Raw genomic sequence first — 114,349 nt, 5'->3', positions numbered from 1 at the left:
ACTGGGCGGCAACTGTTATCACTCAGCTTTTTGGTGGTGTGCCAGTTATTGGCGATGCTTTAGTTGAGTGGATTAGAGGCGATTACGCAGTTGGCGACTCAACACTTACTAGATTTTTTATGCTTCATGTTTGTTTATTGCCACTTGTAACAATAGCTGTTTTGGTTATTCACTTCTACTCTTTAAGAGTTCCACACGTTAATAACCTAACAAGCGAAGATATAGACTTTGAAGTAGAGGCACAAGAGTATCTACACGGCGATAGAGCGAAATCTAAAGTTATACCATTTTGGCCAGGATTTTTAGCAAAAGACTTTATGTATGTATCATTCTTTATGATATTTGTCATCTATCTTGTTTGCTATCACTTCAATTTTGCAATGGATCCTATCAACTTTGAGCCAGCAAATCCACTAAAAACCCCACCACATATCTATCCAGAGTGGTATTTCTTGTGGCAATATGAAATTTTACGTGGCTTCTTCTTTGATATAGCCGGAATTTCTGCTTATAACATTGGTCTTATCGCGTTTGCGTTTGCAGGTGTTGCATTCATGCTTATACCTCTTCTTGATAGAAGCGACCTTGTAGCTCCAGCTCACAAAAGACCACTATTTTTTATATGGTTTTGGGTCTTAGTTATCGATCTTATCGTTTTATCTATATATGGCAAGCTCCCAACAGGTGGTTATAATGACTGGATAGGATTTTATTCATCATTGCTATTCTTGTTCTTATTTATAATTGCATTGCCAGTTATAACAATACTTGAAAGAAAGAGGGGCTAATTATGAAAGAGCTTAAAATTTTTGCCATTGTTGTTATTCTTTCAGGTGTTTTATATTGGGGTATCGAGCCTTATGCTCACACAAAGCTTCACCCTCATACTGCAAATGCTGAGTATAACTTCTCAAAAGAAGATACTGACTATGCAAAGCACTTTTTAGAGCAAAAAAAGGCAGCACTTGAGACTGCTAAGGCTAGCGGAAATAAGGCAAGTATAGATGCGGCTACAAAAGATGTAGAAGTAGCACAAAAAATTCTTGATGACTATACAGCATTTTGGAATGACATTAACTCTATTGATCTTACAAAAGGTGACGCTACAAAGGGTGCTGATACTTTTGTAGCAGCAGGATGTACAGGATGCCACGGTATAGAAGCAGCAGGTATGCCAGCTGGTATGGATGTTGAGACAGCTAGTCAAAGCTTTGGTGTAGTGCCACCAGATCTTAGTACCGCTGGTAAAATTTATGACGATAAATTCTTAGCTGCACTCATTAAAAATCCAAATATGGCTTTAAAGCTAACTCATAAATTTAACGACGAGCATCCATTTCCGATGACCGCATTTATGGGTGCTGGTGGCGATATAAATGCTGAGACTGCCGATATAGTAGCTTATTTGAAAAAGGTATCTGCTGATTATGAAAAGGCAAATAATAAGATCACTGAAGAAAAGGTTTTTGCTGATGCATGTCAAAGATGTCATGATATAAAATATGACAAAAAATATGCATTTAGCAATAAAGTAAGTCTTTCTGCTTATATGGGCTCAAACCCGCCTGATCTATCTATGATGATTCGTTCAAAAGGCGATGAGTATTTACATAAATTTATAAACGATACTCAAAAGATGCTACCAGGTACTGCAATGCCAAGAGTTGGTTTAAATAAAGCCGCTGAAGACGATGTGGTAGCTTATATCCAAAAAGTAGGCGACAAGAAAAAGGCTGAGCGCGAGAGTACAGGGCTTTATGTCATGATCTACTTCTTTATATTAGGAATTTTTGCTTGGCTTTGGAAACGCAAAGTTTGGAGCGAACTACACTAAAATTTAAGAGCCTCTTTGGCTCTTAAATCCTATCTGGTAAATTTACATATATAAATAGGTATGTGAATTCTTTTTTAAATTTATTCTTTTTTACAAATTTTAAAATTCCATTCGCTCGCAAGAATTGACTACTGATTTTTGTATGTTTGCATTTACATTTTTGGCTGTTAGGATAGGGTGATAAAAAGCATTATTTAAACCTTTTATAGAATCTCCTGGATGCAAGATAATATTTCCTATATCAGCAAGTCCTTCAATCCCACCTACTGCAAATCCACCTAGACCATATATGGTTGATTTTGTATAATCTAATATGCTGGGGTTTGTTTTAATATACAAATTATCTTTGTAAAAGTCTGAATTGTCATATGCCTTTGAAGCATACATATACCTATCCTCGTATTGCTTCTTATTCGGATTAAAGGCATTCGTACTGTCTAGGCTTGTATTATAAAAGCTGCTTTACTTTATGAAATTCGTTGCTAGTTCTATATTATATAGATCATTTGAGCTTAGGCTTTGTCTATATGCTTCATTAAATGATTTATCCGTTAAAGATACCGCTGCTTTTGCTAGGATAGATTTTGCTTCATCGTCGCTATAAATTTTATTTGTTGTAGTTTGAAGCTTTGATTTAAAGCTTGCTATATTATTTTTATTGTTTATAAAGTCTATCTCTCTTTGATGAAGCTGCCTATTATAAGTATCTGCGCTCGTAGTTATTTTATATCCTGCGTTTGCTCCTTCATTGCCATTAGTATCATTTAAATTTGGAGAAATACCACAACCGGTTATAATAAAAATGATAAGTGCTAAGATAAATTTATGAATTTAGTCATTTTCTAATCGTTGTCCTTTATATGCCAAAAAATAATTTTGCGGCACAGAAAATAAATTTGGATAATCAATTCTTATTGCTTTTTCATCAATCAAGTATTCATTAAAATCTGCAATAATTAAACTAGAAATATATCCTACATTATCCAAATCATCATCTGTAATATCTCCATTATATATAAATAATAATTTTATTATGTCGTTTTCCAATGTTACATAAACGGCACGCATATTTTGTGTAGTCTCGCCATTTAATGCTCTCTTTGTGGATGATAAAATTTTAGTAATTATTTCATTCATACAAATCCCTTATCAATTTGGATTACTCGGAACAATATGGGCACCATTTTTACCATAATGAACTATTTCTTTTGTGGTAGACAATTTGTTACCATTTTCATCTATATAATAACCAATTACTTTTCCAAAATCTATTCTTTCTTTTGAACCAGCCAATCCGATTTCTACACTATTCACCTTTTGACCTGTTCCAAATTTTGGCAAAAGATTTTCTACATCTTCTGTTAAAATACTTCTTGTTACGCCATTTTGATTGGCTGTTTTATATTCATTGGTTCCTTGTATATGTTTGTTTTGTTTATTTATATCTATCTTAACACTCTTACCCTCAGCAACAATTATTCCGTCATTGCCATTAGAATTTAGATTATTATTTGTTGTTTTATCTGCCGTTGTACCTTTTTTACTTAAATTTACATTCGATAAATTATTACCTACCTTTATGGCTGCTTTACCAGCTGCTCCAAGAGAACCTATATTTTCACCTAGTGCGTGATAATTTTTATAATTTATAGAGCTTTGATCACTTAAGACACTATCTACAAAATTTTCAGCCATAAATTCTAGGTCTCAAAAAGCTTGACACTAAAATCAGAACCGAAATTACTCGTTCATGAAATTCTAAAAATTGCTGGAATTTTGTGTATTGATAGTGTCATACGCGCTTAGTGTGCAAGAAAAGAAAAGACGGCAAATGTGAGGATGAAAACAGCCTCTAAACGAGTAAATTTGATTTTTTAAGCAAATTTACTCAGCAAAAAACCACATAAATTTACGCAAAACAGCCAAATTTAGCTCGCGTAAAATCACACTAAACGGCTAAATTTCCTTAGCAATCTTGCTCATTTTATTGAGCAGTTTTTCACGTTCATTTGGCTTTAGGTTACCGTATTGAAGCTTTGTTATCATCTGCATGAAGTCAAATTGTTTAAACATTTGTGCGTCACTTTTTAGCTCTTTTTCTAGCTTTTTATAAATTTTTTCAGTCTCTTTATTTGCTTTTTCTAAATTTTGTAAAAAGCTTCCAGTTGCGCTCATATCAAGGTCGTTTTTTTCAGCTTTATCGATGACATTTTTTAAATTTGCTAAATTTTCAGAAATTTTCATCAGCATTTCCTTTTGGATTTTAAAATTTACAGCAAATTTTATTCCTAAATTTTCTCCCACCACTTTTTTCTAGGCGGATTTTGGGTAGTGAAAACTTCTCCGATCATCGGCGTTGCGTAGTTTAGCTCAAGGTTTGTCGCTGCCTTTTCAAAACGCTTGATCGGCTCATCCCAAGCATGATAAGATAGATCAAACTTGCCCCAGTGCACCGGCACACCAAGCCTTGCACCAAGATCTTTTAGTGCTTGCGCCGACTCCTCTGGCTTCATATGCACGTAAGGCCAGCCGTCGCCGTAAGCACCATTTTCTATAAAAACTAGATCAAAGGCGCCAAATTTCTCATTTATCATCTTAAAATGCTTGCCGTATCCGCCATCTCCGCTAAAATAAAAGCTAAAGCCAGCCTTTTGGGCCGCCCAGCCACCCCAAAGCGTCGTATTTCTTTTAAATGTGCGCCCACTAAAGTGCCTTGAAGGACAAAACGTGAAGTTTAAATTTCCTATTTTTTGATTACCAAACCAGTCAAACTCATAAATTTTATTTTCATCAACGCCCCATTTTACAAGGTGAGCTTTTACACCAAGCGGCACTAGAAACTTGCAAATTCTATCCTTTAGCTCGAGTATCGTTTTATGATCAAGATGATCGTAGTGATCGTGCGAGATGAGGGCGATATCGATCACATCTGGGTAGTCACTAGCGGTGATAGCATGCTTATAGGCAAAGGGCTTACCGCCAATTGGTAGTGGAAATGCTCGGTGCAAAACTGGATCTGTGACGATGGTTTTGTCATCAAGCTTACAGATGAGGCTAACGTGCCCAAGCCAGATAAACTCGCCATTTTTGAGGGCTTTTGCATCAAATTTTAAATTTGGCAAAGGTCGCTTTGGTAGCTTACCTTTTGGTGGAAAAAGTGCTTGGCGGACGAAATTTAGCATAGATGCTTGCGGATTATTTTTTACCATATCAATCGTTGGTTCTAAATTTATAAAAACTTTGCCGTTGAAATTTGGCGAAGCCTTTATCAGCTTTTGGCTTTTAGCGTCTGGCGCGCCACCAAAAACAGGGACAAATTTCATAAAAATAAAAACTGCAACAATAAGCAAAACTATAACTATAAAAATTTCCATAAAAAGCCTTTAAATTTAAAGGTCGGATTATATTTTAGATTTTTAAATTTCAGTTTTATTTAATTAACCCGAGCTTAAATAATTAACTTGTAAATTTAAACTTAATTAAGATATTTTTACTCTTTATAGGAAAATTTTATTAATAAATATTATCCTTTAGTAAATAGATATACCTAAAAATCGATATTAAGTAGATAATCTTAAAGATATATAAAATAAAAATTTAATTCTAAAAATACAAAATTTGTCAGATAGATGACGGAATTTATTCATTGTAAGTTATAGAATTATTACAAAAATTAGGAAGGAGCGTTTGAGATGTTAAATAAAAATTTAACTATCTCTATTTTGGTGACTAACCATCACTTTAAAAGTGAGCAGGGCAGTTTAGCCTTGTTTAATGGGAGGAATTTATGAAAAAACATAAATTTGTGATTGCCGATTATAAACGCTGTATAGGATGTGCAACCTGCATGGCTGCATGTTTTAAGAGCGCTTATGAACGCGGTAAGCTGTCACGTGCAAGGCTGAGCGTATTAAGAGAGGCTAGCGGCGTTATGCCGACTCAGTGCAGACAATGCGACGATGGCCCTTGTGCGAACGTATGTCCAACCGGAGCGTTGCGATTTAATGATAATTGCATCGAACTCCATGAGGAAATTTGTATAGGCTGTAAGATGTGTACGATCGCTTGTCCTTACGGTGCGATAAGCTCAAGTGCAGAGCTAATGCCTTCAGTAAATTACGCTGTTGAGCCAAAATATAACCTTGAGGTAGAGTCACAATCAGGTGCAAAAAATATCGCTGTTAAATGTGATATGTGTTTTGGTCGTGAGAACGGACCAGCCTGTGTTGATGTCTGTCCGACGAGTGCTCTTGTTATGATTGATCCAGAAGAAGGCAAACATAAACTTGGCAAGAGGATAGATTGTGAAGCAGCGAATAAGTTTGCTACTAAAATTTTAAACGGACAAGGAGCATAAGATGACTACGGTTTATATGCTATTTCTTGTAAGTGCCGTCGTTAGCATCTTGCTTTATTGTGCTCCAAAGGCCGCTGTAAAGGTTGGTTTTGGACTAAGCGCTTTAAGCTGTTTTTACGCGATGTGTCACTTTGTTGCAAATATGGGAGTAAGCGATAGCTTTGCTCTTATGGATGGCTTTTTGTATTCGCCAAAATTTGCGCTAAATCCACTTGGAAATTTCTTTAGCTTTGTCGTTGTTTTCATCGGATTTGCAAGCAGCGTTTATGGTATGAGCTATGCAGATGAGTACATCAAAAAAGCAAACGTTGGCGTATTTGCATGTTTGTTTAATACATTCATCCTTTCAATGCTTCTAGTAATTAGCGCTGATAATGTATTTTGCTTTGTCGTTTTATGGGAACTTATGACTCTTATCTCATCGTTCCTTATCATAGTAAATGATGGTAAAAACACTCTAAAAGCGGTTATGGTATATCTTGGCATCGCACAAATCGGTGCATTTTGTATCACCTGTGGTTTGCTTATCACTGCTTACTACGCAGGAAGCTTTGAGTTTAGCGCATTTATGGGTGTTAAGATGCCATTTGGTGCTTCTGCTGCTGTATTTGCACTATTTTTGGTCGGCTTTGGTAGTAAAGCTGGTATGTGGCCATTTCACGTTTGGCTTCCACAAGCTCACCCAGCAGCCCCATCAAACGTTTCAGCCCTTATGTCAGGCGTTATGATCAAAGTTGCCCTATTTACATTAGTTAAATTTACACTTTACTTGCCACTTAGCACATATTTTGGCCTTACAATACTCGCTCTTGGTGCAGCTAGCTCACTATTTGGTGTTTTATACGCTCTTTGCCAACACGACTTCAAGGCTTTGCTTGCTTATCACTCAGTTGAGAACATAGGCATCATCTTACTAGGTCTTGGCACAGGAATTTACGGCGTTGCAGCTGGAAATTTAACACTTGCAGCAGTAGGTTTTCTAGCAGGTTGCTACCACGTAGTTAACCACGCTATATTTAAAGGTCTGCTTTTCCTTTGTGCTGGCTCAGTTATCCACGCTACTCACACACAAAATATGGACATCCTTGGTGGTCTTGCTAAAAAGATGCCATGGACAAGCCTTGGTATGTTTATAGGTATCATGGGTATCGCAGCCTTGCCTCCAGTAAACGGCTTTGTTTCAGAGTGGTTTACATATCAAGGTATGCTTCAAGGTGCGATGAGTGAGGGAACATTAGTTAGATATGCATTTACGCTTGGCGTCGTAGCTCTTGCGCTAACAGGCGTTTTGGTCGGTATGCACCTCAAACTTTATGCTGTTATATTTGCAGGTACTCCAAGAGATCAAAAAATTTGGGAAAATGCTAAAGAGAGCCCAATAGGCATGGTTCTTGGTATGATCATCCTAATGATAGGCTGCGTTGGCTTTGGTCTTGGCGCAAACTACATAGTTGATTACATCATGCAAGCTGTAAATTCTATCGCTATAAGCGACTATAAAGCTAGCCTTGGTGCTATAAATGTAACTTCACCAATAGGCAGTATGATCTCAACTCCGCTTATCGCTTTAGTTTTATGTTCGACTATGATTTTGCCATTTATCATCCTTGCTGTTATGAAAGCAAATAGAGATAAACCACGCGAGACTGATCCTTGGGCTTGTGGCTTTAAATATAGCTCACGTATGCAAATGACAGGTGGTCCATTTACAGGCGATCTTAGAAAGATCATGCAATGGCTATTTAGAGCTGATAAAAAGATCGTTACTAGAAATTATTTTGACGCGGTTGAATATCACAACCATCCAAAAGATATCTGGTGGGGAATGTTTTATGAACCAGTCATCAAATGGTGTATGAAATTTGCCGATAAACTTGGCATCGTTCAAAGCGGATACACAAACGTCTATACGCTTTATATCCTAGTTTATCTATGTGCCATACTTGCTGTGGGCTACTTTTTAGTTTAGGAGACGAAAATGCAAACTATACTTTTAATGATATTTCAAGTAGTCGTTATCGTTTTGGTAGCTCCTTTGTTTGATGGTATGGCAAGAAAACTAAGAGCTAGACTTCAATCAAAACAAGGTAGCGATTTCTTTCAAACATATCGCGATATTATAAAACTCTTTAGAAGAGGAAGAACTGTGCCTGAGTGCTCTCACTGGGTATTTAGATGGGCTCCATTTTTCCTTTTTGCAACTTCAGCTGCAGTTCTAGCTGCTATACCTATAACATATAGCAAAGATACTGTTTTTGGAGCGTATTCAGATATATTTGTGATCCTCTATCTTGGCGCATTGCTTAGATTTGTATTTGGTGCAGCTTCAATGGATAGCGGCAACCCATTTGCAGCAACAGGCGGCGGCAGGGAGCAAATGCTAGGCGTATATGTCGAGCCAGTTATGATTATGTGTCTAATCGTAGTAATGCTTGCAGCTAAAACATCAAATTTAATTGAGATCCAAGAGATGGTAAAAACCGGTGTTATCGGATATCAGATCCCAAGTTTTGCCGTAGCTTCTATCGCATTTTTATGGTGCATGTATGTTGAGACTGGCAGAAAACCATTTGACGTAGCTGAAGCAGAACAAGAGCTTCAAGAAGGCTTGCTTGGCGAGTACGCAGGTAGCGACCTTGGTTTAGTTCAAGCATCACTTATATTAAAACAGTTTGCTATGATCGGACTTTTCCTAACTATATTTGAGCCATGGAATTTTAGCAATCCTTTCTTAGCTATCATCATTTTTGTGATAAAAACCGGAGTATTTTACGTAGCAGCTGTCTTTATAGACAACTTTGGTCCACGCTTTAAAATGACTTCATCTTTACGCAAAAATGCGCTTGGTGCACTTGCTATCTCGTTTGTTGCACTAACACTTTATGTAGTAGGAGTGTGAGATGCAAACACTTGATATTTTAGCCATTTGCATGATCGTAACTTCGCTTGCAGTTTTTGGTCTTAGAAGCTTGAAACTCTCAATCATCGCTTATGCGATTGAGACACTACTTTTAGTTAGCATATTTTTCTTGCTATCTGAGAAATTTAACGCCGAGCAGCTCAAAACTTGGGCGATAGTTGCATTTTTTACCAAAGTTTTGCTTGTGCCAGGAATTTTATTCTGGCTTATCAAAAAACTTGGCGTAGTTAGCGAAGATGAGCCAGTTGGTGGATTTTTTGTAAGTCCTGTTATTGCTATGGGATTTTCTCTAGCTCTTTCAATGAGTATCCACCCTATATTTTTAAAATTCTCTCTTATCAAAGAAGAGATCATGCTAATCGCTGCTGGAACGGTCTTTATGATGGGAATTTTTGGTTTTATGCTAAGAAACTCATTTATAAAACAAATTCTAGCTTACTGCTTGTTTGAAAACGGTATCCACCTAAGCCTTGCTCTAATGGCTTATAACTCACATGAGTTAGTCGAGCTTGGAATTTTAACAGATGCGATATTTGCCGTTATCATCATGAGTGTCTTAGCGATTAGATTTTATAAAGCTTATGATAGCTTAGATACTTCTAAAGCTTCAAATTTAAGGGGTTAGAGATGGATAGTTTAGCTTTAATACTTATCTTACCGCTCCTTGGTGCTTTGGTCTTGTTTTTGAGTCCTAAAAATTATGCGGTATTAAGCGGACTTCACGTTTTGTTTTCTGCTGCGACATCGGTGGCTTTACTTAACAATGTTCTTAAAGTCTTAAGTAGCGGAACTTTTTATAGTTTTGATAAATTTTTGTTTTTAGATAGCTTGGGCTGTGTTTTCTTGGTGCTTATCGCTGTGACTGGATTTATAGTAAATTTCTACTCTATCCACTACATGAGATGGGAGCTTGAAGATGGACACATCCACTTAAGCGATCTTAAAAAATATTATGCACTAAGCCATGTATTTATCTTTACAATGACTTTAAGTGTTATTTGCAACAACGTTGCGTTTATGTGGGCAGCTATCGAGGCAACAACTCTTGCTTCTGTGTTTTTGGTCGCTATCCACAAAGATCAAAAATCAACAGAGAGTGGCTATAAATACATAGTTCTTTGCTCAATCGGTCTAGCATTTGCACTTTATGCGACTGTTCTTTTATACTCAGCCACATTTAGCACTCTAGGAGATGGCGAAGCTTCTATGCTATTTTCTGGAATAATGGCAAATGCTAAAAATTTAAACCCAGATGCGGCAAAACTTATCTTTGTATTTGCTCTAATTGGTTTTGGTACAAAAGCTGGTCTTGCTCCAACTCACACTTGGCTACCAGACGTTCACGCTGAAGGTCCAGCACCTATCTCAGCCTTGCTTTCAGGCGTACTTTTAAAATGTGCGATGCTAGCGCTCTTAAGATACTACGCTATCACAGCTCAAGCAGTTGGATTTAGCTTTGTTGAGGGCATAATGATCGTTTCAGGAACTATCACTCTTTTTGTAGCAGGATTTTTCCTAATAAGACAACACAACGTAAAAAGAATGTTTGCATATCACTCAATCGTTCACATGGGCGTTATCGCATTTGCACTTGGTGTTGGCGGTAAATTTGGTCTATTTGCAGCGATATTCCACTGCTTGGCTCACAGCTTTACAAAAGCTTTGGCATTTTGCTCAACAGGTAACATAGCAAGAATTTACGGCCACAAAGATATGAGTAAGATGGGCGGCATGGTTAAGATCGCACCGATCACCACTATAATGTTTGGCGCGGCTGTTTGCTCACTTGTTGGTGTTCCAGCATTTGCTATATTTGTTAGCGAGTATAACGTCTTTATAGGAGCTATCACAAGCGGTCAATACATCGCAGTTGCGCTATTTGCTATTGCGCTTGCAGTTATTTTCATAGCTGACTTTGCACACTTTAACATGGCAAGCTTTGGCGAGCCAAAAGGTGTGGTTGTTCATAATAAAGAGATGAGTTTGTTAGAGAATTTACCTCTTATAGCACTTTGTGCCCTTATCATAATCTTTGGCGTATGGCACGTAGATAGCTTTTATACGCTAGTAGATAACGGTGTTAATATAATGATGGGAGCTTTAAAATGAGAGGCGATAAATTTGTTGAAATCCTAAAAACCAAGGTAAAAATTTTAGAAGTAACTCGTCAAGCAGACGATCAGATCACAGTTTTGGTTGATAGAAATGATCTTCCACTAGCTGTTAAAACACTTTATTATGATATCGGCGGCTTCATAAGCACTATGATACCAAATGATGAGCGCCAGATAAATGGCAGCTTTGCGCTTTACTATGCTATCTCAATGGAAGGTAGCAAGCTGACTGAGGCGGACGACTTTGCACCTGAGGATAAGTGCTTTATCACTGTTAAAACGCTTATTCCAGGAAGCGATCCGACATTTCCATCAGTTACTCCGCTAGTGCCAGCTTGTGTTTGGTACGAAAGAGAAGCTTATGATATGTTCGGCCTTGTAGCTGAAGGTTTACCTGATAAAAGGCGTCTAGTTTTAAGTGATGACTGGCCAGATGGACTTCATCCACTTAGAAAAGATGCGATGGATTATCGCTACCGCCCTGATCCAGTTGACCATAGAGATGAGCCTGATTCTGAGTTTTTGTTCCCAACAGGTGATGCAGTAGTTGATGTGCCACTTGGACCACTGCATATTACTTCAGATGAGCCAGGTCACTTTAGACTTTTCTGCGACGGCGACGAGATCATCGACGCTGACTACCGCCTCTTTTATCAACACCGCGGTATGGAAAAGCTAGCTGAAAACAGAATGAACTATGATCAAATGGGCTATCTTGCAGAGCGTGTTTGTGGAATTTGTGGTTATGCTCACGCCATTGCTTGTATCGAAGCAGCAGAAAAAGCTATCAAGCTTGAAATTCCACTAAGAGCTCAAGCTATACGTGTCATCTGTCTTGAGATCGAGCGTCTTCACAGCCACCTTTTAAATATCGGTCTAGCTTGTGAGGTCACTGGTAACTACAACGCTTTCATGCACATCTTTAGAGTTCGTGAGTACTCTATGGAGCTAGCTCAACTTGTAACTGGCGGACGTAAAACATACGGCAATGTCGTTATGGGTGGCTTAAGACGTGACATGACAAACCAAGAGATCAAAAAAGGCATCGAGATCATAAATAAACTTGACGTTCAAATTTCAGAAATTTGGGACGCAGTTATGGAGGATAAACGCCAAATCGGTCGCTGGAAAGGTGTGGGTATTTTAGACCGCCAAATAGCACGTGACTTTAGCCCAGTTGGTCCAAATATGAGAGGCTCTGGTTTTAAACGCGATAACCGCTACGATCACCCATACGACTTCTTTAAACAGATAGAATTTGAAGTAGCAGTTGAGCATGGTTGCGACGTTTTTGCTCGCGAGATGGTTAGATATAAAGAGTTAAAAAGCTCTATCCACATCATCCGCCAATGCTTTGAGCTAATGCCTCAAACTCCGATCATGATCGATCCTGTGACTATGATCAAACCTGAGAATTTTGCACTTGGTCATGATGAAGCACCACGTGGCGAGAATGTCCACTGGATCATGCAAGGAAGTGCTCAAAAAGTGTATCGCTGGAGATGTAGAGCAGCTACTTATAACAACTGGCCAAGCCTAAGATATCAATTTAGAGGAAACAACATAAGTGACGCAGCACTTATCGTTTGCTCACTTGACCCTTGCTACTCATGTACAGAGCGTGTTACATTAGTCGATGTAAGGACTAAAAAGAGCAAAATTTTAACAGAGAAAGACCTTAAAAAATTCTGTCAAGATGGCGGGGTTAGTAAAAAGGATTTAAGATGATGAAGTTATTTGACATCACAGAAAAATATGGAAAGGCGACATACGCCTATCCATTTGAGCCATATATTGTTCCTGAAAATTTCCGTGGTCAGCCAAACTATACATACGATCTTTGTATAGGTTGTGCAGCTTGCGGTATCGCTTGCCCTAGTAACGCGATAGAGCTTAAGATGAACGAGGAGCAAACAAAGCTTGTTTGGGAATTTGACTGCGGACGTTGTATATTTTGCGGTCGCTGCGATGAGGTTTGCCCAACTGGAGCTGTAAGACTTAGCGATAGCTTTGAGCTTGCGGTTAAATTTGACAAGAGCGCTCTTATACAAAGGGGTGAGCTTGAGATGCAAACTTGCAAATGCTGTGGCAAGCCATTTACACCAAAAAGGCTTATAAATTTCACCCTTGAAAAGCTTGGCACAGCAAATTTACTCCCAGGCAGACTCGAAGAGGCAAAAGACTACCTTTATATCTGCCCAGAGTGCAAGAAAAATCAATCTGCTGAGAGGCTAACAAAAGGCATTGAGGAGGCTATAAAATGAGTCTATATCAAGTCCCAGAGGACATAAAAACAGCAAATGATCTAACTGCAAAGCTAGAGCATCTAAAAAATATCAAAAGAAGCTTTAGCGTTTATAGGATCGACTGCGGAAGCTGTAACGGCTGTGAGATAGAAATTTTTGCAGCTATTACGCCGATGTGGGATCCTGAGCGTTTTGGCTTTAAACTTGTAGCAAACCCAAGACACGCTGATATTTTGCTTTGCACCGGTCCTGTAACAAGACAGATGTATTATCCACTTCTTCGTGCTTATGAGGCGACCCCAGATCCTAAGATCGTAGTTGCTCTTGGTGCGTGCGGAAGCAGTGGCGGAATTTTCCATGACGCTTATAGCGTTTGGGGTGGCATCGATAAGATAATCCCAGTCGATGTCTATATCCCAGGCTGTCCTCCACATCCAGCAAGCATTATTTACGGCCTTGGCATGGCTCTTGGTATCATCGATCAAAAACTTCATAAAAAAAGCTATGAGGAAGATAACACATTGCCACCTTCAGTTGAGAAGTCGGTCATAGGCGATATCTTGTTTGAGCGTGACTTGCAAGCTGAAAGTAGAAGGCTAATGAGCTATATCTTTGGTAGAATCCTTTTTGAAAAATATATGAATGCTATCAAATGTTCAAAAGATGTCCATGACCCAAGCATTTCAAGAGAGGCTGTGCTTACAGCTATCAAAAAAGAGGAAGATCCTAGATATGCTGAGTGCATGGGGCTTTTGCATAATGATGTCTATCTAAAATATGCAAAAGCTGATAAAAGCTTTGCGATAGACGTTGATAGCGAGGTTTGGAGTAAGAGATGATACAAGTTTATAAGCTTACAAAAAGGCATATGGACGACAACGACAAGCTTCCACGCGAGCTAAAGGAGATAAAAATTTTCTCCACTTGCGTGGGACATGGCGTTGGCACGATTGATTTTAGCGAGAAAATTTTAGAGCTAAGCGATGAGGAATTTGACGAGATGATCAAAAACTCAGGCGAATACGTGAAATTTAAAATCGGAAATTTAAGCAAATATTTTGAAGTTGAAATTTTTGCCGAGCATATCGCTAAACTCTTGCCGCAGCTTTGTGAGTGTAAGCTTAAAGAAATTTTGGCAAATTTAAAAGAGGGATATATCGTGCTTAGGAAGGACTTTTGATGAAAAAAGCCATCCTTTGCATCGGTAATCCTATGCGTGGCGATGATGATGTGGGCAATGAAGTAGGTCGCATCGTGGAGCACGAGCTAAAAGAATGGAAGGTCTTTTTTGGGCAAGATGTGCCTGAGAATGAATTTTCAGCTATTAGAGAATTTGCACCTGATATCTTGATAGTAGTTGATGCGATGAGCGGCTTTGATGAGGATAAGATAGAGTTTTTCGACCTAAGTGACGATAGAGATTACATCTACTCAACTCACAACCTCCCAACGCCAGTGCTTTTAAGCTATTTGCGAAAAATTTGCCCAAAGACGCTTTTTTTAGGCATTAGCGTATTGCTCGAAAATGTCTTAAATTTTGAAGAAGGACTAAGCGAGCAGGCTAAAAAAAGTGCCAGAAAAGCTTTTTTAAGAATTGTAGAGATTGATAAAAATTTAGTCGGTTAAATTTAGCAAATAGCTAAATTTAGTCTTTTTGGTTACTAAAGGCAAAATTTTGCTTTTAATCGCAAGCATTGATTTGACTTTAGTGATTTTACAAAGTGTTAAACTTTGGTCGCAAAGATGAGCCTGGCTCATGTGCGAGATTGAAAATAAAAAGGAGAATGTGATGTTAAATCCGGCAGAAACCGCTCAAGCGGTCTCAAGCTCTATGGAGCATAAGGCTCATATGCCGCTTACTAGTATTATCTTCCTTGCTATCATGGCTGGAGCTGCTATTGCTATGGGTGATATTTTTTGGGCTCACTCGACAGTTGGTATGGCTGAAAATCAGTCTATTGGTCTTTCAAATTTTATCGGCGGTATCACATTTAGCTGTGGCCTTATGATGGTTGTCTTTTATGGCGGACATCTTTTTACAAGCTCAGTTTTAAGTGGCGTTAGCGCATATGAAGGAAAGCTAAAACTAGGTAAGACTATCGGATACTGGGCTATCGTTTGGATATTTAACTTCGTTGGCGGCGCACTGATCGCTTATATGTACTACTATTCAGGCTTGCCACTAAAGTATGATGGCTACATCTTACAGCACTTTATACCAGCTGGTATTGGCAAGATTACAGCACCATTTCATGAGCTATTTATCCGCGGAATTTTTTGTAACGTCTTTGTTTGTATGTCTATTTGGACTGCGACAAGTGAGAGCAATCTATCTGGTAAATTCTTTGCTATTATGTGGATGATCGGCGCATTTGTAGCTTGCTCTATGGAGCACTGCGTGGCAAATATGTTCATCATCACTGAAGCCATCATCTCAAAAGCTCACTATATAGCAGCAAACGGCGGAGATATCGCTGCTGCAGCTGCAGCTTTAGGACATGGAATTACGGCTGAAAAACTAGAAGTTTTAAACTGGGGAAATTTCATCGGTAAAAACTTAGTTCCAGTTACACTTGGTAATATCTGTGGCGGACTTTTCTTTGTTGGTTTAGTTGGCTTTATGGCGAATAAATTTGATATGAAGAAAAAAGCTTAAAAATTTTTAGTCTTTGCTTCTTGGCAAAGACTAATCCTCTAAGACTACTCTTTGCTAGCTATTATAAAAATTTTTGATTTTTAGTTTGTGTAACTTTCAAGTTTTTCATAATCAATTATTAAAAACTCGTGTGGTGTGATCTTTCTTATGATGTCATCTTTTATAAGCTCATTAAAAGCAGTTGAAGCGCTTTGACGTTTGAGCCCCACAAAGCTTGAGAGCACCTTTAGAGAAAATGGCAAAAATATGTAGTGATATCCATTTTGCTTTAGATCTTGCTCCTTTGCAAGCTCGATCAAAAAATTTGCAATCCTACCTTTTGCATCTTCAAAAAGTATGGATTTTATGATTTGGCGTTGCACGATCACTGCATTTAGCACAGCTTTTAAAATTTCATCTGCGACATTTGCATTTGATAAAATTTCACCTATTTTGTTTAAATTTATAGTATAAATTTCAGCATCTTCAAGCACTTCAAAAGCACAATTATCATCAAGTACGGCGATGTTGCTCGCTTCTAAATGATAAAGGATAAATTCTTCTCCATCTTCAAAAAATGAGAGCTTTGCACAGCCACTTTTTAAGATAATGATCTTGATCTCTTCGGTGTAGATTATGCTTGTTTTTGGTAGCTCTTTATACTCAAATTTATCAAGCTCATTTTGAGTTAGGATCTTTGTGATTTGTGTTTGCAAAAGACCTAGACGTGATTTTTTCATTTTTCTCCCAAAAAATGTATAGAGCCTGATTTTACTTCACAAAGCATTTAAAGAAGTTGAAAAATATTGCTTTTAGTTTAAGAATTTCAATAATTTTTAAAAGTAGTATTAATTTTTTAATTTGGTTGCATAAATTGCAACCAAATTTTTAAAATCCATGAAGCTGTTTTAGTCTCTCATCGATTGGCTTTTTAAGTCCATCTTTTGTTACACTGACGTAGGTTGCAATAGCGCTTGTGACATGTATAGTCTCTCTAAAGCCACCGTCATTTAGCCTAAGTGCAGTCACTTCTATTTGCGTTGTTATCGAAGTTTTGCCAACAGAGATGATTTTAGCGTAGCAGCTTAGCACATCGCCAACAAAGACAGGTTGCTTGAAAATGATCTCTTTCATAGAAATCGTCACAACGCGCTCGGGAGAAATTTCTCTTGCAGCTTGTGCACCTGCAAGGTCGATCTGACTCATTATCCAGCCACCAAAAATATTTCCAGCTGAGTTTGTATCCTTTGGCAACATAACTTGTTTGATACGCGGCTCACCAAAATCTTTTAAAATATCCATTTTTTGCCTTTTAGATGTTAAAATTTTTTGTTGATTGTAGCAAATTTTAAGGCTTTATGCTAAAATCTTGCAACTTCAGGGGATGAAAAAATGAACGATTTTAAAAGATTAAATGAACTCACAAAAGAGCAAAAAAATAAGTTAAATGCTATTTATAAAAATTTAGACGATGACATTATAAACGAGGCTGTTAAAATTTGCGGCCTTGCTGGCACACCAAGCCAAAAACTAGCCCTTGCAAGAAGGATAGTAGATCTTAAAGTAGATCCGCTTCAAAATGAGCTAAAAAAGCTAAATTTAGGCGATGACGAGCAAAAACGAGTGCTAAATTTAATGTATAACTACGTTAGAAATTTATATGAAAATCTGCACATCAAGCTTTTAGAAAAGGCCAAAGAAGAGAAAATTTTAGATCCATTTAACCAAGCCTTTGTGCAGGCTATGCACGAGCTTGGCCTAAGCCTAAATGCGTGGCAAATTTCATGGCAAGAAAAGATAATAGATACCACAAATAAAGGGTTTGAGGCTAAATTTAAAGATCTAAGCCAGGCAAATGAGTTTATCACTAAAAACGGCTTATTTCAGTGTGACGCTAACGGCGTAAGGGCTGATAGAGCGTATGGCGCGGTAGTAAAAGAAGGTGATAAATTTAGCTTTTTGCCTTATGCACTTGCTTTTAAAGATGAGGTGAGAGAGCTTAAAAGCGTCTTTGCTAAAAATCTTGAAATTTTAAGAAATTTAGCCAAAAATGACGAGCAAAAATCTTATGTCAAATACCTTGAAAAGCTACAAAATGCCTTTTGTGAAGAAGATATTACAAAGGTGATAAACGCTTGGCAAGAGGCTGAGATAGCGTGGATGGAGGTAAAAGGTCCGCTTCAGCCAGGCCATCCACTAGAATACTACGAAGATGCATACACGCACGCGGTTGCGCTTGAGTGGGATATCAGGCTTGTTGATAGCGAGGGCATAGATGAGCATAATTTTAAAGAAAAAGTGGCAAAAACTTATAAGAGTGTTTGCGAAAAGATAAAATTTGATAACGCTGCGACAAATAGGGCAGTTAGTGAAAATATCGCTAGAACGCAGCTTTATATAAGCGTGCCGATGATCTATTACGCAGCGGAGCTAAACGGGCTTTTTAGCGCTCAGGTCGTGCCAAACGATGAGAGTGTTAGCGCTAAATGTGGCAAGAAAATTTTTGCCTTTGTAAATCACGTCTATGAAGGAGCAAAGGCAAAGCCTTTTATGAAGCTTGGGGCTGAAATTTTTAGCAAGGAATTTTTAGATTTTGGTAGAGAGATTTTATTTTTAAAGCCAAAAATTTGGAAAAAAGTCTATGAAATCTCAACGATCGGTCATGAGTTTGGGCACATTCTCTTTATCGGACTTGATACCGAGATGAGCATGAATAAAAGTGGCGTCTTTAAATTTATAGAAGAGTACAAGGCGACGACTGGCGGGTTAGTAAATTTCTTCTTGCACGAAGAGGCGGAGTATAAAATGGCCGTCTTTCACGAGCTGATCGCCCGTGCGGTTGGGCTTATCGCATGGCGAAAGGTCGATGAGGTGAGGGCTTACTACTGCGAGGGGCTCATACATCTTAGCTTGCTTTTTAGGGCTGGAGTGCTTAAATTTAACGGCAAATTAAGCGTGGATATGAGCGAGCAAGCTTACGCTAAATTTAAAGAAATTTGCTTAGAGAACTATTACGATCTAGCGCAAACATACGCTAAAAAAGATGATGCGAGCACGTTTTTGGAGAAATTTTGCCAAAAAGATGAACTAAGCTATTTGCCAAAAGATGAAGAGTGCAAGAAATTTGTTGAGCATTTTTACGCTAGATACGAAGCTATCGGCAACGACGTCGATGAAAGTGGCGAGTGGCAAAGATGGCAAAGCTTAGCCAAAAAGGCAGAGAAAGATAGATAAAGACGGAACATGATAAGTAAAATAAGTAACGAAAATCAAGTATCTTTTTCATTTATGTTGATACTTTTTTGTGTATATGTTGTTAGTTATTTTATTGCTAGTAGTTTTTATAATGGCATAATTACTGCTCTATTTGATTTTATGATCACATTATTTATCTTTTTAAAGCTAAAAGAGACAAAAAATTTAAAAACATATTGGATATATATATTATTAGGCCTTACTTGCTGGGTAGCATCAGACACTATGTGGATGCTATATGATAAGGTTGATTTTCTTAAACAATTTCTCCCTAAAGTCAATTTTATACAAATCTCATACTTGGTCTCATATTTTATGTTTGCATTTTCTGCTTTTTATATTTTGATCAAAAATTTGAAAAATTTATTTTTAATGCAAGTATTTGTGGACTCAGTCTCTATTTCCGCAATATATTTTAGTTTTATGTGGTTTATGATTTTTAATAGAAATTTAACTCAAGTTTTAAGTCAAAAAGATTTTTTTAATCTAAGTTACATCGCCATAGATTTATTTATGTTTTGTACTTCATTTATTGCATTTTTTTCACTCAAATTTTCAAAAAGAAGACTATCTATACTTTTATGCTTGATAGCACTTATTGTAATAAGCACTTATGATGTTTTTACCACTACAATGGATTTTTGGATAGATGAAATATCCTTTTCTGGATACGACATTGTATTTAAGAGTTCATTTTTTATGTTGTTTGTTGCTGCGCTTCATTTAAGAGAGGGTGAGGCAAATCTAAAATTTAGGGCACTCAGAAACGATTTTGATAAAATTTTAATACAAAAGCTATTTGTTTTCGCCGTATTTTTGACGATTATGATCTTGTACTCTTGGAAGATAAATTTGACATGGTTATTTTCTATTTTAGTTACTTTGCTTGCATACGGAGCATTATCTTATACATTTTCTAATGTTAGAAAGATGGATATTTTAATTAAACGTGAAATACATATCAAAAAAGTGTTAAATAACCAGATAGAAAGTAAAGTAAAAGAGCTTGAAGAGACAAATAGGCACCTACAAAGGATCAGTAAATATGATTATTTGACAAATGCTCTAAATCGCCAGTATTTTATCGCAAGGCTTGAAGAGATGATAAAGTCAAAGGCGCTTGGCGAAAAGATAGATATTTATAGTATTGACATAAACCATTTTAAAGCGATAAATGACTCGTATGGGCATTATGTCGGTGATGATGTAATAGCAAAGTTTGCTTTAAATATTGAGTCAATATTACCACCAAACGATTCCTTATTTGCAAGATCTGGCGGCGATGACTTTATTGTTGTTGTCAAGCAAAATGAAAATGTGCATTGCAGGGAATTTTTACATTATCTACTAAAAGCTATTTCAGAGCCAATCGTTATAGATGATTATAAAATTGTACTTGATGCAAAAATAGGGATTAGCTCGACACAAACTAGTGAAATTTTGGCTGATGATTTTATCATGCAATCAGAAGCAGCACTAGAAGCAGCAAAAAAAGACGCATCTGAAAAGTATGTTTTTTATAATGATATAAAAAGCATGATTCAGGATAGAAACTACATAGAAATATTGCTAAATAGCATAAGCTTTGATGAAGAATTTGAGCTAAAATTTCAGCCCCAGTATCTAATAGAAGGTAAAAAAATAGTAGGAGCAGAGGCTCTTGTTAGGTGGAACTCTCCTATAAAAGGTCCAGTAGATCAATCAAAATTTATCCCAATAGCCGAACAAAGCTCGATTATCAATGCGATAGGAAAATGGGTGGCAAAAAATGCTATAAAACAAATGGCCTTTTGGAATGAGAAATATAATATGAATCTAAAAATAGGTATAAATATCTCGCCAAAACAGATTGATAATATAAATTTTGCATCTAAATTTTTAAGCTATATAGATAGATACGGCATCGATCCATCTTGTGTAGATGTTGAGATCACTGAGGCTAGCCTTGTCAATGCAGAAGAGATGATGCAAAGTGTGTTATCTGAGCTTTCTAATAGAGGAATTTGCATCTCTATAGATGATTTTGGTACCGGTTTTTCATCGATGAGTTACATCAAAAAATATCCTATGAGTCACCTAAAGATCGCTAAAGAGCTGATAGATAATATTGCTAAAAATGATATAGATAAAGACGTGGTAAAAAGCGTTATAGCTTTGGCTAAAAATGTGGAGCTAAAGACTATTGCTGAAGGCGTCGAAGATGAAACCCAGCTTGAAATTTTAAGAGAGCTTGGATGCGATGAGGTGCAAGGGTATCTTTGGGGTAAGCCAATGAGTGCAGAGGATTTTGAAAAGCTTATAATAAGCGCTATTTAAGCACACTCTTTGCGCTAAAATTTTCAAATTTCAAAATATCTTTATGGCAAAGTTTAGCCAGCTCATTTATCATTTTTGAGCTAGTTTCATCTTTTGGGATTATTAGATGAATTTTTTCTTCTAAAAAAACGATAAAGATATTTTTGAGTTCATAAATTTCACTAACTTCATTTAGGTCAAATTTTTCATTTTCTTTGGGTTCGCCTTCATAGTAAGCCAGAAATTTCTCATTTACTTCAAAATTCATTTGCTTTTGAACGTCTGAAATTTCAATTCTCTTTAATGCAGCTATGCGACTTCTTTTTAAAAAAATAGGATAAAAAATGATCCAAAATATAGCAAAAACAGCTCCAATAACAGTAAAAATTTTACTTTTTAATAGCATATCAGCAACAAAACCAGCTATGATGGCTTCAGTAAATATCATAAATGTGTTTATAAAATACTGCTTTCTTGCTGCCTTTGAGAAAAATAAGATAAAAGATTTATAATCTATTAAATTTTGTCCATTTATGACGATATTGCACTTCATAAGATACCTTTGTGAATTTTAAAATTTTTGGGAAATTATAACCAAAAGCAAAGTCAATTTTTGTATAATTTGGACTATTTCTTAGGAGAGGGACACTATTTTTTTAATATCAAAATCATCTATAACTGGTATGCGAAAATGGATTTTAATTGCAGTTGTAGCGCTATTCGTATTTGCACTATTGGCATCTTTACTAGACTATAATCTAATTGGAAAAATATCTATTTTGCTTAGTTTCTTTATGATAACTTTTGGCATTTATACTTCAATGGATAAAGTAAAAACCAAAATAACGCATTGGCTTGCAATATGTTTTGGTGTTTTTTTATGGTCTATTTGTGATGCATTAATGGTGTTAAATCAAGATGTGCTATTGCGGACTCATAGTTCTTATGCGTATCTTGATGTGTTTTTTATGTTGCCGATGATATCTATTTTAGCTGGTGTTAGTATATTTTTGTATTCAAAATTTGCAGCTAGTCAAGAGAAACTAGCCATCATTATGGATAGCATAAGTGTCTTTTTTTTAATAGCAATGTTAATATATGGTATTTTTGATGAAGTAGATATCTTATCAATGATAAATAATAGATCAAATATCGTTTTTCTCTCTATTGTAGCCATAAATTTTCTTATACTTTTTATCACTTTAAGCGAGGTTTTTACAAGCAGTTTGCTTCATATAAAAATTAGCGGCTTTTACCTTATATCGGCTAGTATTTTATTTACGATGCTAAATTTATTTATTTTTTATGGTCAGATCTCAAATGTAAATTTTGGCCATAAAATAGATTTTTTATATATCGTTCCTTTCTTCTTCTTGATGATAGGAGCTTTTCATTTAAAAGCCCAAAACGAATATGTTACAAATACCGATAAAGATATCTCAATAGGATCAAAATGGCTACCAATAATAATAGTTTTACCTTTGCTATTACAAGAAGATCTAACATCTTTTAGTGCGCTCATCTCACTTTTTGTTTTAGTTGTAAATGCTATTGTTAATTACTATGTTAAAAGCTCTATTGCAAGTAGAAAAATATTAGATTATGAGAGAAATCTTCATAGAGAGATGGAAAAGTCGATGCATGAGCGAACCAATGAACTTATGCTCGCAAATTTAAGACTTCAAGATATGTCTGAGAAAGACTATCTAACAGATCTTGGCAATAGAAATTTTATAGTAAATGAGCTTGAAAGAATGTGTAAAAGCATTTCTGAAGATGAGGAAATCGCAGTTTATTATATAAATTTAAGCCGTTTTAAAAGCATAAATACATCTTACGGGCATGAAATAGGTGATAGAATTTTAAAATTAGTTGCAAAAAGGATACTTGAAGTTTGCAATAGACAAGAAGCCATAGCAAGGATTAGTGCGGACGAATTTATCGTACTAGCAAAAATGGAGATAAATAGTCATACAAAACGCTTAAATCTTGGTATTGCCTTAAAAGACGCTATTGAAAAACCAATTCAAATAGATAGATATCATTTTGGGCTTAAGTGCATAATAGGCATAGACGTAGCAACAAAAAATAGCACGGCAAACCCAAGAAATATTATAAAAAATGCAGATATGGCAATGTATTATGCCAAGAAAAATCCAGCTTTAAATCCTATGGTTTATAGCGATAAAATTAGCAATGAAATGCACCTAAGCTCAAGCATCGAGATCGCGCTTAAAAAAGCTAATTTACAAGAAGACCTTCATGTGTATTTTCAACCAATATTTGATCTAAAAATCGAAAAAATGATTTGCGCAGAGGTTTTTTTATATTGGAAATCAGAAAAATTTGGCTTGATGGAAGCAAGCAAATTTATGAAAGAGGTCAATGTAAATAGTGATATTTTAAATGATATTTGCTCGCTTTTAGTTTCAAAGACTATAGAGTATATAGATATATGGCAAAGAGAAAAACTCTTGATACCAAAAATAAGCATAAATGTTGCGCAGATTCAAAGTAAATCAGAAAAATTTGTTTTAGATTTTATTTCTATCTTACGCTCGCACCATATAAATCCAGAGCTTTTTGAAATAGAATTTGGCGAAGAAATATGGACAAATAATTCTAAAACGCTCGATAAAATTTTTTCTATTCTTAAAGAAAATAATATAGACATTTGCATAGATAATTTTGGCTCTGGATATACTTCATTTATTTATATTAGAAAATACGGTGTTAAGCGTATAAAAATAGCAAGTGAATTTGTTGCTCAAGCATCAAATAGCAAAATAGATGCACAAATTGTATCTGCAATTATCGATTTGGCAAAGGCAATGAAGATAAAAGTTGGTGCAAAAGGCATAGAAAAAGAAGAAGACATTCGTTTCTTAAAAGAGCTTGATTGTAATGAAGTGCAAGGATTCTTCTTATCTCGTCCTATGAGTGCAAAAGAATTTGAAGACCTTGTAAGACAAGATCCTCAAATGATAGCTAAAGTTTAAATTTCAGCCTTTATCTCTTCGTTTGATTTTACGACCATACCTGAGCCATGGATCACGCTTGGAACACAACTGGTGCAGATATCAACTTCTTCGCCATTTTTATGAGCGTGGATAAAAACTGCATTTGTATCATCACTGCTTTTTAGTCCGCAAACATTGCAAACCACTAGATCTTTTTCTCTCATTTTTTCTCCTTTGAAATTTTTGCCTATTTTAGCTCCTAAATTTTATACATAAAATGATTTAAGTCAAGCTTACCTCGTGGCATTTAATAATTTTTTGTTATAATCCTTTAAAATTTAAAAGGGTCTAAAATGAATGAAAGAACGATTATTTTAGAGATGTTAAAGATGCAGCAAAGCCTAAATGATGAGACAAATGGACTTGGCTGGGAAAATGGTTATACTAATAAAAATAAATTAATTAGCTGGAGACGCTGCATATATATGGAGTGCGCTGAGCTGATTGATAGCTTTGCATGGAAACACTGGAAGAGCATAGATGCTAAGACTGATGAGCAAAATTTACGCATAGAAGTTGTTGATATCTGGCACTTTATAATGAGTCTGGCTTTGCAAATTTATAAATCAAAACAGCTTGGGGATATAGAAACTTTAGCCGATGATATTTGCCAATCAAGCGGTTTTAGTGAGTTTTGTAAAGAGCCATTAAGGATCGAAGATGAGAGCATTTATGAGATAATGAATGATGTTGAGATGCTTATACATGAGTGCAGCGGGTTTGACTACGATATATTTGATATTTTAAAAATTTACTTCTCTATGTCTTTAAAATGTGGCGTAAATTTATACTCGCTTTATGAGTGCTACATCGCTAAAAACGTGCTAAATCGCTTCCGTCAAAATAATGGCTACAAAGAAGGCAGCTATAAGAAAAATTGGAACGGACGCGAAGATAATAAAGTGATGAGTGAAATTTTGTCAAATGGCGTTAGTAAGATAGGTGAAATTTACGCAGCACTTGAGCATGAATATAAAAAGGTGAAATGATAAACCTTCTTCGCCTTGGGTTTAAAGATTTTCTTACAGCCAAATTTATAACGTTATCTATCTTGCCACTTTGCCTTAGCATCGTCTGCCTAGCTTGGCTTAGCATCTGGGGCGGTGGTGAGATATTTGACCTTTTAAGTGATAGCGCTAAAAACGAAAATTTTGCCTTTTTAGAGCCAAACTCGACGATCTCTTTTATAGCTATTAAAATTTTAAGTTTTAGTGCTACTAAGTGGATAGTTAGTATACTTTTTTACGTTTTAAGCACCTTTTTAACGATCATCATTAGCATCGTGATTGCCCTAATCGTAGCTGGCTTTTTAACTCCAGTTGTTACTAAAGAGATAAACAAAAGACATTACAACTACGTGCTTAAAAGCGAGGTTAGCATGGCTAGAGTGCTAAAGGTGATGATGATTGAGATCATGAAATTTCTTGGGATATTGCTCGTTTGCCTGCCACTTTTATTTGTGCCGTTTGTAAATTTCTTCATCATCAATGTGCCGTTCTTTTATATCTACTATAAACTTTTACTAATAGACGTTGGCTCAAACACTCTTGATAGCGAGAAATTTGAGCTTGCTCTGCTTGAAGGTGGCGGGATAAAATTTGTAGCTTTTACATTTTTGTTTTATCTAATATCGCTTGTGCCGCTTGTTGGGTTGTTTTTTCAGCTTTATTTTGTGATAGTCTTGTCGCACCTCTTTTTTGAGAAAGAAACACTTATAAAAATTTAGAGCCAAAAAGCTCTAAATTTAAGCGTAGTAAGATACTTTTTTGCTCTCGTCAAGTAAGGTATCAAATAGCCTTTTTGTCGCACTTAGTAGATTTTTGTTCGCATTATTTTTAGCTAAAAGTTCGTCAAACATCTTTAGCATATTGTCATTTATGAAATTTTTGTGATTTAGGTCTTTTGCATCAGGCAGCATCTGCTTGATCTTGTTTGAAAGATCGCTTATGCTTTGGCTGCTACCCGCGATCTTGTCGCCCTCTTTGACGTTTTTCATAAATTCATCAACTTGTGGGCGAATTTGCTTCATCGCCTCTTCGATCTCTTTCATATCTTGCTCGTCTATGCCGTTTCCTTTATATAAAAACTCATAGCCGTATTCGTGAGTTAGAGTTAGACTTCTTTGGCTAGAAGTGCCATTTTTCTGGCTTGAAAACTCCAAACTTTTGTTGTCATACATCGAAAAGCTTATCTCATCGCCTGAGCTAGTTTTCATCGAAAAGCTCATGTTGTTATAGCTTCCTTGAGAGTAAAAATTTGTTTGCATTTTTAAATCCTTTTGAGGCTAAATCGGCAAAATTTTAATTTCATAAAGCAAAATTTTGTAAAATGCGTCAAAAAAGGACGGGCGATGTGTTGTTTTGGGACTAGGATCTTTTTGCTTATGCTTATCACTGTTTTAAGCTTTGGCTTTGCTAGGCTCTACCCAGTTTTACCAGTCGTTGGCTATTATTTGATACTTGCAAATTTGCTTGCTATTTTGATGTTTTCACTATTTTTTAAAGGGTTTTTGCCAAGCTTTGTAAAGGTTAATGCGATCCACTATTTTTCGTTAATCGGCGGCTTTTTGGGAGCGCTTTTAACTATGCTTGTTTTTAAAAAAGTTGCAAAAGATAAATTTACTCTAATAGAGCTTATTATTTTTACGCTTTGGGTATTGATAATCGCTGTAGTCATCTTTAAATTTCAAACCATTCTTGACATTTTTAGGGGAATTTAGATGGATGAGAGGATAGTAAAATTTCTAAAAAAGATGCATCTTGCAAGTGTCTGCGCCATTGATGATGAGGGTCAGCCTTACGCTTTTAGCGCATTTTACGCCTTTGATGAGCTAAATTTTAGCCTTTTGTTAGCTAGCTCTGATGAGAGCTCACATATCAAATTTTTAAAAAACTCAAAGCTTGTTGCTGGTACAGTCGCTCTTGATACAAAGATCGTTGGCAAGATAGAGGGCGTACAGTTTCAAGGAGTGATGAGCGAGGCTAGCGCAAGTGAGCGAGAAATTTACTTTAAAAGATTTTTTTATGCAAAAGCAATGGATCCAAAAATTTGGTGCATAAGCCTTGAAAAACTAAAATTTACAAGTAATGTTCTTGGTTTCGGCAAAAAGATAAAGTGGGAAAGAAACGATAAAATTTAGACGTTAAGCTTATATAAGCTACAATCGTTGAAAAATTAGAAAAAAATAAGGAGAATCTATGAAATTTAGCGGAAAAAACGTGCTAATAACAGGCGCAAGTAGAGGTATCGGCGCACAGATCGCAAAAACGCTTGCAAATATGGGCTTAAAAGTGTGGATAAACTACCGCTCAAAGCCTGAGATAGCAGACGCTTTGCAGGCTGAGATCGAGCAAAATGGCGGCAAGGCTGCAGTGATAAAATTTGACGCAACAGACGAAGATGAGTTTATAAAAGGTATAAATTTGATAGTTGATAGCGACGGCGAGCTAAGCTATCTCGTAAATAACGCCGGCATCACAAATGATAAGCTAGCACTTCGCATGAAAACTAGCGAATTTACAGATGTGATAAATGCAAATTTAACTTCAGCTTTCATAGGATGTAGAGAGGCTTTGAAAGTGATGAGCAAAAAGCGCTTTGGAGCGGTCGTAAACGTCGCATCTATCGTTGGTGAGATGGGAAATGCAGGACAGGTAAACTATTCAGCCAGCAAGGGCGGACTGATCGCTATGAGTAAGAGCTTTGCAAAAGAGGGTGCAAGCAGAAATATACGCTTTAATAGCGTAACTCCGGGCTTTATCGAGACTGATATGACGCATGGACTAAGTGATGAGGTGAAAAAAACTTATAGCGATAATATCCCGTTAAAACGTTTCGGCAGTGCTAGTGAAGTAGCTGAGGTAGTAGCATTTTTACTAAGTGATCATGCAAGCTACGTAACTGGTGAGACGCTTAAAATAAATGGCGGACTTTATATGTAGGTAAATTTCAGACAAGTTTTGAAATTTAAAATAAATAAAAGCGTAAATATTATAAGATAACAGACATTTTTTATAAGGAGACCTTAAAATGGCAGTATTTGAAGACGTAAGAGACGTAGTTGTAGAGCAACTAAGTGTAGATCCACAAGCAGTAAAATTAGAGTCTAAAATCATTGAGGATTTAGGCGCTGATTCACTTGACGTTGTAGAGCTAGTTATGGCTTTAGAAGAGAAATTTGAAGTAGAAATTCCTGATAGCGAAGCAGAGAAATTAATAAGCATTCAAGACGTTGTAAATTATATAGAAAAACTAGGCAAATAATTTAAATTTGCACAGTTTGATTTAAGGAGATGTATTGAAACGAGTCGTTGTAACTGGTATAGGCATGATAAACGCACTTGGTCTTGACAAAGAGAGCTCTTTTAAGGCTATTTGCGAGGGTAAAACAGGTGTGAAAGAGATCACAAGCTTTGATGTAAGTGACTTTCCTGTTAAAATTGCTGCCGAAATAACTGATTTTGATCCAAATAGCATTTTAGACGGCAAAGAGGTAAAAAAAGTAGATCGTTTCATACAGCTTGGCATAAAAGCATCTAATGAAGCTATGGCTGATGCAAATTTTAAAGAGTTTGATACTCATAAATTTGGCGTTAGTTCAGCAGCTGGTATAGGCGGTTTGCCAAATATTGAGAAAAACTCGATTACATATTTTGAAAAAGGTGTAAAGAGAATTTCACCATTTTTCATTCCATCTGCACTTGTAAATATGCTAGGTGGTATAGTTTCTATAAATCACGGACTTAAGGGTCCAAATTTGTCTAGTGTAACAGCATGTGCAGCAAGCACTCATGCGATATCGCAAGCTGTAAAATGCATTATGATTGGTCAAGCTACAAATATGCTAGTTATCGGCGCTGAGTCTACTATTTGTGGTGTAGGTATAGGCGGCTTTGCAGCAATGAAAGCTCTCTCAACTAGAAATGATGAGCCAAGTAAGGCATCAAGGCCATTTGACGCAAATCGTGATGGTTTTGTAATGGGTGAAGGAGCCGGTGCGCTTGTACTTGAAGAGTATGAGTCAGCTATTGCAAGAGGTGCTAAAATTTATGCTGAAGTAGTTGGATTTGGCGAGAGTGGAGATGCTCATCATATCACGTCACCAACACTTGAAGGTCCATTAAGTGCGATGAAACAAGCACTTGATATGGCAAAAGGTGTAAAGATAGATTATGTCAATGCACATGGTACTTCAACACCTGTAAATGACAAGAATGAAACTGCGGCGTTAAAAGCAGTTTTTGGTGACAAATGTCCACCAGTTAGCTCAACAAAAGGTCAAACTGGACACTGCCTAGGTGGTGCTGGTGCGATCGAGGCTGTTATATCTATAATGGCAATGAGAGACGGCATTATCCCTCCAACAATAAACTACGAAACTCCTGATCCAGAGTGTGATCTAGACTATGTTCCAAATAAAGCTAGAAAAGCTGATATAAAGGCTGTTATGAGCAATTCGTTTGGCTTTGGCGGCACGAATGGCGTCGTGATATTTAAAAAGTTGGATTAAGATGTCAAATTATTTAGATTTTGAAAAAAGCATAAAGCAAATTGATGAAGATATAGCAAATGCTAAGATCAGAGGCGATGAACATGCTGTTGAAATTTTAAATAAGAATTTATCTAAAGAGATATCAAAAATATATAAAAATTTAAACGAATATCAACGTTTGCAACTTGCTCGTCATCCAGATAGACCATATTCTATTGATTATATTAATGCGTTTTTGATTGATGGATATGAGATTCATGGAGATAGAGCATTTAGAGATGATCCAGCGATAGTTTGCTACATCGGCTATATCGGAGGCAAAAAGACTGTCGTTATAGGCGAGCAAAAAGGCCGTGGCACTAAAAACAAATTAAGAAGAAATTTTGGTATGCCTCATCCTGAGGGTTATCGCAAAGCTCTTAGAGTTGCAAAAATGGCTGAGAAATTTAATCTACCCATTTTATTTCTCATAGATACTCCAGGCGCATATCCAGGTGTTGGAGCTGAAGAGCGAGGACAAAGTGAAGCTATAGCTAGAAATTTATTTGAGTTTGCAAATTTAAAAACTCCAATAATTGCTGTTGTTATCGGCGAAGGTGGAAGTGGCGGTGCTTTAGCTATTGGTGTGGCTGATAGACTTGCCATGATGAAAAATTCTGTGTTTTCGGTTATTTCGCCAGAAGGCTGTGCGGCAATACTTTGGAATGATCCAGCTAAACAAGAACAAGCTACAAAATCTATGAAAATAACAGCTGATGATTTAAAAAGTCTATCACTGATTGATGCTGTTATAGACGAGCCGATAAATGGAGCCCATAGAGATAAAGATGGTGCTGCAAAAGCACTTGCAAATTATTTTATTTCAGAGCTAGCTGAGCTTGAAAAGCTTGATGTAAATGATCTTGTAGCAAAAAGAATAGAAAAAATTCTCTCTATCGGAGCATTTGAAGAATAAATTTATAGTCACAACAATTTTATAAGAATGCTTATTAAATTTGTTTGTGGCATCATCTACCAAAATACTAAAACAATTTAAAAATCAATATAAATTTAATCGCTTTAACAGCCATAATTTTTATACTAGCTTTTATATCTTTAAGATTTAAAAACTAAAATTGTTAATGTCAAATCTACATAAAGAGTATTAATGAATAAATTTCAAGAAAAATATATCACTCTTTCAAAAGAATATTATAAAAATAATGGCAATGCTTCTAGCATTGAGGCACTCTATCAGTTTAAAGAAGAGTTGGAAAATTGTGATGACATTTGCGCAAAGTATGTTTTAGTCGATGTTTATCAGCTTTTATCTATGAGAAAGAGTGCTTACGACTTACTTTTAAAAATACATGACAAAGGTGATAAAAAACAGCTAAAGGCACTTGGCCATCTAGTGCAATTCATTGACGAAAATGATAAATGGGCGCTGCCTCGCCCAAAAAGTAGAGGTCAAATTTTAGCTCAAAAAGACAAAGCTATCACGCTGCCAAAATTTATCTACCATCCTAACCCTTTAAAAACTGGCGCATTTAAAGATGATATGAGCATCTTGTGTGAGTGTTGTGGCAAAGATACTGAAGTTTATTATAGCGGTAGCATTTATTGCGAGCAAGATATTTCGTATCTTTGTCCTACTTGTATTTCTAGTGGTAAGGCTGCTAAGAAATTTGACGCAACATTTGTGCAAGATGCTGACAAACTAACTACAAGTGATGCTAAAAAGGATGACGAACTCTTTAGAAGAACCCCGGGCTACGAGAGCTGGCAGGGCGAGCATTGGATAGCTTGTTGTGATGATTATTGCGAATTTTTAGGTGATGTTGGAACAAAAGAGCTTGAAGAAATGGGTATAGCAGACGAGATCTTTGAGGACTATGCAAAAAGAGCCGAATATGACGATAAAATGCTACGCGAATATCTTGTTAAAGCTGGCGATATTGCTGGATATTTGTTTCGTTGTTTGCATTGTAAGAAGTATCATATATACGTTGATGCTTGTTAAAGAGGAAAATATGGATATTGCAAAAATTTCTAAAGGTTGTAAAGAGCGTGGGCTGGATGAACTTTTTAAACTTTTATCGCCACTAGCAAGAAATGCCATAAGGATAGATGTGCAAGCTAAAAATGACAATGATATCGCTGTTGGAGCGTCTAAATTTGGCGGCTCACCAGATCTGCCAGATGGTTTATCGTGGCCTTCAAATGAAAATGGCGCTTTGAGTTTTGTGGCACAGATAAATTTTGCTGAAGCTAGCAAATTTGACATTGACTCACTACTGCCAAAAAGCGGAATGCTCTATCTCTTTTATGATAGAAATTTGCGTGTTTGGGGCTATGATCCTACCGATAAAAACGGCTTTGCAGTGATCTTTTCTGATGTAAATCATGGGCCACTTTCTCGCAGGAGAGCGGAGAGTTTAGAGGGAGAAAATTCTACATTTAATGCGCGCTTGCTTAGCTTTGAAAATGAGATAAATTTGCCAAATTTACAAAGCTCGATTGTACCATTTAGTAAAATTAGTGAGGCTGAGTGGGAGGCCTATCATGAGGTTATTGAGCCAAGCTGGCAGGCTAAAGAAAATAAGCTCCTTGGGCACTCCGATAATGTCCAAGATGGTATGGAGCTAGAGTGTGAGCTAGTTACAAATGGGCTTAGCTGTGGTGATGGTAGCGCTTATCACCACCCAAGAATAGCGGAATTTGAGAAAAATTCTGCCCAGTGGCAACTACTTTTACAGATAGATAGTGATGATGAGGGCGATATGGACTGGGACGGAGAGGGCAGAATTTATCTGTGGATAAAGAGGGATGATCTGGTAGCACGCGATTTTAGCAAGACGTGGCTAGTTTTGCAGACAAGCTAAGGCTGTCGAATTTATAAAAGATAAAAATTAGAATTTATAGGGAAATTTTATACTAGGGTTACACAATAAATTTTTACTAACATTTTTAGTGCGATTGCCAAAATTTCACTGCAATTTCTACCACTAACTACTTAAATATATAAAATAATCAAAGATGGTAATGCCCAAATTTAGGCAAAATTTAGTAAAATCCTTAAAAAATTTAAAGGCAAAATATGTTTAATGGCTTGATTCGTGAGATCGCACAGGTTGTTAGTTATTCACAAAATATTTTAAGGCTAAAGGCAAATTTTCGTCCAAATTTAGGCGATAGCATTGCTGTAAATGGTGCTTGCCTGAGTGTAATAAAACTGCATGAAGATGGCTTTAGTGTGGAGCTAAGTGCAGAGAGTAGGGCAAATATCGCGGTTGAAAATTTAAAAGAAAGAGTGCATATCGAGCCAGCGATGAGGCTAGGAGACCGAGTAGATGGGCATTTAATGCAAGGACATATCGATTTTATCGGTAAAATTTCAAATATCAAAAAGAATGAGAATGGGGTTGATTTTTACATCGACTTGCCACGCGAGGCTATGAGCTTGATGTCAAATAAAGGCTCGGTGGGCGTCGAGGGAGTGAGCCTAACCATAAATGAAATTTTGCCAAATGGCATAAGGCTAACGATCATACCGATTACATTTAGAGATAGCCTTTTTGGTACTTTTAAGGTTGGCAGGCGCGTAAATATCGAAAGTGATCTTTTGGCTCGCTACGTAGCTAGGCAGCTTTTTTGCAAACAAGATAGTGGCCTTAGCTGGGACGATGTTGAGCGAATTTCTAGCCTTTACTAGGTGGATAAAATGCGTGAAAATTTAGAGATAGTTTTTGATAGAAATGGCTTTATTGCTGGCTTTACTAACAGGTTTGGCGGTGTGAGTGAGGGTGCTTTTGAGAGCTTAAATTTAGCAGATCATGTTGGCGATGATCCACTAAAGGTCGCACAAAATCGTGAAATTTTAGCAACGGCGCTTGGCATTATGCCTGTTAATTTAAAATTTATGAGCCAGATCCACTCAAATAAAGTGGAAATTTTGCAAGGTTTTAACGATGATCTACCTCCGTGTGATGGTGTGATAACATCATTAAAAGGCGTGGCGCTTTGCGTCTTAGTCGCTGACTGTGCGCCTGTTTTGATAATAGATGAACATCTTGGCGTAGTCGCAGCTGTGCATGCGGGACGCGCAGGCGTTACTAGTAAAATTTGCACAAATGCGGTAGGGCTGATGACGAGTGAGTTTGGTTGCTGTGCTAATAATTTACGCGTATTTATAGGCGCAAATATCAAAGTGCAAAACTACGAAGTAGGCAAGCTAGATCTTGGTGAATTTAACCGATATAAAAATGATGGAAAATTTGATATAAACGCAGCTTTATTAGACGAATTTGCTAAGCTCGGGGTAGAGCAAATATCGCTAGATCCTCGTTGCACTTTTGAGAGAGATGAATTATTCTCATACCGCAAACAGAGTATGACTGGGCGGTTTTGTGGATTTGTGATGAATAGAGCTACATCGGTAAACAGTAAAAGATAAACGCAGATTTTTAGTTTCATTACTTGCCTATTAAAATTTGTCAGCTAGGTTGTATTGAATGCTTTGATATTTAATTTGATCTAAAAAATGGCTAAATATAATAATTTTTAGCTACAATTTGACATCAACTCTCAAAAAGAACAACAAGGAAAATCATGCAAATAGGTAAAATTTTGACCGCCATTATGTTAACAGGAGCCTTTTATATGGTGCAAGCACACATGTTTTGGGTAGATGGAGCTAATGATGAAAAGCTAGGAAAATTTATCGCAAACATGGGTTATAGCGACGATTTTCCAAAGCTAGAGCCTATTATGGCCGAACGCGTCCATCTTTTTGCGCCAATTACTATAATAAGTAAAGATGGTAACAAAAAGAAGCTTATACAAAGTGGTGAGAACTACCGCTACGAGGGCGAAAGATTAGACAAAGGCACATATATCTTACTAGCACAGCAAAATCCTATGTATTCGCTTAAAAAACGTAGTGATGGCAAGTGGCTAATAGACAAAACTAAGCTTGATCTAAAGGATCTAAGCGATATACAGATTTGCCGGCTGATGACGATAACATCTAAAAGAGTCTTAAATTTAGGTGAAATAGATGGCTTCGTAACTAAACCTGTTGGAGTTAAAATCGAGATCGTACCGCTACAAAACCCAGTGGAATTTAGAGTGGATAAGCCTTTTAAATTGCAGGTTTTTGCTGATGGAAAGCCGCTAGAGCGAGCCAAACTAACTGGTACTTTTGTTGGATTTTTAGACCATAAGCATGCGTTTTACGGTATGACTGATGAGCAAGGCATCACTGAAGTGTTAGCTCTAAGACCAGGATTTTGGGTATTTGAGGTGATTTATGAAAGACCTTATCCAGATGCTACGAAGTGTGACAAAGAGACGTTAAAAACGACACTTAGTTTTGAGATAAAAGAATAAAAGTTTGATATAAATTTGAGTCCGAATTTATTATAAATTTTTTATAATCGCTTTGTAATTTTGAAAGTAGAGAAAGAATGCCTTACGAAAACTTTAAATCAAAAAATCCTCTTGTGCTAAAAATCACTACAAACGCAAGAAAATTTGGCGTAGAAACACTACAAAACGAGGAGTTTGTAAGCATTCTTTTAAATGTTAAGAAGCTTGAAATTTCATCCGAACAAAGGCAAGCAATGGCAGAAATTTTTGCTAAGTTAATAAAAATCGAAGAAGACTCACAATTAAGTAAATAAACTTTAGTTTAAATTCATATTATTTTAAGTATAATCCCCCTTTACTTCACACACGACAATCCTAAATTTGGTTGTGCGAAAGCATTAATGGTCGTGGAGGATAAAACTAAATTCAAGGCAAAATGCCTAAAACAAGGAGAAACTCATGGTAACTATGAGAGATTTATTAGAGTGTGGCGTACATTTTGGTCACCAAACACGCCGCTGGAATCCAAAGATGAAAAAATTTATCTTTGGCGAGAGAAAAGGTATCTATATTATAGATCTACAAAAAACTATCCGCTACTTCCGCTACACTTACAACATCGTTCGTGATGCAGCTGCTGAAGGTAAGTCAGTGCTATTTGTTGGTACTAAAAAACAAGCTATCGATGCTATAAAAGAGTACGCTGAAAAATGTGGAATGCCTTATGTAAATCACCGCTGGCTAGGTGGTATGATGACAAACTTTGGTACTATCCGCCAGTCTATCCGCAAACTAGAAGTTATCGAAACTATGGAAGAAGATGGTTCGATAAATTTGTTAACTAAAAAAGAGGCTTTAATGCTTCGCCGCAAAAAAGAGAAGCTTATCGCAACTCTTGGCGGTATCCGCAATATGAAAAGCCTACCTGATATGATATTTGTTGTTGATACAGTTAAAGAAAAGATCGCTGTTCAAGAGGCTAACCGTTTAAAAATTCCAGTTGTAGCACCTATTGATACAAACTGCGATCCTGACGTTGTCGACTATCCGATCCCAGGAAACGACGATGCGATCCGTTCTGTTCAGCTTTTCTGCCAAGAGATGGCTGAAGCTATCAACGAAGGTAAATCACTTCTTGAGCAAGATGGTGGCGAGCAAGCTGCTGGCGAAGAAGTAAGCCAAGATGAGAAAGACGCAGTTGTAGCTGAGGCTATGAGCGAAGAAGACTTTGGCGAGGACGAAGAATAATGGAAATAACTGCACAAATGGTAAAAGAGCTCCGCGAATCAACCGGAGCTGGCATGATGGACTGCAAAAAAGCACTTGGCGAAGCAAATGGTGATATGGAAAAAGCTGTTGATATCCTTCGTGAAAAGGGCCTAGGCCAAGCTGCTAAAAAGGCTGACCGCCTTGCAAGCGAGGGCTTAGTAAGTGTTGAAGTTTGCTCAAAATGCAAAAAAGCAACTATTAGCGAGATCAACTCTGAAACTGACTTCGTTGCTAGAAATCCACAGTTTCAAGCACTTGCAAAAGATGCAACAGCTCACATCCAATCAAGCGGCATAACAACAGTTGAAGAGCTAAACGCAAGCACTTTAAATGGTGCTAAATTTGAAGATTACTTTAAAACTCAGATCGCAACTATCGGCGAAAACCTTGTAGTTCGCCGATTTGAGACTATTAGCGCTGATGATAAGGGCGTGGTAAATGGTTATGTTCATTCAAATGGCCGTGTTGGTGTGCTTATTGGTGCAGCTTGCGAAAGCGCAGAAGTTGCAAATAAAGCAGCTGAATTTATAAGAAATTTATGTATGCACGCAGCTGCTATGAAGCCAAGCGTTATAAGCTACAAAGACCTTGATAAAGATTTTGTTGAGAAAGAATTTATCGCACTTCGTGCTGAGCTCGAAAAAGACAATGAAGAGCTAAAACGCCTAGGCAAACCACTTCACCACATTCCTGAGTATGCTAGTCGCTGCCAAATAGGCGAGGCAGAGCTTGCAAAAGCCACAAAAGCGATAGAAGAAGGGCTAAAAGCTGAGGGCAAACCTGAGAAAATTTGGGACAAGATCATCCCTGGTAAGATCGAGAGATTTTACGCTGATAACACAGTGCTTGATCAACGCCTTACACTTTTAGGTCAGTTTTATGTAATGGACGATAAAAAGACTATCGAACAAGTTATCGAAGATAAAAGCAAAGAGCTTGGCGGCAAGATCGAGATCGTAAAATACGTTCGTTTCGAGCTTGGCGAAGGCTTAGAGAAAAAAGTAGATGACTTTGCTGCAGAAGTTGCTGCTCAAATAGGCTAATGGAAATTTTAAGAGCGTCTAATCTAGGCTTTGCGTATGATTATACGCTCTTTAACAATATAAATTTAACTCTCAATCAAAAACAAAGCATCGCGATAACCGGCGTTAGCGGTTGTGGCAAATCAACACTTTTACACATACTTTCAACACTTTTAAAACCAAATTTTGGTGAGGTCATCTATCAAGATAGATCGATCTATGAGCTTTCACAAAACGAGCTTTTGGCTATTAGAAGGCTTAATTTTGGCATCATTTTCCAGTCACACTATCTTTTTAAAGGATTTAGTGCTTATGAAAATATTGAGCTTGCAAGCATCTTGTCTGATGAAAAAATAGAAAAAAAAGAGCTTGAAGCGCTTAAAATTTTAAATGTGATAAATCAAAAAGTTGGCGAGCTAAGCGGTGGTCAGCAGCAACGTGTTAGTATCGCTAGAGTGCTTACCAAAAAGCCAAAGATCATCTTTGCAGACGAGCCAACGGGCAACCTTGATAAGCAAACAGCAAATGAAGTGATGCAAGTTTTATTTGACTATATAAATGAAAATAACGCTGCCCTTGTTCTAGTAACTCATGACAACGAACTAGCAGCTAAATGTGACAACTCATACAAGCTTGAGAACAAAGAGCTTATACGAATTTATTAAATTTTAAAGATCAAAATTTACTATTTTATCTTTTAGTATGTTTGTAAATTTAGTCAATTTATAATACAAATTTTTATTAAAAAGCTTTATGTAAGAAGTAGAAACAGGCAAACTTAAATCGCTTGCCTGATGAATAGAAAGTTTAGACTTTCAGCCATACCGCCAGCTGTTTTTTGAGCATCTTTATCGACTTTTTGTTTTAAAAATTTCTCTTCCTCTTTTGTAGGTTTATATTCATCTTTGAAGAATTTTTCTTAGCATAGATTTTTTACTCTAGTACCTTTTTCTCATAAATTTTATATGTTAGCTTTTAGTATTCAAGGTAATTTCTAAAGTCAGCGCTATATCCTGCATCCATAGTTACAGCTTACATATTTTAGCTCTTTATCACTGCTAAGAAGTTTTTTAGTGAGCATGTATCTTTTGAGCTTGTGCTGATATTTTATTGCTATCTATCACATTTGTATGGCAGCTAGTGTAGCCATTATCAAATACGAAATACTAGCGGTTTTTAAGATTCTTATGCCAATCAATCGCATTGGGAACACCAAAGAAAAATTTCTTTGAATTTTTCATGGTCCATATCTATTGAGGAATTTCTTACTCGTGGCACTTAGAGCAGTATAAAGTCGGATCATTTGTGAACTGAGTTATGAGGATTTGCTTTTGGAGTATCCATGAATTTCAGTCTATCAGCTAAGAGCTTTTTACTCTTATGGTAGGATAAACATTCATTATTACCGATTGCTTTAAATTTACTAGGACTCATCACCTTGATTTTGATGGCAAACAATACAATCAAAGCTAGATGTTTGTGATGAGGCTTTAGCTTATGCTTGGCTTTTAGTTCGTCAGAAACTACTATCTTTGTAATATTTAGACACTCTTTGGATAAGTACCAATCTATTAAGATAAATTAATATAAAAAGTGTGTCAGTGACTACCAATGCATTATTCTAAAAGAATTTATAAGAGAATAGTTGGACTTTATATCACTAGAGAAATTTTTGTACTTTATGATGAGGCAGCAGGACTTTAAATTTCCTCTTTGATTTTTTTGTAAAGTTCTAAAATCTCATCTTTTTTTAATAATAAAACTATTTTTATTTGCTATTAGATAAGCTGAGCTTTGCATGATATCACCAGCGATCTTTAGCCCATTTTGTTTCATGGTTGAGCCAGTTTCGACTACATCAACTATCGCATCGCTTAAGCCAACTAATGGTGCAAGTTCGATCGAGCCATAAAGCTTGATGATCTTTACAGCTACGGCTTGTTTCGTAAAATAATTTCTTGTTATATTTGGCATTTTTGTGGCTATTTTTAGCTCTGGCTGGTTTAGATCTAGTTCAGAGTCGTTTTTTATGCCAATACAAACTTTGCACTGTCCGATTTTTAAATCCAGTAGCCTTACAACATTTGGCTTGTGCTCTTCAAGTACGTCAAGCCCCACTACACCGATATCAGCTGCACCTTCAGTGACGTAAGTTGGGATATCTTGGTTGCGAACCATTAAAAATCTAAAATTTCCTTCTTCAAGGATTAATTTTCTATCTTCAAATAAAAAACTTGAGCCAAAAATTTTTCTAAAAATTTCTAGTGTTGCCTCGGCTATTCTTCCCTTTGGTAGTGCTACTGTTATCATATTATCATATCTTTCTTTTCGGTTATTAGCTTTTGCATGGCACGAAAAACTAGCATCTTGTCGCAAATAGCATTTTTAAAAAATTTGGACAAAAAATCGCCATCCCCACCAGTAAAATAGACTTTTTTGTCACCGGCTAGTTTATCTAGTAGAGTTATTATTGGTTTAATAATGCCATAACTTACAGCATCAGCTGTTTTTTGTGGTAGAGCATCTATGTCAATTTGTGAATTTATAGTGATATCAAGTCGTGGCGAGATACTTTTGTAGGCATTTAGCATACTTGAAATGCCTGGCAAGATATATCCTCCAAGATGGATAGAATTTGCCATAATGTCAACCGTTATCGCACTTCCAGCATCGACAATTACACCATTATTTATAGAGTAGCATGCAGCGATTCTATCTATGCCTAGACCCTGATATATTGTATCAATAGTAAAGAATGGTTCTAAATTTACAAACATTTTATTATCTTTTAAAAGATTTAAAATTTCATCATTTACGGATATAAAATATACTTTTTTTTCTGGTTTATAGCTTTTAAACTCAGAAATTTTCATACGTGAGATTTTGCCATCTTCTAAAAATGTAGCGTTAGTATTGCCTATATTACACAAAATCATAACATCGCCAATTATTATCTTGTAGTTCTTTTAAGGCCTTAGAACAAATGCCAGAGCTGTAAAATATAGTTTTTTTTCTTAGATTTGTTTGGAATTTCATCTCTATTTTTTTAGAAATTTCTTCAAGCTCCAAAGCCTCTTTACGTAGCAATCTACTTTTTGCTTTTCTTAAAAAGACAAGATTGTAAAAGCTCTTATTGTCCACTCCCCAAAAGATATCAAGCGTCTTTTTTGTGCTAAATTCACTTGTATTAAGTGCTTTGATATCTTTTAAAAGAATTTTTCTGGCTTCAAAAAGCTCCCAAATTTTTTGGTTCATTGCCCTAAATTAACAAGCTCATTATCATAATAAAAGGCACCATTGCCCATAAAGCTTTTATCTTTTATCTCATCGCTAAACTCATAAATTTCAGCTCCACTGAGGTCTAAATTTGTCTTTATAACGTAGCCTGTTTTTTCGATTATGTAGAGCTTATTATTGATAATAGTAGCTGCTGAGAAGATGGCAAATTTGAAATTTACTTTATTTTGCTCTTTTAGCATAAGATTTGTTCTTACGATCGTACCATCTTTTTTGAAGATATAAATTTCATCGTTATTAACTAGTACATCTTTGATCTCACCGTCATAATAAACCGTTTGACTTGGGTTAATGACGATTAGTTTTTTCGCTGTTGCCGCTATTAGGTTATCACCCTCAACGCCTAAAAATATGATGTTATTAAAGAAATTTTCAGAGCTTACGACCACGTCACGTAAAATTCTACCAGTCTCTTTTTGTACTATGTAAATTTTGCCATCTAATGCCGGATAAACGATAAGCGAGCTCATAAAAAATGGTGCTACGACCCTTGAATCAACTGCTGCTATATTAGACGAGCTATATTCCATTATTGTTGTTGCGGTATTTATGTCTATTAGATAGATGTGGTTTGCCGCACTGATAGCTGCTAATAGGTTTTGGTCAAGAGAAGCAGCAACGATTGCTGTTGGAAATTTATTGCTATAAACGCTGCGTCCGTTAGGATCTGTCACATTTAGATCGCCATTTATACTAGCTGAGATGATAAGGCCGTTGTTTTCATTTAAGAAATTAAAATTTTCAGGCAACTTGATGTTTGTATTTAGACCATTTTTGGTGATGATATTGCCGTTGTCAAGAGTGGCACCATTTGCATTTGTTGATTTGATATAAGATGGCATATCTTTTGACAAAGAAATTTTGCCAGAGGTTTGAGCTGGCTCAAAATATTGTCTTTTTGTGCCACATCCGCTTAAAACTAAAGCCAAGGCAAAAGCCAAGAAAAGAGTAATTTTTTTCATTATTTTATTCCCTGATAGTGTTTTAAATTTTTAACTAAAGTTTGAAGTTGAGAGTCGAGTGAAATTTTATTAAACTCATCATTTGCTTCTTTGATTTTGTTTTGTTTTAAAAGCTCAAAACCTTTTAAGAGCGTGCTATATTCGCTTAAAATTTGAGTGTTTGCATTACCATTTTGTGAAAGAATGATATCTTTTACTATAGGATTTACTTTTAAATTTGCAAGCTCACTAATGCCATTTGTCTCATTTTTATCAAGCTTTTGCTGAAGTGAAAAAAGTGCATATAAATTTGGTTCTTTTTCTTTTAAAATGCTTAAGGCATTTGCATCGCTTGGATTTAAAATGAGCTTTGAGTAAGCCAAATTTGCATCTTCAATTCTATTATCATTTATTATTTTGTTCGAATAAAATCCAATAATTGCAATGACGGCAACAATAATGGCAATTATCATAAATTTTTTATACTTTCTAAAGAAACGCTCACCTTTGATCATGCTTTCTAAAAACTGTTCTTGAGCACCAATCTCTTGTTTTATCTGTGTTAGATCTTCTTTTATAGCCAACGCTTTTCCTTTATTTTTAAAAAATTTTAATTCGCAGATTTTAACATAATTAAATTAAAACTATCCCAAAATTAAAGCTTGAATGTGATATAATGGCTCAAAATTAATTAATAAGGTTACTTATATAATGCAAATAGATGATACTCTTTTAAATAAATTAGAAAAACTTTCTGCCTTACAAATCAGTGATGAAAAAAGAGAAGAAGTAAAAAAACAACTAAGTGAGATTGTATCTTTTGTTGATATTTTAAACGAACTTGATCTAAGCAGCGATGAAGCTGTAGTTAGCTCTATAAAAGGTGGCACACCTTTAAGAGAAGATGAGCCAAGACCAAGCGATGTGATTGATACGATCTTGAAATACGCTCCTTCGCGTGAAGGGCATTTTTTTGCTGTACCAAAAATAATAGAATAATGGTAAAAATATGGATCTAATCGAACAGCTTCAGGCAAAGAATTTAAGTGTAAAAATACCAGAAGATAATAGCCTTAATAATCTTGCTGGCGATATAAAAACACTTTTAAAAACTGTTGTGAGTGATAAGGCAAGCGATCTTCACCTTGTTTCAAGATCCGAGCCGCAAATAAGAGTAGACGGTGCTTTAAAGCCCGTTGATTTTGGCGTATTAAATGGCAAGGATATAGAGAATTTATGTTTTTCTTTGATTACTGATGAACAAAAAAGTGAGCTTGAGAATAATAAAGAGCTTGACTTTGCGATTGAGCTTCCAGATATTGGTCGCTTTCGTGGCAACTATTACTATACCATGAACGGTGATTTGGCTGCTGCTTTTCGTATAATCCCAATCAATATCCCATCTCTTGATGAGTTAAACGCCCCACAAATTTTTAAACAAATTATTAAGCGTGAAAAAGGCCTTATTTTGGTTACTGGACCGACAGGAAGTGGTAAATCAACAACTCTTGCAGCCATGCTTAATGAGATAAATTTGAATTATAGAAAGCATATTATTACAATTGAGGATCCAGTCGAGTTTGTGCATAATAATAAAAAAGCTCTATTTTCTCATAGAAATATTGGCACTGACGCAACTTCTTACTCAAGGGCTCTAAAATCTGCGGTTCGTGAAGACCCAGATATCATACTTGTGGGCGAGATGAGAGATAGAGAAACGATTTCAACGGCTATTACGGCGGCTGAGACTGGACACTTAGTCTTTGGTACGCTTCACACAAATTCAGCCATTCAAACTATAAATAGGATCGTTGATAGTTTCGATGGAAGTGAGCAATTGCAAGTAAGAAATATGCTTAGTGTTTCGTTAACTGCTGTCGTTTCACAAAGTCTAATCCCAAAGATAGGCGGTGGAAGGTGCGCGGTGCATGAAATTTTAATAAACAATATGGCTATCTCAAACTTGATACGTGAAAACAAAATACATCAAATTTACTCTCAGATGCAGCTAAATCAACAACAAACTGGTATGAGTACGCAAACCCAGGCTTTGATGAAAGTACTAAAAGAGGGTAAGATTACAAAAGAAAATGCGCTAGCTTATTCAACTAGTCAGCAAGAACTTCAAAATTTAATAGGAACTGTATAATGGATTTAGTAACGTGGTTTGATATTATTATTATCGCTCTTGTCTTGATGCTTGGCATAAAAGGCATATTAAATGGACTTATCAAAGAAGCTTTCGGACTTATCGGACTTATCGGTGGCTTAATTATAGCTAGCAGGTTTTCAGATCTATCTGGTGAGTTTATAACTAAAAATATATATAAATTTGAAAATCCTTCATTTTTACAGTTTGTTGCATTTATCTCTCTTTGGCTAGTTTTTTGGCTAGTTTGCTTACTAGTTGGTAAATTTTTATCAAAAATAGTTTCAGTAAGCGGACTTGGTTTTTTGGATAGACTTGGTGGATTTGTTATGGGAAGTGGAAAAATTTTCTTAACATTTTCGGCAGTAGTTGCTGTAATATCTGGCACTTCGCTAAATAATATAATTGCTCCTTATTTTGCGAACAGTAAAGTCTATCCGGTTTTGATAGAAACTGGCAAATGGATAACAAATCTTGATGTGAAAAATATCAAAAGTGAGTTAGATGAGATAGTGGCAAGACCAATGGATACAAATAAAACTGATTCATTTATCTCAATGGATGCAAATGCTAGTGTAAATACCGACTCTAATATCACAAAAGGGGAATAAGATGATAGAAAATTTAGAATATGATGCGTTGCTTGAGAAATTCAAAAGAGTGCTTCGCGACAATGGTTTAAAATACACGAAACAGCGTGAAATTTTACTAAAAACGCTATACAACAATGGCGAACACTTTACTCCAGAAAGACTTTATCTTTTTATAAAAGAAACACACCCTGAGCTAAATATTGGTATCGCAACTGTTTATAGAACACTAAATCTACTTGAAGAATCAGAAATGGTGACATCGATCAGCTTTGGTTCACAAGGTAAAAAATTTGAGCTTGCCACAAAGCCACATCACGACCATATGATATGCAGAAAGTGCGGTCTTATCATAGAATTTGAAGATCCAATGATAGAAAAAAGACAAATCAGTATCGCAAAAGATCATGGCTTTAAACTAACTGGTCATATGATGCAGCTTTATGGAATTTGTGAAAAATGCTCAAAAAATAATATAAAGGGAAAGTAAGGTGATATTTGACAACCAACATGAGATTCAACGACTACAAAGCATAGACGAACTAAGAAATTTAGGCATTAATCCATATCCGCATTTTCTTAGAAGAGATATGAATATCTCTAAATTTAGACTAAAATTTAACTACATTAATGATACAGAAGAGAAAAAGGCCGAAGGTCAGCTAGTAGGTCTTGCAGGTAGAATAAAACTAATTCGTGATGCTGGAAAAGCGGTTTTTGCAAATATCGAAGATGAAGATGGAAATTTACAAATTTACTTTAGCAATAAAACGCTTGATCCAGAGTGGTTTAAAATCGTTAAAAAATACGTAGAGATAGGCGATATCGTCTATGTCAGAGGTTATGCATTTATAACAAGAACTGGCGAATTTTCCATGCATGTAAGCGAGCTTAGCCTTGCTTCAAAGTCGATAAGCCCACTTCCTGAGAAGTATCATGGTCTAGTTGATGTTGAGACAAGATATCGCCAAAGATATCTTGATATGATAATGAATCCTGAAGTTAGAGCTGATTTTAAAAGACGCTCAGTGATTATAAGTACGATTAGAAGATTTTTTGAAGAAAAAGGCTTTTTAGAAGTTGAAACACCGATGCTACACCCAATAGCAGGCGGTGCAAACGCCAAGCCATTTATCACTTTTCATAATGCTCTTGGAGTTGAGAGATATCTAAGGATCGCACCTGAATTATACCTCAAACGCCTTATAGTAGGTGGCTTTGAGGCTGTTTATGAGATGAATAGAAATTTTAGAAACGAAGGTATGGATCTTACTCACAATCCTGAGTTTACAAGTATAGAGTTTTACTGGGCATACCACAACTACCACGATTTAATGGGCATTACAGAGGATCTTTTTAATGTCATTTTAGACAAGCTAGATATGGAAAAAGTTGTAAATTTTGATGGCATGGAAATTGATTTTAGTAAGCCATTTAAGCGAATAAGCTACAAAAAAGCTCTAGTTGAAATTGGCGGACTAGATGAGAGCATAATAAACGACAAAGATAAAATTTTAGCAAAACTAAGAGCTGATGGCCTTGAAGCAAATGAGAAGCTTGATCTTGGTCACTTGCAGGCTGAGCTATTTGATAACTATGTAGAGAGCAAGCTTATACACCCAACATTTGTTATTGATTATCCGATTTCGATCAGTCCACTTTCAAGAAGAAGTGACGCAAACCCTGATGTGGCTGAGAGATTTGAGCTATTTATCGCTGGTCGCGAGCTAGCAAATGGCTTTAATGAGCTAAATGACCCAATCGATCAATACAACCGCTTTAAAGCGCAAATCGATGCTAAAAACGCAGGCGATGACGAGGCACATGAGATGGACGAGGACTATGTAAAAGCCCTAGGATACGGCATGCCACCAGTTGCAGGTGAGGGCATAGGCATCGATAGGCTCGTGATGCTTTTAACGGATAAAAAATCAATACGTGATGTTGTGCTCTTCCCAGCGATGAGACCACTTAAAAATGAGATAAAGGAGAATGAAAAATGAGTTTGCAAAGCTATGATAAGGACATTTACGATCTAGTAAATTTAGAGTTAAAACGCCAATGTGATCACCTTGAGATGATCGCTAGTGAAAATTTTACATATCCAGAAGTTATGGAAGTAATGGGCTCAATCCTAACAAACAAATACGCTGAAGGCTATCCTGGCAAGAGATATTATGGTGGCTGCGAATTTGTAGATGAGATCGAGCAAATAGCGATCGATAGATGTAAAGAGCTTTTTGAATGTGAATTTGCAAACGTTCAACCAAACTCAGGCTCTCAAGCAAATCAAGGCGTTTATGGCGCTTTACTTAATCCAGGCGATAAAATTTTAGGCATGGATCTAAGCCATGGTGGACACTTAACACACGGTGCAAAGGTCAGTAGCTCTGGCAAGATGTATGAGAGCTTTTTCTATGGCGTCGAGCTTGATGGCCGCATAAACTACGATAGAGTCATGGATATCGCAAAGATAGTAAAACCAAAAATGATCGTTTGTGGCGCAAGTGCATACACAAGAGAGATCGAGTTTAAAAAATTTAGAGAGATAGCTGATGCTGTTGGGGCGATACTTTTTGCAGATGTTGCTCACATTGCTGGTCTTGTTGTTGCTGGTGAGCATCAAAGTCCTTTCCCATACTGCGATGTCGTAAGCTCAACTACGCATAAAACCCTAAGAGGCCCAAGAGGCGGTATCATTATGACAAACAACGAAGAGTATGCTAAGAAGATAAATGCCTCTATTTTTCCAGGCATCCAGGGCGGACCACTTGTTCATGTTATCGCAGCAAAAGCAGTTGGCTTTAAGCACAACCTTAGCCCTGAGTGGAAAATTTATGCTAAACAAGTAAAAGCAAATGCTAAAAAATTAGGTGAAGTATTAATAAAAAGAGGCTTTGATCTAGTGAGTGGTGGTACTGATAACCATCTAATTTTGATGAGCTTTTTAAACCGCGAATTTAGCGGTAAAGACGCAGATATCGCTCTTGGAAATGCTGGAATAACGGTAAATAAAAATACGGTTCCAGGTGAGACAAGAAGCCCATTTATCACAAGTGGTATACGTGTTGGTAGTCCTGCGCTTACGGCCCGTGGCATGAAAGAGGCTGAGTTTGAACTAATATCAAACAAAATAGCTGACGTATTAAGCGATATAAACAACACATCTTTGCAAGAGAAGACAAAAGCTGAGCTAGTTGAACTTGCTCATAAATTTATAATCTATGATAAAGCGACATTTTAATGCAAAGTATTGATACGGCACTTATAAAGATTATTACAACTCACTACTATATCAAGCGTGATACGATCGTTAATAAAATAGAATACAGAGGTAAAATTTTCTTTGATAAATTTGAAAAGATAAATGAGCCACTGACCTATAATATTATGAAAGAGCATGAAGAGGGCAAAGCTGTTATCGCACACTCTTTAATAAATGCAAATGATAAAGTTGAAAATATAGTCTTTGACTATAACGGCAGAACTCCAGATAGATTTTGGCATAAAGCCCAGCTTCTTTTAAGAGAAGAGGGCTTTATAAATTTTACAGCCTACGAGAGTAAGACGCCAGGACATCTACATCTTTATATACATAAAGGTCATACCACACTAAATGAGGCTTGTCAGCTAGCAAATGTTCTCAATGCAAAGCTTTCACAGAAGTTGCCTAAAGAGTGGAGAATGTTTCCAAATATCGATATGCCAAAAGAGTTTAACATACTAACTCTGCCTTATAAGCTCTATCAAAAAGAGCGTGGGGCTAGTTGGTCAAAATATATGTAATTAAGGATAAAAAGTGGAAAACGATGAGTTAAAAGATATTCTTTTAGAAAGAGACGATGACGCAAGAGGATTGAAACTAAAAAAACTTCTGATATTTATAGCAGCTCTTATTATACTTTTTTTGATTATTGTAGTTGCTATGAAGCTAGTAAATTCAAGCGATCCTTCACAAGCGCAAAATGAAGCTGATTCAAGACTAGTGCTTCCTCCAGTGCCAGCCGAGCAGCCAGTAGATAGACAAGCTCCGATAGCTGATACAAATTCAGACAATAAAAAAGGCGATACACAGCTCTTTGAGCAAGTACCGATCGTGCCTGAAAATAAGCAACAAGATGAATTTGAAGATATGATCAAAAAGCTAAAAGATAAAGAAAACAATAAGCCTATTTCTAAAACTGAAGAGCCAAAAGAGATAGTTAAGCCTATCGAAAAGCCTGCAGAAATACCAGCAAAAAAATCTGAGACAAAGGTGGATACTCCAGTTAAAAAAGTCGAAAAAGTAGCAACTACTGATAAAAAGAGCGAGGCAAAACCAGCCAAAACTGAAAATAAAGTAGATAAAAAGATTGAAAAAAAGGCTGAAACCAAAATAGAAAAAACGGATAAAAAAGCTGAAGTAGCTAAAAGTGAACCTGCTGCAAAAGGCTCTTATGTTCAAGTATTTGTGACTAGTAAATTTAATCCAAATGCTGAATATATGAAAAAGATCGTTGCTAAGGGATATAGCTACAAAACTATAAAAGTTGGTGAACTGACTAAAATTTTAGTTGGTCCATTTGATGAAAAAACGCTTCAAAAAGCAGTAGGCGATATTAGAAAAGATATCAATAAAGACGCTTTTATCTTTAGAGCAAAATGAAAACATTCGCAGTCTTTGGAGATCCAATAGCTCACTCGGTATCTCCGAGGCTGCACAATAAAGCCATTGCAGACCTGGGCTTAAAAGCACTTTATACAAGAGTCTTGCTAAAAGATGGCAGCGAATTAATCAATAAATTTAAATCCTTAAAATTAAACGGTGCAAATGTAACACTTCCACATAAAGAGTGGGCTTTAAATTTAGCCGATGAAGCTTCGGATATAGCACGCAAAATAGGCTCTGCAAATACGCTTGTGCTTAAAAATGACAAAATTTATGCTCACAATACAGATGCACCTGGATTTTTAAAAGCAATAAAAAATTTTAAAGATGTAAAAAAAGCTATTGTTCTTGGAGCTGGCGGTACTGCAAATGCCATAACTTATGCATTAAAAGAACAAGGCGTTGATGTTTGCATACTAAATAGAAGCAAAGATAGGCTTGAGAAATTTAAAGATGAGTACAAATGCTTTAGTTGGGATAACTACGAAGAGCAAAAATTTGATCTAGTCATTAACTCGACCTCTGCTGGTTTAAAGGATGATTTTTTACCGGCACCTAAAGAAATTTTAAAAAGCATTTTTAAGGATGCTAAATTCGCATTTGATGTGATTTATGGCAAACAGACACCATTTTTAGAAATGGCCAAGCAAAACAGCCTTAGTGTAAAAGATGGGGCCGATATGCTTTTATATCAAGCGGTTTTAGCACTAAATTTATTTTTTAACAATACACTTGATGAGTCAAAGATCGAGCGCTCAATGAGAGAAATTTTCTATCTATAATAGCCACCAGTATTTATTTTTGTAAAAATTTATGGCTTGCATAAAAACATTTTGATTAAAATTTTTATTGAAAGTAATTAGAATAAATATAAAAAGCAGGGAAAATCCCTGCTAAATTTTACTATTCGTTTGTTTTGATATAAGCGTAGTCTGAAATTTTAGTCCATTCTCTTGCTTTTTTAAGGAAAGCTCTTTGAGACTCAACGATCTCTTTAAATAATGGATCTTTAGCGCTCTCTTCATCTAGCAGTTCATTTGTGGCTTTTTTAAGAGCCGCGATTACTTCTGGTGGGAAAGACTTTACTTGGATGTCTGGGTACTCGCTCTTCATTTTATCCCAGTACTCGACGTTTGAATAAAATACTTTTGTATTTGCATCTCTTGCTACTTCTGCTGCAGCTGCTTCAAAGATCGCTTTTAGGTCATCTGGAAGTTTTTCGTATGATTTTTTATTAAAGAAAAATTGAGTTTCACCGTTTGGCTCTTGCCAGCCTGTGTAGTAGTATTTTGCCACTTTGTGAAAGCCAAGCGCCATATCATAAGCTGGGCTTACCCATTCGACTGAGTCGATCGTTCCCATCTCAAGAGCCATGTAAAGCTCACCAGTTGGGATAGTATTGATGTTAGCGCCAAGCTTAGCGTAAATTTCACCACCAAAGCCTGGAATTCTTATCTTTAAGCCTTTGATATCATCTAGTGATTTGATCTCTTTTTTAAACCAGCCACCCATTTGCATGCCGGTATTTCCAGCTCTAAAAATTTTGATGTTGTATGGATCGTAAACTTTTGCCTCAAGCTCCTTACCGCCGCCAAATTCATACCAAGCTGTTTGCTCGTCAGTATTCATCATAAATGGAGTTGCTGTAAAAAATATAGTTTTAGCATCTTTGCCTTTATAATAATAGCTACTTGTGTAGGTAATGTCGTATTGACCGCTTTTAGCAAAATCAAGCATTGCAAAAGGTGATTTATGTTTTGATGGATAATCAATCCTTAGCTCAAGTCTGCCATTGCTCATCTTTTCAACTTTATCCTTTAGCTCTTTTGGTACATCACCAAGCACTGGCATAGTGCTCTCCCATGAGCTAGCAAGCTTTAGCTTATAAACTTTATCATCTCCCATAGCAACGCAAGCAACAGCTGCTAAACCAAGAGACGCTAATAAAAATTTATTCATATCTTCTCCTTTGAAATTTTGACTATTATACAAAAAATTACATTATTAAAATGTGTTATAATCGCAAAAATCAAATTTATGGGGCATAAAATGATAAAAAAGACGAAAATCGTAGCTACTTTGGGGCCAGCAAGTGATAATGAAGAGACAATGGAAGCGATGGTAAAAGCAGGTGTTAATGTCTTTCGTTTAAATTTTAGCCATGGGACACACGAATACCATAAATCAAACATTGACAAGATAAGAAATATCGAAAAAAAGTTAAATAAAAAAATAGGCATTTTACAAGATATCTGCGGCCCAAAGATCAGAGTTGGCAAGCTTAGTGAGCCATTTTATCTAAAGGCTGGTGATGAACTAAGCATTTACGCAGAGGATATCGTTGGTGAAAAAGTGGAAAAAGGAATTTATAAAGTAAGCCTAAACCAGCCTCAAATTTTGCCTATGCTAAAGGTTGGCGAGCATGTCTATCTCTATGATGGCTCTATAAGAGCAAAGGTCGTTAGCGAAGGTAAAGAAATAGTAAAAACTATCATTGAAAATGATGGAATTTTAAACTCAAATAAAGGCGTAAATTTCCCAAATACAGCTCTTGGCATCGAGATCATCACACCAAAAGATAAAGAAGATATGAAATTTGGCGCAAAGCATGGCGTAAATTTTGTCGCTATTAGCTTCGTACAAGATGCAAATGATGTAATAAAGGCAAAAAATATCTTAAAAGAATTTGGCTCAAGAGCTGCTGTTTTATCCAAGATCGAGAAATTTGACGCAGTTGAAAATATAGACGACATCATCGCAAAGAGTGATGGTATCATGGTAGCTCGTGGCGATCTTGGCATAGAAGTGCCATTTTACAAGGTTCCAACTATCCAAAAGCTCATCATCAAAAAAGCAAATGCAGCAAGCAAGCCAGTCATCACAGCAACCCAGATGATGCTAAGCATGGCAGAGCATGAAACTGCCACAAGAGCGGAGATCAGCGACGTGGCAAATGCTGTATTAGACGGCACTGATGCTGTTATGTTAAGCGAGGAGAGTGCGATAGGCAAAAACCCAGTCGCGGTCGTGGAGGCGATGAGTAAAACGATCATCCAAACTCAAAGCATCTATCCATATAATAAATTTGATGAGTTTGACTTTTTTGACGAGACTGATATGGTGGCAAGTAGTGCCGCATCTCTTGCTGTTCGCATAAAAGCAGATGCATTAATCTCAATCACTGGCTCAGGAAAATCGGCCATAAAATTGGCTAGAAACCGCACAAATATCGACATCATCGCAGTTGCTCACGATGAGCAAACAGCGCATATGCTTACCCTTGCTTGGGGTGTTACGCCAGCGCTTGTACTAGAAAAAACAAAGCTTAGCTCACTTTTAGCAAATGTCATGAAAAAGGCGTATGAAGAGGGATATGTCGAACACGACAAGACCTATCTTGTCACTGCTGGTCACCCTACGGGCGTTGAGGGTAGCACGAACCTTATACGTATCATCAGACGCGATCAGCTTGATTATTATTTGGAGCTTGCAACTGAGTAAATTTATACTCTCTTGCAAATTTTAAAATTTTGCTTGCTCGTAAGAATTGACTGCTAAGATTTGTCTTTGCTTTTTGCTTGGCTCAAATCTTAGAGTCGAAATTACTCGTTCATGAAATTTTAAAATTTTGCCTGATGCCTACCTAATATAACAAAACAATTTTGTAAATTTTAAAATCTTACTCACTAGCTTTAGCAGACTACTAAATTTAGAGCCGCACTTCGTTTAGCACTAAATTTATAGCCGTGATATGCTTGATAATAAATTTTATAATTTGCTGGAAATTTAATATAACGCATGCAGTGCGTTAGTACTGAGACATGCCACTTCTAACGTCGTCGGGGTTAGGGGATTGTTAAGGGGGAAGGGAGCGACTTCGTAATTCAAGCCTCTTCCCCCTTAACAAAAGAAACAAACATTTAAATTTAACTAGATTGCTTTGCAAATTTTAAAACTTTCATTCACTCGTAAGAATTGACTGCTAAGATTTGTTCTTGCTTTTTTCTTGGCTCAAATCTTAGAGTCGAAATTACTCGTTCATGAAATTTTAAAATTTGTGTGAAATCTAATTATAAAAATTAGGATATATAAAATTTATTTTGAAAGAATTTGTGACGTCAAATTTAACGTCACAAATTTAAATTTATTTTTTCTTTTTCTTCTTTGGCTCATCGCCTTTAAACCAGCTTTTTATCTTATCAAAGACGCTTTCGTCGGTATTTGATTTACCTGATTCTATGCCAAAGCTAGCTTGAAGCTTATTTAAAAGCTCTTTTTGCTCATCGCTTAGTTTTTCAGGCGTTTGAATAGAAATTTGCGCTACGAGCCTACCTTTTTTACGCGAATTTACGCTTTTTATACCTTCATTTTCAAAGATAAATTGCTGCTTATCCTTTGCTCCAACAGGTAGTTTTAGCTCAGTTTCTCCTCGAAGCGTTGGAATTTTTATGCTTTCGCCAAGTATAGCTTGTGTGAAAAAGACAGGAATTTCTAGATAAACATCGTCGTTGTGACGAATAAAATGCTTGTCTTCTTTTACGTTTATGCCTACATAAAGATCGCCTTGAACGCCGTTTGTACCGATATTGCCTTTGCCAGCTACTCTCATTCTCATGCCGCTATCAACACCTTCAGGGATGGTAATCTTTACAGTTTGTTGCTGGATTTTATAAGCTTTTGCGTTACAATCAGGGCATGGTTCACTTATTACTTCACCACTTCCGTGGCAATATGGACACTCTTGGACGATATTCATAAAGCCATTTCCGCGTGTTATCCTACCACTTCCGCCACAGTGCTGGCAAGTCTTGCTCTTGCCATCTTTACTGCCGGTTGCATTGCATGTCGGGCAAGGTACTTTTTGATCAAATTTTATCTCTTTTTCACAACCAAAAATAGCTTCGTTAAACTCCAAATTTATAGGAATTTCAAGATCGGCTGAGTATTTTTCGGAGTATCTTTTTCTCTGCCTAGAACTACTCGCAAAACCGCCACCAAAAAATGAGTCAAAAATATCTGAAAGATCAAAATCGGCACTAAATCCGCCACCGCTGCCAAATCGACCCTCAAGGCCTTCTTTGCCGTATCTGTCGTAGATAGAGCGTTTTTGCTCGTCGCTTAAAACTTGATAAGCTTCATTTATCTGTTTAAATTTTAGTTCAGCCTCTTTGTCACCAGAATTTCTATCTGGGTGATATTTTAAAGCAAGTCTTCTAAAGGCTTTTTTGATCTCATCTCCGCTTGCATTTCTTGAAATTTCAAGGATTTCGTAATAGTCAAATTCCACATTTTTCCTTGTTAATTAAGCTTATTTTAAATATGGGATTTTACCCAAAAAAGTTTAAATTTAAAAAAGAATTTACATTTTTGCCGTATAATCTCTACTATTTTTAATAAAAAGGATAATTCATGGTTAATGTTTTAATGATAGAAGACGATCCAGAATTTGCACAAATTTTATCTGAATATCTTGATAGTTTTAATATAAAAGTTACGAATTTTGAAGACCCATATTTAGGACTTAGTGCTGGGATAAAAAACTATGATTTGTTAATACTTGATCTTACTTTGCCGGGCATTGATGGGCTTGAGGTTTGTAAAGAAATTCGCCAAAAATACGACATTCCTATTATCATAAGCTCGGCACGTAGTGACATCAGTGACAAGGTCGTTGGACTTCAGCTTGGTGCTGATGATTATTTGCCAAAACCATACGATCCAAAAGAGATGTATGCTCGTATCACAAGTCTTATAAGAAGATATAAAAAGACAAATGAAGTACAAGAAGAGGTCGTTGATAGCGCATTTAGGATTGATGATAAGCGTCACGAAATTTACTTTAACAATGAGCCGTTAGCGCTTACTCCAGCTGAGTATGAAATTTTAACTTATCTCATTAAGCAACACAGTTTTTCGGTTTCACGCGAACAGCTAGTTTATAACTGTAAAAGCCTAAAAGATAAAGACTCAAAGAGCTTAGATGTTATTATCGGACGCCTTAGATCAAAAATCGGTGATAGCTCAAAAGCGCCAAAACATATATTTTCTGTAAGAGGCATAGGATATAAGCTTATCGGATGAAATATTCCATAACTACGAAGATAACTATTATCTTTGCCATAGCTTTCTCGCTGATGTGCTTGCTCTTTGTAACTTTTGCAAACATTCAGCAAGAGAGCGCTTTAGAAAAACTAAAGGATAGACAAATAAGTGCGATGAACTACCTTGTCGCACTCTATGAACGCGGAAATCCCCCAAGAGATTTAGAGCATTATTTTAAAAATTTTTACTTAGAGTATGTTGGAAATAAAAATTTAGCCACTTCAATAGCCACAAATGGAACCGTTGTTTTTACGCAGCACACACCTCTTGGAGTGGTGCAATCAGTTAATTACAAAGGCGATTTGTATTTGCTTATTAAAAATCCATCTTTCCAGCTACTTCTTGAAAGTAATGATGCAAGACACGTAAATGATCCGCTTTGGGTCGCATTTTTGATAGTTTCAGCCCTTCTCATCTCACTTTATGTTTCTGTTCTTAGAAGTCTTTCGCCACTTAGAAGGCTTAGTAAAGATATCAGAAAATTTGCCAGTGGAAATATGGAAATGGCGATGACGGCTAGGCTAAATGAAAACGAGCAAGATGAGATCGGACAGGTTGCTGTTGAGTTTGATAACGCCGTTTGCAAGATCAGAGAGCTCATCCGCTCAAGGCAGCTATTTTTGCGCGCGATCATGCATGAGCTAAAGACTCCTATTGGTAAGGGTAGGATCGTCTCTGAAATGGTCGCAAATGAGACCCAAAAGATGAGGCTCATCAATGTGTTTGAGCGCCTTGAGATGCTGATAAATGAATTTAGCAAGGTCGAGCAGCTCCTTTCTAAAAGCTACGCACTAAACTACCAAGAGTGCCATTTTTCGCTCATTTTAGAGCAAGTGCAAGATATGCTCATGCTTGATAAATTTGAAGAGCGAGTGAGCTGCGATATCAAAGACGACGTGATATTGAGAGTGGATTTTCAGCTTTTTAGCTTAGCGATTAAAAATTTGATAGACAATGCCCTAAAATACGCAGAGGATAAAAAGGCTATTTTGATCTGCGATAGCGAATTTATTGCGGTTAAAAATTTAGGCAAAAAGCTAAATCATCCGATTGATTACTACAAACAAGCCTTTGTTAGAGGCGATAAGGTAAGTGCAGGAAGTGGTATGGGGCTTGGACTTTATATCATCGAGCAAATTTGTCAGATGCAAAAATTTGAGCTAGTTTATGACTATGAAGACGGCTATCACGTCTTTAAAATTTTACTTAAAGCAAAGGCAAAACGCGCATGAAAAGGGGCTTAGAAAAATTTAACGAGCTAACTGAGTCTTTTGCCAAGCTCCCTGGTGTTGGTAAAAAATCAGCCGCAAGGTTTGCCTATTTTGTCTGCATGCAAGATAGCTTTGCAGGGCTAAGACTCGCTCAAAATATCGAAGATGCGGTGAGGTTTATCAAACGTTGTGAGCGTTGCGGTGGGCTAAGTGAAAATGAAATTTGTGATATTTGCAGCGACGAGAGCAGAGACAGTGAGGTCATCTTGCTGGTTGAGAGCCCAAAAGATATCTTAGTCTTTGAGCAAAATGGCATTTATAATGGCCTTTACTTCGTGCTTGACGAGATCGACGAGGATGCCATAGAGAGGCTGCGAAATGCTATCATGCAAAATGGCTCAAAAGAGGTTGTCTTTGCCTTTACACCAGGGCTAAATTCAGACGCACTCATGCTTTACGTCGAGGATAAGCTTGGCATGAGTGAAATTTCATTTAGCAAGATTGCTCAAGGCGTGCCAACTGGTGTAAATTTAGAAAACGTCGACATGCTTTCACTTTTAAAAGCCTACGAAAGCCGCACAAAAGCCTAATTAAACTTTCTTTTAGTTATAATTTTTCCTAAATTAATAGAAATTTAGCCAAGGCTTAACCGCTGCTAAATTTAAAGGATATAGGTTGATTTTACTCATAGATAATTACGATAGTTTTGTTTTTAATGTTGAGCAATATGTAAAAGAGCTTACAGATGAAGAGGTTAGATGTGTTAGAAATGACAAGATCACGCTTGACGAGATCAAAAAACTAAACCCAAGCAAGATAATCTTAAGTCCAGGGCCAAAGCACCCAAAAGATAGTGGAGTTTGTTTGGAAATTTTAAAGGCTGATCTTGGCGTTCCAGTGCTTGGAATTTGCCTTGGACACCAAGCTATAGGTCTTAGTTTTGGCGCAAAGATAAAAAGACTAGATGACCCACTACACGGCAAAACCTCGTTTATTGACGTGAAAAACAAAGAGCCACTTTTTGCTGGGCTACCTGAGCGCTTTGAGGTTATGCGCTACCACTCACTTTATGTCGATGAGCTCCCAGCTAGCTTAAGTGCTGATGCGGTGAGCGACGATGGCGTAGTAATGGCACTTAGCGTTAAAGATAAGCCGATCTTTGGCATCCAGTTTCACCCAGAGAGCTACTTTACGCAATACGGCAAAAAGATAGTTGAAAATTTTGTAAGTTACAAAGCAAAAGATGAGGCTAAAGAGCCAAAAATTCGCTCGCTTAAGCCATATCTTATCAAGCTTCAAGAGAGCATCCCGCTTGATGATAGCGACTTTGAGCAAATTTGCGAGATAATAGCCAGCAAAGAGTACGAGATCGTGCAGCTCTCAGCTCTTTTGGTGCTTATTAGCGAAAAGAGCCTCTATCCAAAAAGCCTCGCTGCACTTGCAAAAAATATCCTAAAATACTCGCAAACTTACCGCGATGATACGCCTATGATCGATCTTTGTGGCACTGGCGGCGATGGCTTTAAGACGATAAATATCTCAACTACTGTGGCATTTATCCTCGCAAGTCTTGGCGTAAAGGTCGCAAAACACGGCAATAAGGCAGTTTCAAGCAAGTCAGGCAGCTCTGATGTGCTTGAAATTTTAGGTGTAAAAAGTGAAAAATCACTGGCAAAACAGCGAGAAAATTTAGCTAGTAAAAATTTAGCCTTTTTCCACGCGCCATTTTTCCATCCGTTAGTTGGCGAGGTGAGAGAAGTGCGTCAAAGACTTGGCATAAGAACCGTATTTAACGTGCTTGGACCGCTTTTAAATCCAAATTTAAACCTTACAAACCAGCTAGTTGGCGTCTATCATAAACCTGTCTTAAAACTCTACGCCCAGACGCTTAAGATCCTTGGCAGAAAGCACGCTCTAGTCGTTCGAGGTGATGACGGACTTGATGAGATCACGCTTTGTAGTGAAACAAGCGTTGTGGAGCTAAAAAATGGTGAAATTTTTGAGTATAGCATCACGCCAGAGCAATTTGGCTTTAAAAGAGCGCTTCATAGCGATATCGAGGGCGGCACACCTGAAGAAAATGCCAAAACCTTGATCCGCACGCTAAAAGGCGAGGAGCAGGGGGCGAAATTTGACATCGTGGTCTTTAATGCGATGTTTGCACTCTACGCGGCTGATGGCGCAAAGAGCCCAGACGAGGCCAAAAAAATGGTGCTTGAGGCGATAAATTCTGGCAAGGCGTATAAATTTTATGAAGAGTTTATAAAGGCACAAGTGTAATGGCACTAGTTAAAATTTGTGGCATCAAAACGCTAGATGAGGCAAGTGCGGTTTGCGCTTTGGATGTTGATTTTATCGGATTAATATTTGCTAAAAGCAAAAGAAGAGTTGATCTAAATTTAGCTAGGCAGATAGCGAAATTTGCTCACAGCAAAGGCAAAAAAGTAGTTGGCGTTTTTGCGGAGCAAAGTGATTGTGAGATAATGGAAATTTGCCAGTTTGCTGGTCTTGACGTGGCTCAGGTACATGGAGTGGTGAGTGAAAATTTAGGTGCAAATTTAAAAGATATGGGGCTTGAGATTTGGCAAGTTTTTAGCGTGAAAGATAGCTTGCCAGAGGTTGATTTTAAGCATTTTGACATGGCGCTTTTTGACTGCAAGGGCGAAAATGCCGGCGGAAACGGCACTAGCTTTGAGTGGGAAATTTTAAAAGAGGTTAAATTTAAATTTGGCATGGCTGGGGGCATAGGCGAGCACAACATCAAAGAGGCGCTGAAATTTAGGCCATATCTAGTTGATATCAACTCAAAAGTCGAGGACGAAAACGGCATAAAAGATGCGCAAAAGATAGAGAGAATTTTAAAGATCATAGGTGAGGTAGAAGATGAATAGTAAGGCGTATTTTGGAAAATTTGGCGGGCAGTTCGTGCCTGAGACGGTGATGTTTGCCCTTGATGAGCTAGAAAATGCTTATGAGAACATCGCAAAGACAAAAGAGTTTAAAGATGAGCTTGATGATCTTTTGAAAAACTACGTTGGCAGGCCTAGTCCGCTCTTTTTTGCAAAGCGCCTAAGCGAGCACTACGGACATGAAATTTACCTAAAAAGAGAGGATCTAAACCACACTGGTGCGCACAAGATAAATAACGCCCTAGCTCAAGCACTGCTTGCTAAAAAAATGGGTAAAAAGAAAATTTTAGCTGAGACTGGAGCTGGTCAGCACGGTGTGGCAACAGCGACTGCAGCAGCACTTTTGGGCTTAGAGTGTGACGTATATATGGGCGCAACAGACGTGACTAGACAGCAGCTAAATGCCTTTCGCATGCAACTTCTTGGCGCAAAAGTGGTGAGCGTAGAAGACGGCTTAAAAACGCTAAAAGAGGCGACTACGGCGGCTATTCAAGCGTGGGTAAATGAGATAGAGAGCGCATTTTACGTCATTGGCTCAGCCGTTGGCCCGCACCCATACCCAAAGATCGTGCGTGACTTCCAAAGCATCATCGGCACAGAGGCCAAAGCTCAGCTTGCAGACTACGGCAAAAAGGCCGACTACGTCATAGCTTGCGTTGGTGGAGGCAGTAATGCTATTGGCATTTTTAGTGCGTTTTTGGACGATGAGAGCGTAAATTTAGTAGGCATAGAGGCTGGCGGCCTTGGCATAGAGACGCCTTATCACGCAGCTACGCTTAGCAAAGGCAAAACCGGCATCATTCACGGCATGAAAACGACCGTGTTGCAAGATGAGTACGGCATGATCTCGCCAGTGCATAGCATCTCAGCGGGTCTTGACTACCCAGGTATCGGCCCAGAGCACGCTCACCTAAACGACATCAAAAGGGTAAGATATGAAGCTGTGACCGACGATGAGTGCATAAATGCCTTGTATTTTCTAAGCAAGATGGAGGGCATCATCCCAGCTATCGAGAGCGCGCATGCGGTGGCGTATCTGGAGAAGCTTTGCCCAAAACTAGATAAAAAAAGCGTCATCGTCGTAAATATCTCAGGTAGGGGCGATAAAGACATAAACACAGTTATCGGCTACGAAAAAGGAAAAATTTATGGATAAGGTTAGAAGCGCATTTAGTGGCAAAAAAGCAAACATCGGCTACATCGTGGCTGGATATCCAAGCCTAGAAAAAACGAAGGAATTTTTAGAAAATTTAGATGAGAGCACGCTTGATCTAGTCGAGATCGGCATCCCTTACTCTGACCCGCTGGCTGACGGAAAACTCATCGCGCAAGCTAGTTTTGAGACGGTGCAAAACGGCGTAAATACGGACGTTGTCTTTGATATGCTTGAGAGTTGCAAGGTAAAAGTGACAAAACCACTTGTTTTTCTGGTTTATTTTAATATCATCTTTGCTTACGGCGTTGATAAATTTCTAAAAAGATCAGTTGAGGCTGGAGTTAGCGGCTTTATCGTGCCGGATCTGCCTTGCGAGGAGTGCGAGGAATTTGCTCTAAAATGCAAAGAGTTAAATTTAAGTCTGATACCACTTATTAGTGTCACTTCTGGGGGCAGGGCAGATGGAATTTTAAAATTTGGCTCAGGATTTATTTACGCTCTTGGTGCGATTGGCGTTAGCGGTTCAAAAAGGGCTGATGAAGATAGGATAAAAAATTTGGTCCTAGAGCTTAAAAAAAAGAGCGATTTGCCAGTGGCTGTGGGCTTTGGTATAAAAAACAAAGATGATGTTAATGAAGTAAAAAAATATGCTGACGGAGCAATCATAGGCACGCAAATAGTTAAGCTTTGTGCCGATTTTAGCGGTGAAAAGCTAGTAAAAGAGATAGATAAACTCTTTTAAAATGCTTAATAAATTTATAGCTAATTTAGTAAAGCCAAAGTATAATTGAAAATGCATTTCAAGTCTTAAGGAAGAGATATGAGAAAAGTTATAGATGAAGCTACAAGCTATCTTTGCAAGGATACTTTAGGGCTAGATTTAGAAGCTGGTAAGAGCCTTGGCAAGGGATTTTACGGAGCTAGCATACCAGTCTATAAGGGCAAAAGCGAGTATCATTTTTACCTATTTTTTAAAAAAGATACTTTGAAAATTTTCATGAATGCCTTTTTTGGTCACGAAGATGTTGATGGTGGTGATCTAGACGATCTTTGCAAAGAGATAGCCAATCAGATCATTGGCAAAGCTAAAAATTTACTAAATGAAAAAGAGCCAAATGCTTATAAGCTTGGAACGCCTGAATTTTTAGGCGAAGTTGAAAATTTTGGTATCAAACTAAAAGAGAAATTTGTATATAAAATAAAAAATAGAACATTTCAAATAGGCTACGACATACAATGAGCGACGAGAGTGCGATAGAGACACTAGAGCAGCTAGGGCTTTTTAAGAGCTATGATGAGCTTATGGATATAAGTGTTGATTTTATAGCTGAGCTAGGAACTACCACAGTTAGCATAAATGAGCTTTTGAAATTTGAAGCTGGCTCTGTTATAGACCTCGAAAAACCAGCTGGTGAGAGTGTGGAGCTATATATAAATAATAGAATTTTTGGAAAAGGCGAAGTAATGGTTTATGAGAAAAATTTAGCCATCAGGATAAATGAAATTTTGGATTCAAAGTCAGTTATTCAGTACTTCAAAAAAGAACTTTTATGAAATTTATACTATTTTTCTTACTTTTTGCAACTCAAATTTTAGCTTCAAACCTATTAACTTACAATATCTATGAACGTGCTGATAGAGTCGATATTATGCTTAGTTTTGATGCACCTTATGAAGGAAATATCTTTCAAAAGCGCGAAAAAGACACAACATCTTTGATATTAAATTCGCTAAATTACGATCAAAGTGCTAGTAAAGACATAAACTCAAAGATTATTCAAGAGCTTGAGATAGAACCAAAGCAAAACTCACTTGTCTTAAATTTGCGCTCAAACGATGCTATTATCGTAAATGCTTCAAAGACGACTGATAGTTTTGGGCTCCGCATTCGTGTAACTCTAAAAAATGCAAAACCTCAAATACAAAATATGCCTCAAGCTAGTGCAAAAATAGAGACCCCTAGCACTCCAAAGATGGATGAAGAGCCTATGCTGAATATAGACTCAAGGTATTTTATAGTTTTAAGTGTGCTTATTGCGCTTCTTGTATTTTTATATGTATTTAAAAGATATATTACTTCAAAGAGTAATGATTTTGGCGGATTTAAAACACCTAGAAATCAGTCTCAAAATGATACAAAATCAATGAACTGGCTACTTAAAAATCAAAATAGTGGCGTAAATATCATCTATGAAAAATATCTTGATCGTACGAATAAACTAATGTTACTAAGCTATGAAAATAGGCGTTATTTAGTGATAGTTGGTAGCTCAAATGTAATGCTTGATAGCTTTGGTGAAGACAAGATACAAAATGAGCAGGATTTTGCTATATTTTTTGAAGAGAACAAGAAAAAACTAAGCTCATTTTTAGAAGAGCGAAAAAATAGTTTAAGTAACTATAAAGATAAAATGAGCGGAGAATTTTAGTAGTTTTAGCTAAAATTCTCATCCAATTTAAATTTTTATGCGTTAAAGCTAGTTTCAAAATTTATACAAACGAAATAGCAAAAATTTCAGGCTTTGTGATCTTTTTTATCTCTTCTTTTGCCATAGCAAATTCTTTTGCGCCTTCTATTTTTAGCGTATGCCCACTAAATTCGAAGTTTAGATTTAGCCTTTCACAGGTTAGATCAAGTGCCTTTGCAAGTGAGAGTATAAAACTCAGCCATCTTATACACTCGGCTTTTGGAAGTAAATTTTTATATCGCTCAAATTCATAGATATTTTTCTTTCCGTTTGTGCCAATTACTACTGCAATCAATGCTTTTTGTTCATGCGAAAAGCCATAATTTAAGGCATTTAGGACTATATAGGCTGAGTTTTTATGATCGCCATAAAAGCCAATCTCTTGACCAACATTGTGAAGTTTTGCAGCAACTAAAAGCACTTCAAGATAGTTATCGCTTAGACCATGAAGCTTTTTTAATACCATAAATATATCTTTTGCATATCTTGTGACCGATTTATTGCATGATAATATAAAACGATCTTGCAAACTTTTGATACTTGGATTAAAATTTTGCGGAAATTTAAGGCTAGGGCGTAAAAAATCTTTTAAGAACACTCCCTCTCTTACGCCAACCCCACTTGTTATAATATTTTTGGCATTTAGAGCTTTGGCGAGGGCCAAAAAGATATGTGCACCCTCTCTAATGGTGTCGTATCTGTCTTTTTTAATAGGAAATTTATTTAGCTCAAGCACGCTAATATTTGCGATGCTCTCGATATAGGCTTGCTCGTCGCTAAGCTTATAGCAAAAGCCATGAAGCGAAGAAAGGGGGTATGAATTTTTGCTCATTATAGCAGATGATATCGCTCTAAGAGAGCCACCAATAGCGATTATATTTTGGCATTTAAATCGCTCATCTATCTGTTTTGTAACTTGTTCTAAAAATTTTGGCAATTTATTTAAGTTTTTCTTATCAAAAAAAAGCTCTTTTAACCTAACTGTGCCAATGTCAAGCGAGAGCGTATCTAATATTTTGCCTTTGCTTATTCTGGCAAGTTCAGTTGATCCGCCACCGATATCGATAGTGACGCATTCATCGATGTTATGGAGTAAATTTTTGGCTGCGATCGCACCAAAAGTAGCCTCTTCTTTGCCGTCTATGACTTTTAAATTTATGCCAAGTTTTTTTCTTAAAAGAGAGATCAGAACATTTGCGTTTGGAGCGTCCCTAAGTGCTGAAGTGCCAACACATAAGACTTTATTGCATTTGTAGCTTTCTATGATATTTGAAAATTCGCTAAAAGCCTTTAGTGCTTTTTCCATTGAACTTTCGGATATTTCATTGTTTGAACCATATCCGCCTTCGCCTAGACGCACTTTCGTTTTATACTCAGCTAGTATAAAAAACGCTAAACGCGACGTTCTCTCAAATATCGCCATTCGCATAGAATTTGAGCCAAGGTCGATTACTGCGGTTCTTTTTGCCATTTTTATCCTTTTATATTTAAAACTAGGCTTGCGACTGCACCGCTTCTATCGTTTCTATTTTTAATATCTACTTCGCCACCAAGAGCCTGCGCTGCACCTTTAGCTAGAAACAACCCAAGCCCAGCACCACCTTTGTCGCCGTATCTTTTAAATGGAGCAAATAAATCTTTACTCTCATCTATGCCTATTCCTTCATCTATTACTTCGACGATAAATTTATTTTTTATGAGCTTAGAGCTAATCTTAATGGTGCTATTTTTTGGTGAAAATTTAATGGCATTTTGAACAAAATTTTGCACAATGTGGGTTAGTAAGCTAGTTTGTATTTTTAGATTTAAAATTTCTGGTTTTAGGTCTAGTTTTATATTTTTTTCATCATTTTTTGCAAGTATCTCATAGTTTTTAGCAAGTTTTTTTAAAAATCCTATGACATCGGTATTTACTGGCTCTTCAAACTGAGCCCCCTCTTGGCGACCGATCTCAAGCACAGAACTTATCATTGCGTTCATGCCGTTTATAGCTTCATTATTTGATTTTAGAGCCTCGATATATTTTTCACTCTCGCGTGGCTTTAAAAGCGTAACTTCATTTTTTGTTTTCATTACAGCCAACGGTGTTTTTAACTCATGTGCCACGCCTACAAAAAGTTCTTTTTGGTATAAGACAAATGTTTGGATTCGAGAGATTAGCCTATTTATACTCTGTCCAAGTGGTAAAAATTCATCTGGTAGGCTCTTTATATCTATCTCATGAAGAAATTTTTCGTCTAAATTTGTAAGTTTGTGACTCAAAATTTTTATAGGTATTAAAAGCATTCTTGATAAAAATAGTGCATAAAAAAGCACCAAAAGTATCGCTGACACATTTACGATTATAATATCTATAAAAATTTCTTCTACTATATGAGCTTGAAGAGTAGTATCTTTTTCTAGGCTTAAATAACTGCTTTCATCGAGTTTTGTTATTAAGATAGTTTTACTTTGATCCTTTGATTTTTGCGTTACGATATATGTTTCTTTATCTTGTGGCTCGTCTGTTTTTATCGTTACTAGAGTTTTATTTGGATTTTCTATCGTAAATGTTTTTGAATTTAAAGGATTGAAATTCTGAGGATTTTTTTTATAAGCTTCTGCTTGATAGTTTAGCTCATTAACTACACTTTGAAAAACGGTAACCCTTATATAGTGATAAAGCATTACCGAAATAACTACAATTAGCATCATAGCACCAGATGCTAATTGTAGTATAAATCTATTCCTTAGGCTTTTTTGGGAAAACAAAATCTATATCCGCGTCTTCTAACAGTTTCAATTGTTGAAATATTTAGTGGTTTATCCATTTTTTGGCGGATTTGGTTGATAGCGACTTCAATGACGTTTGGAGTTACAAGCTCTGGCTCTTCCCAGATAGCATCAAGTAGTTGCTCTTTAGATACTATCTGATCTGAGTGTCTTGCAAGATGAGTTAGGACTTCAAAAGGTTTGCCCTTAAGCTCAATATCACGACCTAAATATGTGATCTTCTCCTCATCTGGATTGATGATGAGCTCATCGATTTTTATAATATTTGTGCCACCAAAGCGTAGTCTTGCTTCAAGTCTAGCTACTAGGATATCAAAATCAAATGGCTTTTTGATATAGTCATCAGCACCAGCTCTAAGTGCTTTTATTTCGCTTTCTTTGTCATCTTTTGCAGAAAGAACTACAACTGAAGTGCGTGGAGATTTATGTTTGATGATGTTTATAAGATCTATGCCATCGCCATCTTGAAGCATCCAATCAGTCAAAACTAGATCGTAGTTTCTGATGCCTATATAGTACTCGGCATCTTTAAAATTTTCAGAGCTATCAGTTTGATAGCCAAACTCTTGCAAGCCCTCAGCAATCGTCTTATTTAGCGTCACTTCATCTTCAACTATTAAAATACGCATTTTGCTTCCTTAAACTAAAATTTATGGGCGATTGTATCATAAATTAAGCAATATTTCAAGATAGTTTAATAAATTTTTAAAAAATAGTGTTTATTTTTGCTCCAACAACTGCATTTGGCAAAATTTCTGTTTTTAAAATTTCCATTTTAAGGCTAGTTAGTGAGCTAAATTTCTCTTTTAATGCTTTGCTGGTTTCTTCAAGAGACTCTTCAACGCTTTGAAACTGTCTTTCATTATAAAAATTTTTAACAAAGTCAATAATTAAAACATAATCAATAAAGCTAGTTGAGCAAATTTCTAGATTCATTTGCACCTCTTGCTTAGCGACTCGCTCAAAATCAAGCATTCCGATGATCGTTTCAAATTTATAATCTTTAATGATCGTCGTCATCTCGCTTTTCATACGACTTTTTTCTCCTTACCGGATATTAAACGAACGATATTTGGTATGTGTTTATAAACCACCAAAAATGCGATGATTAGTATCGGAGCATGTGTGTAAATTTCATCTAACTCTGGGTGGATGATAAAGCTTGATGCGATGAGAGCTATCAGCGCGCATAGCGAGGCTAGAGAGCTTATCTTTAAAAATTTACCGACTAAAAACCAAACGACAAGAGCGATTATTATCTCAACTGGTAAGAAAAATGCGAGCACGCCAGCTCCGGTTGCCACGCCTTTGCCACCTTGAAAGCCCAAAAATATAGAAAAACAATGCCCCGCAACGCTTAAAACTGCCATCGTCCAAAGCACGCTTTGGCTAGCTCCAAGCAAAGAGGCTATGATGAGTGGCAAAACGCCCTTTAATACGTCACAAACTACGGTTAAAATGGCTAGCTTTTTGGCGAGTTTTGGGTTTGTTTGCTTTAAAACCCTTAAAACATTTGTCGCGCCTATGCTTTTGCTGCCCTCTTTTTTTATATCAACATGTCCAAAAATTTTTGCTAGTATGAGCCCTGATGGGATGCTACCAAGCAGGTAGCTAACGGCATAAAGTATTAAATTTTGCATATTTTACCTTTTAAATTTAACAGAAATGATATTAAAAAAATACTAATTTTTTTATAAATCATCTCCACAAAAGTACGACTTTCTCGTCATAGATATCGCTTTTCTTTGGTGAAATTTGCGTTTCGTTTATCGTGATGTTTTTAACATCATTTGCTTCTTTTAACGCATCGCACTCTTGTGCAAATTTCTCTTCAAGCTCGCTTATGGCTAAATTTATATCATTTACACTTTGCTCACTAAGCTTTACATCACTTCGCTCTTTTAAGACTCTATTAGCGCTTCTTGCACTTGATGCGATTTTGCCCGCATTTTGACGAGATAAAAGCTTGTTGCCAAATATCGCTCCAAGTATGCTAGCGCCTATATTTATGGCAGCATCAAGCCCACTTGTGGTCATCTCTTTTTGCTCTTTATCAAGCTTTGCTAGAGCCTTGTTTAGCTTGTCTTGCAAGCTTTTTTGCTCTTTTTCAAATTTAGCCGTGAGTTTTGCGGTTTGCTCCTCTAAAATTTCATTGCACTTATCTTGAAGTCTTATGAAAAACTCCTCTTTTGACTCGTTTTCTTTTGAGTAAATTCCCATCGCTTCAAAGGTATTAAATTTGAAATTTCTATACAAAAACTCTTTAAAATCTTTCTCTAAAGCGTCAAAATTTTTAGCGCTCGTTATGAAATTTGGCACAGCAGCAAAGCTTGCACCGCTTGGTTCATTTTCGCTCGCATCAACGTGCATGCCTTCGCTAGCCTCGCTCCAGTTTGGTTCTTTGTCATCTTCACTAAGCTCGTAAAGATAGCTCACCTCACAAACGCTGTCTATGCCCTTTTTAGTGTCGTAAATTCTCACTTTTGCGCTTGCTAGCAAATTTGGTGTAAGACTTTTTGAGTTAGCATAAAGCTGCGTGATCGCACTTGAGATGATAGGTTTTGCGCTAAATTTCATCTCGCTTTTATCCACGCTTGGACTACTTAAATTTTCTTTTTTATCTTTCATTAAATTTGAAATTTGCTCACGGCTTAACGGACCTTTTAGATAGCTAAGTGCCCAGCGCGTGGAGATGACGTTTAGGCCGTCCTCGTTTATATTTTTGAGTAAGAAATTTCTTTTGGCTAAATTTGATATGAGATTTTCAAGCGAGGCTTTGTCTAAGCTTGAGCCTGCGATGCCGCTTAGCCCGTCGATCACGCGGGCTTTGTCCTGCGCTGTTTGGAGGCGGCCGATGAACCAAGTGCCGATGTTGCTAAGGCCTTTGTAGTCAAGATCGACCGGGTTTTGCGTGCTTAAGACGCAGCCTAAACCAAATGCACGGGCTTGTTTTAAGAGCGTGAGCATAGGCGTTTTTGACGGAGGGTTTGCGTTTGGCGGAAAGAAGCCAAAAATTTCATCCATGTATAGGATCGCTCTAAGTGAGCTAGTGCCCTCTGTGCCGCGCATCCACGCGATGATCTCGTTTAGTAAAAGGGTGACAAAAAACATCCTTTCAGCGTCATTTAGATGTGAGATCGTAAAGATATTACACTTTGCTTTACCGTTTTCGTCAAAAAGCATCTTTGAAATTTCAAGTCTAACGCCCTGTGTCCAGCCCTTAAAGCTTGGGCTTGCGATGAGTGCGTTTATCTTCATGGCAAGCTTTAGGCGCTCACTGCTTGGATAAAAGGTATCCACGTCAAAAACGCCTATCTTTTTAAACGGCGGATTTGCTATGAAATTTATGAGCTCTTCGATGCTGACGTCTTTTTGCTCTTTAAATTTGCTCTCAAATATAGTGGATATAAGCAGCTGTTCTTTTGAGCTCATATCCTCTGAACTCATGCCAATAAGCGATAGCACCGACGCTGCGAGTGAGTTTATATAGTTGCTAAAAATTTCTTCGTCACTAATATTTGGGCAGGCAAAGTCGCTAAGTAGCGCCACACCTATGCCAGCTGAGCTTTTTGGTGTGTAGATATTAAAGCTAGCGCTATCTTTTAAAATTTTTACTCGCTCAAGGTCTTGAAAGCTCGACTCTATGCCGTTTCTCCAAAGCTCGGCCTGAGAGGCGGCAAATTCCTCTACGCTTTGACCTTTGTTGGCTGCTTCTGCTTCATCGACGTATGGTAAAAAATCCTCCGGCCTCATCTGCGGAAAGGTGAGGGCTAAATTTGTGATATCGCCCTTTGGATCGATGATGATAGAGGGGATGTTGTCTATGCAGGCCTCTTCTAAAAGCGTGATACCAAGGCCCGTTTTGCCGCTACCAGTCATACCGATAATGGCTGCGTGAGTGGTTAGGTCCTTGTTTTTATAAAAAAATGGCTCTTTATCTTTTAGTCCGATGTAAAAAAGTTTTAAATTCTCTTGTATGGTTTTCACTAATTGCCTTATTCGTATAAATTTATACGTGAGCGAAGCTCGTCAAGCGTCTCTTTTATACGTTTTTGCGTAAAATATTTTATCGTTTCATCATCATCGATAAGCTTCATACAGTATCTAATGTAACCTTTATAGGTTATTTCAGTAACTAATTTTAGCCTTAAAGAAACTCTTTTTACCATTTTTTCAGACATCAAGAGATCAAAATTGACTTCTAATTCTTCGTTATCTTTAAAATTTGCAGATTGTGAACTTAATACACTTATGCCGCCTTCGGAAACATCATAAAGACTACCTTCTATCTTGTCTTGTTTGCCTTTGATAATAGTTTTGGTAAAACGATTTGGTAAAATACGTTGGAATTTTCTTTTGTACGCATACATTGTTGTATTTAGCGAGAAATTTGAAAAAGTAACACTTTTATCTGTTATATTATAATTTATGATATCTGCACACAAAGGCTTTGAGAAAAAGCTATTTGGCAAAATAAAACCTTTGCCGTCTTGCTTCATGGCTAAAATTTGCATCATATCCACGCGAAAAACGACACTATCTTCTTTAACTTCTAAAATTTCAGCCTCATATTTTATATTTAGTCCATCATATAAATTTAAAAGCTCTGGCCTTACCTTGGCTTTTTTCATGCGAGTGAAAGTATTGATCGGATCTTCATAAAAAAATGTTCCGGTTTCGATCATGTCTTTTACATTTGTTTCTTGCTGATCTTTGGCACCACATAAAATTTCTTTGATTCTTGAAACGGCATTTACGAAATAACCTACGAAAGTGCTATTGTCGCAAGAGTGACTAAAATTTAAGGTCAAATTTAAAAGTAGAAAATTGATTAATTCATCTCTTGCATTTGATTTTGGTATTAGATTATTCAAATCATCTTGTAGCTGTGTAGCATTTGGCTTTTGAATAAGTAGTGTATCAAAGATATTTTCAAGGCAAATTTTTACCTGATCGTGCGGTACGATAAATGTTAGTTGCCTACAAAATTTGATACCGTCATCGATAAATTTATCTCTTAATTTAAGTATGCTATCTTCGCAATTTATTACAAGCTCTTGCCTGCCTTTAAAATCCATGTAGTCTCCGGAATGTTATTGATTAAAGCCAAGGCTATGATATAAAAAGTTATATTAAAAAAGTATTTAAATTTATTTGGAGGAGAAATTTCTAGGTAAAGGATACCTAGAAATTTCTGTTGATTATAGTTTGCCTTCGTTGTGTGAAAGGTAGTCAGCAACACCTTCAGTGCTTGGTTTCATGCCAGCATCACCTTTGTTCCAGCCAGCTGGACAAACTTCGCCGTGCTCATTTGTAAATAGCATAGTATCTACCATTCTTATCATCTCATCGATGTTTCTGCCAAGTGGAAGATCGTTTATAACTGCGTGGCGAACAGTGCCGTCTTTATCTAGCAAGAAACTACCGCGAAGCGCTACACCAGCATCTTCTAGAAGTACGTCAAATCCGCGAGCTATTGATTTTGTCATATCAGCTACGATAGGGAAGCGAACTTTACCAATACCGCCTTTGTTTACCGGAGTCTCTTTCCATGCAAAATGTGAAAATTGGTTGTCGCATGAAACTGCGATAACTTCGATACCACGTGACTTGAACTCGTCATATCTTTTGTCAAATGCGATAATTTCGCTTGGGCAAACAAAAGTAAAATCCATTGGATAGAAAAATACAACCGCGCCTTTCTCGCCAATATTTTTATAAAGATTAAAATCATTTACAATTTGATTGTTTCCTAAAACTGCTGCAGCTGTAAAATCAGGTGCTTTTTTTGTTACTAACATTTGTTCTCCTTAATAATAAATTTTATTGATTGCGAAATTATATCTATTCAAAATTAAATTTAGTTTAAACATATTTTAGAAATTTTTGTTTAGCAAATTTAGCGTTATTGGCAAGAGTAGAAAATAGATTTTTATTAAAAGCGATAAAAATTTGAATTTTAAAAATTTTATTGATGAGAGTATTTGAAAGAAATTAGTAAAAGCGTTGCTAAAAATTTAAAAGATTACTTGCTGTAATTATTGTAAGTCGCTAAAATTTTTTCCGCCAAATTTTAGTATTGCTGATCCCCATGTAAAACCGCCACCAAAAGCGTCAAGAAGCAAAACTGAACCATTTTTGATGCGGCCGTCTTCATAGGCATCATTTATAGCCATCGGAATTGAAGCAGAGCTTGTATTGCCATATTTAGCAACAGTTAAGACACACTGCTCATCTTTAAAATTTAATCTATTTTTTACTGCATCTATTATTCTTATGTTTGCTTGATGAGGTATAAAAAAATCGATATCTTCGCTTTGCATTTTGTTTGCATGCAGAATTTCTATTACGCTTTTGCTAAGTGTTTGAACTGCTATTTTAAAAACTTCATTTCCACTCATATGGATGAAATTTAGTCTATTTTTTAGTGTTTCCTCACTGGCTGGAAATACACTCCCGCATCCTGGAGTTATTAAAAGTTCAGCTTGTTTGCCGTCACTTGCTGTATGAATATCGATGATCTCATTCTCATTGCTACTACTAATTACAGCCGCGCCTGCCCCATCACCAAATAGTATACAAGTGCTTCTATCTGTATAGTCAACAATAGAGCTTAATTTTTCGGCTCCGATGATTAAGATATTCTTTTTGGCGCCACTAATAATGAGAGAATTTGCAAGTTCTAAAAGATAAATAAAACCTGTACAAGCTGCACTTATGTCAAATGCTGTAACTCCATAATTTAGACCCAAATTTGCAGCTATTTTGCAAGCGGTAGATGGCATACAAAGATGATCTGGGGATATTGTAGCACAGATGATTGCATCGATTTGAGATTTATCAAGTCCTGAGCGTTTTATAGCTAATTCACCAGCCTTTGTACCAAGGTCACTTGTTGTTTCGTTAGTTGCAATATGCCTTTGCTCGATACCTGTTCGCTTTACTATCCATTCATCACTTGTTTCAACCATTTTCTCAAAGTCAAAATTTGTTAGAATTTTTTCTGGAATGTAAGAAGCGATAGAAATCAGTGAAGCTTTTGGCATATTTTACCTTGCAAAGTGCGAAAGTTCTTCTTCGATAACTTTATTTATATTTGAATTAGCAAATTTTATTGCTTGAAAAATTGCATTTTTTATAGCTTTTGAATTACTTTTGCCGTGACTTATGATAACACAACCATTTACACCAAGAAGCGGTGCACCACCATATTCGTCATAGCTAACCTGTTTTTTAAGTGTCTTAAAAACTTTTCTCATGAGTACAGAGCCAGCTATAGCAAGAGGTGATTTTTTAATTTGTTTTTTGATGATTTTGCCTATTGCATCTGCAACGCCTTCACTAGTTTTTAAAAGAATATTTCCCATAAAACCATCACAAACCATTACATCGATACTGCCATCAAAAATTTGATTACCTTCTGCATTGCCAACAAAGCTATCAAGCCTAGAAACTAATTTAAATGCTTCTTTGCTAACTTCATTGCCTTTGCTTTCTTCTTCACCATTTGATAAAAGACCAACTTTTGGCTCTTTTCTACCTAAAATTTCTTTTGCATAGGCTTCACCCATTATGGCAAATTGAAACAGATGCTCACTTCTGCAATCAACATTTGCACCAACATCTAAAACTAAAGTAGCAGATTCTTTTGAATTTGGCATAAGTGTTGCAATTGCTGGGCGAGAAATATTTTTTAGTCTACCAATTCTTAGAGTAGCTAAACTCATAGTTGCACCACTATGACCAGCAGAAACTACAGCATCAACTTCCTTATTTTTTAAGAGTTCAATTGCTTTGTAGATCGTACTATCTTTTCTCTTGAGTGCATCAGTTGCACCATCTGCCATTGAGATAACTTCGCTAGCTTCTAAAAATTCGATATTTTTTAAATAAGATTGTGGAATGAGTGGTTTGATGACATTGCTATCGCCAACTAATACAGCTTTAAATTCTGTCTCTTTTAGTGCATCAATAACACCAGAAATTATAGGATCTGCACCAAAATCACCACCCATAGCATCGATAGCAATGCGAATCATATTTTAATATTCACCTGTAGTTTTGTTTATACGGTGAGGCATTTTCCAAGAACCATCTTTGTCTTTTACAGGTACTGGAAGTGTAACTTTATAATGTGTTCTACGTTTTGCTGCACGAGAATGACTCACTCTTCGCTTTGGTACTGCCATTTTTACTCTCCTTTATAAATTTTTACATTTTTCACAATAGAAATAATCACTTTTAAAAGCTTCTAACTCACTCTCAAAGACTTCTTTTAAATCAATATTGCCATCAAAAAATTCCATTGTATCGCTAAGCTCATTTTCGCTATCTTTATAGACACCATCGCTTAAATTTAGCTCTACATCTTGATCGATAGGTAGCATAAATACTTCACCGCATCGATCGCAAACATAATTTATATTCCCTTTTATTTTACCTTGACATTTTACCAAAAAAGGGTCTTTTCTTTTTAAAATTCCAATAAAAACTAAATTATCATTTTCTACTAGCTCAAAGCTTATATCTTTGTTTACTATTTTAGAAAAAGATATAATCAATTTTCTTGACCTAAAGTTAGCAAATTTCTCTTGAAGCAAAGAAGAAATTTATCTCATTCACGGCATTTTCTAGGCTGTCACTTCCGTGAACTGCATTTGCATCAATGCTATCGGCAAAATCAGCCCTTATAGTACCAGGAGTTGCTTCTTTTGGGTTGGTAGCACCCATAAGCTCACGGTTTTTAGCAACAGCATTTTCACCTTCAAGTACCATAACCACAACTGGTCCACTAATCATAAATTCAACCAAATCATTAAAAAATGGTCTATCTTTATGAACAGCGTAAAATGCTTTTGCATCGCATTTGCTAAGTTGGATTTTCTTTGCAGCTGCGATCCTTAAGCCATTACTTTCGAATCTATCTATAATCTTTCCAACAACATTTTTCTTAACAGCATCAGGCTTAATAATAGAAAGTGTTCTTTGCATAAATTTTTCCTTAAATCTAGGTTATTTAAATTGAAGTTGGCAATTATATCAAATAAAGCTTAAAAATAAAATAGGCTCAAATAGAGCCTAAAATTTATAAATATAAATTTATTGAATAACCGGAATTGAGCCATTACGTGCATCAGCACCGATTTGATCGCGAGAAGGTTGTCCTGCTACAACAGCGTCCCATACAATACAACCATCAGTTGGACAGGCAGAAGCACAGGCTGGCTCATCATTATAGCCTACGCACTCAACGCATTTATTTGAATAAACATAGTATGTATCTGCTCCAGTTGGGTTGTCGCTATCATCAACGATAGCTGAAACTGGGCATTCATCAATACATGAACCACAGCTTATGCATATATCAGTTATTTTTACAGACATTTTTTCTCCTTAGATTAAAATTTGGCGTAGAATATCAAAAAAAGCTGAAAATGATATAAATAAGCCCTTAAATTTAACTGCGGTCTTAAATTTTAGAGAAACTACTTTATAAATCTTTTATCACTTTTAGACTAAATTTACAGATTAAAATTTTAAAAAGGTTGTATAAATTTAATGAACGATATTATTGAAATAACTGGCGCAAGAGAACATAACTTAAAAAATATAAATCTTAAAATTCCTAAAAATAAATTAGTAGTTTTTACCGGTCTTAGCGGAAGTGGCAAGAGCACGCTAGCCTTTGATACACTCTATGCTGAGGGGCAAAGAAGATATATGGAGAGCCTTAGCAGCTATGCTAGGCAGTTTTTAGACCGTGTGGGCAAGCCTGATGTCGATAAGATCGAGGGTTTAACGCCGGCTATTGCGATCGATCAAAAGACGACTTCTAAAAACCCTCGTTCGACAGTTGGTACTATTACGGAAATTTATGATTATCTAAGGCTTTTGTACGCAAGAGTCGGCGTTCAGCACTGCCATAAATGCGGAAAACCTATCTCAAAAATGAGTGCGAGCGATATTATAAATGAAATTTCAAAGCTCCCACTTGGCGCAAAAGTGATCATCTATGCGCCGCTAGTTCGTGAGAAAAAGGGCACATGGGCGGATTTGATCGAAAATTTACGCCAAAAAGGCTTTGTAAGGGCGCAGATAGATGGCGTGGTAGTGAGGCTTGATGAGGAGATCGAGCTTGCTAAAACAAAAAAACACACGATAAAGGTCATCGTTGATAGGATCGCTATCGATGAGCAAAATCACGAACGCCTTGCAAGCGACGTGGAAAAGGCGCTAAATGAGAGCTTTGGCGAGGTCGAGATAGAGATCGCAAATGCTGATGAGCTGGGCTTAAAAGAGAGCTTTATACATTACAGCGAGCACATGGCTTGTTTTGATTGTAAAATTTCATTTACGCCGCTTGAGCCGCTAAGCTTTAGCTTTAACTCGCCAAAGGGTGCTTGCGAGCACTGCGACGGACTTGGCATAAGATACAGCCTAGACATGAGTAAGATCATCGACGAGGAAAAGTCGATAGAAAACGGCGCGATCAAGCTGCTTTATGGCTACAACATGAGCTATTACTATAAATTTTTACTTGCTTTTTGCGAGCAAAATGGCATCGATACTAAAAAGCCCTATTATGAGCTAAGTGAAGATGAAAAGAGGCTTGTTTTATATGGAAATGTCAAAGAAGTTGAGTTTTTTTGGAAGCGAAATAAGCTGCTTAGAAAGTTTGATGGTGTTGTTAAAATTTCACACGGGCTTTTGAAGGATTACAAAGACTTTGACGAGTATATGAGTGAGAAAATTTGCGATGCTTGTAACGGCCACAGACTAAAGCCTCAAAGTCTAGCAGTCAAAGTCGCTGGCCTTGGGCTTGGTGAAATTTTAGATATGAGTATAGAAAACTGCACCGCATTTTTCTCAAATGAGAAAAATTTTGCCTATCTTAGCGACTACGACAAGGCGATCGCAAAGCCCATCTTAAAAGAGATCAACGAGAGGCTTTTCTTTTTGTATGACGTGGGGCTTGGCTATTTGTCGCTTGGGCGTGATGCTAGGACGATCAGCGGTGGTGAGGCGCAGCGTATCAGGATCGCGAGCCAGATAGGAAGCGGGCTAAGTGGCGTCATGTACGTGCTTGATGAGCCAAGCATCGGCCTTCACGAGCGCGATACGCTAAAACTCATAAAGACGCTTAGAAATTTACAAGCCAAAGGCAACTCTGTAATTGTCGTCGAGCATGATAAAAAGACGATAGAGGAGGCTGACTATATCGTAGATATCGGCCCTGGAGCTGGTAAATTTGGCGGTAATGTGGTCTTTGCAGGCAGTTCAAAAGAGCTTTTAAGCTCAGACACCCAGACCGCACAATACATAAATGGTAAGAAAAAGATCAACTATCAAAAAAATAGAAAAGCCGAGAAGTGGCTTGAAATTTCAAATGTAAATATCAACAATATCTCAAATTTAACCGCGAAATTTCCGCTTAGAAACCTTGTAGGTATCACTGGCGTTTCAGGATCTGGCAAGAGCTCGCTAATACTTCAGACCTTGCTTCCAGAGGCGCAGGAACAGCTAAATAGAGCAAAAAAGGTAAAAAAGATAGCTGGGGTAAATTTAAGTGGACTTGAGAATTTAGACAAGGTCATATACCTAGATCAAAGCCCGATCGGCCGCACCCCACGCTCAAATCCAGCGACATATACTGGCGTGATGGATGAGATAAGAAATTTATTTGCACAGACCAAAGAAGCTAAACTTAGGGGCTATAAAATAGGGCGCTTTAGCTTCAACGTCAAAGGTGGACGCTGCGAGAAGTGCCAAGGCGAGGGCGAGATCACGATCGAGATGCATTTTTTACCTGATATAAACGTGGTTTGTGACGTTTGTAATGGTGCTAGATATAACGCTCAAACCTTGGAAATTTTATACAAGGGCAAAAACATCGCTGAGGTGCTAAATATGAGCATCGACGAGGCAGTTGAGTTCTTTAAAGCTGTACCAAAGATCGCTTCAAAACTCACCACACTTCAAGACGTAGGGCTTGGCTACATCACTCTCGGACAAAATGCAGTCACACTAAGTGGCGGCGAGGTGCAACGTGTGAAGTTAGCAAAAGAGCTTAGTAGAAGCGACACTGGAAATACGCTTTATATCCTTGATGAGCCAACGACGGGGCTTCATTTTGCCGATGTTGATAGGCTAGTAAAGGTGCTAAATCACTTAGTTGATCTTGGAAATTCAGTCTTTGTGATCGAGCATAATATGGATGTTATCAAAAACTGCGACTATATCGTCGATATGGGGCCAGAAGGCGGTGCAAAGGGCGGTAAAGTGATAGCGTGCGGCAGTGTAAAAGAAGTAGCTAAAAATTATAAAAAAACTGGTAGCTACACTGGAGAATTTCTAGCACAAGAGCTTGAGGAAATGAAGAAAAAGTAGAAATTTAGCTCAACCGTTTCTTTGTAAAATTTGAAACGGTTGAGGCGTGTTGGAGCGTTAGCTAATTTTTAAGGTCGATTTTTCATCTATCGCACTTAAAGCCAGAGCCCAAAATAGTAGCATTAAAAGGGCATTTTCATGGTGAAATGTTGTATTTGCAAGTGAGATTATATTATTAGCCATAAGCATTAAAAATGCAAGAAAAACTATGCTATTTTGTCTAAAATTTTTAATGAATTTTATAAAGAGTGATAGTTGAAATACCAAATATGCAAGCAAGGCAACGATGCCCTTTTCTGTTAAAAATGTTAAAAAGGTATTGTGTGCGTGACCAACATGAACTTCAACATTGCCTGGAAAATATTTTGTTATATCAATGATCTTAAACTCACCAGAACCTATCCCAAATAAAGGGTTTTCAAGCCACGTATAAAATGCGCTAGCAAAGATCGGATATCTAGTCTCTGATCCAGTAACCCCCTTTGTTAGTTGACTATACAATCTATCATCTTGAGTGATATTTGTTGATATATACATATAAGAAATAGCTATTACACCAAATAAAATTATCAAGCCTAGTAAAAATTTTATTTTTATCTGTTTATTTAAAATTTCAAAAAGCAAGTAAGTAAAAATAATGATTGGCAAAAGATACATTGCAGCTCTAGAGCCAGCTATCATTATACCAAGGACGCAAATTCCGGCAACACTTATGCCTATATACTTTTCAAAAATTTCTTTGCTATTTATCGAAACTAATGCTACACAAAAAACTAGTAGCATAAAAATAGCGCTATGATTTACGTGTCCTATTGATTTAAGCTCAAAAAGCGCTAAAGGATCATTTGAAGTGAATTTTTCTATACAAGCAGGGATAAATGCAGCAATAAAACCAGCAAATAAGGCAAAAAATAAAAATTTAAAATTTATTTTTTCTATGCCAACACTTCTGGCTACAAAGAAAAATAGCATACACCTTAGCGGATCAAGTGCTCTTGATACAGAAACTCCATTTATAAGGCAACTTATAAAAGTAGCCAAAACAAAGATAAAAAGCGAGATATTTATGAGATCAAATTTAAATTGCTTTTTTTCTTTGACGCAAATATAAATTCCAGCCAAGACGAAAAGTGTAAGTGAAATTTGCTTTAAGCCCTCAGTTACTGGCAGTGTAAATAAGACAATAACTAAAAAAAGATTGTAGAGCTTAGACACGATGTCGTTTTTCATGCAGATCCTTTAAATTTTTAAGTGGACATTTTATCATTGCCGAACTAAAAATAATATACAATTAAACAAAAATTAAAAGGAAGTATCGTGCCTGATGTGAAAATAAGCTTTGTAGTGCCTGTTTTTAACAAAAAAGAGCACATTAGGGATTGTTTAAATTCGCTTATATCTCAAGACATGGATGATATTGAGATTATAGTTATTAATGATGGAAGTACTGACAATACGCTAGAAATATTAGAAGAATATAAAGATAAAATAATATTAAAAACAAAGAGCAATGCCGGTGTTAGCGCTGCTAGAAATGACGGTATATTGCTAGCTAGTGGCAAATATACTATCTGCGTCGATGCTGATGACTATGTGGAAAAAGATTATGCTTCATGCGTTTATGATATCTCAGAAAAATTTGATGCCGACATAGTGATAACAGATATGTGTAAGGTCTATGGTCATAAAAAGCTCCTTTTTAAGGATTTTGAGACAAAAGAGGATGGCGTAATCAATAAAAACGAGTATCTAAAAAGGCTTTTAGCCTCAAGGCATAACAAAGTCTTGCATAATGCGGCAAACAAGGCGATTAGGACTAAAATTTTAAAAGAAAATTTATTTCCAGTTGGGATCACGCAAGCTGAAGATTTTCACACTGTAGTGAGAAATGTTATAGCTTCAAAAACCCTTGTAAAGCTAAATAAGGTTTTTTATTGCTATAAGATAGGAGACAACAACACTGCTGGCTTTGAAAAATTAAAAGCTGTGATGGATCATAAATTTGTCTATGACGACATAATCTCAATTTTAAAAGACAAAAATTTAGCTCTTGAAATGGTGCCAGATCTAGAGCTTAGAAAGATAAAAAGCGTCTATATACCAGCCATTTTGGCAAGACCAAATCTAAAAAATAGTAGCTATGTAAAGGCACTTGATCTTTTTTATGCAGATATTGATAGCATCATAAACTCAGCTGGTTTTTCAAAGCTTAGACTAAAGCAGAGAATTTTGCTTAAAGTGCTAAAAAATGTAAAATCGTACGAAAATGTATCAAAAATTTTAAAAATCTTTAATACAATAAATGGCTTTTTGTCAAATAAAAAAATGAAAGAATTTAAAGAGTAGAAAATGATAAATATACTTGAGCTTGAAAGCTCTCTTGGATTTGGTGGGCAAGAACACCGTACACAGCGTGTGATAAATGGGCTAGATAAGAGTAAATTTAAGGTTTTTTATGGGCTAAATCCTGGCTCAAAAAGCCTTGAAAAGCAGATAGAGTGCGAATTTGTCGAGTTTAATCTCAAAAAGTCTTTTAATATCTTTGAAATTTTAAAAATTTGCAAATTTGTAAAGCAAAATAATATAAAAATCATCTCAACTCACTCAGGTAAAGATGGCACCATTGGAGCGATTGTTGGTAAAATTTGTGGCGTTAGCGTGGTTCGTACTAGGCATTTACAGCTGCCTATAACATCGCCCTTACCTTACAACCTAAGCACAAAAGTGGTCGGCGTTTGTGACTCAGTTTGCGCTGATCTTATCAAGAGAGGCGTCAAAAAAGAGAAGGTGTTAAAAATCTACACTGGCATCGATACGCAAAAATATACGCCAGAATTTAAGATAAATATGAAAAAAGAATTTGGCTTAAATGACGACGTAGTTGGAATTTGCATCGTTGCAGTGTTAAGAGCTGCTAAAAATCATAAGCTATTAATCGATGCATTTAGCGAGTTAAATTTAGAAAAATCAGCCCTTTTTATCGTAGGTGATGGCCCGCAAAATAAAAATTTACACGAATATATAAAAGATAAAAAAAATATCTTTATGCTTGGCAACAGAACCGATGTGAGCGATTTTTTGGGCTCACTTGATATCTGTGTGTTACCTTCAGAGATGGAGGCTATCGGTGGAGCGCTGCTTGAGGCATCTTCGTGCAAGTTAGCTACTATTGGAAGCGATGTGGGCGGACTTGGCGAGGCGGTAAGTAATGGCAAAAGCGGATTTTTATTTGAAAATGGCAACAAAGAGGAGCTAAAGAAGGTGCTCGAAAGGCTCATTTTGGATGAAAATTTAAGAAAACATATGGGTGAGTTTGGCAGAAAGTATGTAAAAGAGATATTTAGTATCGAAAAAATGATAGAAAATACTCAAAATTTATATATGGAACTTGCAAAATGAGCGTAACAGTTTTAATGTATCATCATGTGCTTGAAAAGAGTGGGTTTATTGCAAGTAGCGTAGATGAGTTTAGAGATCAGATGAAATTTTTAGCTCAAAATGGCTACAAATCGCTAAGTTCGGCTGAGTTTGTGGCATATAAAAAAGGTGAGCTTAGTGTGCCTAAAAAGAGTGTCTTTATCACATTTGATGATGGTTGGAAGGATAATTTTGTCTACGCATATCCTATTATCAAGGAATTTAATCTTAAAGCGACTATTTTTCTAGTTGCTGGCTGGATAGAACAGGCGAGTAGAAAAAGTGGCGAGTTTATAGAGTTAGATCATAACGAATACAAAAATGCTGCACCAACTAGACCTGAAGATGTCTTTTTAAACTACGAGGAAATAGCAAAGATGAAAGAGTGCTTTGACTTTCACTCGCATACTTATACGCATTTTGATGATTATTTTGGTATTTGTGAAATGAAAGAAAATTTTACAAAATGCAAAGAATTTATGTATAAAAATTTTGGCTTTGATGACAAGCTACTTTGCTGGCCAAGAGGTAAATTTAATGATGAGCTAAAAAATGTGGCAAAAAGCGTTGGATATGAGGTTTTTTTTACAACAAAGCGTGGGATAAATAAACCTGATGGTGTACTTGATGATATAAGGCGCATAGCGGTAAAAAAAGATGCAAGCTGGTTAAAAAAGACACTATTTATCTATCAAAATGACTTTTTAGGCTCACTATATTCAACACTAAAATCTTAAGAGAAATTTTACTTTGTAAAAATTCTCTCATTTTTAGCTATATGTTTTTCATAAAATCTTGAAATTTTGTATGAGAAATTTTTATTAGATTTTTTAAAAAGAGAATTTATCTTCTCTTTTTGCTTTCTTTGGATTTCTAGGCTAGAGCTATTTAGCTCCTCTGGATGAGAAAAGATGTTGCTAAAATACATTTTTAGATCAGTATTTTTTAGGATCGCTTCCCATTTATCGGCTCCGTAAAGACCATCTTTGTAAAAATCAAGCAGAGCTTTTGCACTCTTTCTTGTTAGAATGTAAGCGGCCGTTCTATATATACTAGCGTATGAGTATGGTGAGATAATATATAAATTTTCGTTTATTTTTTTACCAAAAGCACGAAATCTACTATTTAACCCATCTTGCACTCCGCATATCAAAATGCTATCACTACTTATATCTTTGCATAGCAAAAAGGCCTTATTTATTAATTCGTCATTTCCAATAACATCATCCTCTAATATTAAAGTAAATTCCGCGTTGCCTTGTAAAAAATCCTCATAAGCTTTTATGTGTGACATTGTGCATGCTAGCTCACCTGGAGTCGCAATTAATGGTGGTATTTTAAATTTATAATCTTCATCACAAGATTTTAACAAGCAATCTATCATGGCGCTGTAATACTCATTGATGCTAAAATTTTTAGCATCAACTGCATCTATTATTTTAAATTCATCATATCTGTTAAATTGTCTTTGTAAATTTTGCCTTCGCTCTTCATCTCTTTTTAATGATATTATATAGATGGGATTATTCATTTTTTGCTCCAACTTTTAAGTCAAATTCTAATTTGACTTTATATGCAAGGCCTGCTAGATCAAGCTCTTTTTTGTTTATATGCTTTTGTGTGTTGATTAAATCGTCACTAGAATTTCTTTTATAAATTCCAGCGATTCGAGCTTCTTCATCAGCGTTTAAAATACAAAGTATATCGCATTTACTTATACGTAAAAGTGGATTTGTGCTTACGTATATTACGACTTTTACAAACGGCATGATAAATTTAAAAAATGGCTTTAACTCATCTTGATGATCACTTTTGATTTTTATCTTTGGACGAGCTATAAATAAATTTAGACTCATTACATCATCATCGATTACAGCGATTTGATAAGGTTTAAAGTTTTTAAATCCATTTTTTCTAATTTGTTTTGCAAGTGTGCTTTTGCCACTACCATGAAGCCCAGTGAGAGCGATTAAGGCTCGTTTTTTATCTTTTAAAATTTCTTTACAAGCCTCATTTAATGCTTCAAGCATTATTTATAGCCTCTATTTCTAAAATTTGAATATAAATTTCCTAGAACTGGCGTAGAATAGATAAAAAGCTTCTTTTTGATCCTAAAAATGTAATCACTCTCGCTCTTTGCATTGTTTGATATATCGATACGTCTTATCTTAAATTTATCATCTCCTGCGCAAAATCCACCATCTATCACACTAAAGGCAAAGTCATAATACTCTCTCACAACTTTTAGTGAAAGCTCGTTAAAGTGCCCTTTTGGAAAGCAAAAGCCAAATTCTTTTTTTTCAGGAAATAGCTCTTTTATCTTAGCCAGCGAGCTAGAAAATTCCTCTCTTAACTTTGTTTCATCATTGCTTTTACAAGAAAAGTGGCTCGCTGTATGGCTATCAAACTCAAAAAGCCCGCTCTCTTGCATCTGCCTAATCTCGTCTAAATTTAAAAAATACTCCGCGTCTTTATCATAATCGATCTCTTTATGTTTTTTAAATGCAAAGTCGTAATCTTGTCTTTTAAAATCCTTGATCTTATCTGTTATCAAAAAGCAAACAGCTGGAATATTTAGCTCTTTCAAGATAGGAAATGCAAATTTATAATTATCAAAATATCCATCATCAAAAGTTAGTAAAATGCTCTTTTTATGAGCCTTTGCTCTGCCAGCAACGATATCTTTAAACTGGCTGTAGTTTATAAATTTATAGCCCTCATTTAACGCCATCAAAAGCGCCTTTTTAAATAGCTCTGGCTTAATGGCAAAGTCGTTTTTATTGTTATTACAGTGGTGCATCGTTAGCACGCAAACTGGGTAGTTCATTTTTGCTCCAGTAAATTTTTAATAGCCTCTTTTAGCGCCTTGTGGCTAAAGTTTTCATCCACAAATTTAAAGGCGTTTTGTGAGTAAATTTTGGCTTTTTCAGGCTCGTCTATCAGTTCTAAAATAGACTCTTTTAGTGAAATTTCATCTAAATTTCTAGCACAAAGCCCACGCTCTTTATCTTTAACTAGTACATTCATCGGTGCGTTATCGTAGACTACGACTGGTACTTTTGAGCTCATTGCTTCAAGCAAGACCGTACCAAGCCCCTCAGAGTGCGATGCGAAGACATAGATATCAAAGCTTTTTATGATATTTGCCGCGTCTTTTCTAAAACCAGTAAATATAATCTTATCTTTTTTGCTAAAAATCGAGGCAATCTCATTTTTTGTGCTTTCACTGATATTTCCTGCAAAAACTATTGTGGCGTCCTTCTCTTTTAAAATCTCTTTTACTGCGTTTGCAAAGTCGTAGACGCCTTTCTTGCGGTAAAGCGAGGTAAAAGTGCCGATGACTAGCTCGTTTTTGGCGATATGAAACTCATCTCTAAAAGTACTTTTTGTGCTATCGATCTTTTCAACATCAACCGTGCTTGGCATAAAAAAGAGCTTATCTTTGCTAACGCCGATGCTTAGAAGATACTCTTTGACACTATCTGAGATGTATAAAATTTTATCAAATAGCTTTTTGTGCATGAGTTTTGAAAGAAAGCCTTTTATAGGAAAAAGATTATGCCTTTCTTTGTAAAATTTAACGCCTTTGCTTCTGTAAAATAGTCCAGCAATTGCCCCAACCCAGCTATCAGTCGAGCCATGTGTGATCAAGGCATCTATCTTGTTCGAGCTTATCGCTTTGCAAAGTGCTGGCACGCTTTTATGAAAATTTTTCTTATTCATCTCTTGTGTTATAACACTAAAGCCTTCTTTTTTTGCAATACTTTCTATCTGAGAGTTTGGGTTGCAAAAAAGTATGACATTGTGACCCATCTCACGCATAAAACGCATCTCGTTTAGCGTCTTATTTTGCTCGCCACCCCAGTTAAAAAGTGTCTGCGTGTGAAGAATATTCATCTACCTATCCTAAAATTTCTTTTATTTTGGCTTTTATTTTTGGCATTTCGTCGCTAAAATCCATCAATGTTTTTTCTATGCCATGCTTTGCTATGCCCTCTTTATCGCAAGGCACAAAGTCCCAGTCTTTTTGATAGACGATGTGTTTGCCCATACTTTGGATGCCATTTTGCGCTGTGTAGCCATTTTCCATGAGTGAGTTATCCCAAGGCCCCCACTCAAAAGCATTGCTTGGACCAAAAAAGGCTATGACTGGCACATCATTTGCCGCAGCGATGTGCATTATAGCTGTATCCACTCCGATAAAAAGGCTTGAACACTTTGATAGGGCGATCGTTTGTTTGAGGCTTAGCTTGCCACCTAAATTTATAGGCTCGCTTTTGCAAATGTTTAGCACGCTTGCAAGCTTATTTAGCTCATTTTCTTTGTTGTCGCTTGTTAGCACGACCTTTACACCAAGCTCATTTTCGCAGTAGTCGATGAGCTCTGCCATGCTCTCATCATTTGCGCATTTAAACATCCAGCGGCTTGTAAGATGCATATGTACAAAGCGTTTTGGTAAATTTAGATGCTCCACACTCTCGTCCGAAAATACACTCACCTTTTTGCTAACCGGTTCAAATCCCAAAGCCCTTAAAGCGTTTAGATTATGATCGATAGTATGTGAAAAATTTTCATAGTATTTTGCCTTGACGTTTAGAAGTTTATTTATTGATTGATTTTTGCCAAGAAAGCCTACTATTTTTTTGATCTTTGCATATTTTGAGATGATGATGCCGCGGTCTCCCGTGGTTGTTTGCACCGCCATATCGTATTTTTCTTTTTTGATGGCTTTTATAAATTTTATCTCAGTAATTAGCTTTTTAAAAAAGCCAGAATTTGCACTTTGTCTATCGTAAATGTGAATTTTATTTATATAAGGATTGCCTTCTATCATCGCTTCTGTGCCTTTGTTTAGGGCAAAGTCGATGGTTGCATCTGGATAATAATGGTGCAAATTTTCAATGAGCGGCGTGGTTAAAAGTACGTCGCCGATATTTCTAAATTTAATTACAAGTATTTTCATTTTATATATTTCCAAAATGTGTACTGAGCGTAAAGTCTAGCGATAACATAGCCTGCAAAGCCCTCTTTAAAGCCGCCTTTTAGCACATAAAGCTTAAAAAATGTCCACGCTGGGCTTGTTAGAGCTTTAAATAAATTCTTTTTTGCGCCCATGCTTGAGTAGCGATTTTGCTTAGCGATAAACTGCTCGATGCTCTCATATGCATAATGCAAGAAGTGATTTTTAAGCGCTCCAAGCTTTTGTGAGTCATTATTTAAAATGACCTTTTCATGCACGGCTCTGCCATCAAATCCGGCAAAATTTTTGTTAAAAAGCCTCACTGTGTAGTCTGGATAGAGTCCCATATTTTTGATCGCTTTGCCAAAGAAGAAATTTAGCCTAGCTACGTTGTAAGCCATAAATTTTGGCTCTTTTAGCGTACTGATGATCTCATCTTGAAGCTCATTTGTGATCACCTCGTCGCTGTCAAGCACAAAGATCCACTCATTTTTAGCTAGATCCACGCCCTTTTGCTTTTGCGCGCCAAATCCAAGCCAAGCTTGCTCGTGAAATCTCACGTTGCTAAAGCCATCACAAATTTGTCTTGTGCTATCTTTTGAGCCGCTATCAACTACGATGACCTCATCAGCAAATTTAGCGCTCTCTAACACCTCTTTTAGGTATTTTTCGCTGTTAAAAGTTAAGATGACCACACTTAGCATTTATACTCTTTTTCGTAAAATCTTTTAAAGCGTTTGTGAAACCAAAAGTACTCCTCAGGCCTTGCTCTAACCATCTCTTCGCACGCGCTGCACTGCATTTGCGTTACTTTTTGCACCGCTTCTTCTTTGTCAAATTTATTTATATCAATGGCTGGTGAAAAACAAATTTCGCTTATGTTTTCATCTTCTTGATAGATAAATGCATTAATTATTAGTGCGTTTGTTTTTTGAGCTAGCACGCTCGCAGCTGGCGTGTGAAGCACATCTTTGTCAAAAAATTTCACCTTTATGCCATCTTTTGGAGCGGTATTTTGATCGACTAAAATTCCCACTATTCGCCTAGCTTTTAGCGCTTTTAAGATATCTTTTGCACCGCCATCTTTGTTGATGAGCTCCACGTCAAACTGCGCTCTATTTGCCTTTAAAATTTTATCCATACTTTTACTATCAAGCTTTCTGCCAAGTACTGAGACTGCACCAAAACGAGCAGCCATTGCTAAGCTAAAAAGCTCCCACTGCCCAAAATGCGCGGTCGTCACGATAATCGGACGATCAAGCTTAAGCGCTTCAAGCAGATTATGCTCGTTTTTAAAGCTAACTTTTTCAAGCACTTTTTGCTTCGTCGTGTTTTGATTTAGGATAAAATTTATGCCAAGGTATTTTGCGAAGTTGTAGTAGCATTTTTTAGCGATCTCAAGCTTCTCTTCCTTGGTTTTTGACTCACCAAAAGCAAGGTTTAAATTTGTCATAACGACGTGAAGTCGCTTTTTATTAAGCTTCATATACGAAAAAGCTAAAAATTTAGCAAGCAAATCTCTAAGTGAGCTAGGTAGTAAAAATATAAAAAATTTTAAAGTATAAAAGCCAGCTAGATAGAGTCTATCCATTTAGTAGCCTTTTTGCGAAATTTGCAACCGTTTCTGGAAAAATTTCTCTTATACAAAAGTCGTTTTTATCGATACTTCTCGCGTCTATTTGCTTGCCCATATCTATAACTAAATTTTTATCAGTGATGTAAGCATTTCTGTGGCTTGGACGGTTGCCAAAAAGTGTGATAGAAGGCCTATTTACAGCCCAAGCAAGGTGCGTTAGGCCACTATCATTGCCAATTACTAGATCGCAGCTTGCAATGAAGCTTATCATCTCTTTTATGCTAAGTTTTTCAAGTAGCTTTGCTGAGGTGCCTGAGATGATCGCCTCAGCTCTTACTTTTTCGCTCTCACTTCCGTAGCAAAGGTAAATTTCACACTCTTCAAGTAGCCTAATCACGTCTTTAAATTTGTTATAAATTTTGCTCTCTTCGCTTGCGAATGCAGCGATTAAAACACGTTTTTTACCACTTTCGTTTTTATAAATTTCACTTGCTTCAAAGCAAGGCGCTTTTTCTAAAATTTCACTTGCTTCAAAGCTAAAATTTAGAGCAAAAGCCACAAGTGCCAAATTTCTAATGATTATATTTTCGTTGTAATCAATTTTAAATTTATGTCTATAAAGCCTGGCTGCGATCTTTTCTTTTACACTTTCTCTGCTAAAGCCATAAGTTTGCTTGCCTATTATTTTTGCGACGACGGCTGATTTAAAAAGCCCTTGCAGATCGATCACTTTGTCAAATTTACCAAGCGTTTTTAGTATCTTGTAGCTTTGTTTAAAGCTTTGTTTAAGCGGTAAAACGACTAGCTCGTCGATAAGCGGATGATCTTTTAAAAGGCTTGCAAAACGAGCATCAACTAGCCACGTGATATGGGCATTTGGGTGGTGCTTTTTGATAAACTGAAGCACAATAGCTGCGTGCACGATATCCCCAAGAGCGGAAAGTTTGACGATGGCTATTTTTAGTTGATTTTTGTTTTGCATTGATCACTTTAGATATAAATTTTTGGTATGATTTTAAAAAAAAATGCTTAAAAAAGGGCTAAAATGGCGAAAAGTTACATCTGTGTCTTTGACTGCGAGACGATACCTGATGCAAATTTGATAAGAAAAATTTATGGCATTGATGGGAGCGATGAAGATGTGAGCGTGCAAGCGATGGCGCTGCAAAAAGAGGCCAGTGGGAGTGAGTTTTTGCCTGTGATGTTTCATAGAGTCGTGGCGATCTCTGCAGTAATGGCCGATGAATACGGCAAATTTTTAAAAGTTAGCACGATGGAGGGTAAGGATGAGCGCGAGATCATCGCTAAATTTTTAAAATTTATAAATGATTATAACCCAAGGCTCGTTAGCTTTAATGGCCGTGGCTTTGACCTGCCGATGATAATGGTGCGTGCGATGCGCTACAACTTAAACGCAGCGGCATATTACGAGAGCGAAAACAAAGAGCTAAATAAAAATAAATGGGAAAACTATAGAGCCAGATATTCGCCTAAATTTCACCTTGATCTGCTTGATTTTATAAGCGATTTTGGAAGCGTAAGAGGGCTAAAGCTTGATACGCTTTGCGCTAGCTTAAATTTACCTGGCAAGTACGATGTGCACGGCGATCAAGTGCTTGAGCTTTATTATGCTGGTGAGCTTGATAAGATCAATGAATACTGCGAAAGTGACGTGCTTAACACCTACTGGCTCTTTTTAAAATTCGAGCTTTTACAGGCAAATATCTTGCAAGATGACTATATAAATCACCTAAACGTGATGAGTGAATTTTTAGCCAAAAACTGCGCTCACAGAGGATACACTGAGGTCTTTTGCACTGCGATAAGCGACGAGCTAGCTAGACTTAATGGCAAGCTTGATTACGAGATAAAGATCCAAAAAGAAGACGATGAAGAATTTGATGATTTTAGCGATCTTGATGGTGTGAAAGATACGCCAGAGCAGCTAAATGAGCGTTTGGCAAGACAAGGGCTTGATGGACTTTTAAAAAAAGCTAGCGAGGTTGCGTCAGCTGTCAAAAAAGATAAGAGCTTTATCGAAGAGAAACTACCTGAAATAAATTTGGACGAAGAGTAGAAATTCTACGCTTTTAGGCCGTAAAATATCTTTTGCTACCCTATGGAATTAATATCCTGATCCGCGGAATATCACGGATATTCAAATCCAAATTCATACTCTTTTAAAACTCCATTAGAAAAGATGAATTTCTCGTAGTAGAGTGGCATATCAAATTCTTGTAAGAGTTTGCTTTCATTTTGCTCAGTGATGTAGGTGACAATAGAGGTGGCATTTTCTTCTTGCAGATCGTTTGGCTTACCTAGCTTCTTTAAAATTTGGTCTTGTTTGTCGCCAAGTTTGATGCCAGAATTTGTAGTGAAATCTTTTATTTCGCTGAAATTTATATAATCTTTAGTCAAATTTTTATCAAAAAATTTGACATTTATCCTTTGGACCTCACCGCTACCACCACAACAAAAATCGAGCGTCATTATCTGTGTTCTTGATAAATTTATGAAGCTTGCCTTTTCGCCGTCTAAAAAATATTTGATTTTTTTAGATGATAAATTACTTGTAGATAAAATTTTACCTACTTTGATTTTGTCTATGCTTGTTGTGCACGGCAAATTTTCACTGGCTGTTAAATCTAGAAAACCTAAAATTAGAGATAGTATTAAAAAGTGTTTCATTGCAATTTTATTCATCTTTATTAAAGTCGCTCCAGCCGTTGCCAAGATATTTTGGGTTCGGACTAAATTCTTCAGCCCCTATATCAAGATCGCCGCTATTTAGTATCCTGTAATGACCCCATGCGCATGGTTTTGTTTGTACCTTGCCCACCTCGCACTCTCCACAAAATAAATTATTTGCGTACAAATCCTCATCTTCTGATATATCGTCGTATAGCAATTTTTTATCGTTGCCAATGTACCATCTTGTTAGCATGCAGCCTTTAGCTTGAAATTTCTCTGTTTCACCTTTTAGAGAATAGGTCGCTAAGGCTATGCCTTGGGCATTGATTTTGCCTTTCATAAAATCATCAACACCGTAGTTAAAATTTGTATATTTTCTTATTTCAGATATTTTAATTTCGCCGTTAAATGATTGAGTTTTTTCGGCTATTTTGTAGTTGCCAGATACTACATATTTTGACCTTGATATCTTTTTAACACTATCAAAATTTATATATAGTCTGTGATAATTGGCTCCGATATAACCCAAAAATTTTATACGCTTGTCAGCTAAAATGTTAGAAAAATCAAAATCGTCAAATTTATCTTGTTTGGCAAAATGTGCTTTATTATCTAAAAAGCCATCAAAACACTTCTCGGTGGTTTGCTCTGCAAAAAGAGCTGGCGACACAAACAACATTAACCATAAAAGAATTATTTTATTTATAATCTTCATATTTTTCCTCAATCACAACTTTTACGTTATCTATTCCATTGCTCTCGATATATTCTATAAGCTGATAGAATTTGTTTATGCTGCCAGAAACACCTGTAACGTATCTTTTTCCATTTATTTCGCTAACAACGACATCGCTCCCTGGCAGCAAACATCCTTCAGAATGCTTCTCCTTTGCTACCAACATGTATTAATATGGCTCTACTTTTAGTAACATCATTATTATATGATTTTGGAAGTCCATTTTCTAAAAAATTTCCACGCTTATTTTTGGAGTATTTGTCTTTTGAATATTTTGTAGAAATATGCCATACTAGATTATATTTTCCTGCAGGTATTCTTTTGTCTTGACCAGACTATTTTGTGCTTTCGCCATATGGTTCTAATATATAGCCTATTAAATCACTATCGCTAATTTTAAATTCACTTATTGTAGAGCTAGATGAGTGACTGGATGTTTTATATTCCCACTTTCTAGTAATATAAATTATATTATTGTTTATGGTGCAACCCCCAACCCCCTTTATCTCCATCTTCCCACATACCACTATCTACTCTAGTTAAACTCTTTGACTCATTAAATGAGCTAATAAATTTATCCATATTTTTTTGCTTAGCTTGTCATCTTCATATATATTTACATTCTACGCTTGATCTATATTTTTATTTATCAAGACATCATCATGTCTTAGATTGGCTTTAATATCTTTTCTTTACAAGAAGTAGTCATACTACTCCTCTTTTCTATTCTCAGGCAAAACTAAATGACCATTTTTGTCTATTAAGGAGTATTGGATTAACACTATATAAATTAGATCATAGATGTGATACTCGTCATAATCGCCAGCATAGTCATCATATTTTCTTAAGAATTCGGCATAGGGAGCATTGTCTGTTTTTCTTATATGTGTTATTTCTGGAGTAGAGTGGATTATAGGTATATATTTTAAAGTATCTTCAAAGACCTCTTTAAATCTTTCATAGTCTTCACCATAAATTCTTTTAAATAGCTCTTCATCATTTTCAAAAAGCATTAATGCAAGTTTTGCTGTAGAACTTCGGTAGTGTGATTTTATACAGTTAATTGTCATATGTATATAACCTGGCCCTACATCTGGGTTTGGATAGTTCTCTATAGAGTTTATATAGTCTTTTTGGCTGTATGTCATACACTCTTTTTTGGTTTTATTTATCCTATTTTTAGCTATTTGTCGTGCTTTTTCTTTTAAATTTGGATTTCTTTTGCTATTAGATTATAAAGATCGGCAAAATAGTTATCCCTAAAAGAGTTATAGCTTGACTGACATATAAAGTCTTCTAAGGAGTATTTTTTAAATTTATACTTTCCTTTGGTGTCATAGCATGCAAAGCTTGGTTTGCTTTCTAAGCCGTAATCATTTGTAGAATTTATAATCCAATCTAGTTGCCCAAGTTCTTCTGTTTTTCTGCTTGCTTTACTCGGTGTTAGAGGTTCAAATGGATATAAATTTTGTCCTATAAATACAATTGCTAGTAATAAAATTTTAAATTTCATTCTAATTTTTCTCAATAAAATATATTTGCTTTTTAATATATTGCTCAAGTTACCTAGTTACTGCTTATTTTTTCATAAAATTTTTTCTCATGTCATTAAGAATTTTTGGAGTAATTTGATTTATATAAAGTCTATTCTTTTTACCATGATCTACGTAGTAATTTTCTATTTTATTAATTTTTTCATCGTTTGTACTTTCATCTATATATCCAAATTTCCAAGTGTACTCATACAAATAAAATTCTGAGGCTAATTTTTTAAAAAGTATATAAAAGTCTACTATATTTCCGTCTCTGTCTTGAGTTCCGCCTTTAAACTCAACTATATCGCCATTAGCTGTAACGCTCCACATAGACATATCGTCGTAACAAAAACTCCATTTTTTTATCTTGTCTTTGTAAATAATTGCGCACTCTTTTATATCTATTGCCCGTCCCAGGTTATCCTCATTATAATTACGTAAAATCTTTACAGAATAGCTATCGCTGCCTATTTTAAAATAATAGTTAGATGCGTCTTTGTATTTAAAATTTGGTATCTCATCTTTTCCCATACCATTGCAAGCCAGCAATGATACTAATAAAAATGCACTATTTAAAAATTTGAAAAATTTCAGCATTTCTAATCCTTGTGTAATTTTCTTTTCTATCTCTTTTACTTTGGTCGTCGGTTCCCCTATTAATAACATACGTTATTTTATCCACTACATTTTCGTTATTTGAGTCATTTTTACTCTCATCCGCTATTTTGTGTAGATTATTGGAAAGCCAAAACCAAGCAGCACTCATTATCGCGTACTTTCCATATTCGGCTACTAAAGTAGGTCACATCTTCTATTCTTTTATCAAATTTATTAGTCAGGTAAATTCTTGGATGTAAATTTATAAACATCTACGCTACCGTCTTTTTCCTCATATAGCCATAGCTCACAGATATTTTCAGGATTAGTGTCAAAGAACTGAACCAAGAGAGTGTTTTTGTTTATCCATTTAAAATCAAAGTCGTAAGAATAGTTATTTGCGTCATAGGTCTTGTATCTTGTATTTTTCATACGTTCTATGTCTTTTATAGGAGGTTCATAAATAAGAGCATTTAAAATTGGCTCTTTGTACATATTTAATATTGTATCTCCACGGTAATTGACCATACTTTCAACCCAAATTTTCTTTGCAAGCTTTTTACAGTCTTTATTCAAAAACTTTTTAGGTATCGTCTTTTTCTCGCAGCTATTATCATGATCATCTGTTGCAAATGATAAATTTACAGCTAAAAGTAAAGCTAAGATTATTTTAAAGATTGATTTCATAAATATATCGTTCATTATTAATCGGGTAAATTTTTAGACGTAAAACTATATACATCTACGCTACCATCTTCTTCTTCATATAGCCATAATTCACAGCTTGATTTAGAATATTTATCAGCATGAAAATGTAGTTGTACCAAAAGACTTTTGTTGTTTAACCACTTAAAATCAAAGTCGTAACAAAAATTTTTATTACACTCTTTGTATTTTTGATTTTTTAGATGTTGTATTTCTTTAATTTTTAAGTCGTAGTCGCCATATAAATTTAAAATAGGCTCTTTGTATATATTTAATATAGTTGTTTGACGATAGGAAACCTTGCTTTCATTCCAAATGTCTTTTGATATTGTTTTGCAACCTTGACTCAAAAACTTTTTTGATATTGTCTTTTGCTTCCAGCTATCATAATAATCATCTATATAATCATCTGTTGCAAATGATAAATTTACAGCTATAAGTAAAGCTAAGATTATTTTAAAGATTATCCTCATAATATTTCTCCAAAAGTATTTTTGTATCCTTCCTTTAGTATTTCCAGTGGGTCTGCCAGATCCTTACGTCTTTTAAATTTATTGTTCGAATCATTAGTGACAGTTAAAGGATCATCTTTGTTGGCTCCATTTGTAAAGTACTCAAAGTGAAGCATGGTTACTATTTTTTTATCAACTATATTTGGGTGATCACCGTTATCAATCATTAGTCCAGAATATCCTATAACCTGACCTTTTCGTACCATATCACCCGCTTTTACTTTTACTCTTGAAGGATCAACCTCGCCATATCTTATTATAAAGCTACCAAATTCTACTGTGTCGTATTGTATCGTTATGTGATCGGTTTTACAGTAAAAATTACCAGTCTTTATTACTTCGCCATCAGCTATAGATACTATCTCTACATCTGACTTAAATGTTTTTATGTCTACATTCTTTTTAAAAGGCATATCTGTATATAGATCTCTTGCGGCGTGTTGTCTTTTGCCATTATTTCTATTTCTGCCAAATATTGCTTGGCTCTCGCCCTTGTCTCCTAACATAAGCGTCCAGTCATATTCCATGTCTCTATCATTTAAAGGCTTGATTTTTAGTGGAAAAACTATCTCTTTGCCTATCTCTACTTTCACTAAGACTTCCTTATCCCCATCTTCCCACATACCTTTATCTACTCTAGTTAAACTCTTTGATTCATTAAAAGAGTTAATAAATTTATCCATATTCTCTTTGCTTAATAAATTTATACCAAGCTTATCATCTTTATCTGCATTAGACTGATTACTAGAGCTCTCTTCTTTTGCATAAATTTGATAGCTCTTATTTATCTTTTCATCACTTTTTAGCTCTTTGCTTAGCTTATCATCTTCATAGATACTTATCTCATTTGATGAGATATTTTTACTTATATATAAGTAATTATCATTTTTTATTAAAGTATTGTCTTTATTATCACTAAGCTTTAATTTAGCATCAAATGCCTTCTCTTTTGTAGCATGCTCAAACTCATATATAACTAGCTTATCATCTTTAAATTTAATATATAAAGGTATCTTTATATCTATTCTTATATGATTTTTGCCATATCTTGTATAAAACTTAAATTTATCCTTATCGCCTTCAAGATATGCAAAAAATACTATAGTATGACCACCTTGTTTTAGCTTATCTAGATCATCTTTTTGTATAACATCTGAAATTTTAAATGTTATCTCTTTACCTTTTTGCTCTTTTAGGGCTACTACATCTTTTGGATTTGATTTGGATAGTTCATCATACTCTTTACTTTTTATTACCTTATATCCCCAAAGTATCTCTTTATATCTCTTACTACCTTTTTCTTGTTTATATATAGCCTTTAAACATATTGGTTCATTTGTCTTAAATGGATACTCACTATCAGAGATTACATTTGTTATATGATCTGTTATATCTCTTAGCGAGACCTTATTGCTATAGCAAAAGTTAGAGCTACTCTTATCTTGATATCCTAAAGATATTACAGCTGTATCAGTGTGAGCATGAATATCTTTAGTGCTATAAACTTTACTTAGATCACTTGAATAAAGTATAAATTTAGTATCTCCTTTATTCTCTTTGTCTATTGGGATATTAAATGTAGCTGTATATGAGTTTTTGATATCTGAGTCTTCATTTTTTACTAAAGATATACTCTCATATATACTTTTATCAAAGCAGTGATGAAGATATATCTTATCTATATCTTCACTTACCTTACCATCTTCGTTTTCAATGATGAGATTATTTATTGTAAGAGTAAGACCTGAACTTGATGCTGATGTAGGTACTATATTATTGCCATGAGCTAGACGAAGCTTTATGTCAAACATGGCTGAATCTTTATCATCTCTTAGGGTAAAGTTATTCTCTTTAGCAAAATTTAATAAAGAGAAATTTAGGTGTTTGTTGTTAGACGTTTGGTCTTCAAAGTACTTCATGCTTATAGCGCCATCTTCTAGCTTATACTCTATATCATCGCTATTTTGCTTTATGCTAATAAAGGTAGCACCATTTATCTTGTCTTCTTCATTTTTGTTTTCTTGATAGAGTATTACCGTATCTTTGCTCTTTGCATTTTTAAATTTTATCTCTTCATTTTTACTATCTTCATAAGAGTCAAATTTAAAGTCAGTAAGTATTAGCTCGCATAAATTCACCTTGCCATAGTTTGGCCTACTAGAATTTAGCTCTTTTGGATTTAGCTCACTGCAATCAAATGGAGTCTGACTAGCTAGCACAACGGTAAATTCGCTCTTTTTAGGTTGAAAGACTCTAATAGGAGTTGTCATCTTCCTTGGACATAGCAAGAGTATATTTTCTTGTTTGTAAAATTCCTCCTCTTTTTGTCTTAAGAGCTTATTTATTCTTGAAGTGTTTGAAGCATTTGAGCTGATTAAATTTACGCAGTATATATTTTCAAGGTTAAAGGTCTTTGTACTTTGAGTGCTTAATAAAGAATTTATCTTATTAACAAATGGCTGAAATAAAGCCTCACACTTTGATATATCTGATACGTTTAAATTTGATCCATTTTCTTGAAGCTTCATAAATTCTAAATGAGTGACGTTTTGGATGATCTCTTTATTGTTTTGATTTTTTGATTTATATTTTGCTTTGGATATATTTAAATGGCTAAAAATATCTATACACTCGGCAAAATTAACATTTTGTTCATCACTTTCATAAAGCCCAAACTGATTTGAAATTTTTTCTCGCAAAAGAGATATTTTGTTATTTGCTTCATCACTAAAGCTTTCATATGCTAGCCAAAACCAGGCCTTAAAACGATTTTTGCTTTTGATGTAGCTTGCTAGGGATGGATCAATATTACTTTTCTTACTAATATAAAGAAGTGCTAAAAGCGCGACATGCTCTCTTGAAATTTGGTTATTTTGTGTATCTGAAGTAAGTGAAACGGCTTGTAAATTTTTAAGCGGAGAGTTGTTTAATTTTTGATTTATCTCTTGGATTAGCGGCGTAAGCTTTTGTTCCAAGATGGCATTTAGCTGATCTTCCGAGCTAAATTCAAACTCAGGCAAAGTATCGGCACCTCCAGACTTTGCATAAGCCCCTTTTGCGGCGTCATTTATCTTTTTAAAAAGTTCATCTGTATCTATCTTTTCTATGGTAGTCTTACTCGTGGTGTTAGCAATAGTTTGCTTGACATCTTTTATGACTTTGTCTTTGTTGTTTTTATAAATTTGGGCACAAATAAGTTCTATATCATCTTTTAGGCTAAAGCCATATCCAATAAATAGTTTGTTGTTAGATATAAATGGTCTGCTTATGTCATTGTCATATGAAAATTTTATGATATCTATTAAATTTCTTTTACAATTTACATCATTTCTGGGCGTTAGAGGCATTAAACTTCCTTGGAAATTTTTGCTAAATATTAGCACAAACTTAAAAAGTATTCAACAATAAAACTTTATAGTAAAAATTTATGTCAAAAATATAAATTTGAATGTTTTTATTTTTGACAAGGCTACTTAAAAGGGCTTGTAAATTTAAAGCGCCTTTATAAACTCTTTAAATTTATCGCCTCGCTCGGCATAGCTCTTAAACTGATCAAGGCTCGCAGCTGCCGGGCTTAGAAGTGCTATCTCGCTAGTCTTTAGCTCTTTATTTATCTCATTGACAGCATTTTGCAAAAAGCCGCATTTCAAAGCTGGTATGCCAAATTTAGTCGCTAATTTCATGAGTTTGTCACTATTTGAGCCAATGGCGTAAATTTTTACTCTTAAACTCTTTAAGCCTTCAAAAAGTGGCGTCATGTCAACACCCTTATCATCGCCACCAAGTATTAGATGTATGAAATGATCTTTGTAGCGTTTAACGGCCTGTATACTCGCGTCGATATTGGTCGCTTTTGTGTCATTGACCCAGATTCTGCCATTTTTGTCGCTAAATTCTTCAAGCTTGTTTGCCTCGATGACAAAGGTATTTAAAAGCTCCACGTCGCAGCGGTCAAATAAAATTTTCTCTACTGCCAGTGCTAGCAATGCGTCAAGCAAAAATGGCGTTTTAAAATTTATATCATCTACGCTTACGCCACAAAATTTAGCCAGATCGCTCTCATCTTTGTAAGCGATCACTTTTGCCTTTGTTGGCGTGTTGGCGTAAATTTCAGGCACGATCGCCACGCTACTTTCGCTCATGCTAGCAAGCGGCTTTAGCTTAGCCTTTTCGTACTCACTCATGTCGCCATGCCAGCTTAGATGATCTGGAGTGATCGGCAAAAGCACGTAGATACCAGGTGTAGCGTGATTTGTGTAGTGAAGAGTAAATGAGCTAGTCTCAAGTATCCAAATTTTAGCGTTTGAGTCTAAATTTGCTAGTGCGATACCAACATTACCGCCCATGACTGAGCCCTTGCTCTCTAGTAGGTGCTGTGTCATCTTGGTTGTCGTAGTCTTGCCGTTTGTGCCGCTTATCCAGATATTAAATGGCAGATTTTCTTTATAAATTTCATAAAAATAGTCATACTCGCTTACCAAATTTCTAGCTTTTTTAATAAGCTCGTGATGAGGCGGGATACCAGGACTTGGTATCTCTAGTCCGCTTTTTGCTGGATCAAATTCGCTAACTGGCAAAAGAGTGTTGCCAAACTCATCTTTTGAAATTTCACTAAATTTATCATCATAGATATCCCAAAATCCGTCTTTTGTGAAATTCTTTGCGATCGCCTTTATCGTGCCACCGTAGCCAAATAGCGATTTTCTCATGACTTTCCTTATCTGATCTTTAGCGCAGTTAGTGCGATTAGGTTCGCTAAAAGTGCGATGATCCAGAAGCGAACGATGATCTTATTTTCCGCCCAGCCTTTTATCTCAAAATGGTGATGTATAGGCGCCATGAGAAAAATTCTGCGTTTGAAAATTTTAAAGCTGCCCACTTGTAAGATAACGCTTAGGGTTTCAACGACAAAGATGAGGCCTATGATGATGAGTAAGATTTCATTTTTGGTCGTAACGCCCATAAAACCGATATATGCTCCAACGCTTAAGCTACCGCTATCGCCCATAAAGACTTCAGCTGGATGGCAGTTAAACCACAAAAAGCCCATTAATGAGCCAATTAGGGCTGAAGAGACAACAACGCTTTCACCAACGCCTATGATCTTTGGCAAGAGTAAATATGAGCTAAAGACAGCGTGTCCGCAGATATAAGCAAAAACGCCAAGTGTCAGAAGCGAAAATATAGATGGCACAGTAGCTAGCCCGTCAAGCCCGTCTGTTAAATTTACTGAATTTGAAGCAGCGACTATGACCAGTGTCCAAAAGAAAATGGCAAAAATTTTTAAATCTAAAATAGGTTGCTTAAAAAAAGGTAGATAAAACTCGGTGCTAAGCTCGTGACTTGCATATAAAAAAACAGAAATTACAAAGGCTATTAAAAACTGAAAAAAAAGCTTTGCTTTTGGGCTTAGGCCGGCGTGATTTTTTGCTCCTAAAATTTTACTGTAATCGTCCTTGTAGCCAAGCAGTGTAAAGCAAACTAGGCAAAAGAGAGATGTTAAGACAAATGCGTTATCAAGCCTTGCACAAATTACCGTGGAAAGTACGGCTGTGAAGACAAAGACAAGTCCGCCCATGGTCGGCGTTTTGGCCTTTTTTTGGTGAGTTTGCGGGGCAAGCTCGTAGATAGGCTGGGCGGCGTTTTTTGCCTTTGCCCAAGTGATAAATTTGGGCATCAAATAAGCTGTGAGTGCAAAAGCGATGAAAAAAGCGATACCAGCACGGACGGTGATGTATTGAAAGATATTAAAATTTAAAATTTCATAGATATAGTAAAACATGAGAGCCTTTATTTTTAAAAAAAGCAATTTTAGTATAATGGCCTTAAAAATTATCTAAAATTAAGGATAAATTTTCAAAATGAGTCAAAAAACTATTTTAATAATAACTGATGGTATTGGATTTAATAAAAGCGGTAAATTTAACGCATTTGAGGCGGCTAAAAAGCCAAATTACGAGAAATTTTTTAAAGAAATTCCAAACTCGCTCATAAAAACCTCTGGAAACGCTGTGGGACTACCTGAAGGGCAGATGGGAAACAGCGAAGTAGGGCATATGTGTATAGGAAGTGGGCGAGTTTTGTATCAAAATTTGGTCAAAATTTCACGCAGCTTTGCTGATGGCTCGATAGCAGAAAATGAAGCCCTAAAAGCTCTTTTTAAAAAGTGCAAAAAGATTCACATCATAGGGCTTTATAGCGACGGCGGTGTGCACTCTCACATGGAGCATTTTGATGGTATGTGCGAGCTTGCTAGTAAAAATGGCTGCGAAGTTTTTGCTCACGCTATAACTGACGGACGAGATGTTAGCCCAAATAGCGGTATAAATTTCATCAAAAGCTTGGAGGCTAAATTTAAAATAGCAACCGTTTGTGGCAGATTTTACGCGATGGATAGAGATAAACGCTGGGAGCGTGTAAAAGAGGCCTATGGTAGCTTGGTAGAGGGAGCAAATTTAAGCAGCTTATCGCCAAGCGAGTATCTACAAAAAAGCTACGATGAGGGCGTGACAGACGAGTTTGTAAAGCCAGCAAGCTTTAATGGCTTTAAGGGCATAGGCAAAGATGACGGCGTGATCGTAATAAATTTTAGAAATGATAGGGCAAGAGAGATTTGCCAGGCTCTAGGCGAAGAGAAATTTAGCGAGTTTGAGCGCCCTTTTGCTATCAAAAATCTAATCACCATGACCGAATACGACGCAAATTTTAAATTTGAAGTACTCTTTAAAAATGAAAAGATAAAAAACACCCTAAGCGAGGTCATAGCGACCGCTGGACTAAGGCAGCTTCACACGGCTGAGACTGAAAAATACGCCCATGTAACATTTTTTTTTAATGGTGGCGTCGAGGAGCTAGCTAGCAACGAAACGAGGGTGCTCATCCCTAGTCCAAAAGTAAAAACCTACGACGAAAAGCCAGAGATGAGCGCTGCTGAGGTTTGCAAAGCCGTGCTAAAAGGTATGGATGATGAACAGGACTTCATTGTGGTAAATTTCGCAAACGGCGATATGGTAGGGCATACTGGTAACTATGATGCCGCTATAAAAGCAGTTGAAGCAGTGGATACGGCTCTTGGAGAAATTTATGCTAAAGCAAAAGAGAAAAACTATGCGATGATCATCACGAGCGATCATGGAAACTGCGAAGAGATGCGTGATAGTAGTGGTGAGCTACTGACAAACCACACGACTTATGATGTCTTTTGTTTTGTGATGGCTGATGGCGTAAAAAAGGTAAAAAATGGTGGTCTAAACAATATCGCTCCTAGTGTTTTAAAGATCATGGGGCTTGAAATTCCAGCTGAGATGGATGAGGCGTTAATATAAAATAATGGAATTAGTCGAGTTTTTTGGAGCGGATAAAGTCATAACCTTTATGCTCCTTTTTGCGCGTCTTAGTGGGCTTATCGTATTTTTTCCATTTTTTTCTCACAATCAAATCCCGCTTAGCGTAAAAACTTTACTAGTTTTTGCCCTTTGTGTTGTGCTTTTCCCGCTCTCACATGCCCATGAGCATGCTATAAATTTTTTGATCATGGAAATTTTAAGTGAGGCCATGCTCGGACTTTGCGCTGGACTTTTGCTAAATATCGTTTTTGCCATACTTCAAATGGCTGGCGAGCAAATCTCAATGATTATGGGTTTTTCGATGGCTTCAGTGCTTGATCCGCAAACTGGTACAAATTCGCCAGTGATCGCAAATATTTTAAATTTTATTGCTCTTCTTGCATTTTTGATGCTTGATGGGCATCATTTGATATTACAGTTTTACTCCACTTCGCTTTCTGCTATACCGCTTGGAGATTTTTATCCAAGAAGTGGTGTGATGAGCTACGCCCTAAAGCTCTTTGGCAATCTTTTTATGTTTGGATTTGTTCTGGCTTTTCCTATTATCGCGCTTTCTATACTTTCGGATGCTATTTTTGGCATGCTTATGAAAACTATGCCACAATTTAACCTATTGGTCGTTGGTTATCCTATTAAGGTAAGTATTGGCTTTTCGGTTTTGATAGCTATTTTAGCTGGCATTATAAAAATCATAACTGATATGATGGTGCAGATTTTAAACGATATGCCAGCACTATTTTTTTAAGTAAATAGCAATGAAATTTATCATAAAATACAGCCTCAAGCTCTTCAAGGAGGGATTATGAAAGTTGCACTTGTAAATAAAAACCCAGCAGTTTCTCGCCTTATAACATTAAGTTTAAATAAGCTAGGCATAGAATATAGTGAATTTGACGATGTTAATAGTGTTGGAGATCAGTTTGATTATATTATCATCGATAGTGATATGGATAGCAGCGATGTTAATTTAAATCAAAAGATAATGTATCTAGCACCTAGAGGCGGTGAAAAGCCTGATTTTGCTGATGTTATGCTTGAAAAGCCCTTTTTACCAACAGAATTTATTAGTTTGTTTGAACAGAATAGAGATTCTGGCAGTGAAGCAGAGCCAGAGCTTGGACTAGATGAGTCTGCAAATTTTAATGACTTTGACGAAAGCAATAAAAACTTTGATGATTTAGAAAATTTTGAGCTTCCAGAAATTGACATGGGACTTGAAAATTTAGCAAAAGAAGATGATAAGGCAGATAAATTTGATAACGAGGCTTTAGATGATGAGTTTTTAAAAGAGAAGCTAAGTGAACTAGAGGCCGAGGATTTAAAGGATAAAGATATCAGTTTTGATGAAACAGACACTGAACTCATAGATGATGATATGATAAATGACATAGCTAGCAAATATATGGCTGATTCAGAAGATATAGATAAATCCTTAGAGCAAAACAATGAGCCGCCTGTGATAAAAGAAGAGCATAGCGATGACTTTGATGAGCTTAGTTCGCTTGTAGATGAGATAGATGATATGGGCGAGAGCGACTTGGCGGATGAAGAGGCTAAAAACGAGCTTGATAAAATGGTCGAGCAAAATTCTCAAAATTTAGAAACTGCCGAGCTTAATGAAGATTTTGTAGATGATATAAGTCAAAGTAAAAAAGAGCTCAGCGAGATCGAATCTTTGGATAAAGAGCTAAACGAAGAAGCTAGCGAAGATAGTGAAAATTTTGATGAGCTAGAGACTGATTTTGGTAGTGATGAAAATTTTGAGCCTGAAAGCAGCGAGGCAAATTTGATAGATGAAGCTAGTCAAAATTTAGAGGAAGATATAGATGAAGAATCTACCAAAGAAGCAGAGGAGATTTCTTTGGATGAAGATATAGACCTTGAAAAAGAGCCAACTAAAGAAGATCATGAAGAAATTTCTGAAGAAGTCCTTGCTCAAGAAGATCTAGGTATGGTAGATGAGGTATTTGAGGAAGAAAATTTTAAAGAAGAGACGTTGGGTAGCCCAAATTTTGATGTAGCGTCTATTGAAGAAATAGATGAAAATACGATGCAAGCAGCATTTGGATTAAATAATGCACCACAAACTAGCTCATGCGATGAAACAAAAATCGATACTGACTATAAAGAAGAGCTAACCAAAAAGATCACAAAACACGTCCATGAGTCGTTAAATGAAAGCTCGCTAAGAGATGTGCTAAAAGATATGAACATAAAGATAAATATAAGTTTTGAGGAAAAGTAGTTGCAAGGACAAATTTTAGTAGTTTCAGGACCTAGTGGAAGTGGTAAAAGCACGCTTTTGGGCCGTCTTTTAAAGGAAGAGAAGGATCTTTATTTTTCTATTTCAAGCACGACTAGGGCAAAAAGAGAAGGCGAAGTCGATGGAGTGGATTACTATTTTATAAAAGAAGATGAGTTTAAAAGTGGCATAGAAAAGGGCGAATTTTTAGAATGGGCGCAGGTGCATAAAAACTATTATGGAACAAGTCTAAAGCCTGTTTTATCAGCACTTGAGGCCGGAAAGATAGTGATATTTGACATTGATGTGCAAGGCTTTCACATCGCACTTGAGAAATTTAAAAGTTACATAACCTCAGTTTTTATAACAACTGCAAATAAAAAAGAGCTTAAAAAACGCTTGAAAAATCGCGGAACTGATAGCGACGAAACGATAGAAAATCGCCTAATGAACGCAGTTGGTGAGATGGAGCACATCTTAGAATATGATTATTTTTTGGTAAATGATGACATTGAAAAGAGTTATAAGGGCCTAAAATCAATTCTTAGAGCGATGAGGTTAAAAAGCTCGAAAATAGACTTAAGACGCGTTATTGATGAGTGGATAGATTGCTAGAAATTCAGGAATTTATGATAACATTTTGAAAAATTTATTGAGGAGAAAAAATGGGTTCTTTTAGTATTGGTCACTGGCTAGTTGTTTTAGCGATTATTGTTTTACTTTTTGGAGCAAAGAAGATCCCAGAACTTGCAAAAGGACTAGGCAAAGGCATAAAGACTTTTAAGGCTGAGATGGAAGATACAACACCTGAAAAAAGTGAGAAAGTCGAGCATAAAGAAGAGAATGCCAATAGTCAAAAAATAGAAGAAACAACTAAAAACGCATAGGTTTTAGAGTTGAAAAATAAAATAAAAGCTGAAATTTCAAAGGTTTTAGAGCGTGAATTTGTGCTTGAAAAGCCAAAGGATAAAAATTTAGCCCACTATGCTACGCCACTTTTTGGCCTTGCAAAGGAGCTAAAAAAGTCGCCAGCCATGATAGCTAGCGAGTTTGCCGATAAATTTAGTGATAGCAAAATAGTTGAAGCTAGTGCAGTAAATGGCTACTTAAATTTCAAGCTAAAAAGCAAGTTTTTAGATGAAATTTCAAAGCAAATTTTGCTAGACAGCGAAAATTTTGCAAAAGAAGATGTGAAAAAAGATAGCTATTTAATAGAATACATCAGTGCAAATCCAACTGGACCACTTCACATCGGACACGTTAGAGGCGCAGTTTATGGCGATACTTTGGCAAGACTTGGCAAAAGACTTGGCTACGCTATCTCAACAGAATACTACATAAACGACGCTGGTAATCAAATTGATCTACTTGGCACTTCGATATCGCTTGCGGCAAAAGAGCAGCTTTTTAATGAAAGCATCGTCTATCCAGAGAAATACTACCGCGGGGATTATATTTTAGATATTGCTAAGCTTGCAAATGAGAAATTTGGTAGGGAAATTTTTTATGATGAGAGTAGAAACCTCGAGCTTGCCGAGTTTGGCAAGGATATCGTGCTTGAGATCATTAAAAAAGATTTAGCGGACGTTGGGATATTTATAGAGAGCTGGGCTAGTGAGAAGGCTCTTTATGATGGACTAGAGCCAACTATAAATAAGCTAAAACGTTCAAATCAAATGTATGAAAAAGAGGGCGCTACTTATATCGCTTCAACTACGCTTGGCGATGATAACGATAGGGTCGTAGTTAGAAATGACGGCAGACCAACATATCTAGCTGGCGACATCATCTATCATAACGCTAAATTTGAGAAAAATTTTGATCATTATATAAACATTTGGGGTGCTGACCACCACGGATATATCGCAAGGCTAAAGGCTGCGATAAATTTCCTTGGATACGATGAAAATAAGCTTGAAGTAATACTTATGCAGATGGTTAGTCTGCTAAAAGATGGTAAGCCGTACAAGATGAGCAAGCGCGCTGGTAATGCCGTGCTGATGAGCGATATCGTAAGTGAGATCGGTGCTGAGGCGCTTAGATTTATCTTTATAAGCAAGGCAAATACGAGTAGTTTGGAATTTGACGTAGATGAGCTTAAAAAAGAGGATAGCTCAAATCCTATCTTTTATATAAACTATGCTCATGCTAGGATAAATCAAGTCTTTGCAAAGGCTGGGAAAAATGTTCAAGATGTAATCAATGCAAACTTCGAATGCCTAGATGAAAATGCTAGAAATTTACTTTTTGAGGCGCTAATCTTGCCTGAAATTTTAGAAGACGCTTTTATCTCAAGGCAGCTTCAAAAGATCCCAGATTATCTGAAGTCACTAGCTGCTAGTTTTCATAAATTTTATAACGAAAACCGTGTAGTTGGAAATGAAAACGAAGATAGCTTACTAAAAGTCTTTGCAGTTGTTGCTATCTCGATAAAAACAGCATTTAATATAATGGGAATTACAGCTAAAGATAGGATGTAGAATTTGCATTCATTTTGGCTAAAAGCAACAAAATTAAATTCGAAAAAAGGTTTATTTAAAAATATCTCAAACTTATGATATTTTTGAGAAGTTAAATGCCTTTTTTCTCAAATATAATCGCAATAGTTTTTACTACGATTTTTATCTCCAGCCAAAGCGACCAGTGTTTGATGTAATAAAGATCATACATGAGTTTTTGTTTGGCGTCGTGTGTATTTGAGCCATAAGGGTAGTTTACCTGTGCCCAGCCAGTTATCCCTGGGCGAACGATGTGGCGTTCATTGTAGTAAGGGATCTCTTTTTCAAAGAAATTTATCCAGTGTCTTCGCTCAGGCCTTGGACCTATCAGATGCATTTGTCCTCGAAAGACATTTATACACTGCGGCACCTCGTCTATACGAGTTTTTCGCATAAATTCGCCAAACTCAAACACTCTCTCATCATTTTCACTAGCAAATTTTGCCCCATCTTTCTCGGCATCTTCCATCATCGAGCGAAATTTTATGCACTCAAATTCCTTGTTGTCTAGCCCAACTCTACTTTGTAAAAAGTAAAGGCTTCCAGGCGATTGCTCGTCTATCTTTCTTTTTACATAAAATTTTAGGCAAAAAAGCAAGATGAAAAGTATCAAGCAGCTAGTATAATCGATCATTCGCTTCAGTGCGTAATCAAAGGCACCATAAGGCCTTATCTCATCTAAAAAATTAAGATTTTCCCCATTTTCTGGGATATAACATTTGTGCAGATAAATTTCTAAAAAATTCTCTACGTTTAGAAATTTTATCTTTTTATACTTCGTTTTAAACTGCAAAAGCGTGAGAAATCTCACCAGTTTGCCATCAACTGGCTTTGCGGTATTTAGCACGATTAGCCTTTGATCGCCTGATTTTATGAGATTTTCTAGTGCGCTTCGCAAGGCTTTTGCGTCGCTATTTTCATGGGATAAAAAATTTACTTGACCAAATTTCTTTCTAAGCATTTCTAGTTCTAAGCTGGTAAAAGCATATTTCTCGCCAAGGATGATCATGCCCTATCCCTTTATCTTTATTTTAAATTTGCATTATAAAATTCGTCTAATTATACCCAAACGTGCTAATTGCATTTTTAAAAAATAGATTAAGGTTAAAATATGTCTCATAAAATTCTCGCTGCGCTTATTCTAGCGCTGATTTGTGCCATTTCTTTTATGCTCTCAAACACACTTTTAGTTAAATTTCACACCAGTCCGCTCATCATCTCTATCATTTTAGGTGCCGTTTTTGCAAATCTTTTTACCAAACAGACTCAAATTTTAAAATCTAGTGGCGTCGTAGCGATTGCTGGGAAGCAAATTTTAAGGCTAGGCATCATACTTTTTGGCTTTAACATAAGCCTTATCGAGATCGCAAGTGTCGGCACTCTAGGCGTGATATACGCAGCTTTTATGGTCTTTGCGACCTTTTGCTTTGCACTTTTTGTAGCCAAAGCCTTGGGGCTTAGCAGGGATAGTGCTGTGCTCATTGGCTCAGGGGCAAGTATATGCGGAGCAGCTGCTGTTATGGCTACTCAAAATGAGATAAAAGCAGACGCAAACAAGCTTGCTATCGCCATTTGCACGGTGGTGCTCTTTGGGACGATTGGCATGTTTATCTATCCATTTATCGCTAAATTTCTAGCTCTCACACCGCAACAAACCGGCTTTTTTATCGGCGGCTCACTTCACGAAGTAGCCCACGTAGTCGCAGCCTCAGCGGCATTTGACGGCACAGCAAGTAGCACTGCGGTCATCATAAAAATGCTTCGTGTCATCATGCTCGTGCCATTTTTGTTTTTGCTAAATTTCTTAAATTTAAGCCAAAATAGTGGCGGCTCAAAGCTAAAGAGCATACCTTGGTTTGCGCTATTTTTCCTAGCAGCGATCTGCGTTAGATCTTTGCCATTTTTCCCTGAAAATTTGATGCAAATTTTAAAGCTGGCTGCTAGCATTTGCCTTTGTGTTGCTATGTGTGCATTGGGGTTTGGGATAGATAGGAGTATATTTAAAGCGACGGGCAAAAAGCCATTTTTGCTAGCATTTTTTATATTTTTATGGCTTATTTGCTCTTCGCTTATTTTTGTTAAGACTCTTTGCTAGTTTTTAGCTTTTGCAAAAACTCTTCGATGTTGTATTTTGCTCTGTAAGCTGGACTTAAAAGATGTATCAAAATGTCTCCAAGGTCCATTACGATCCAATCAGGAGAGCTTTCTGTACCTATAAATTTTTCTCCAAGAGGTTTAAGCTCCTCTTTTAGATCCTCGCTCAGCGAGTAAGCGTGCCTCTCGCCAAGCGTAGTAGCGATAACTACGGCCTTTACGAAATAATCATCCCCGCTCATATCAAACACTTGTATCTCTTCAGCCTTTTTTGCGTCTAAAACATTAACTATACTTTCGGTGCGCTCTTGCATCGATCTCTCTTGCATTTTTAATCCTTGGTAAAAATTTATAACTTCATCTTTTATCTTGCTAGGCAGCTCATCAAGCCCCTTTTGGTGCCTGATCTGCGATGAGCTAACATCCACGTGCACGTCCATTTTTTGTAAATTTTGTGGAATTTCTATGTGATTGCGCTTGGCGATCACAAACTGCACTAAATTTTTTAGCTCCTCGTAGCCATGCCACTTATCAAGCGTGGCTAGGTGGTCCGCGCCTATTATGAGATAAAATTTCTCTATCTTGAATTTCTCATACAAATACTTAACCGTCTCTATGGTAGGCACCGGGCGAGCCAAATTTATCTCATAGTCTGAGATCTCGACCTTCTCTAGGCCGCCCCAAATTTCTCTTATCCACTTTAGGCGAAGCTCTGGCGGAGCTGAAAATTCGCTCTTAAAGGGACTTATAAAAGTTGGCATGATGATGAGCTTGTCGATATCAAGGCTATTTAGTGCCATTTTCACAATGCTATCGTGTCCTAAATGAACCGGATCAAAGCTCCCGCCAAAAAGTGCTAACTTCATCTATTAAAGTGCCTTGTTTATATTTGTTTTAAAATTCTTTTTTGTAGAATTAGGCGTAATTATATCAAAAGGAGCTAAGATGTCAGTTAAAGTAGCAATAAACGGCTTCGGGCGTATCGGCAGGTGCGCTGCTCGTATTATTTTAGAGCGAGACGACGTTGAGCTTGTCGCTATCAATGACACGGCGACGCGCGACATGACGCGCTATCTGCTCAAATACGACAGCGTGCACGGCGAATTTAAGCAAGACGTTAAGGTGATAAGCGACGATTTTATAGAAGTAAACGGCAAAAAGATAAGAGTTTTTTCAACAAGAGATCTAAACGAGCTTAGCTACGCAGAATACGGCACAGACGTAGTTTTGGAGTGTACGGGCAAGTTTTTAACCACTGAAAAATGCGAGCCCTATCTAGCTCGCGGCGTCAAAAAAGTCGTTATGAGCGCTCCGGCAAAAGACGACACGGCTACGTTCGTAGTTGGCGTAAATGACGATAAATACGCAGGTGAAGCGATCGTCTCAAACGCAAGCTGCACTACAAACGGCCTAGCTCCAGTTGCAAAGGTGCTAAATGATAAATTTGGTATCGTAAAGGGGCTGATGACCACGATCCACGCCTATACAAACGGCCAAAGCCTAGTAGATGTAAAAGCTAAAGACTTCCGCCGCTCACGCGCTGCAGCGCTAAATATCGGACCTACGACCACCGGAGCTGCAAAAGCGATCGCTAAAGTGCTCCCCGAGCTAAGCGGCAAACTACACGGCCAAGCAGTGCGCGTGCCAGTGGCAAACGTCTCGATGGTTGATCTAACGGCGGTTTTAAAAAGACCAGCTAGCAAAGAGGAGATAAACGAGGCGTTTAGAACGGCTGCGGAGTCAAATTTAAAGGGAATTTTATTTGTCGATGACGATTATAGAGTTAGCAGTGACTTTTGCACGAGCGCATACAGCAGTATCGTAGCTAGCGACACGACGCAGGTCATCGCTGATGATATGGTAAAGGTCTTTGCATGGTACGACAACGAGTGGGGCTACTCGACAAGGCTTGTGGACCTAGCTAAGATCGTAGCTACAAAGTAAATTTAAAGGGTGAAAAATGAGTGAAATTTTATCGATCAACGATCTTGAGCTAGACGGCGCAAAGGTATTTGTTAGGTGCGATTTTAACGTGCCGATGGACGAGTTTTTAAACATCACCGACGACCGCCGTATCCGCTCGGCGATACCAACGATCCGCTACTGCCTAGATAACGGCTGCAGCGTGGTTTTGGCTAGCCACCTAGGACGTCCGAAAAACGGCTTTGAGGAGAAATTTTCGCTGCGAGGCGTGGCAAAGAGGCTTTCAAGGCTGCTTGATAGAGACGTGATATTTGCCGAGGACATAATAGGCGCGGACGCCAAAGCCAAAGTCGCCGCGCTAAAACCTGGCGAAATTTTGCTTCTTGAAAATTTACGCTTTGAAAAGGGCGAGACCAAAAACGACGAGGCGCTAGCCGACGAGCTCGCAAAGTACGGCGAATTTTACATCAACGACGCGTTTGGCGTCTGCCACAGGGCGCATAGCTCGGTCGAGGCGATCACTAAATTTTACGACGAGAAGCATAAGGCGGCGGGATTTTTACTACAAAAAGAGATAAATTTCGCTCAAAATTTGATAAAACATCCATCCCGCCCATTTGTCGCAGTTGTGGGTGGCTCAAAGGTTAGTGGCAAACTTCAAGCCCTGCATAACCTTCTGCCACGCGTAGATAAACTGATAATTGGCGGTGGCATGGCATTTACATTTTTAAAATCACTTGGTGAAAACATCGGAAATTCGCTCCTTGAAGAAGAGCTCATCGAAGATGCAAGGCAAATTTTACAAAAAGGCAAAGAGCTGGGTGTAAAAATTTACTTGCCAGTAGATGTAGTCGCTGCTCAGACATTTTCGGCTGAAAGCGCCGTAAAATACGTCCCAGCTCAAGAGATCCCAAATGGCTGGATGGGGCTTGACATCGGACCAGCATCGATCAGGCTATTTAAAGAGGTCATCGCCGATGCTCAAACCATCTGGTGGAACGGACCTATGGGCGTTTTTGAGATGGATAAATTTAGCAAAGGTAGCATCAAAATGAGCCACGCCATTATCGACACTCACGCAACTACGGTCGTTGGCGGCGGCGATACGGCTGATGTGGTCGAGCGTGCGGGAGACGCCGACGAGATGACCTTTATCTCGACTGGAGGCGGCGCGAGTCTGGAGCTCATCGAGGGCAAAGAGCTACCCGGCATAAAACCGCTTAGAAAGGCTATGGAGTGAGGTTTTTAGCAAATTTAAAGTGCAATCACACGAGAGCAAGCTTTGCTAAATACGCTGAAATTTTAGACGCAAATTTAAGCGCAAACGACGACGTGACGGTATTTCCGCCGTTTAGTGCGCTTGATGGCGCGGCTCATAAATTTAAACTCGGCGCGCAAAATTTTTACCCTTGCGAAAGCGGCGCTCACACCGGCGAGATCGGCAAGGCGATGCTGGACGAGTTTGGCGTAAAAAGCGTGCTGATCGGGCATTCCGAACGGAGGGAGCTTGGCGAGAGCGAGGAGCTTTTGCGAGCTAAATTCGACTTTGCCGTAAAGGCGGGCTGGCAGATCGTCTACTGTATCGGCGAAAATTTGAGCGTGAACGAAGCTGGAGCGACCAAAGAATTTCTAAGCCGCCAGCTTGAAAATATAGACCTTGGCTACGAGCGGCTGCTGATTGCCTACGAGCCCGTGTGGGCGATAGGCACGGGCAAGAGCGCGAGCACAGAGCAGATCGAAGGAGTTTTAAATTTCATTCGCGAGCAGACGAGAGCGCCGCTACTTTACGGCGGCAGCGTAAATGCCGCAAATATCGGCGGGATGGCGGGTATCGCGAACTGTAACGGAGTACTAGTAGGAACAGCCAGCTGGGATGCCTCTGGTTTCTTGGAACTTATTAGCGCGTCATCTCGCTGATGTCTTTAAATGATTTTGTAAATTTCGCCCTATGACAGGCTATATGCCTAGTCTTGGGACAAAATTTACTGCGAAACATTTAAATCTGCCTAGCGATATTTCCGCTTGTCGATTTATGTTTAGAATTTGACATTTTATTAAATTTGGATTGCAAAATTTTAAGTCGCCTAGTCTAGCTTTGCGATACTTCCGCTATCAAATTGCATTTAAAATTTGGCGTTTTGCGAAATTTTGCAAATTTTAAAGGAGAAATAATGATTTTAAAAGGCAAAAAGGGCCTCATCGTCGGCGTCGCTAACGCCAAGTCAATAGCTTATGGCATTGCAAAAGCTTGCTGCGATCAAGGTGCGCAGATGGCATTTACATATCTAAATGATGCTCTTAAAAAGCGTGTAGAGCCGATTGCGGAGGAGTTTGGGAGCAAATTTGTCTACGAGCTTGACGTAAATAACCAGGCACATTTAGATGGGCTCGCAGGTCAAATCAAAAAAGACCTTGGCGAGATCGATTTTGTCGTGCACGCTGTGGCTTACGCACCAAAAGAAGCGCTTGAGGGCGAGTTTGTAAATACGACAAAAGAGGCATTTGATATAGCGATGGGCACTAGTGTTTATTCGCTACTAAGCCTTACTCGCGCGGTCCTACCGGTGCTAAAAGAGGGCGGCTCGGTGCTAACTCTTACATATCTTGGCGGACCAAAATTTGTGCCACACTACAACGTAATGGGTGTTGCCAAAGCAGCACTTGAGAGCTCAGTTCGCTACCTAGCACATGACCTTGGCGCTAAAAACATCCGCGTAAATGCGATCAGTGCAGGTCCTATCAAAACGCTTGCTGCAAGCGGAATAGGCGACTTTAGGATGATTTTACGCTACAACGAAGTAAATAGCCCGCTAAAACGCAACGTCACGACTGAAGACGTCGGCAACAGTGCTATGTACCTACTTAGCGACCTAGCTAGCGGCGTAACAGGCGAAGTTCACTACGTAGACTGCGGCTATAACATCATGGGCATGGGCGACGTGGCTACCGACGCCGAGGGTAACACGATTTTAGCCTGGGACGCAAAATAACCTACTGACATAAATTTGGCGAGGCTACTCGCCAAAATCTTCTTTTAAATTTAATCAAATTTTATCGCAACAACTCGTAATGAGAGCTTT

The 114,349-nt window shown here is 36.7% G+C and carries 122 protein-coding genes and 1 pseudogene (1 of these 123 running past the window's edge); 69 read left to right on the top strand and 54 right to left on the bottom strand.

The annotated features are described in order from the left end of the window. A protein-coding gene (locus TH67_RS04565) for a cytochrome b (RefSeq protein WP_072594554.1) crosses the window boundary here: on the top strand, window positions 1-788 show its 3' portion. Its footprint begins 457 nt before the window's first position; the window shows 788 of its 1,245 coding nt (coding positions 458-1,245); its start codon lies off the left edge, out of view; it ends in the stop codon at window positions 786-788. 2 nt (window positions 789-790) lie between these two features. After that, entirely contained in the window at window positions 791-1,834 is a 1,044-nt protein-coding gene (locus TH67_RS04560; RefSeq protein WP_072594553.1) for a c-type cytochrome, read from the top strand. Between the two features lie 99 nt (window positions 1,835-1,933). Here the strand turns inward: TH67_RS04560 and TH67_RS04555 are convergent, their stop codons facing one another. The 5 genes from TH67_RS04555 to TH67_RS04535 all read right to left on the bottom strand — a co-directional run bounded on the left by TH67_RS04555 (window position 1,934) and on the right by TH67_RS04535 (window position 5,208). Further along, the gene (locus TH67_RS04555) at window positions 1,934-2,221 is read right to left on the bottom strand and encodes a hypothetical protein (RefSeq protein ID WP_072594552.1); all 288 of its coding nucleotides are present in this window, start codon (window positions 2,219-2,221) and stop codon (window positions 1,934-1,936) included. Between the two features lie 444 nt (window positions 2,222-2,665). Continuing rightward, a complete protein-coding gene (locus tag TH67_RS04550) occupies window positions 2,666-2,971 on the bottom strand; it encodes a hypothetical protein (protein WP_072594551.1) in 306 nt (101 codons plus the stop codon). Between the two features lie 12 nt (window positions 2,972-2,983). Next, window positions 2,984-3,529 carry a polymorphic toxin type 50 domain-containing protein gene (locus tag TH67_RS04545; RefSeq protein ID WP_072594550.1) on the bottom strand — a complete coding sequence of 182 codons (546 nt, stop codon included), beginning with the start codon at window positions 3,527-3,529 and terminating at the stop codon, window positions 2,984-2,986. Between the two features lie 261 nt (window positions 3,530-3,790). Continuing rightward, on the bottom strand, window positions 3,791-4,078 hold the full coding sequence (locus TH67_RS04540; RefSeq protein ID WP_072594549.1) for a hypothetical protein: 288 nt from the start codon (window positions 4,076-4,078) through the stop codon (window positions 3,791-3,793). A 44-nt stretch (window positions 4,079-4,122) separates the two neighbouring features. Beyond that, window positions 4,123-5,208 (bottom strand): MBL fold metallo-hydrolase, encoded by a 1,086-nt coding sequence (locus TH67_RS04535; protein WP_072594548.1) that lies wholly within the window; start codon window positions 5,206-5,208, stop codon window positions 4,123-4,125. A 413-nt stretch (window positions 5,209-5,621) separates the two neighbouring features. Here TH67_RS04535 and TH67_RS04530 point away from each other — a divergent pair, with 413 nt between their 5' ends. The 11 genes from TH67_RS04530 to TH67_RS04480 all read left to right on the top strand — a co-directional run bounded on the left by TH67_RS04530 (window position 5,622) and on the right by TH67_RS04480 (window position 16,127). Beyond that, window positions 5,622-6,191 carry a 4Fe-4S dicluster domain-containing protein gene (locus TH67_RS04530; RefSeq protein ID WP_072594547.1) on the top strand — a complete coding sequence of 190 codons (570 nt, stop codon included), beginning with the start codon at window positions 5,622-5,624 and terminating at the stop codon, window positions 6,189-6,191. 1 nt (window position 6,192) lies between these two features. Then, window positions 6,193-8,160 (top strand): proton-conducting transporter transmembrane domain-containing protein, encoded by a 1,968-nt coding sequence (locus TH67_RS04525; protein WP_072594546.1) that lies wholly within the window; start codon window positions 6,193-6,195, stop codon window positions 8,158-8,160. Between the two features lie 9 nt (window positions 8,161-8,169). Next, window positions 8,170-9,090, top strand: a complete 921-nt coding sequence (locus TH67_RS04520; RefSeq protein WP_072594545.1) for a respiratory chain complex I subunit 1 family protein — start codon at window positions 8,170-8,172, stop codon at window positions 9,088-9,090. Window position 9,091: 1 nt separating this feature from the next. Then, window positions 9,092-9,736: a hydrogenase 4 membrane subunit gene (gene hyfE, locus TH67_RS04515; protein ID WP_072594544.1), complete on the top strand. Its 645-nt coding sequence runs from the start codon at window positions 9,092-9,094 to the stop codon at window positions 9,734-9,736. A gap of 2 nt (window positions 9,737-9,738) precedes the next feature. Next, window positions 9,739-11,220, top strand: coding sequence for a hydrogenase 4 subunit F (locus TH67_RS04510; RefSeq protein WP_072594543.1), 1,482 nt, complete (start codon window positions 9,739-9,741; stop codon window positions 11,218-11,220). Continuing rightward, window positions 11,217-12,953, top strand: coding sequence for a hydrogenase large subunit (locus TH67_RS04505; protein ID WP_072594542.1), 1,737 nt, complete (start codon window positions 11,217-11,219; stop codon window positions 12,951-12,953). Before TH67_RS04510 ends, TH67_RS04505 begins: the two co-directional genes overlap by 4 nt. After that, window positions 12,950-13,489 (top strand): formate hydrogenlyase complex iron-sulfur subunit, encoded by a 540-nt coding sequence (locus tag TH67_RS04500; protein WP_054197155.1) that lies wholly within the window; start codon window positions 12,950-12,952, stop codon window positions 13,487-13,489. The genes TH67_RS04505 and TH67_RS04500 overlap by 4 nt, the downstream gene beginning before the upstream one ends. After that, a complete protein-coding gene (locus TH67_RS04495) occupies window positions 13,486-14,310 on the top strand; it encodes an NADH-quinone oxidoreductase subunit B family protein (protein ID WP_021091627.1) in 825 nt (274 codons plus the stop codon). The genes TH67_RS04500 and TH67_RS04495 overlap by 4 nt, the downstream gene beginning before the upstream one ends. After that, on the top strand, window positions 14,307-14,651 hold the full coding sequence (locus TH67_RS04490) for a formate hydrogenlyase maturation HycH family protein (protein ID WP_021091884.1): 345 nt from the start codon (window positions 14,307-14,309) through the stop codon (window positions 14,649-14,651). The genes TH67_RS04495 and TH67_RS04490 overlap by 4 nt, the downstream gene beginning before the upstream one ends. After that, window positions 14,651-15,097 (top strand): hydrogenase 3 maturation endopeptidase HyCI, encoded by a 447-nt coding sequence (locus TH67_RS04485; RefSeq protein ID WP_072594541.1) that lies wholly within the window; start codon window positions 14,651-14,653, stop codon window positions 15,095-15,097. The genes TH67_RS04490 and TH67_RS04485 overlap by 1 nt, the downstream gene beginning before the upstream one ends. Window positions 15,098-15,260: 163 nt before the next feature. Then, complete coding sequence (locus tag TH67_RS04480) at window positions 15,261-16,127, top strand: formate/nitrite transporter family protein (RefSeq protein WP_072594540.1); 867 nt, start codon at window positions 15,261-15,263, stop codon at window positions 16,125-16,127. 80 nt (window positions 16,128-16,207) lie between these two features. Here TH67_RS04480 and TH67_RS04475 read toward each other — a convergent pair whose 3' ends face one another. Both TH67_RS04475 and TH67_RS04470 read right to left on the bottom strand, forming a co-directional pair. Then, a complete protein-coding gene (locus TH67_RS04475; RefSeq protein WP_072594539.1) occupies window positions 16,208-16,846 on the bottom strand; it encodes a Crp/Fnr family transcriptional regulator in 639 nt (212 codons plus the stop codon). 148 nt (window positions 16,847-16,994) lie between these two features. After that, window positions 16,995-17,408: an acyl-CoA thioesterase gene (locus TH67_RS04470; protein ID WP_072594538.1), complete on the bottom strand. Its 414-nt coding sequence runs from the start codon at window positions 17,406-17,408 to the stop codon at window positions 16,995-16,997. A 90-nt stretch (window positions 17,409-17,498) separates the two neighbouring features. Between TH67_RS04470 and ciaB the strand changes: the two genes are divergently transcribed. After that, window positions 17,499-19,340, top strand: coding sequence for an invasion protein CiaB (gene ciaB, locus TH67_RS04465; protein WP_072594537.1), 1,842 nt, complete (start codon window positions 17,499-17,501; stop codon window positions 19,338-19,340). Between the two features lie 453 nt (window positions 19,341-19,793). Then, a complete protein-coding gene (locus TH67_RS04460; protein WP_257638037.1) occupies window positions 19,794-21,677 on the top strand; it encodes a putative bifunctional diguanylate cyclase/phosphodiesterase in 1,884 nt (627 codons plus the stop codon). Here the strand turns inward: TH67_RS04460 and TH67_RS04455 are convergent. Continuing rightward, window positions 21,670-22,209, bottom strand: coding sequence for a hypothetical protein (locus TH67_RS04455; protein WP_072594535.1), 540 nt, complete (start codon window positions 22,207-22,209; stop codon window positions 21,670-21,672). The genes TH67_RS04460 and TH67_RS04455 overlap by 8 nt on opposite strands. A gap of 241 nt (window positions 22,210-22,450) precedes the next feature. Between TH67_RS04455 and TH67_RS04450 the strand changes: the two genes are divergently transcribed. After that, entirely contained in the window at window positions 22,451-24,655 is a 2,205-nt protein-coding gene (locus tag TH67_RS04450; RefSeq protein WP_072594534.1) for a putative bifunctional diguanylate cyclase/phosphodiesterase, read from the top strand. Here TH67_RS04450 and TH67_RS04445 read toward each other — a convergent pair. Beyond that, window positions 24,652-24,840 carry a hypothetical protein gene (locus TH67_RS04445; RefSeq protein WP_021091806.1) on the bottom strand — a complete coding sequence of 63 codons (189 nt, stop codon included), beginning with the start codon at window positions 24,838-24,840 and terminating at the stop codon, window positions 24,652-24,654. The two genes, TH67_RS04450 and TH67_RS04445, sit on opposite strands and share 4 nt — an antisense overlap. Before the next feature lie 129 nt (window positions 24,841-24,969). On the opposite strand from TH67_RS04445, the gene dut reads away from it, so the two are divergent. After that, complete coding sequence (dut, locus tag TH67_RS04440) at window positions 24,970-25,665, top strand: dUTPase (RefSeq protein WP_072594533.1); 696 nt, start codon at window positions 24,970-24,972, stop codon at window positions 25,663-25,665. Continuing rightward, window positions 25,662-26,402, top strand: coding sequence for an EI24 domain-containing protein (locus TH67_RS04435; RefSeq protein WP_072594532.1), 741 nt, complete (start codon window positions 25,662-25,664; stop codon window positions 26,400-26,402). Before dut ends, TH67_RS04435 begins: the two co-directional genes overlap by 4 nt. 18 nt (window positions 26,403-26,420) lie before the next feature. On the opposite strand, the gene TH67_RS04430 is transcribed toward TH67_RS04435, so the two are convergent. Beyond that, window positions 26,421-26,942 carry an ATP/GTP-binding protein gene (locus tag TH67_RS04430; RefSeq protein WP_072594531.1) on the bottom strand — a complete coding sequence of 174 codons (522 nt, stop codon included), beginning with the start codon at window positions 26,940-26,942 and terminating at the stop codon, window positions 26,421-26,423. An 84-nt stretch (window positions 26,943-27,026) separates the two neighbouring features. Here TH67_RS04430 and TH67_RS04425 point away from each other — a divergent pair, with 84 nt between their 5' ends. From TH67_RS04425 to TH67_RS04355, 15 genes are all read left to right on the top strand, one after another. Beyond that, window positions 27,027-27,395: an L-arabinose ABC transporter gene (locus TH67_RS04425; protein WP_072594530.1), complete on the top strand. Its 369-nt coding sequence runs from the start codon at window positions 27,027-27,029 to the stop codon at window positions 27,393-27,395. After that, entirely contained in the window at window positions 27,396-27,815 is a 420-nt protein-coding gene (locus TH67_RS04420; protein WP_072594529.1) for a hypothetical protein, read from the top strand. Between the two features lie 58 nt (window positions 27,816-27,873). After that, on the top strand, window positions 27,874-28,617 hold the full coding sequence (fabG, locus tag TH67_RS04415) for a 3-oxoacyl-ACP reductase FabG (protein ID WP_072594528.1): 744 nt from the start codon (window positions 27,874-27,876) through the stop codon (window positions 28,615-28,617). 88 nt (window positions 28,618-28,705) lie between these two features. Next, entirely contained in the window at window positions 28,706-28,939 is a 234-nt protein-coding gene (acpP, locus tag TH67_RS04410) for an acyl carrier protein (protein WP_021091725.1), read from the top strand. A 34-nt stretch (window positions 28,940-28,973) separates the two neighbouring features. Then, complete coding sequence (locus TH67_RS04405; RefSeq protein WP_072594527.1) at window positions 28,974-30,185, top strand: beta-ketoacyl-ACP synthase II; 1,212 nt, start codon at window positions 28,974-28,976, stop codon at window positions 30,183-30,185. Window position 30,186: 1 nt separating this feature from the next. Beyond that, on the top strand, window positions 30,187-31,122 hold the full coding sequence (gene accA, locus TH67_RS04400; protein WP_072594526.1) for an acetyl-CoA carboxylase carboxyl transferase subunit alpha: 936 nt from the start codon (window positions 30,187-30,189) through the stop codon (window positions 31,120-31,122). 192 nt (window positions 31,123-31,314) lie between these two features. Then, complete coding sequence (locus TH67_RS04395) at window positions 31,315-32,169, top strand: CbrC family protein (RefSeq protein ID WP_072594525.1); 855 nt, start codon at window positions 31,315-31,317, stop codon at window positions 32,167-32,169. Window positions 32,170-32,179: 10 nt separating this feature from the next. Beyond that, window positions 32,180-33,031, top strand: a complete 852-nt coding sequence (locus TH67_RS04390) for a YwqG family protein (RefSeq protein ID WP_072594524.1) — start codon at window positions 32,180-32,182, stop codon at window positions 33,029-33,031. Window positions 33,032-33,246: 215 nt separating this feature from the next. Then, window positions 33,247-33,861 carry a riboflavin synthase gene (locus TH67_RS04385; protein ID WP_072594523.1) on the top strand — a complete coding sequence of 205 codons (615 nt, stop codon included), beginning with the start codon at window positions 33,247-33,249 and terminating at the stop codon, window positions 33,859-33,861. A 9-nt stretch (window positions 33,862-33,870) separates the two neighbouring features. Continuing rightward, window positions 33,871-34,602 (top strand): polyphenol oxidase family protein, encoded by a 732-nt coding sequence (locus TH67_RS04380; RefSeq protein ID WP_072594522.1) that lies wholly within the window; start codon window positions 33,871-33,873, stop codon window positions 34,600-34,602. 155 nt (window positions 34,603-34,757) lie between these two features. After that, window positions 34,758-35,537 carry a DUF4198 domain-containing protein gene (locus TH67_RS04375; protein WP_081370909.1) on the top strand — a complete coding sequence of 260 codons (780 nt, stop codon included), beginning with the start codon at window positions 34,758-34,760 and terminating at the stop codon, window positions 35,535-35,537. 77 nt (window positions 35,538-35,614) lie between these two features. Continuing rightward, window positions 35,615-35,830, top strand: coding sequence for an acetyltransferase (locus TH67_RS04370; protein ID WP_021091731.1), 216 nt, complete (start codon window positions 35,615-35,617; stop codon window positions 35,828-35,830). Between the two features lie 145 nt (window positions 35,831-35,975). Beyond that, entirely contained in the window at window positions 35,976-36,764 is a 789-nt protein-coding gene (gene rpsB / locus TH67_RS04365; RefSeq protein ID WP_002941277.1) for a 30S ribosomal protein S2, read from the top strand. Next, complete coding sequence (gene tsf / locus TH67_RS04360; protein ID WP_072594521.1) at window positions 36,764-37,828, top strand: translation elongation factor Ts; 1,065 nt, start codon at window positions 36,764-36,766, stop codon at window positions 37,826-37,828. Before rpsB ends, tsf begins: the two co-directional genes overlap by 1 nt. Next, complete coding sequence (locus TH67_RS04355) at window positions 37,828-38,472, top strand: ABC transporter ATP-binding protein (protein WP_072594520.1); 645 nt, start codon at window positions 37,828-37,830, stop codon at window positions 38,470-38,472. The genes tsf and TH67_RS04355 overlap by 1 nt, the downstream gene beginning before the upstream one ends. Before the next feature lie 1,035 nt (window positions 38,473-39,507). Here TH67_RS04355 and hisG read toward each other — a convergent pair. The 5 genes and pseudogenes from hisG to TH67_RS04320 form a co-directional block, all read right to left on the bottom strand. Next, window positions 39,508-40,117, bottom strand: a pseudogene (gene hisG, locus TH67_RS04340) (ATP phosphoribosyltransferase). Continuing rightward, window positions 40,114-40,743, bottom strand: a complete 630-nt coding sequence (locus TH67_RS04335) for a type III pantothenate kinase (RefSeq protein WP_072594519.1) — start codon at window positions 40,741-40,743, stop codon at window positions 40,114-40,116. The pseudogene hisG and the gene TH67_RS04335 overlap by 4 nt, the downstream one beginning before the upstream one ends. Next, window positions 40,730-41,062: a hypothetical protein gene (locus tag TH67_RS04330; RefSeq protein ID WP_072594518.1), complete on the bottom strand. Its 333-nt coding sequence runs from the start codon at window positions 41,060-41,062 to the stop codon at window positions 40,730-40,732. The genes TH67_RS04335 and TH67_RS04330 overlap by 14 nt, the downstream gene beginning before the upstream one ends. Continuing rightward, window positions 41,059-42,066: an L-seryl-tRNA selenium transferase gene (locus TH67_RS04325; protein WP_072594517.1), complete on the bottom strand. Its 1,008-nt coding sequence runs from the start codon at window positions 42,064-42,066 to the stop codon at window positions 41,059-41,061. Before TH67_RS04325 ends, TH67_RS04330 begins: the two co-directional genes overlap by 4 nt. Continuing rightward, complete coding sequence (locus TH67_RS04320) at window positions 42,066-42,629, bottom strand: hypothetical protein (protein WP_072594516.1); 564 nt, start codon at window positions 42,627-42,629, stop codon at window positions 42,066-42,068. The genes TH67_RS04325 and TH67_RS04320 overlap by 1 nt, the downstream gene beginning before the upstream one ends. A 127-nt stretch (window positions 42,630-42,756) precedes the next feature. On the opposite strand from TH67_RS04320, the gene gatC reads away from it, so the two are divergent. Genes gatC through TH67_RS04275 form a run of 9 tightly spaced genes read left to right on the top strand, consistent with a single transcriptional unit; the run spans window position 42,757 to window position 50,214 of the window. Beyond that, window positions 42,757-43,044, top strand: coding sequence for an Asp-tRNA(Asn)/Glu-tRNA(Gln) amidotransferase subunit GatC (gene gatC, locus TH67_RS04315; RefSeq protein WP_072594515.1), 288 nt, complete (start codon window positions 42,757-42,759; stop codon window positions 43,042-43,044). Window positions 43,045-43,054: 10 nt separating this feature from the next. Then, the gene (locus tag TH67_RS04310; RefSeq protein WP_072594514.1) at window positions 43,055-44,194 is read left to right on the top strand and encodes a type IV pilus twitching motility protein PilT; all 1,140 of its coding nucleotides are present in this window, start codon (window positions 43,055-43,057) and stop codon (window positions 44,192-44,194) included. Continuing rightward, complete coding sequence (locus TH67_RS04305) at window positions 44,194-44,805, top strand: CvpA family protein (RefSeq protein ID WP_072594513.1); 612 nt, start codon at window positions 44,194-44,196, stop codon at window positions 44,803-44,805. The genes TH67_RS04310 and TH67_RS04305 overlap by 1 nt, the downstream gene beginning before the upstream one ends. A gap of 1 nt (window position 44,806) precedes the next feature. Beyond that, window positions 44,807-45,274, top strand: a complete 468-nt coding sequence (locus TH67_RS04300) for a Fur family transcriptional regulator (protein WP_021091630.1) — start codon at window positions 44,807-44,809, stop codon at window positions 45,272-45,274. A 4-nt stretch (window positions 45,275-45,278) separates the two neighbouring features. After that, window positions 45,279-46,787: a lysine--tRNA ligase gene (lysS, locus tag TH67_RS04295; protein WP_235044201.1), complete on the top strand. Its 1,509-nt coding sequence runs from the start codon at window positions 45,279-45,281 to the stop codon at window positions 46,785-46,787. After that, a complete protein-coding gene (locus TH67_RS04290; protein ID WP_072594512.1) occupies window positions 46,784-48,028 on the top strand; it encodes a serine hydroxymethyltransferase in 1,245 nt (414 codons plus the stop codon). Before lysS ends, TH67_RS04290 begins: the two co-directional genes overlap by 4 nt. Continuing rightward, complete coding sequence (locus TH67_RS04285; protein WP_072594511.1) at window positions 48,028-48,570, top strand: DUF1882 domain-containing protein; 543 nt, start codon at window positions 48,028-48,030, stop codon at window positions 48,568-48,570. The genes TH67_RS04290 and TH67_RS04285 overlap by 1 nt, the downstream gene beginning before the upstream one ends. 13 nt (window positions 48,571-48,583) lie before the next feature. Further along, on the top strand, window positions 48,584-49,429 hold the full coding sequence (locus tag TH67_RS04280) for an SPOR domain-containing protein (protein WP_072594510.1): 846 nt from the start codon (window positions 48,584-48,586) through the stop codon (window positions 49,427-49,429). Continuing rightward, window positions 49,426-50,214 carry a shikimate dehydrogenase gene (locus tag TH67_RS04275; protein ID WP_072594509.1) on the top strand — a complete coding sequence of 263 codons (789 nt, stop codon included), beginning with the start codon at window positions 49,426-49,428 and terminating at the stop codon, window positions 50,212-50,214. The genes TH67_RS04280 and TH67_RS04275 overlap by 4 nt, the downstream gene beginning before the upstream one ends. Window positions 50,215-50,335: 121 nt before the next feature. Here the strand turns inward: TH67_RS04275 and TH67_RS04270 are convergent, their stop codons facing one another. Then, window positions 50,336-51,391 carry a TRAP transporter substrate-binding protein gene (locus tag TH67_RS04270; protein ID WP_021091622.1) on the bottom strand — a complete coding sequence of 352 codons (1,056 nt, stop codon included), beginning with the start codon at window positions 51,389-51,391 and terminating at the stop codon, window positions 50,336-50,338. A 90-nt stretch (window positions 51,392-51,481) separates the two neighbouring features. Between TH67_RS04270 and pyk the strand changes: the two genes are divergently transcribed. Beyond that, entirely contained in the window at window positions 51,482-52,933 is a 1,452-nt protein-coding gene (gene pyk, locus TH67_RS04265) for a pyruvate kinase (protein ID WP_072594508.1), read from the top strand. Window positions 52,934-53,576: 643 nt separating this feature from the next. On the opposite strand, the gene dnaJ is transcribed toward pyk, so the two are convergent. Further along, window positions 53,577-54,719 carry a molecular chaperone DnaJ gene (gene dnaJ, locus TH67_RS04260; protein WP_072594507.1) on the bottom strand — a complete coding sequence of 381 codons (1,143 nt, stop codon included), beginning with the start codon at window positions 54,717-54,719 and terminating at the stop codon, window positions 53,577-53,579. Between the two features lie 122 nt (window positions 54,720-54,841). Between dnaJ and TH67_RS04255 the strand changes: the two genes are divergently transcribed. The 10 genes from TH67_RS04255 to TH67_RS04210 all read left to right on the top strand — a co-directional run bounded on the left by TH67_RS04255 (window position 54,842) and on the right by TH67_RS04210 (window position 63,239). Beyond that, entirely contained in the window at window positions 54,842-55,513 is a 672-nt protein-coding gene (locus tag TH67_RS04255; protein WP_021091583.1) for a response regulator transcription factor, read from the top strand. Next, a complete protein-coding gene (locus tag TH67_RS04250) occupies window positions 55,510-56,766 on the top strand; it encodes an ArsS family sensor histidine kinase (RefSeq protein ID WP_072594506.1) in 1,257 nt (418 codons plus the stop codon). Before TH67_RS04255 ends, TH67_RS04250 begins: the two co-directional genes overlap by 4 nt. After that, window positions 56,763-57,335, top strand: coding sequence for a recombination mediator RecR (gene recR, locus TH67_RS04245; RefSeq protein ID WP_072594505.1), 573 nt, complete (start codon window positions 56,763-56,765; stop codon window positions 57,333-57,335). Before TH67_RS04250 ends, recR begins: the two co-directional genes overlap by 4 nt. An 85-nt stretch (window positions 57,336-57,420) precedes the next feature. After that, a complete protein-coding gene (trpD, locus tag TH67_RS04240; RefSeq protein ID WP_072594504.1) occupies window positions 57,421-59,025 on the top strand; it encodes an anthranilate phosphoribosyltransferase in 1,605 nt (534 codons plus the stop codon). Next, window positions 59,025-59,636, top strand: coding sequence for a phosphoribosylanthranilate isomerase (locus TH67_RS04235; protein WP_072594503.1), 612 nt, complete (start codon window positions 59,025-59,027; stop codon window positions 59,634-59,636). Before trpD ends, TH67_RS04235 begins: the two co-directional genes overlap by 1 nt. Then, entirely contained in the window at window positions 59,629-60,810 is a 1,182-nt protein-coding gene (gene trpB, locus TH67_RS04230) for a tryptophan synthase subunit beta (protein WP_072594502.1), read from the top strand. The genes TH67_RS04235 and trpB overlap by 8 nt, the downstream gene beginning before the upstream one ends. Further along, complete coding sequence (gene trpA / locus TH67_RS04225; protein WP_072594501.1) at window positions 60,803-61,552, top strand: tryptophan synthase subunit alpha; 750 nt, start codon at window positions 60,803-60,805, stop codon at window positions 61,550-61,552. Before trpB ends, trpA begins: the two co-directional genes overlap by 8 nt. A 78-nt stretch (window positions 61,553-61,630) precedes the next feature. Continuing rightward, window positions 61,631-62,050 carry a chemotaxis protein CheX gene (locus tag TH67_RS04220; RefSeq protein ID WP_072594500.1) on the top strand — a complete coding sequence of 140 codons (420 nt, stop codon included), beginning with the start codon at window positions 61,631-61,633 and terminating at the stop codon, window positions 62,048-62,050. Further along, complete coding sequence (gene fliN, locus TH67_RS04215) at window positions 62,047-62,364, top strand: flagellar motor switch protein FliN (RefSeq protein ID WP_072594499.1); 318 nt, start codon at window positions 62,047-62,049, stop codon at window positions 62,362-62,364. The genes TH67_RS04220 and fliN overlap by 4 nt, the downstream gene beginning before the upstream one ends. Beyond that, window positions 62,361-63,239, top strand: coding sequence for an excinuclease ABC subunit A (locus TH67_RS04210; protein ID WP_072594498.1), 879 nt, complete (start codon window positions 62,361-62,363; stop codon window positions 63,237-63,239). Before fliN ends, TH67_RS04210 begins: the two co-directional genes overlap by 4 nt. A gap of 61 nt (window positions 63,240-63,300) precedes the next feature. On the opposite strand, the gene TH67_RS04205 is transcribed toward TH67_RS04210, so the two are convergent. The 14 genes from TH67_RS04205 to TH67_RS04140 all read right to left on the bottom strand — a co-directional run bounded on the left by TH67_RS04205 (window position 63,301) and on the right by TH67_RS04140 (window position 75,434). Next, window positions 63,301-64,749: a Ppx/GppA phosphatase family protein gene (locus tag TH67_RS04205; protein WP_072594497.1), complete on the bottom strand. Its 1,449-nt coding sequence runs from the start codon at window positions 64,747-64,749 to the stop codon at window positions 63,301-63,303. A 2-nt stretch (window positions 64,750-64,751) separates the two neighbouring features. Next, the gene (locus tag TH67_RS04200) at window positions 64,752-65,969 is read right to left on the bottom strand and encodes a sensor histidine kinase (protein ID WP_072594566.1); all 1,218 of its coding nucleotides are present in this window, start codon (window positions 65,967-65,969) and stop codon (window positions 64,752-64,754) included. Between the two features lie 38 nt (window positions 65,970-66,007). Then, window positions 66,008-66,679, bottom strand: a complete 672-nt coding sequence (gene hsrA, locus TH67_RS04195; RefSeq protein ID WP_021091657.1) for a homeostatic response regulator transcription factor HsrA — start codon at window positions 66,677-66,679, stop codon at window positions 66,008-66,010. A 76-nt stretch (window positions 66,680-66,755) separates the two neighbouring features. After that, on the bottom strand, window positions 66,756-67,082 hold the full coding sequence (locus TH67_RS04190) for a dihydroneopterin aldolase (protein ID WP_021091633.1): 327 nt from the start codon (window positions 67,080-67,082) through the stop codon (window positions 66,756-66,758). Continuing rightward, on the bottom strand, window positions 67,079-67,690 hold the full coding sequence (gene plsY / locus TH67_RS04185; protein ID WP_072594496.1) for a glycerol-3-phosphate 1-O-acyltransferase PlsY: 612 nt from the start codon (window positions 67,688-67,690) through the stop codon (window positions 67,079-67,081). The genes TH67_RS04190 and plsY overlap by 4 nt, the downstream gene beginning before the upstream one ends. A 58-nt stretch (window positions 67,691-67,748) precedes the next feature. Beyond that, window positions 67,749-70,037: an ATP-binding protein gene (locus TH67_RS04180; RefSeq protein WP_072594495.1), complete on the bottom strand. Its 2,289-nt coding sequence runs from the start codon at window positions 70,035-70,037 to the stop codon at window positions 67,749-67,751. An 8-nt stretch (window positions 70,038-70,045) separates the two neighbouring features. After that, on the bottom strand, window positions 70,046-71,128 hold the full coding sequence (locus TH67_RS04175; protein WP_072594494.1) for a pilus assembly protein PilZ: 1,083 nt from the start codon (window positions 71,126-71,128) through the stop codon (window positions 70,046-70,048). A gap of 123 nt (window positions 71,129-71,251) precedes the next feature. Continuing rightward, complete coding sequence (locus TH67_RS04170; protein ID WP_021091673.1) at window positions 71,252-71,851, bottom strand: peroxiredoxin; 600 nt, start codon at window positions 71,849-71,851, stop codon at window positions 71,252-71,254. Window positions 71,852-72,088: 237 nt separating this feature from the next. Continuing rightward, a complete protein-coding gene (locus TH67_RS04165; RefSeq protein ID WP_072594493.1) occupies window positions 72,089-73,096 on the bottom strand; it encodes a beta-ketoacyl-ACP synthase III in 1,008 nt (335 codons plus the stop codon). 3 nt (window positions 73,097-73,099) lie between these two features. After that, entirely contained in the window at window positions 73,100-74,089 is a 990-nt protein-coding gene (plsX, locus tag TH67_RS04160) for a phosphate acyltransferase PlsX (RefSeq protein ID WP_072594492.1), read from the bottom strand. A gap of 3 nt (window positions 74,090-74,092) precedes the next feature. Beyond that, window positions 74,093-74,239: a 50S ribosomal protein L32 gene (gene rpmF / locus TH67_RS04155; RefSeq protein WP_002942540.1), complete on the bottom strand. Its 147-nt coding sequence runs from the start codon at window positions 74,237-74,239 to the stop codon at window positions 74,093-74,095. A gap of 12 nt (window positions 74,240-74,251) precedes the next feature. Next, window positions 74,252-74,611, bottom strand: a complete 360-nt coding sequence (locus tag TH67_RS04150) for a hypothetical protein (RefSeq protein ID WP_072594565.1) — start codon at window positions 74,609-74,611, stop codon at window positions 74,252-74,254. A gap of 16 nt (window positions 74,612-74,627) precedes the next feature. Beyond that, window positions 74,628-75,041 carry a nucleoside-diphosphate kinase gene (gene ndk / locus TH67_RS04145; protein ID WP_072594491.1) on the bottom strand — a complete coding sequence of 138 codons (414 nt, stop codon included), beginning with the start codon at window positions 75,039-75,041 and terminating at the stop codon, window positions 74,628-74,630. Window positions 75,042-75,149: 108 nt separating this feature from the next. Continuing rightward, window positions 75,150-75,434: an NADH-quinone oxidoreductase subunit I gene (locus tag TH67_RS04140; RefSeq protein ID WP_021091598.1), complete on the bottom strand. Its 285-nt coding sequence runs from the start codon at window positions 75,432-75,434 to the stop codon at window positions 75,150-75,152. Between the two features lie 174 nt (window positions 75,435-75,608). Between TH67_RS04140 and uvrA the strand changes: the two genes are divergently transcribed. Next, window positions 75,609-78,437, top strand: coding sequence for an excinuclease ABC subunit UvrA (gene uvrA, locus TH67_RS04135; protein WP_072594490.1), 2,829 nt, complete (start codon window positions 75,609-75,611; stop codon window positions 78,435-78,437). A gap of 57 nt (window positions 78,438-78,494) precedes the next feature. On the opposite strand, the gene TH67_RS04130 is transcribed toward uvrA, so the two are convergent. Beyond that, window positions 78,495-79,667, bottom strand: coding sequence for an O-antigen ligase family protein (locus TH67_RS04130; protein WP_072594489.1), 1,173 nt, complete (start codon window positions 79,665-79,667; stop codon window positions 78,495-78,497). A gap of 87 nt (window positions 79,668-79,754) precedes the next feature. On the opposite strand from TH67_RS04130, the gene TH67_RS04125 reads away from it, so the two are divergent. From TH67_RS04125 to TH67_RS04115, 3 genes are read left to right on the top strand one after another with little or no spacing between them, the layout of a single operon-like run. After that, on the top strand, window positions 79,755-80,783 hold the full coding sequence (locus TH67_RS04125; protein WP_054197095.1) for a glycosyltransferase family 2 protein: 1,029 nt from the start codon (window positions 79,755-79,757) through the stop codon (window positions 80,781-80,783). Between the two features lie 3 nt (window positions 80,784-80,786). Then, window positions 80,787-81,836: a glycosyltransferase family 4 protein gene (locus TH67_RS04120; RefSeq protein WP_072594488.1), complete on the top strand. Its 1,050-nt coding sequence runs from the start codon at window positions 80,787-80,789 to the stop codon at window positions 81,834-81,836. After that, window positions 81,833-82,591 (top strand): polysaccharide deacetylase family protein, encoded by a 759-nt coding sequence (locus TH67_RS04115; protein WP_072594487.1) that lies wholly within the window; start codon window positions 81,833-81,835, stop codon window positions 82,589-82,591. Before TH67_RS04120 ends, TH67_RS04115 begins: the two co-directional genes overlap by 4 nt. 8 nt (window positions 82,592-82,599) lie before the next feature. Here the strand turns inward: TH67_RS04115 and TH67_RS04110 are convergent, their stop codons facing one another. The 8 genes from TH67_RS04110 to waaC are packed head-to-tail and all read right to left on the bottom strand — an operon-like array spanning window position 82,600 to window position 89,372. Next, the gene (locus tag TH67_RS04110) at window positions 82,600-83,385 is read right to left on the bottom strand and encodes a glycosyltransferase family 25 protein (protein WP_072594486.1); all 786 of its coding nucleotides are present in this window, start codon (window positions 83,383-83,385) and stop codon (window positions 82,600-82,602) included. Next, window positions 83,378-83,884, bottom strand: coding sequence for a hypothetical protein (locus TH67_RS04105; protein WP_072594485.1), 507 nt, complete (start codon window positions 83,882-83,884; stop codon window positions 83,378-83,380). The genes TH67_RS04110 and TH67_RS04105 overlap by 8 nt, the downstream gene beginning before the upstream one ends. Further along, a complete protein-coding gene (locus tag TH67_RS04100; protein WP_072594484.1) occupies window positions 83,884-84,681 on the bottom strand; it encodes a polysaccharide deacetylase family protein in 798 nt (265 codons plus the stop codon). Before TH67_RS04100 ends, TH67_RS04105 begins: the two co-directional genes overlap by 1 nt. Further along, window positions 84,678-85,751, bottom strand: a complete 1,074-nt coding sequence (locus TH67_RS04095; RefSeq protein ID WP_072594483.1) for a glycosyltransferase family 4 protein — start codon at window positions 85,749-85,751, stop codon at window positions 84,678-84,680. The genes TH67_RS04100 and TH67_RS04095 overlap by 4 nt, the downstream gene beginning before the upstream one ends. A gap of 4 nt (window positions 85,752-85,755) precedes the next feature. Continuing rightward, entirely contained in the window at window positions 85,756-86,817 is a 1,062-nt protein-coding gene (gene rfaQ / locus TH67_RS04090) for a putative lipopolysaccharide heptosyltransferase III (protein WP_072594482.1), read from the bottom strand. Beyond that, window positions 86,814-87,518, bottom strand: a complete 705-nt coding sequence (locus tag TH67_RS04085; protein ID WP_072594481.1) for a glycosyltransferase family 2 protein — start codon at window positions 87,516-87,518, stop codon at window positions 86,814-86,816. Before TH67_RS04085 ends, rfaQ begins: the two co-directional genes overlap by 4 nt. Continuing rightward, window positions 87,512-88,405, bottom strand: a complete 894-nt coding sequence (locus TH67_RS04080) for a lipid A biosynthesis lauroyl acyltransferase (RefSeq protein ID WP_072594480.1) — start codon at window positions 88,403-88,405, stop codon at window positions 87,512-87,514. The genes TH67_RS04085 and TH67_RS04080 overlap by 7 nt, the downstream gene beginning before the upstream one ends. Continuing rightward, a complete protein-coding gene (gene waaC, locus TH67_RS04075; RefSeq protein ID WP_072594479.1) occupies window positions 88,398-89,372 on the bottom strand; it encodes a lipopolysaccharide heptosyltransferase I in 975 nt (324 codons plus the stop codon). The genes TH67_RS04080 and waaC overlap by 8 nt, the downstream gene beginning before the upstream one ends. Before the next feature lie 63 nt (window positions 89,373-89,435). Between waaC and TH67_RS04070 the strand changes: the two genes are divergently transcribed. Further along, window positions 89,436-90,467: a 3'-5' exonuclease gene (locus TH67_RS04070; RefSeq protein WP_072594478.1), complete on the top strand. Its 1,032-nt coding sequence runs from the start codon at window positions 89,436-89,438 to the stop codon at window positions 90,465-90,467. A 71-nt stretch (window positions 90,468-90,538) separates the two neighbouring features. Here the strand turns inward: TH67_RS04070 and TH67_RS10455 are convergent, their stop codons facing one another. From TH67_RS10455 to mraY, 12 genes are all read right to left on the bottom strand, one after another. Then, window positions 90,539-91,093: a hypothetical protein gene (locus TH67_RS10455; RefSeq protein WP_219334522.1), complete on the bottom strand. Its 555-nt coding sequence runs from the start codon at window positions 91,091-91,093 to the stop codon at window positions 90,539-90,541. Then, window positions 91,086-91,796, bottom strand: coding sequence for a hypothetical protein (locus TH67_RS04060; protein ID WP_072594477.1), 711 nt, complete (start codon window positions 91,794-91,796; stop codon window positions 91,086-91,088). Before TH67_RS04060 ends, TH67_RS10455 begins: the two co-directional genes overlap by 8 nt. Next, window positions 91,780-91,947: a hypothetical protein gene (locus TH67_RS10335; protein WP_180371729.1), complete on the bottom strand. Its 168-nt coding sequence runs from the start codon at window positions 91,945-91,947 to the stop codon at window positions 91,780-91,782. The genes TH67_RS04060 and TH67_RS10335 overlap by 17 nt, the downstream gene beginning before the upstream one ends. 7 nt (window positions 91,948-91,954) lie before the next feature. Continuing rightward, window positions 91,955-92,134, bottom strand: coding sequence for a hypothetical protein (locus tag TH67_RS10790; protein WP_219334523.1), 180 nt, complete (start codon window positions 92,132-92,134; stop codon window positions 91,955-91,957). 393 nt (window positions 92,135-92,527) lie between these two features. Continuing rightward, window positions 92,528-92,887, bottom strand: coding sequence for a hypothetical protein (locus tag TH67_RS10640; RefSeq protein ID WP_257638036.1), 360 nt, complete (start codon window positions 92,885-92,887; stop codon window positions 92,528-92,530). Window positions 92,888-93,021: 134 nt separating this feature from the next. Beyond that, on the bottom strand, window positions 93,022-93,345 hold the full coding sequence (locus TH67_RS10635) for a hypothetical protein (protein ID WP_257638035.1): 324 nt from the start codon (window positions 93,343-93,345) through the stop codon (window positions 93,022-93,024). 49 nt (window positions 93,346-93,394) lie between these two features. Next, window positions 93,395-94,018 carry a hypothetical protein gene (locus TH67_RS04050; protein ID WP_141081772.1) on the bottom strand — a complete coding sequence of 208 codons (624 nt, stop codon included), beginning with the start codon at window positions 94,016-94,018 and terminating at the stop codon, window positions 93,395-93,397. Window positions 94,019-94,183: 165 nt separating this feature from the next. Continuing rightward, window positions 94,184-94,636, bottom strand: a complete 453-nt coding sequence (locus TH67_RS04040; protein ID WP_072594474.1) for a hypothetical protein — start codon at window positions 94,634-94,636, stop codon at window positions 94,184-94,186. 17 nt (window positions 94,637-94,653) lie between these two features. Beyond that, window positions 94,654-95,127: a hypothetical protein gene (locus TH67_RS04035; RefSeq protein ID WP_072594473.1), complete on the bottom strand. Its 474-nt coding sequence runs from the start codon at window positions 95,125-95,127 to the stop codon at window positions 94,654-94,656. Continuing rightward, window positions 95,124-98,513, bottom strand: coding sequence for a M23 family metallopeptidase (locus tag TH67_RS10630; protein ID WP_257638034.1), 3,390 nt, complete (start codon window positions 98,511-98,513; stop codon window positions 95,124-95,126). The genes TH67_RS04035 and TH67_RS10630 overlap by 4 nt, the downstream gene beginning before the upstream one ends. A gap of 144 nt (window positions 98,514-98,657) precedes the next feature. Next, window positions 98,658-99,875 carry a UDP-N-acetylmuramoyl-L-alanine--D-glutamate ligase gene (gene murD, locus TH67_RS04025; protein WP_072594472.1) on the bottom strand — a complete coding sequence of 406 codons (1,218 nt, stop codon included), beginning with the start codon at window positions 99,873-99,875 and terminating at the stop codon, window positions 98,658-98,660. 8 nt (window positions 99,876-99,883) lie between these two features. After that, a complete protein-coding gene (mraY, locus tag TH67_RS04020) occupies window positions 99,884-100,948 on the bottom strand; it encodes a phospho-N-acetylmuramoyl-pentapeptide-transferase (RefSeq protein ID WP_072594471.1) in 1,065 nt (354 codons plus the stop codon). A 79-nt stretch (window positions 100,949-101,027) separates the two neighbouring features. On the opposite strand from mraY, the gene gpmI reads away from it, so the two are divergent. The 6 genes from gpmI to argS are packed head-to-tail and all read left to right on the top strand — an operon-like array spanning window position 101,028 to window position 107,234. Then, window positions 101,028-102,491, top strand: coding sequence for a 2,3-bisphosphoglycerate-independent phosphoglycerate mutase (gene gpmI / locus TH67_RS04015; RefSeq protein WP_072594470.1), 1,464 nt, complete (start codon window positions 101,028-101,030; stop codon window positions 102,489-102,491). Between the two features lie 4 nt (window positions 102,492-102,495). Continuing rightward, the gene (gene fliR / locus TH67_RS04010; protein WP_054197078.1) at window positions 102,496-103,257 is read left to right on the top strand and encodes a flagellar biosynthetic protein FliR; all 762 of its coding nucleotides are present in this window, start codon (window positions 102,496-102,498) and stop codon (window positions 103,255-103,257) included. 57 nt (window positions 103,258-103,314) lie between these two features. Then, window positions 103,315-104,757, top strand: coding sequence for a Highly acidic protein (locus TH67_RS04005; protein ID WP_072594469.1), 1,443 nt, complete (start codon window positions 103,315-103,317; stop codon window positions 104,755-104,757). After that, window positions 104,758-105,369 (top strand): guanylate kinase, encoded by a 612-nt coding sequence (gene gmk / locus TH67_RS04000; protein ID WP_072594468.1) that lies wholly within the window; start codon window positions 104,758-104,760, stop codon window positions 105,367-105,369. 50 nt (window positions 105,370-105,419) lie between these two features. After that, window positions 105,420-105,641 carry a twin-arginine translocase TatA/TatE family subunit gene (gene tatA / locus TH67_RS03995; protein WP_054197075.1) on the top strand — a complete coding sequence of 74 codons (222 nt, stop codon included), beginning with the start codon at window positions 105,420-105,422 and terminating at the stop codon, window positions 105,639-105,641. A 9-nt stretch (window positions 105,642-105,650) separates the two neighbouring features. Further along, on the top strand, window positions 105,651-107,234 hold the full coding sequence (argS, locus tag TH67_RS03990) for an arginine--tRNA ligase (RefSeq protein ID WP_072594467.1): 1,584 nt from the start codon (window positions 105,651-105,653) through the stop codon (window positions 107,232-107,234). Between the two features lie 91 nt (window positions 107,235-107,325). Here the strand turns inward: argS and TH67_RS03985 are convergent, their stop codons facing one another. Next, window positions 107,326-108,261, bottom strand: a complete 936-nt coding sequence (locus tag TH67_RS03985; RefSeq protein WP_072594466.1) for a sugar transferase — start codon at window positions 108,259-108,261, stop codon at window positions 107,326-107,328. 102 nt (window positions 108,262-108,363) lie between these two features. Between TH67_RS03985 and TH67_RS03980 the strand changes: the two genes are divergently transcribed. Further along, window positions 108,364-109,347: a YeiH family protein gene (locus TH67_RS03980; protein WP_072594465.1), complete on the top strand. Its 984-nt coding sequence runs from the start codon at window positions 108,364-108,366 to the stop codon at window positions 109,345-109,347. On the opposite strand, the gene nadD is transcribed toward TH67_RS03980, so the two are convergent. Next, window positions 109,331-110,212 (bottom strand): nicotinate (nicotinamide) nucleotide adenylyltransferase, encoded by an 882-nt coding sequence (gene nadD / locus TH67_RS03975; protein ID WP_072594464.1) that lies wholly within the window; start codon window positions 110,210-110,212, stop codon window positions 109,331-109,333. The genes TH67_RS03980 and nadD overlap by 17 nt on opposite strands. 79 nt (window positions 110,213-110,291) lie before the next feature. Between nadD and gap the strand changes: the two genes are divergently transcribed. From gap to fabI, 4 genes are all read left to right on the top strand, one after another. Continuing rightward, the gene (gap, locus tag TH67_RS03970) at window positions 110,292-111,290 is read left to right on the top strand and encodes a type I glyceraldehyde-3-phosphate dehydrogenase (RefSeq protein ID WP_072594463.1); all 999 of its coding nucleotides are present in this window, start codon (window positions 110,292-110,294) and stop codon (window positions 111,288-111,290) included. A 16-nt stretch (window positions 111,291-111,306) separates the two neighbouring features. Continuing rightward, window positions 111,307-112,509, top strand: a complete 1,203-nt coding sequence (locus tag TH67_RS03965) for a phosphoglycerate kinase (protein WP_072594462.1) — start codon at window positions 111,307-111,309, stop codon at window positions 112,507-112,509. Next, entirely contained in the window at window positions 112,506-113,186 is a 681-nt protein-coding gene (locus tag TH67_RS03960; RefSeq protein ID WP_072594461.1) for a triose-phosphate isomerase, read from the top strand. The genes TH67_RS03965 and TH67_RS03960 overlap by 4 nt, the downstream gene beginning before the upstream one ends. 254 nt (window positions 113,187-113,440) lie before the next feature. Further along, entirely contained in the window at window positions 113,441-114,259 is an 819-nt protein-coding gene (gene fabI, locus TH67_RS03955; protein ID WP_072594460.1) for an enoyl-ACP reductase FabI, read from the top strand. Window positions 114,260-114,349: the final 90 nt, after the last annotated feature.

This window comes from Campylobacter concisus, assembly GCF_001891085.1.
Classification (GTDB): Bacteria; Campylobacterota; Campylobacteria; order Campylobacterales; family Campylobacteraceae; genus Campylobacter_A; species Campylobacter_A concisus_O.
This window is presented reverse-complemented; position numbering and strand designations above follow the sequence as displayed.

Coding starts and splice junctions, on each gene's coding strand:
- TH67_RS04370 (WP_021091731.1), top strand. CDS start 35,615: ATGCCTTACGAAAACTTTAAATCAAAAAATCCTCTTGTGCTAAAAATC.
- TH67_RS04255 (WP_021091583.1), top strand. CDS start 54,842: ATGGTTAATGTTTTAATGATAGAAGACGATCCAGAATTTGCACAAATT.
- TH67_RS04445 (WP_021091806.1), bottom strand. CDS start 24,840: ATGAGAGAAAAAGATCTAGTGGTTTGCAATGTTTGCGGACTAAAAAGC.
- TH67_RS04335 (WP_072594519.1), bottom strand. CDS start 40,743: ATGATTTTGTGTAATATAGGCAATACTAACGCTACATTTTTAGAAGAT.
- TH67_RS04250 (WP_072594506.1), top strand. CDS start 55,510: ATGAAATATTCCATAACTACGAAGATAACTATTATCTTTGCCATAGCT.
- TH67_RS04285 (WP_072594511.1), top strand. CDS start 48,028: ATGCAAAGTATTGATACGGCACTTATAAAGATTATTACAACTCACTAC.
- hsrA (WP_021091657.1), bottom strand. CDS start 66,679: ATGCGTATTTTAATAGTTGAAGATGAAGTGACGCTAAATAAGACGATT.
- fliN (WP_072594499.1), top strand. CDS start 62,047: ATGAGCGACGAGAGTGCGATAGAGACACTAGAGCAGCTAGGGCTTTTT.
- TH67_RS10630 (WP_257638034.1), bottom strand. CDS start 98,513: ATGCCTCTAACGCCCAGAAATGATGTAAATTGTAAAAGAAATTTAATA.
- TH67_RS04470 (WP_072594538.1), bottom strand. CDS start 17,408: ATGGATATTTTAAAAGATTTTGGTGAGCCGCGTATCAAACAAGTTATG.
- acpP (WP_021091725.1), top strand. CDS start 28,706: ATGGCAGTATTTGAAGACGTAAGAGACGTAGTTGTAGAGCAACTAAGT.
- TH67_RS04520 (WP_072594545.1), top strand. CDS start 8,170: ATGCAAACTATACTTTTAATGATATTTCAAGTAGTCGTTATCGTTTTG.
- rpmF (WP_002942540.1), bottom strand. CDS start 74,239: ATGGCAGTACCAAAGCGAAGAGTGAGTCATTCTCGTGCAGCAAAACGT.
- ndk (WP_072594491.1), bottom strand. CDS start 75,041: ATGCAAAGAACACTTTCTATTATTAAGCCTGATGCTGTTAAGAAAAAT.
- TH67_RS04555 (WP_072594552.1), bottom strand. CDS start 2,221: ATGTATGCTTCAAAGGCATATGACAATTCAGACTTTTACAAAGATAAT.
- TH67_RS04095 (WP_072594483.1), bottom strand. CDS start 85,751: ATGAATATTCTTCACACGCAGACACTTTTTAACTGGGGTGGCGAGCAA.
- TH67_RS04170 (WP_021091673.1), bottom strand. CDS start 71,851: ATGTTAGTAACAAAAAAAGCACCTGATTTTACAGCTGCAGCAGTTTTA.
- TH67_RS04035 (WP_072594473.1), bottom strand. CDS start 95,127: ATGAGGATAATCTTTAAAATAATCTTAGCTTTACTTATAGCTGTAAAT.
- TH67_RS04310 (WP_072594514.1), top strand. CDS start 43,055: ATGGATCTAATCGAACAGCTTCAGGCAAAGAATTTAAGTGTAAAAATA.
- TH67_RS04040 (WP_072594474.1), bottom strand. CDS start 94,636: ATGAAATCAATCTTTAAAATAATCTTAGCTTTACTTTTAGCTGTAAAT.
- TH67_RS04270 (WP_021091622.1), bottom strand. CDS start 51,391: ATGAATAAATTTTTATTAGCGTCTCTTGGTTTAGCAGCTGTTGCTTGC.
- TH67_RS04220 (WP_072594500.1), top strand. CDS start 61,631: ATGAGAAAAGTTATAGATGAAGCTACAAGCTATCTTTGCAAGGATACT.
- trpA (WP_072594501.1), top strand. CDS start 60,803: ATGGATAAGGTTAGAAGCGCATTTAGTGGCAAAAAAGCAAACATCGGC.
- TH67_RS04420 (WP_072594529.1), top strand. CDS start 27,396: ATGGATGAGAGGATAGTAAAATTTCTAAAAAAGATGCATCTTGCAAGT.
- TH67_RS04355 (WP_072594520.1), top strand. CDS start 37,828: ATGGAAATTTTAAGAGCGTCTAATCTAGGCTTTGCGTATGATTATACG.
- TH67_RS04460 (WP_257638037.1), top strand. CDS start 19,794: ATGATTTTTAATAGAAATTTAACTCAAGTTTTAAGTCAAAAAGATTTT.
- plsY (WP_072594496.1), bottom strand. CDS start 67,690: ATGCAAAATTTAATACTTTATGCCGTTAGCTACCTGCTTGGTAGCATC.
- fliR (WP_054197078.1), top strand. CDS start 102,496: ATGGAATTAGTCGAGTTTTTTGGAGCGGATAAAGTCATAACCTTTATG.
- TH67_RS04275 (WP_072594509.1), top strand. CDS start 49,426: ATGAAAACATTCGCAGTCTTTGGAGATCCAATAGCTCACTCGGTATCT.
- TH67_RS04050 (WP_141081772.1), bottom strand. CDS start 94,018: ATGTTATTAATAGGGGAACCGACGACCAAAGTAAAAGAGATAGAAAAG.
- TH67_RS04455 (WP_072594535.1), bottom strand. CDS start 22,209: ATGAAGTGCAATATCGTCATAAATGGACAAAATTTAATAGATTATAAA.
- hyfE (WP_072594544.1), top strand. CDS start 9,092: ATGCAAACACTTGATATTTTAGCCATTTGCATGATCGTAACTTCGCTT.
- TH67_RS04375 (WP_081370909.1), top strand. CDS start 34,758: ATGCAAATAGGTAAAATTTTGACCGCCATTATGTTAACAGGAGCCTTT.
- TH67_RS04100 (WP_072594484.1), bottom strand. CDS start 84,681: ATGAACTACCCAGTTTGCGTGCTAACGATGCACCACTGTAATAACAAT.
- TH67_RS04475 (WP_072594539.1), bottom strand. CDS start 16,846: ATGAAAAAATCACGTCTAGGTCTTTTGCAAACACAAATCACAAAGATC.
- TH67_RS04130 (WP_072594489.1), bottom strand. CDS start 79,667: ATGAAAAACGACATCGTGTCTAAGCTCTACAATCTTTTTTTAGTTATT.
- TH67_RS04480 (WP_072594540.1), top strand. CDS start 15,261: ATGTTAAATCCGGCAGAAACCGCTCAAGCGGTCTCAAGCTCTATGGAG.
- TH67_RS04530 (WP_072594547.1), top strand. CDS start 5,622: ATGAAAAAACATAAATTTGTGATTGCCGATTATAAACGCTGTATAGGA.
- TH67_RS04430 (WP_072594531.1), bottom strand. CDS start 26,942: ATGCAAACAAATTTTTACTCTCAAGGAAGCTATAACAACATGAGCTTT.
- ciaB (WP_072594537.1), top strand. CDS start 17,499: ATGAACGATTTTAAAAGATTAAATGAACTCACAAAAGAGCAAAAAAAT.
- TH67_RS04175 (WP_072594494.1), bottom strand. CDS start 71,128: ATGGATTTTAAAGGCAGGCAAGAGCTTGTAATAAATTGCGAAGATAGC.
- mraY (WP_072594471.1), bottom strand. CDS start 100,948: ATGTTTTACTATATCTATGAAATTTTAAATTTTAATATCTTTCAATAC.
- TH67_RS04165 (WP_072594493.1), bottom strand. CDS start 73,096: ATGCCAAAAGCTTCACTGATTTCTATCGCTTCTTACATTCCAGAAAAA.
- TH67_RS04200 (WP_072594566.1), bottom strand. CDS start 65,969: ATGCTAATTGTAGTTATTTCGGTAATGCTTTATCACTATATAAGGGTT.
- TH67_RS04190 (WP_021091633.1), bottom strand. CDS start 67,082: ATGAAAAGCGAGATGACGACGATCATTAAAGATTATAAATTTGAAACG.
- rpsB (WP_002941277.1), top strand. CDS start 35,976: ATGGTAACTATGAGAGATTTATTAGAGTGTGGCGTACATTTTGGTCAC.
- TH67_RS03980 (WP_072594465.1), top strand. CDS start 108,364: ATGTCTCATAAAATTCTCGCTGCGCTTATTCTAGCGCTGATTTGTGCC.
- TH67_RS04005 (WP_072594469.1), top strand. CDS start 103,315: ATGAAAGTTGCACTTGTAAATAAAAACCCAGCAGTTTCTCGCCTTATA.
- TH67_RS04500 (WP_054197155.1), top strand. CDS start 12,950: ATGATGAAGTTATTTGACATCACAGAAAAATATGGAAAGGCGACATAC.
- TH67_RS04105 (WP_072594485.1), bottom strand. CDS start 83,884: ATGCTTGAAGCATTAAATGAGGCTTGTAAAGAAATTTTAAAAGATAAA.
- tsf (WP_072594521.1), top strand. CDS start 36,764: ATGGAAATAACTGCACAAATGGTAAAAGAGCTCCGCGAATCAACCGGA.
- TH67_RS04300 (WP_021091630.1), top strand. CDS start 44,807: ATGATAGAAAATTTAGAATATGATGCGTTGCTTGAGAAATTCAAAAGA.
- TH67_RS04510 (WP_072594543.1), top strand. CDS start 9,739: ATGGATAGTTTAGCTTTAATACTTATCTTACCGCTCCTTGGTGCTTTG.
- TH67_RS04325 (WP_072594517.1), bottom strand. CDS start 42,066: ATGAAAAAAATTACTCTTTTCTTGGCTTTTGCCTTGGCTTTAGTTTTA.
- TH67_RS04485 (WP_072594541.1), top strand. CDS start 14,651: ATGAAAAAAGCCATCCTTTGCATCGGTAATCCTATGCGTGGCGATGAT.
- TH67_RS04390 (WP_072594524.1), top strand. CDS start 32,180: ATGGATATTGCAAAAATTTCTAAAGGTTGTAAAGAGCGTGGGCTGGAT.
- TH67_RS04060 (WP_072594477.1), bottom strand. CDS start 91,796: ATGAAGATTATAAATAAAATAATTCTTTTATGGTTAATGTTGTTTGTG.
- TH67_RS04210 (WP_072594498.1), top strand. CDS start 62,361: ATGAAATTTATACTATTTTTCTTACTTTTTGCAACTCAAATTTTAGCT.
- waaC (WP_072594479.1), bottom strand. CDS start 89,372: ATGCAAAACAAAAATCAACTAAAAATAGCCATCGTCAAACTTTCCGCT.
- TH67_RS04380 (WP_072594522.1), top strand. CDS start 33,871: ATGCGTGAAAATTTAGAGATAGTTTTTGATAGAAATGGCTTTATTGCT.
- tatA (WP_054197075.1), top strand. CDS start 105,420: ATGGGTTCTTTTAGTATTGGTCACTGGCTAGTTGTTTTAGCGATTATT.
- TH67_RS04385 (WP_072594523.1), top strand. CDS start 33,247: ATGTTTAATGGCTTGATTCGTGAGATCGCACAGGTTGTTAGTTATTCA.
- fabG (WP_072594528.1), top strand. CDS start 27,874: ATGAAATTTAGCGGAAAAAACGTGCTAATAACAGGCGCAAGTAGAGGT.
- fabI (WP_072594460.1), top strand. CDS start 113,441: ATGATTTTAAAAGGCAAAAAGGGCCTCATCGTCGGCGTCGCTAACGCC.
- TH67_RS04490 (WP_021091884.1), top strand. CDS start 14,307: ATGATACAAGTTTATAAGCTTACAAAAAGGCATATGGACGACAACGAC.
- TH67_RS04080 (WP_072594480.1), bottom strand. CDS start 88,405: ATGGATAGACTCTATCTAGCTGGCTTTTATACTTTAAAATTTTTTATA.
- accA (WP_072594526.1), top strand. CDS start 30,187: ATGTCAAATTATTTAGATTTTGAAAAAAGCATAAAGCAAATTGATGAA.
- TH67_RS04535 (WP_072594548.1), bottom strand. CDS start 5,208: ATGGAAATTTTTATAGTTATAGTTTTGCTTATTGTTGCAGTTTTTATT.
- dut (WP_072594533.1), top strand. CDS start 24,970: ATGAATGAAAGAACGATTATTTTAGAGATGTTAAAGATGCAGCAAAGC.
- TH67_RS04495 (WP_021091627.1), top strand. CDS start 13,486: ATGAGTCTATATCAAGTCCCAGAGGACATAAAAACAGCAAATGATCTA.
- TH67_RS04435 (WP_072594532.1), top strand. CDS start 25,662: ATGATAAACCTTCTTCGCCTTGGGTTTAAAGATTTTCTTACAGCCAAA.
- gpmI (WP_072594470.1), top strand. CDS start 101,028: ATGAGTCAAAAAACTATTTTAATAATAACTGATGGTATTGGATTTAAT.
- TH67_RS04550 (WP_072594551.1), bottom strand. CDS start 2,971: ATGAATGAAATAATTACTAAAATTTTATCATCCACAAAGAGAGCATTA.
- TH67_RS04540 (WP_072594549.1), bottom strand. CDS start 4,078: ATGAAAATTTCTGAAAATTTAGCAAATTTAAAAAATGTCATCGATAAA.
- TH67_RS04120 (WP_072594488.1), top strand. CDS start 80,787: ATGATAAATATACTTGAGCTTGAAAGCTCTCTTGGATTTGGTGGGCAA.
- trpB (WP_072594502.1), top strand. CDS start 59,629: ATGAATAGTAAGGCGTATTTTGGAAAATTTGGCGGGCAGTTCGTGCCT.
- TH67_RS10455 (WP_219334522.1), bottom strand. CDS start 91,093: ATGAATAAAATTGCAATGAAACACTTTTTAATACTATCTCTAATTTTA.
- gatC (WP_072594515.1), top strand. CDS start 42,757: ATGCAAATAGATGATACTCTTTTAAATAAATTAGAAAAACTTTCTGCC.
- TH67_RS04115 (WP_072594487.1), top strand. CDS start 81,833: ATGAGCGTAACAGTTTTAATGTATCATCATGTGCTTGAAAAGAGTGGG.
- TH67_RS04085 (WP_072594481.1), bottom strand. CDS start 87,518: ATGCTAAGTGTGGTCATCTTAACTTTTAACAGCGAAAAATACCTAAAA.
- TH67_RS04070 (WP_072594478.1), top strand. CDS start 89,436: ATGGCGAAAAGTTACATCTGTGTCTTTGACTGCGAGACGATACCTGAT.
- uvrA (WP_072594490.1), top strand. CDS start 75,609: ATGAACGATATTATTGAAATAACTGGCGCAAGAGAACATAACTTAAAA.
- plsX (WP_072594492.1), bottom strand. CDS start 74,089: ATGATTCGCATTGCTATCGATGCTATGGGTGGTGATTTTGGTGCAGAT.
- TH67_RS03965 (WP_072594462.1), top strand. CDS start 111,307: ATGAGTGAAATTTTATCGATCAACGATCTTGAGCTAGACGGCGCAAAG.
- TH67_RS04545 (WP_072594550.1), bottom strand. CDS start 3,529: ATGGCTGAAAATTTTGTAGATAGTGTCTTAAGTGATCAAAGCTCTATA.
- TH67_RS03985 (WP_072594466.1), bottom strand. CDS start 108,261: ATGATCATCCTTGGCGAGAAATATGCTTTTACCAGCTTAGAACTAGAA.
- TH67_RS10640 (WP_257638036.1), bottom strand. CDS start 92,887: ATGACAATTAACTGTATAAAATCACACTACCGAAGTTCTACAGCAAAA.
- gap (WP_072594463.1), top strand. CDS start 110,292: ATGTCAGTTAAAGTAGCAATAAACGGCTTCGGGCGTATCGGCAGGTGC.
- rfaQ (WP_072594482.1), bottom strand. CDS start 86,817: ATGAAAATACTTGTAATTAAATTTAGAAATATCGGCGACGTACTTTTA.
- TH67_RS04290 (WP_072594512.1), top strand. CDS start 46,784: ATGAGTTTGCAAAGCTATGATAAGGACATTTACGATCTAGTAAATTTA.
- TH67_RS04110 (WP_072594486.1), bottom strand. CDS start 83,385: ATGAATAATCCCATCTATATAATATCATTAAAAAGAGATGAAGAGCGA.
- TH67_RS04235 (WP_072594503.1), top strand. CDS start 59,025: ATGGCACTAGTTAAAATTTGTGGCATCAAAACGCTAGATGAGGCAAGT.
- TH67_RS04305 (WP_072594513.1), top strand. CDS start 44,194: ATGGATTTAGTAACGTGGTTTGATATTATTATTATCGCTCTTGTCTTG.
- TH67_RS04525 (WP_072594546.1), top strand. CDS start 6,193: ATGACTACGGTTTATATGCTATTTCTTGTAAGTGCCGTCGTTAGCATC.
- TH67_RS04560 (WP_072594553.1), top strand. CDS start 791: ATGAAAGAGCTTAAAATTTTTGCCATTGTTGTTATTCTTTCAGGTGTT.
- TH67_RS04330 (WP_072594518.1), bottom strand. CDS start 41,062: ATGAACCAAAAAATTTGGGAGCTTTTTGAAGCCAGAAAAATTCTTTTA.
- TH67_RS04140 (WP_021091598.1), bottom strand. CDS start 75,434: ATGTCTGTAAAAATAACTGATATATGCATAAGCTGTGGTTCATGTATT.
- nadD (WP_072594464.1), bottom strand. CDS start 110,212: ATGAAGTTAGCACTTTTTGGCGGGAGCTTTGATCCGGTTCATTTAGGA.
- TH67_RS04395 (WP_072594525.1), top strand. CDS start 31,315: ATGAATAAATTTCAAGAAAAATATATCACTCTTTCAAAAGAATATTAT.
- murD (WP_072594472.1), bottom strand. CDS start 99,875: ATGAGAAAATCGCTATTTGGCTACGGTGGCACGATAAAGGCGATCGCA.
- TH67_RS04205 (WP_072594497.1), bottom strand. CDS start 64,749: ATGGCAAAAAGAACCGCAGTAATCGACCTTGGCTCAAATTCTATGCGA.
- pyk (WP_072594508.1), top strand. CDS start 51,482: ATGATAAAAAAGACGAAAATCGTAGCTACTTTGGGGCCAGCAAGTGAT.
- TH67_RS04425 (WP_072594530.1), top strand. CDS start 27,027: ATGTGTTGTTTTGGGACTAGGATCTTTTTGCTTATGCTTATCACTGTT.
- TH67_RS04450 (WP_072594534.1), top strand. CDS start 22,451: ATGATAACTTTTGGCATTTATACTTCAATGGATAAAGTAAAAACCAAA.
- TH67_RS04505 (WP_072594542.1), top strand. CDS start 11,217: ATGAGAGGCGATAAATTTGTTGAAATCCTAAAAACCAAGGTAAAAATT.
- recR (WP_072594505.1), top strand. CDS start 56,763: ATGAAAAGGGGCTTAGAAAAATTTAACGAGCTAACTGAGTCTTTTGCC.